Annotated in this window: 115 protein-coding genes (1 of these 115 running past the window's edge); 45 read left to right on the top strand and 70 right to left on the bottom strand. The window is 73.3% G+C overall.

Going from position 1 to position 110879, the window contains the following annotated elements; genetic code table 11:
* Positions 1-957 carry the 3' portion of a DUF4192 domain-containing protein gene (locus ACGFNF_RS26575; RefSeq protein ID WP_393171397.1) on the top strand. It extends 84 nt beyond the left edge of the window, so 957 of the gene's 1041 nt are visible here — the last part of the coding sequence; its start codon lies off the left edge, out of view; it ends in the stop codon at positions 955-957.
* Positions 958-963: 6 nt separating this feature from the next.
* Here the strand turns inward: ACGFNF_RS26575 and ACGFNF_RS26570 are convergent, their stop codons facing one another.
* The 5 genes from ACGFNF_RS26570 to ACGFNF_RS26550 form a co-directional block, all read right to left on the bottom strand.
* A complete protein-coding gene (locus ACGFNF_RS26570) occupies positions 964-2127 on the bottom strand; it encodes a serine hydrolase domain-containing protein (RefSeq protein WP_393171395.1) in 1164 nt (387 codons plus the stop codon).
* Positions 2128-2337: 210 nt separating this feature from the next.
* Positions 2338-2772: a hypothetical protein gene (locus tag ACGFNF_RS26565; protein ID WP_327030015.1), complete on the bottom strand. Its 435-nt coding sequence runs from the start codon at positions 2770-2772 to the stop codon at positions 2338-2340.
* Between the two features lie 15 nt (positions 2773-2787).
* Positions 2788-3240, bottom strand: coding sequence for a hypothetical protein (locus tag ACGFNF_RS26560; RefSeq protein ID WP_151454004.1), 453 nt, complete (start codon positions 3238-3240; stop codon positions 2788-2790).
* A gap of 71 nt (positions 3241-3311) precedes the next feature.
* Positions 3312-3692, bottom strand: a complete 381-nt coding sequence (locus ACGFNF_RS26555) for a hypothetical protein (RefSeq protein ID WP_393171393.1) — start codon at positions 3690-3692, stop codon at positions 3312-3314.
* Positions 3693-3814: 122 nt separating this feature from the next.
* Positions 3815-4579 carry a helix-turn-helix domain-containing protein gene (locus ACGFNF_RS26550; RefSeq protein ID WP_393171416.1) on the bottom strand — a complete coding sequence of 255 codons (765 nt, stop codon included), beginning with the start codon at positions 4577-4579 and terminating at the stop codon, positions 3815-3817.
* Between the two features lie 103 nt (positions 4580-4682).
* Here ACGFNF_RS26550 and ACGFNF_RS26545 point away from each other — a divergent pair, with 103 nt between their 5' ends.
* Positions 4683-5189: a VOC family protein gene (locus tag ACGFNF_RS26545; RefSeq protein ID WP_357577752.1), complete on the top strand. Its 507-nt coding sequence runs from the start codon at positions 4683-4685 to the stop codon at positions 5187-5189.
* A 69-nt stretch (positions 5190-5258) separates the two neighbouring features.
* On the opposite strand, the gene ACGFNF_RS26540 is transcribed toward ACGFNF_RS26545, so the two are convergent.
* Together ACGFNF_RS26540 and coaD are read right to left on the bottom strand one after the other, a co-directional pair.
* Positions 5259-6509: an MFS transporter gene (locus ACGFNF_RS26540; RefSeq protein ID WP_393171391.1), complete on the bottom strand. Its 1251-nt coding sequence runs from the start codon at positions 6507-6509 to the stop codon at positions 5259-5261.
* A 69-nt stretch (positions 6510-6578) separates the two neighbouring features.
* Positions 6579-7001 (bottom strand): pantetheine-phosphate adenylyltransferase, encoded by a 423-nt coding sequence (gene coaD / locus ACGFNF_RS26535; protein WP_393171390.1) that lies wholly within the window; start codon positions 6999-7001, stop codon positions 6579-6581.
* Between the two features lie 77 nt (positions 7002-7078).
* On the opposite strand from coaD, the gene ACGFNF_RS26530 reads away from it, so the two are divergent.
* On the top strand, positions 7079-7867 hold the full coding sequence (locus ACGFNF_RS26530; RefSeq protein WP_393171388.1) for a class I SAM-dependent methyltransferase: 789 nt from the start codon (positions 7079-7081) through the stop codon (positions 7865-7867).
* Between the two features lie 117 nt (positions 7868-7984).
* Here ACGFNF_RS26530 and ACGFNF_RS26525 read toward each other — a convergent pair whose 3' ends face one another.
* The 3 genes from ACGFNF_RS26525 to ACGFNF_RS26515 all read right to left on the bottom strand — a co-directional run bounded on the left by ACGFNF_RS26525 (position 7985) and on the right by ACGFNF_RS26515 (position 10041).
* Complete coding sequence (locus tag ACGFNF_RS26525; RefSeq protein ID WP_393171386.1) at positions 7985-8860, bottom strand: alpha/beta hydrolase family protein; 876 nt, start codon at positions 8858-8860, stop codon at positions 7985-7987.
* Between the two features lie 252 nt (positions 8861-9112).
* Entirely contained in the window at positions 9113-9307 is a 195-nt protein-coding gene (locus tag ACGFNF_RS26520; protein ID WP_357717620.1) for a DUF397 domain-containing protein, read from the bottom strand.
* The gene (locus ACGFNF_RS26515; protein ID WP_393171384.1) at positions 9295-10041 is read right to left on the bottom strand and encodes a Scr1 family TA system antitoxin-like transcriptional regulator; all 747 of its coding nucleotides are present in this window, start codon (positions 10039-10041) and stop codon (positions 9295-9297) included. The genes ACGFNF_RS26520 and ACGFNF_RS26515 overlap by 13 nt, the downstream gene beginning before the upstream one ends.
* 206 nt (positions 10042-10247) lie before the next feature.
* Between ACGFNF_RS26515 and ACGFNF_RS26510 the strand changes: the two genes are divergently transcribed.
* The 3 genes from ACGFNF_RS26510 to ACGFNF_RS26500 all read left to right on the top strand — a co-directional run bounded on the left by ACGFNF_RS26510 (position 10248) and on the right by ACGFNF_RS26500 (position 11699).
* On the top strand, positions 10248-10568 hold the full coding sequence (locus tag ACGFNF_RS26510) for a hypothetical protein (RefSeq protein ID WP_393171382.1): 321 nt from the start codon (positions 10248-10250) through the stop codon (positions 10566-10568).
* Positions 10565-10810 carry a flavin reductase gene (locus ACGFNF_RS26505; protein WP_393171380.1) on the top strand — a complete coding sequence of 82 codons (246 nt, stop codon included), beginning with the start codon at positions 10565-10567 and terminating at the stop codon, positions 10808-10810. The genes ACGFNF_RS26510 and ACGFNF_RS26505 overlap by 4 nt, the downstream gene beginning before the upstream one ends.
* A gap of 193 nt (positions 10811-11003) precedes the next feature.
* Positions 11004-11699 (top strand): GAP family protein, encoded by a 696-nt coding sequence (locus tag ACGFNF_RS26500; protein ID WP_357577760.1) that lies wholly within the window; start codon positions 11004-11006, stop codon positions 11697-11699.
* Positions 11700-11707: 8 nt separating this feature from the next.
* Here ACGFNF_RS26500 and fdhD read toward each other — a convergent pair whose 3' ends face one another.
* Complete coding sequence (gene fdhD, locus ACGFNF_RS26495; protein WP_393171378.1) at positions 11708-12562, bottom strand: formate dehydrogenase accessory sulfurtransferase FdhD; 855 nt, start codon at positions 12560-12562, stop codon at positions 11708-11710.
* Between the two features lie 50 nt (positions 12563-12612).
* Here fdhD and ACGFNF_RS26490 point away from each other — a divergent pair, with 50 nt between their 5' ends.
* The 3 genes from ACGFNF_RS26490 to ACGFNF_RS26480 all read left to right on the top strand — a co-directional run bounded on the left by ACGFNF_RS26490 (position 12613) and on the right by ACGFNF_RS26480 (position 14683).
* Positions 12613-13233 carry a molybdenum cofactor guanylyltransferase gene (locus tag ACGFNF_RS26490; protein ID WP_393171376.1) on the top strand — a complete coding sequence of 207 codons (621 nt, stop codon included), beginning with the start codon at positions 12613-12615 and terminating at the stop codon, positions 13231-13233.
* Positions 13230-13496: a DUF6457 domain-containing protein gene (locus ACGFNF_RS26485; protein WP_393171374.1), complete on the top strand. Its 267-nt coding sequence runs from the start codon at positions 13230-13232 to the stop codon at positions 13494-13496. The genes ACGFNF_RS26490 and ACGFNF_RS26485 overlap by 4 nt, the downstream gene beginning before the upstream one ends.
* 80 nt (positions 13497-13576) lie before the next feature.
* Positions 13577-14683, top strand: a complete 1107-nt coding sequence (locus ACGFNF_RS26480) for a hypothetical protein (protein WP_357577763.1) — start codon at positions 13577-13579, stop codon at positions 14681-14683.
* A gap of 106 nt (positions 14684-14789) precedes the next feature.
* Here ACGFNF_RS26480 and ACGFNF_RS26475 read toward each other — a convergent pair whose 3' ends face one another.
* A complete protein-coding gene (locus tag ACGFNF_RS26475) occupies positions 14790-16673 on the bottom strand; it encodes a beta-propeller domain-containing protein (protein ID WP_393171372.1) in 1884 nt (627 codons plus the stop codon).
* A gap of 76 nt (positions 16674-16749) precedes the next feature.
* Entirely contained in the window at positions 16750-17208 is a 459-nt protein-coding gene (locus tag ACGFNF_RS26470) for an Lrp/AsnC family transcriptional regulator (RefSeq protein ID WP_132240496.1), read from the bottom strand.
* Positions 17209-17267: 59 nt separating this feature from the next.
* Between ACGFNF_RS26470 and ddaH the strand changes: the two genes are divergently transcribed.
* Positions 17268-18101, top strand: coding sequence for a dimethylargininase (ddaH, locus tag ACGFNF_RS26465; protein ID WP_357577765.1), 834 nt, complete (start codon positions 17268-17270; stop codon positions 18099-18101).
* Positions 18102-18159: 58 nt separating this feature from the next.
* Here ddaH and ACGFNF_RS26460 read toward each other — a convergent pair whose 3' ends face one another.
* On the bottom strand, positions 18160-19353 hold the full coding sequence (locus ACGFNF_RS26460; protein ID WP_393171369.1) for an ABC transporter substrate-binding protein: 1194 nt from the start codon (positions 19351-19353) through the stop codon (positions 18160-18162).
* A 79-nt stretch (positions 19354-19432) separates the two neighbouring features.
* Positions 19433-20230, bottom strand: a complete 798-nt coding sequence (locus tag ACGFNF_RS26455) for an alpha/beta hydrolase family protein (RefSeq protein ID WP_393171367.1) — start codon at positions 20228-20230, stop codon at positions 19433-19435.
* 82 nt (positions 20231-20312) lie between these two features.
* Here ACGFNF_RS26455 and ACGFNF_RS26450 point away from each other — a divergent pair, with 82 nt between their 5' ends.
* Positions 20313-20921, top strand: coding sequence for a bacterial proteasome activator family protein (locus ACGFNF_RS26450; protein ID WP_357577768.1), 609 nt, complete (start codon positions 20313-20315; stop codon positions 20919-20921).
* Positions 20922-20954: 33 nt separating this feature from the next.
* Here ACGFNF_RS26450 and ACGFNF_RS26445 read toward each other — a convergent pair whose 3' ends face one another.
* Together ACGFNF_RS26445 and ACGFNF_RS26440 are read right to left on the bottom strand one after the other, a co-directional pair.
* Positions 20955-21767, bottom strand: a complete 813-nt coding sequence (locus ACGFNF_RS26445) for an HAD family hydrolase (RefSeq protein ID WP_357577769.1) — start codon at positions 21765-21767, stop codon at positions 20955-20957.
* Positions 21767-22588 (bottom strand): HAD family hydrolase, encoded by an 822-nt coding sequence (locus ACGFNF_RS26440; RefSeq protein ID WP_311409904.1) that lies wholly within the window; start codon positions 22586-22588, stop codon positions 21767-21769. Before ACGFNF_RS26440 ends, ACGFNF_RS26445 begins: the two co-directional genes overlap by 1 nt.
* Before the next feature lie 195 nt (positions 22589-22783).
* Between ACGFNF_RS26440 and ACGFNF_RS26435 the strand changes: the two genes are divergently transcribed.
* Positions 22784-23305 (top strand): GNAT family N-acetyltransferase, encoded by a 522-nt coding sequence (locus ACGFNF_RS26435; RefSeq protein WP_393171364.1) that lies wholly within the window; start codon positions 22784-22786, stop codon positions 23303-23305.
* A 96-nt stretch (positions 23306-23401) separates the two neighbouring features.
* Here the strand turns inward: ACGFNF_RS26435 and ACGFNF_RS26430 are convergent, their stop codons facing one another.
* The gene (locus tag ACGFNF_RS26430) at positions 23402-24199 is read right to left on the bottom strand and encodes a hypothetical protein (RefSeq protein ID WP_393171362.1); all 798 of its coding nucleotides are present in this window, start codon (positions 24197-24199) and stop codon (positions 23402-23404) included.
* 112 nt (positions 24200-24311) lie between these two features.
* Between ACGFNF_RS26430 and ACGFNF_RS26425 the strand changes: the two genes are divergently transcribed.
* The 3 genes from ACGFNF_RS26425 (at position 24312) to ACGFNF_RS26415 (ending at position 26077) form a co-directional block, all read left to right on the top strand.
* The gene (locus tag ACGFNF_RS26425; RefSeq protein WP_121397474.1) at positions 24312-24743 is read left to right on the top strand and encodes an OsmC family protein; all 432 of its coding nucleotides are present in this window, start codon (positions 24312-24314) and stop codon (positions 24741-24743) included.
* A 201-nt stretch (positions 24744-24944) separates the two neighbouring features.
* Positions 24945-25289 carry a metallopeptidase family protein gene (locus tag ACGFNF_RS26420; RefSeq protein ID WP_393171414.1) on the top strand — a complete coding sequence of 115 codons (345 nt, stop codon included), beginning with the start codon at positions 24945-24947 and terminating at the stop codon, positions 25287-25289.
* A gap of 65 nt (positions 25290-25354) precedes the next feature.
* Positions 25355-26077: an AIM24 family protein gene (locus ACGFNF_RS26415; protein WP_393171360.1), complete on the top strand. Its 723-nt coding sequence runs from the start codon at positions 25355-25357 to the stop codon at positions 26075-26077.
* A gap of 126 nt (positions 26078-26203) precedes the next feature.
* Here ACGFNF_RS26415 and pheA read toward each other — a convergent pair whose 3' ends face one another.
* From pheA to ACGFNF_RS26390, 5 genes are all read right to left on the bottom strand, one after another.
* The gene (pheA, locus tag ACGFNF_RS26410) at positions 26204-27157 is read right to left on the bottom strand and encodes a prephenate dehydratase (protein ID WP_327029996.1); all 954 of its coding nucleotides are present in this window, start codon (positions 27155-27157) and stop codon (positions 26204-26206) included.
* Between the two features lie 9 nt (positions 27158-27166).
* Positions 27167-27646: a hypothetical protein gene (locus tag ACGFNF_RS26405; RefSeq protein WP_393171358.1), complete on the bottom strand. Its 480-nt coding sequence runs from the start codon at positions 27644-27646 to the stop codon at positions 27167-27169.
* A 347-nt stretch (positions 27647-27993) separates the two neighbouring features.
* Entirely contained in the window at positions 27994-28383 is a 390-nt protein-coding gene (locus ACGFNF_RS26400) for an ACT domain-containing protein (protein WP_121397477.1), read from the bottom strand.
* A gap of 75 nt (positions 28384-28458) precedes the next feature.
* Entirely contained in the window at positions 28459-28917 is a 459-nt protein-coding gene (locus tag ACGFNF_RS26395) for a hypothetical protein (RefSeq protein ID WP_327029994.1), read from the bottom strand.
* Between the two features lie 176 nt (positions 28918-29093).
* Positions 29094-29834 carry a hypothetical protein gene (locus ACGFNF_RS26390; RefSeq protein WP_393171356.1) on the bottom strand — a complete coding sequence of 247 codons (741 nt, stop codon included), beginning with the start codon at positions 29832-29834 and terminating at the stop codon, positions 29094-29096.
* Positions 29835-29997: 163 nt separating this feature from the next.
* On the opposite strand from ACGFNF_RS26390, the gene ACGFNF_RS26385 reads away from it, so the two are divergent.
* Positions 29998-31215: an arginine deiminase gene (locus ACGFNF_RS26385; protein ID WP_393171354.1), complete on the top strand. Its 1218-nt coding sequence runs from the start codon at positions 29998-30000 to the stop codon at positions 31213-31215.
* 83 nt (positions 31216-31298) lie between these two features.
* Here the strand turns inward: ACGFNF_RS26385 and ACGFNF_RS26380 are convergent, their stop codons facing one another.
* The 18 genes from ACGFNF_RS26380 to ACGFNF_RS26295 all read right to left on the bottom strand — a co-directional run bounded on the left by ACGFNF_RS26380 (position 31299) and on the right by ACGFNF_RS26295 (position 48952).
* Positions 31299-32183, bottom strand: coding sequence for a DUF5926 family protein (locus tag ACGFNF_RS26380; protein ID WP_393171352.1), 885 nt, complete (start codon positions 32181-32183; stop codon positions 31299-31301).
* Positions 32184-32243: 60 nt separating this feature from the next.
* Positions 32244-32660, bottom strand: a complete 417-nt coding sequence (locus tag ACGFNF_RS26375) for an ATP-binding protein (protein WP_311409894.1) — start codon at positions 32658-32660, stop codon at positions 32244-32246.
* Between the two features lie 69 nt (positions 32661-32729).
* Positions 32730-34187, bottom strand: coding sequence for an ATP-binding protein (locus tag ACGFNF_RS26370; RefSeq protein WP_393171350.1), 1458 nt, complete (start codon positions 34185-34187; stop codon positions 32730-32732).
* A gap of 73 nt (positions 34188-34260) precedes the next feature.
* Positions 34261-35052 carry a glycerophosphodiester phosphodiesterase family protein gene (locus ACGFNF_RS26365; RefSeq protein WP_357577779.1) on the bottom strand — a complete coding sequence of 264 codons (792 nt, stop codon included), beginning with the start codon at positions 35050-35052 and terminating at the stop codon, positions 34261-34263.
* Positions 35053-35062: 10 nt separating this feature from the next.
* Entirely contained in the window at positions 35063-35398 is a 336-nt protein-coding gene (locus tag ACGFNF_RS26360) for a rhodanese-like domain-containing protein (RefSeq protein WP_132240515.1), read from the bottom strand.
* A gap of 53 nt (positions 35399-35451) precedes the next feature.
* On the bottom strand, positions 35452-36390 hold the full coding sequence (locus ACGFNF_RS26355; protein ID WP_357577781.1) for an LCP family protein: 939 nt from the start codon (positions 36388-36390) through the stop codon (positions 35452-35454).
* Between the two features lie 221 nt (positions 36391-36611).
* Positions 36612-37826: an LCP family protein gene (locus tag ACGFNF_RS26350; protein WP_357577782.1), complete on the bottom strand. Its 1215-nt coding sequence runs from the start codon at positions 37824-37826 to the stop codon at positions 36612-36614.
* Positions 37827-38058: 232 nt separating this feature from the next.
* On the bottom strand, positions 38059-39297 hold the full coding sequence (locus ACGFNF_RS26345) for an LCP family protein (protein ID WP_393171347.1): 1239 nt from the start codon (positions 39295-39297) through the stop codon (positions 38059-38061).
* Positions 39298-39372: 75 nt separating this feature from the next.
* Positions 39373-40350, bottom strand: coding sequence for a UDP-glucuronic acid decarboxylase family protein (locus ACGFNF_RS26340; protein WP_393171345.1), 978 nt, complete (start codon positions 40348-40350; stop codon positions 39373-39375).
* Positions 40351-40453: 103 nt separating this feature from the next.
* Positions 40454-42127: a cation acetate symporter gene (locus ACGFNF_RS26335; RefSeq protein WP_132240519.1), complete on the bottom strand. Its 1674-nt coding sequence runs from the start codon at positions 42125-42127 to the stop codon at positions 40454-40456.
* Positions 42105-42476: a DUF485 domain-containing protein gene (locus tag ACGFNF_RS26330; protein WP_357580133.1), complete on the bottom strand. Its 372-nt coding sequence runs from the start codon at positions 42474-42476 to the stop codon at positions 42105-42107. Before ACGFNF_RS26330 ends, ACGFNF_RS26335 begins: the two co-directional genes overlap by 23 nt.
* 209 nt (positions 42477-42685) lie before the next feature.
* Entirely contained in the window at positions 42686-43249 is a 564-nt protein-coding gene (locus tag ACGFNF_RS26325) for a flavin reductase family protein (RefSeq protein WP_393171412.1), read from the bottom strand.
* A 99-nt stretch (positions 43250-43348) separates the two neighbouring features.
* A complete protein-coding gene (locus tag ACGFNF_RS26320; RefSeq protein WP_393171343.1) occupies positions 43349-43756 on the bottom strand; it encodes a hypothetical protein in 408 nt (135 codons plus the stop codon).
* 119 nt (positions 43757-43875) lie between these two features.
* A complete protein-coding gene (locus ACGFNF_RS26315; protein ID WP_393171341.1) occupies positions 43876-44370 on the bottom strand; it encodes an SRPBCC family protein in 495 nt (164 codons plus the stop codon).
* Between the two features lie 23 nt (positions 44371-44393).
* Entirely contained in the window at positions 44394-46094 is a 1701-nt protein-coding gene (locus ACGFNF_RS26310) for an ABC transporter permease (RefSeq protein WP_393171339.1), read from the bottom strand.
* Positions 46079-46843 carry an ABC transporter ATP-binding protein gene (locus tag ACGFNF_RS26305; RefSeq protein WP_357580130.1) on the bottom strand — a complete coding sequence of 255 codons (765 nt, stop codon included), beginning with the start codon at positions 46841-46843 and terminating at the stop codon, positions 46079-46081. Before ACGFNF_RS26305 ends, ACGFNF_RS26310 begins: the two co-directional genes overlap by 16 nt.
* Before the next feature lie 77 nt (positions 46844-46920).
* Positions 46921-48561, bottom strand: coding sequence for a cation acetate symporter (locus ACGFNF_RS26300; RefSeq protein ID WP_357580129.1), 1641 nt, complete (start codon positions 48559-48561; stop codon positions 46921-46923).
* 1 nt (position 48562) lies between these two features.
* Positions 48563-48952 carry a hypothetical protein gene (locus ACGFNF_RS26295; RefSeq protein ID WP_393171410.1) on the bottom strand — a complete coding sequence of 130 codons (390 nt, stop codon included), beginning with the start codon at positions 48950-48952 and terminating at the stop codon, positions 48563-48565.
* A 274-nt stretch (positions 48953-49226) separates the two neighbouring features.
* Between ACGFNF_RS26295 and ACGFNF_RS26290 the strand changes: the two genes are divergently transcribed.
* Together ACGFNF_RS26290 and ACGFNF_RS26285 are read left to right on the top strand one after the other, a co-directional pair.
* A complete protein-coding gene (locus ACGFNF_RS26290; RefSeq protein ID WP_393171337.1) occupies positions 49227-49748 on the top strand; it encodes an RNA polymerase sigma factor in 522 nt (173 codons plus the stop codon).
* Positions 49735-50967, top strand: a complete 1233-nt coding sequence (locus tag ACGFNF_RS26285; RefSeq protein WP_393171335.1) for a hypothetical protein — start codon at positions 49735-49737, stop codon at positions 50965-50967. Before ACGFNF_RS26290 ends, ACGFNF_RS26285 begins: the two co-directional genes overlap by 14 nt.
* 55 nt (positions 50968-51022) lie before the next feature.
* Here the strand turns inward: ACGFNF_RS26285 and ACGFNF_RS26280 are convergent, their stop codons facing one another.
* From ACGFNF_RS26280 to ACGFNF_RS26260, 5 genes are all read right to left on the bottom strand, one after another.
* The gene (locus ACGFNF_RS26280; RefSeq protein WP_393171333.1) at positions 51023-51673 is read right to left on the bottom strand and encodes a DUF5701 family protein; all 651 of its coding nucleotides are present in this window, start codon (positions 51671-51673) and stop codon (positions 51023-51025) included.
* A 418-nt stretch (positions 51674-52091) separates the two neighbouring features.
* The gene (locus tag ACGFNF_RS26275; protein ID WP_357580137.1) at positions 52092-52853 is read right to left on the bottom strand and encodes a LytTR family DNA-binding domain-containing protein; all 762 of its coding nucleotides are present in this window, start codon (positions 52851-52853) and stop codon (positions 52092-52094) included.
* Between the two features lie 17 nt (positions 52854-52870).
* Complete coding sequence (locus ACGFNF_RS26270) at positions 52871-54121, bottom strand: sensor histidine kinase (protein WP_393171331.1); 1251 nt, start codon at positions 54119-54121, stop codon at positions 52871-52873.
* 39 nt (positions 54122-54160) lie between these two features.
* Entirely contained in the window at positions 54161-55732 is a 1572-nt protein-coding gene (locus tag ACGFNF_RS26265; protein WP_357580136.1) for a sugar transferase, read from the bottom strand.
* Positions 55733-55997: 265 nt separating this feature from the next.
* Positions 55998-56858, bottom strand: a complete 861-nt coding sequence (locus tag ACGFNF_RS26260; RefSeq protein WP_393171329.1) for an Fpg/Nei family DNA glycosylase — start codon at positions 56856-56858, stop codon at positions 55998-56000.
* Between the two features lie 136 nt (positions 56859-56994).
* Between ACGFNF_RS26260 and ACGFNF_RS26255 the strand changes: the two genes are divergently transcribed.
* A complete protein-coding gene (locus ACGFNF_RS26255) occupies positions 56995-58254 on the top strand; it encodes a glycosyltransferase (protein WP_393171327.1) in 1260 nt (419 codons plus the stop codon).
* 298 nt (positions 58255-58552) lie between these two features.
* Here the strand turns inward: ACGFNF_RS26255 and ACGFNF_RS26250 are convergent, their stop codons facing one another.
* The 5 genes from ACGFNF_RS26250 to ACGFNF_RS26230 form a co-directional block, all read right to left on the bottom strand.
* Positions 58553-59275, bottom strand: coding sequence for a CDP-alcohol phosphatidyltransferase family protein (locus ACGFNF_RS26250; RefSeq protein ID WP_357580124.1), 723 nt, complete (start codon positions 59273-59275; stop codon positions 58553-58555).
* A complete protein-coding gene (locus ACGFNF_RS26245) occupies positions 59250-60317 on the bottom strand; it encodes an iron-containing alcohol dehydrogenase family protein (protein WP_393171326.1) in 1068 nt (355 codons plus the stop codon). Before ACGFNF_RS26245 ends, ACGFNF_RS26250 begins: the two co-directional genes overlap by 26 nt.
* Positions 60305-61036: a sugar phosphate nucleotidyltransferase gene (locus tag ACGFNF_RS26240; RefSeq protein ID WP_393171324.1), complete on the bottom strand. Its 732-nt coding sequence runs from the start codon at positions 61034-61036 to the stop codon at positions 60305-60307. The genes ACGFNF_RS26245 and ACGFNF_RS26240 overlap by 13 nt, the downstream gene beginning before the upstream one ends.
* 79 nt (positions 61037-61115) lie before the next feature.
* A complete protein-coding gene (locus tag ACGFNF_RS26235; protein ID WP_357580122.1) occupies positions 61116-61886 on the bottom strand; it encodes a hypothetical protein in 771 nt (256 codons plus the stop codon).
* Complete coding sequence (locus tag ACGFNF_RS26230; RefSeq protein WP_132240535.1) at positions 61883-62332, bottom strand: NUDIX domain-containing protein; 450 nt, start codon at positions 62330-62332, stop codon at positions 61883-61885. The genes ACGFNF_RS26235 and ACGFNF_RS26230 overlap by 4 nt, the downstream gene beginning before the upstream one ends.
* Positions 62333-62512: 180 nt before the next feature.
* On the opposite strand from ACGFNF_RS26230, the gene ACGFNF_RS26225 reads away from it, so the two are divergent.
* The 3 genes from ACGFNF_RS26225 to corA all read left to right on the top strand — a co-directional run bounded on the left by ACGFNF_RS26225 (position 62513) and on the right by corA (position 65668).
* Entirely contained in the window at positions 62513-62971 is a 459-nt protein-coding gene (locus ACGFNF_RS26225) for an ester cyclase (protein ID WP_132240536.1), read from the top strand.
* Between the two features lie 106 nt (positions 62972-63077).
* Positions 63078-64172: a PLP-dependent aminotransferase family protein gene (locus ACGFNF_RS26220; RefSeq protein WP_121397512.1), complete on the top strand. Its 1095-nt coding sequence runs from the start codon at positions 63078-63080 to the stop codon at positions 64170-64172.
* 356 nt (positions 64173-64528) lie between these two features.
* Complete coding sequence (gene corA / locus ACGFNF_RS26215; protein ID WP_393171408.1) at positions 64529-65668, top strand: magnesium/cobalt transporter CorA; 1140 nt, start codon at positions 64529-64531, stop codon at positions 65666-65668.
* Positions 65669-65884: 216 nt separating this feature from the next.
* On the opposite strand, the gene ACGFNF_RS26210 is transcribed toward corA, so the two are convergent.
* The gene (locus ACGFNF_RS26210; RefSeq protein ID WP_311409875.1) at positions 65885-66697 is read right to left on the bottom strand and encodes a hypothetical protein; all 813 of its coding nucleotides are present in this window, start codon (positions 66695-66697) and stop codon (positions 65885-65887) included.
* Positions 66698-66781: 84 nt separating this feature from the next.
* On the opposite strand from ACGFNF_RS26210, the gene ACGFNF_RS26205 reads away from it, so the two are divergent.
* Positions 66782-67312 (top strand): peptidylprolyl isomerase, encoded by a 531-nt coding sequence (locus ACGFNF_RS26205; protein WP_132240538.1) that lies wholly within the window; start codon positions 66782-66784, stop codon positions 67310-67312.
* Positions 67313-67406: 94 nt separating this feature from the next.
* Positions 67407-68321 carry a rhomboid family intramembrane serine protease gene (locus ACGFNF_RS26200; RefSeq protein ID WP_393171320.1) on the top strand — a complete coding sequence of 305 codons (915 nt, stop codon included), beginning with the start codon at positions 67407-67409 and terminating at the stop codon, positions 68319-68321.
* Positions 68322-68347: 26 nt separating this feature from the next.
* Here the strand turns inward: ACGFNF_RS26200 and ACGFNF_RS26195 are convergent, their stop codons facing one another.
* A complete protein-coding gene (locus ACGFNF_RS26195) occupies positions 68348-68776 on the bottom strand; it encodes a PH domain-containing protein (RefSeq protein WP_393171318.1) in 429 nt (142 codons plus the stop codon).
* Positions 68777-68864: 88 nt separating this feature from the next.
* Here ACGFNF_RS26195 and ACGFNF_RS26190 point away from each other — a divergent pair, with 88 nt between their 5' ends.
* The 4 genes from ACGFNF_RS26190 (at position 68865) to ACGFNF_RS26175 (ending at position 73225) form a co-directional block, all read left to right on the top strand.
* Positions 68865-70037, top strand: coding sequence for an acetyl-CoA C-acyltransferase (locus ACGFNF_RS26190; RefSeq protein WP_311409871.1), 1173 nt, complete (start codon positions 68865-68867; stop codon positions 70035-70037).
* 77 nt (positions 70038-70114) lie between these two features.
* Positions 70115-71158 (top strand): phosphotransferase, encoded by a 1044-nt coding sequence (locus tag ACGFNF_RS26185; RefSeq protein WP_393171316.1) that lies wholly within the window; start codon positions 70115-70117, stop codon positions 71156-71158.
* Between the two features lie 1072 nt (positions 71159-72230).
* Positions 72231-72827: a hypothetical protein gene (locus ACGFNF_RS26180; protein ID WP_393171314.1), complete on the top strand. Its 597-nt coding sequence runs from the start codon at positions 72231-72233 to the stop codon at positions 72825-72827.
* 149 nt (positions 72828-72976) lie between these two features.
* Complete coding sequence (locus ACGFNF_RS26175; RefSeq protein ID WP_393171312.1) at positions 72977-73225, top strand: hypothetical protein; 249 nt, start codon at positions 72977-72979, stop codon at positions 73223-73225.
* A 116-nt stretch (positions 73226-73341) separates the two neighbouring features.
* Here the strand turns inward: ACGFNF_RS26175 and ACGFNF_RS26170 are convergent, their stop codons facing one another.
* Together ACGFNF_RS26170 and ACGFNF_RS26165 are read right to left on the bottom strand one after the other, a co-directional pair.
* Complete coding sequence (locus tag ACGFNF_RS26170; RefSeq protein ID WP_393171310.1) at positions 73342-74094, bottom strand: PP2C family protein-serine/threonine phosphatase; 753 nt, start codon at positions 74092-74094, stop codon at positions 73342-73344.
* Positions 74095-74203: 109 nt separating this feature from the next.
* Positions 74204-74638, bottom strand: a complete 435-nt coding sequence (locus ACGFNF_RS26165; protein WP_357577571.1) for a VOC family protein — start codon at positions 74636-74638, stop codon at positions 74204-74206.
* A 133-nt stretch (positions 74639-74771) separates the two neighbouring features.
* Here ACGFNF_RS26165 and ACGFNF_RS26160 point away from each other — a divergent pair, with 133 nt between their 5' ends.
* The 7 genes from ACGFNF_RS26160 (at position 74772) to ACGFNF_RS26130 (ending at position 81107) form a co-directional block, all read left to right on the top strand.
* Positions 74772-75008 (top strand): HTH domain-containing protein, encoded by a 237-nt coding sequence (locus tag ACGFNF_RS26160; RefSeq protein WP_089001290.1) that lies wholly within the window; start codon positions 74772-74774, stop codon positions 75006-75008.
* Positions 75008-75586 carry a Clp protease N-terminal domain-containing protein gene (locus tag ACGFNF_RS26155; protein ID WP_357577570.1) on the top strand — a complete coding sequence of 193 codons (579 nt, stop codon included), beginning with the start codon at positions 75008-75010 and terminating at the stop codon, positions 75584-75586. Before ACGFNF_RS26160 ends, ACGFNF_RS26155 begins: the two co-directional genes overlap by 1 nt.
* Positions 75587-75813: 227 nt before the next feature.
* Positions 75814-76821, top strand: a complete 1008-nt coding sequence (locus ACGFNF_RS26150) for a diacylglycerol kinase family protein (RefSeq protein ID WP_357577569.1) — start codon at positions 75814-75816, stop codon at positions 76819-76821.
* A complete protein-coding gene (locus ACGFNF_RS26145; protein WP_357577568.1) occupies positions 76814-77815 on the top strand; it encodes a YihY/virulence factor BrkB family protein in 1002 nt (333 codons plus the stop codon). The genes ACGFNF_RS26150 and ACGFNF_RS26145 overlap by 8 nt, the downstream gene beginning before the upstream one ends.
* A gap of 79 nt (positions 77816-77894) precedes the next feature.
* The gene (locus ACGFNF_RS26140; RefSeq protein WP_357577567.1) at positions 77895-79385 is read left to right on the top strand and encodes a phosphatase PAP2 family protein; all 1491 of its coding nucleotides are present in this window, start codon (positions 77895-77897) and stop codon (positions 79383-79385) included.
* Between the two features lie 8 nt (positions 79386-79393).
* Positions 79394-80197, top strand: a complete 804-nt coding sequence (locus ACGFNF_RS26135) for an endonuclease/exonuclease/phosphatase family protein (RefSeq protein ID WP_393171307.1) — start codon at positions 79394-79396, stop codon at positions 80195-80197.
* A 100-nt stretch (positions 80198-80297) separates the two neighbouring features.
* Positions 80298-81107 carry a hypothetical protein gene (locus ACGFNF_RS26130; protein WP_393171305.1) on the top strand — a complete coding sequence of 270 codons (810 nt, stop codon included), beginning with the start codon at positions 80298-80300 and terminating at the stop codon, positions 81105-81107.
* 404 nt (positions 81108-81511) lie between these two features.
* Here ACGFNF_RS26130 and ACGFNF_RS26125 read toward each other — a convergent pair whose 3' ends face one another.
* Both ACGFNF_RS26125 and ACGFNF_RS26120 read right to left on the bottom strand, forming a co-directional pair.
* On the bottom strand, positions 81512-82339 hold the full coding sequence (locus tag ACGFNF_RS26125; RefSeq protein WP_393171303.1) for an alpha/beta fold hydrolase: 828 nt from the start codon (positions 82337-82339) through the stop codon (positions 81512-81514).
* A 26-nt stretch (positions 82340-82365) separates the two neighbouring features.
* A complete protein-coding gene (locus ACGFNF_RS26120) occupies positions 82366-83328 on the bottom strand; it encodes a TIGR03557 family F420-dependent LLM class oxidoreductase (RefSeq protein ID WP_357577563.1) in 963 nt (320 codons plus the stop codon).
* Between the two features lie 239 nt (positions 83329-83567).
* Between ACGFNF_RS26120 and ACGFNF_RS26115 the strand changes: the two genes are divergently transcribed.
* Positions 83568-84956, top strand: coding sequence for a cellulase family glycosylhydrolase (locus ACGFNF_RS26115; RefSeq protein WP_357577562.1), 1389 nt, complete (start codon positions 83568-83570; stop codon positions 84954-84956).
* Positions 84957-85247: 291 nt separating this feature from the next.
* Here the strand turns inward: ACGFNF_RS26115 and ACGFNF_RS26110 are convergent, their stop codons facing one another.
* The 6 genes from ACGFNF_RS26110 to ACGFNF_RS26085 form a co-directional block, all read right to left on the bottom strand.
* On the bottom strand, positions 85248-86510 hold the full coding sequence (locus tag ACGFNF_RS26110; RefSeq protein ID WP_357577583.1) for a sigma-70 family RNA polymerase sigma factor: 1263 nt from the start codon (positions 86508-86510) through the stop codon (positions 85248-85250).
* Positions 86511-86513: 3 nt separating this feature from the next.
* The gene (locus tag ACGFNF_RS26105; protein ID WP_357577582.1) at positions 86514-86906 is read right to left on the bottom strand and encodes a YciI family protein; all 393 of its coding nucleotides are present in this window, start codon (positions 86904-86906) and stop codon (positions 86514-86516) included.
* A 108-nt stretch (positions 86907-87014) separates the two neighbouring features.
* Positions 87015-89153, bottom strand: coding sequence for an alpha-galactosidase (locus ACGFNF_RS26100; protein ID WP_357577561.1), 2139 nt, complete (start codon positions 89151-89153; stop codon positions 87015-87017).
* Positions 89150-90061, bottom strand: coding sequence for a carbohydrate ABC transporter permease (locus ACGFNF_RS26095; protein WP_151455867.1), 912 nt, complete (start codon positions 90059-90061; stop codon positions 89150-89152). Before ACGFNF_RS26095 ends, ACGFNF_RS26100 begins: the two co-directional genes overlap by 4 nt.
* Positions 90058-91014 (bottom strand): carbohydrate ABC transporter permease, encoded by a 957-nt coding sequence (locus ACGFNF_RS26090; RefSeq protein ID WP_393171300.1) that lies wholly within the window; start codon positions 91012-91014, stop codon positions 90058-90060. Before ACGFNF_RS26090 ends, ACGFNF_RS26095 begins: the two co-directional genes overlap by 4 nt.
* A gap of 21 nt (positions 91015-91035) precedes the next feature.
* A complete protein-coding gene (locus ACGFNF_RS26085) occupies positions 91036-92361 on the bottom strand; it encodes an ABC transporter substrate-binding protein (protein WP_357577558.1) in 1326 nt (441 codons plus the stop codon).
* Positions 92362-92632: 271 nt separating this feature from the next.
* Here ACGFNF_RS26085 and ACGFNF_RS26080 point away from each other — a divergent pair, with 271 nt between their 5' ends.
* Positions 92633-94639, top strand: a complete 2007-nt coding sequence (locus ACGFNF_RS26080) for a beta-galactosidase (protein WP_393171298.1) — start codon at positions 92633-92635, stop codon at positions 94637-94639.
* Between the two features lie 28 nt (positions 94640-94667).
* Positions 94668-95444, top strand: coding sequence for a DeoR/GlpR family DNA-binding transcription regulator (locus ACGFNF_RS26075; RefSeq protein ID WP_393171296.1), 777 nt, complete (start codon positions 94668-94670; stop codon positions 95442-95444).
* Positions 95445-95461: 17 nt separating this feature from the next.
* On the opposite strand, the gene ACGFNF_RS26070 is transcribed toward ACGFNF_RS26075, so the two are convergent.
* Positions 95462-96628 carry an FAD-dependent oxidoreductase gene (locus ACGFNF_RS26070; protein WP_393171294.1) on the bottom strand — a complete coding sequence of 389 codons (1167 nt, stop codon included), beginning with the start codon at positions 96626-96628 and terminating at the stop codon, positions 95462-95464.
* Between the two features lie 100 nt (positions 96629-96728).
* Here ACGFNF_RS26070 and ACGFNF_RS26065 point away from each other — a divergent pair, with 100 nt between their 5' ends.
* Positions 96729-97334, top strand: coding sequence for a TetR family transcriptional regulator (locus tag ACGFNF_RS26065; protein ID WP_393171292.1), 606 nt, complete (start codon positions 96729-96731; stop codon positions 97332-97334).
* 118 nt (positions 97335-97452) lie between these two features.
* Here the strand turns inward: ACGFNF_RS26065 and ACGFNF_RS26060 are convergent, their stop codons facing one another.
* A complete protein-coding gene (locus ACGFNF_RS26060) occupies positions 97453-97911 on the bottom strand; it encodes a pyridoxamine 5'-phosphate oxidase family protein (protein ID WP_393171290.1) in 459 nt (152 codons plus the stop codon).
* Between the two features lie 419 nt (positions 97912-98330).
* Between ACGFNF_RS26060 and ACGFNF_RS26055 the strand changes: the two genes are divergently transcribed.
* A complete protein-coding gene (locus tag ACGFNF_RS26055) occupies positions 98331-99290 on the top strand; it encodes a sporulation protein (protein ID WP_311411450.1) in 960 nt (319 codons plus the stop codon).
* A 69-nt stretch (positions 99291-99359) separates the two neighbouring features.
* Here the strand turns inward: ACGFNF_RS26055 and ACGFNF_RS26050 are convergent, their stop codons facing one another.
* Positions 99360-99764, bottom strand: a complete 405-nt coding sequence (locus tag ACGFNF_RS26050) for a hypothetical protein (protein WP_393171288.1) — start codon at positions 99762-99764, stop codon at positions 99360-99362.
* A gap of 677 nt (positions 99765-100441) precedes the next feature.
* Between ACGFNF_RS26050 and ACGFNF_RS26045 the strand changes: the two genes are divergently transcribed.
* Positions 100442-100849, top strand: a complete 408-nt coding sequence (locus ACGFNF_RS26045; RefSeq protein ID WP_311411449.1) for a hypothetical protein — start codon at positions 100442-100444, stop codon at positions 100847-100849.
* 49 nt (positions 100850-100898) lie between these two features.
* On the opposite strand, the gene ACGFNF_RS26040 is transcribed toward ACGFNF_RS26045, so the two are convergent.
* Both ACGFNF_RS26040 and ACGFNF_RS26035 read right to left on the bottom strand, forming a co-directional pair.
* Positions 100899-103205 carry a HelD family protein gene (locus ACGFNF_RS26040; protein ID WP_393171286.1) on the bottom strand — a complete coding sequence of 769 codons (2307 nt, stop codon included), beginning with the start codon at positions 103203-103205 and terminating at the stop codon, positions 100899-100901.
* 172 nt (positions 103206-103377) lie between these two features.
* Positions 103378-104487, bottom strand: coding sequence for an outer membrane lipoprotein carrier protein LolA (locus ACGFNF_RS26035; RefSeq protein WP_393171284.1), 1110 nt, complete (start codon positions 104485-104487; stop codon positions 103378-103380).
* A 94-nt stretch (positions 104488-104581) separates the two neighbouring features.
* On the opposite strand from ACGFNF_RS26035, the gene ACGFNF_RS26030 reads away from it, so the two are divergent.
* Positions 104582-105238 (top strand): response regulator transcription factor, encoded by a 657-nt coding sequence (locus ACGFNF_RS26030; protein ID WP_132240027.1) that lies wholly within the window; start codon positions 104582-104584, stop codon positions 105236-105238.
* Positions 105239-105333: 95 nt separating this feature from the next.
* Positions 105334-106926, top strand: a complete 1593-nt coding sequence (locus ACGFNF_RS26025; RefSeq protein WP_393171405.1) for a sensor histidine kinase — start codon at positions 105334-105336, stop codon at positions 106924-106926.
* Between the two features lie 134 nt (positions 106927-107060).
* Here the strand turns inward: ACGFNF_RS26025 and ACGFNF_RS26020 are convergent, their stop codons facing one another.
* Together ACGFNF_RS26020 and ACGFNF_RS26015 are read right to left on the bottom strand one after the other, a co-directional pair.
* On the bottom strand, positions 107061-108623 hold the full coding sequence (locus ACGFNF_RS26020) for a tetratricopeptide repeat protein (protein WP_393171282.1): 1563 nt from the start codon (positions 108621-108623) through the stop codon (positions 107061-107063).
* 57 nt (positions 108624-108680) lie between these two features.
* The gene (locus ACGFNF_RS26015) at positions 108681-109142 is read right to left on the bottom strand and encodes a MarR family winged helix-turn-helix transcriptional regulator (protein ID WP_393171403.1); all 462 of its coding nucleotides are present in this window, start codon (positions 109140-109142) and stop codon (positions 108681-108683) included.
* A 50-nt stretch (positions 109143-109192) separates the two neighbouring features.
* Here ACGFNF_RS26015 and ACGFNF_RS26010 point away from each other — a divergent pair, with 50 nt between their 5' ends.
* Positions 109193-109714 carry a VOC family protein gene (locus tag ACGFNF_RS26010; RefSeq protein WP_393171280.1) on the top strand — a complete coding sequence of 174 codons (522 nt, stop codon included), beginning with the start codon at positions 109193-109195 and terminating at the stop codon, positions 109712-109714.
* 132 nt (positions 109715-109846) lie between these two features.
* A complete protein-coding gene (locus tag ACGFNF_RS26005) occupies positions 109847-110737 on the top strand; it encodes a hypothetical protein (protein ID WP_357577548.1) in 891 nt (296 codons plus the stop codon).
* The last annotated feature ends 142 nt before the right edge of the window (positions 110738-110879 follow it).

Raw genomic sequence — 110879 nt, 5'->3', positions numbered from 1 at the left:
CCGACCGACAGCGTCGTCGTGGTGGCGATGCGGGACCGCCGGATCACCTTCGCCGCCCGCGCGGACCTGCCCGACCTCGCCGACCCGCGCGACCCCGCCGGGCACCTCGCCGGCGTCATCGCCCGGCAGCACGCCGAGACCGCCACGGTCCTCGGCTACGGCCCGGCGCCGCTGGTCACCCCGGCGGTCGACGCCGTGCGCGCCGCGCTCACCGCCGCCGGGCTCCCTGTGCTCGACGCCCTGCGCGTCACCGAGGGCCGCTACTGGTCGTACCTCTGCACCGAGCCGGCGTGCTGCCCGCCCGACGGCACCCCCTACGACGTCGGCGCCAGCGAGGTCAGCGCGGCAGCCGTCTTCGCCGGCCAGGTCGCCCTGCCCGACCGGGCCGCCCTGGTCGCGCAGGTCGCCCCGGTGACCGGTCAGGCCCGTTCGGCCGTACGCCGGGCCACCGCGCGCGCCGAGCGACGCCTCGCGGACCTGCTCGACCGGGCGCCCGCGACCGACCCGCGCGGCGAGCGGACGGTGCGGTCCGCGGGGGCGGCGGCGGTACGCACCACGCTGCGCCGGCACCGGCGGGGTCAGCGGCTCACCGACGACGAGGTCGCCTGGCTGAGCGTGCTGCTGACCCACGTGCCCGTCCGCGACCACGCCTGGGAGCGCACCGACGGGCGCGACGAGGACATCGCACTCTGGACCGACGTGCTGCGCCGGGCCGAGCCGGAACTGATCGCCGTGCCGGCCGCGCTGCTGGCGTTCGCCGCCTGGCGGGCGGGGCAGGGCGCGCTGGCGGCGGTGGCCCTGGAACGGGCCCTGGCCGAGCACCCCGGCCACTCGATGGCGCTGCTCCTCGACGACCTGCTGCGCCGGGGCGTGCCGCCGTCCGAGCTGGACGGCTGGCCGGCGGTGGGAAACCCCGGAGTGCTACGCCGCCGGCGCCGCCGACGCGGCCCCCGCTGACCCCCGTCAGAGCATCCCGAGCGCGGCGCCGATGACAGCCTGAGCGGTACGGCTGAGCTCCTCACCCTTGGCGTCGGTCCCGGTGATCGAGTACTGCGTCCGGAACCGGCCGTCGCGGGTGGCCGCCACGCCGGTCAGGTAGCCGAACCGGGAACCCGTCTTGATCCACAGGACTTCACCTCCGGGCAGCGGGAACGCGGTGAGCCCGGCGCTGTACCGGGCCGGACCACCGGCGACGTCGGGGACCGCGGGCAGGGTGAACATCTCGGCCAGCTGGGCCGGCGGCACGACCCGGCCGGCGAAGAGCGCGGCGACGAACGTGTCCAGGTCGGCGAGGCTGGAGATGACGTTGCCGGCGGCCGGGGTGAAGGTCTGGCTCCACGTCGTGGCGTCCACCAGTTCGGTGGCCCCGTCGCGCACGACGGCCTGGTATCCGTGTGCGTGCGGACCGAGGATGCGCGGGTCGTCGCCGGGGGCGTACGTGTCCCGCAGGTGGAGCGGGCGGGCGATCCGCCGGTCCAGTTCCCGCGCGTACGGGTGGCCGGTGACCTTCTCCACCAGCAGGCCGGCGACGATGTAGCCCATGTTGGTGTAGTGCTGCTTCGTCCCGGGCTCGAACTCGCGGGGGTTGCGCAGGCCGAGTCGCACGATCTGCTCCGGGGTCCACCTGTCGTACCGTTGGGCGAGCTGCCACTCGATGCCGTCCGGCATGGTCGGGCTGGGGATGCCGTTGGTGTGGTCGAGCAGCTGGCGGACGGTGACGGTCGGGTAGTCGGCGGGCAGCAGCCCGGGCAGGTGCCGCTGCACCGGGTCGGCCAGGTCGATGCGGCCCTCGGCGACCAGTTGCAGCACCAGGGCGGCGGTGAAGACCTTGGTGACGCTGCCGATCCGGAAGCGTGCGTGCCGCGGCACGGGGGCCTCACTGCGCAGGTCACGGACGCCGGTGGCACCGGTCCAGCAGCCGTCCGGGGTGGTGATCCGGACCTGGGCGCTTGTGGCGTCGGAGTTGGGTAATCCGGCGATCGCCTGCCGGAGTGGGCCGGGGTCGAGGGTGCCGGGGCGGCAGTCGGCGGCGGAGCGGGCCGCGGGTGCGGCGGTGACCGCGCCGGGGGCCACGACGGTCAACACGGTGGCGAGCGCCGTCGCCACGAGGGCGGTCCGGCTGTTCATGATTTTCATGACATCGAGCCTCGTCTCCCGGTGTCGGCCGGGGCATCGGGGAGATTCCCCTGGCGCACCCGGACCGGAAGACCGGGGAGAACCCCGCCAGGAAGGGGGCCGGTCGGCCCCCTTCCCCACCTCCACACGCGTCGGCGCAACGTGGCTGGCCGGGCGAGCCTGCGGCAGGTCAGGCCCGGCGACGTCCTGTTGCGACCCGGCTCAGCCCGCGTAGATCGTGGTCCACCCGGTGGCCCAGGCGAAGCAGGAACCGTTCTTGCCCAGGCCCTCGCGGGCGCGGATCTTGGTCACGTTGATGGCGAAACTGTAGTGGCCCGCACCGATCGGAGCGCTCTTGCCGCTTCCTTTGCTCATGTAGTCGATCTCGGTGCGGCCCGGATTCGAGGAGTAGCTGTAGTAGGCCTCGGTCTGCAGGCAGGCCGAGTAGCCGTCGGCGGCGGTGTCCTCCAGCGTGCCGCGCAGAATGACGCGTCCGTCCTCGACGCCGACAGACCCCGCCGCGTGCGCCCCCGCCACATCTCCGTTGGTGTGGTAGAGCGACCAGTTGGCGACGGCCAACGCCGGCGATGCCGTGAAAGCGAGGACGGCTGCGGTCGTCGCCGCACAGATGGTGAACCTACGGCCCGTGATGCGCATTGATCGCCTTTCCGGCTAGAAGGCCAGTGACTTGTAGCCGGACGCATAGACGCACGTCCCGCTGCTGTTCGTGATGCCCTCGCGGGCCTTGATCGTGCTTACGTTGCTGGCAAAGCTGTAATATCCGGCGCTGCCCAGGCTCTTGCTGTTGCCGTAGCCGCCCACCCGGTCGTACTCCCTGCGGGTGCCGCCGTCCGAGTAGGTCGCGAAGAACTCCAGGCAGGCGGACTTCCCATCGCTCTTGGTGTCCTCCAAGGTGCCGAACACGCACACCCGACCAAGGCCGTCGCACTGAGTGGTGGTGTATCCGTCGGCGTGCGCACCGACGACATCCCCGTCGCTGTGGTACAGCGTCCAGCACTTGCCGAACAGGATGTCGCAGTCGGCTGCGGCAGCCGGGCTGGCGACGACCGCCGTCGACACGGCCAGCCCCACGGCAACTGCCAGCAGTAGTCGTACTGGTTTCATTAGGGCTCCCTTTCCATGGGAATCGAGCGATCTCCCTTGGGCGACCGCAGAGTGCTCTCGTGCGGATCAGGTCAGCATTGGTGGGAAGCGGGCGGGTGCGGCAGGATCCAACCGTTGCTACGCAGGAAGGATTCGGAGATGTAGCCCTGCTGCTGGGTGCCGGCCTTACGTACGTGCCACCAGAGCGGGCTCGTGACTCCGTGGGCGGTGATCTTCTCACCGACTCGGTAACAGTGCAGATAGACGTCAGATCCGCTGTTCCAGGTGCCGTTCGAACTGCAACTACGCCACGGGCCGCTGCGATAGTTGACGTCGTCGCCGACGGTTACGGCTGTCCAATTGCTCGGATTGGACCACGGATAACTGCAGGCGGCGGAAGCCGTGGGCGCCCCGGCGACAACGCCAGCGGCACCCGAAACGAGGACGAAGATCGAAGCCAACAATCTGCGCATGGCGCGTAGTGGACCATGGCCTTCGATCGTCCAAAAAGCACAGTTGGCAGAAATACCGCGAAGGTCCACGGACGTGTACCGCGGAAGTTCAGGGGCGAATACCGCGAGAGTTTACGGCGAACCTACGACCCGTCCTCCTCGCCCGTGACCCGCTGCCGGTAACTGCTCAGGGAGAGGCCGAGGACCGACCGGAACTCGTTGGCGAGGTGGGCGTGGTCGCTGTAGCCGAGGTCGGCGGCGACAGCGGCCAGGGTCGTGTCCGGGTCGGTACGCAGGCGCTCGGCCGCCTCCTGTAGCCGACGCCTGCGGATCATCGTCGACGGCGGCAGCCCGACGTACCGTCCCGCGAGCCGCTGCAACGAGCGGGTGGACAGGCGCACGCGTACGGCGGCATCCTCGACCGTCCGGATCGCCGGATCCGTGTCGATGGCCTCGGCCATCGCGTTGGCCAGCAGCGCCTCGTCGTTCGGCGGTGGGATCGCCTCGCTGAGCCACCCCGCGAAGGCGTCGACGGCCCGGCGGTGCCGGCTCTGCCGGTCGCCCGGCCCGGTCATCTCGCGGTGCACCCGCTCGCGCAGGTCGGGCAGGTCCACGGCCTCGTAGCGGTCCCGCAGGGCCGCCGGATCCGCGACGAGATGGGGCACGGCCGCCGGCCGCAGCAGGGCGCCGATGGCCCAGCCCGTTCCGGTGAGGTCACGGTGTGAACTGCCGGTCGTCGGCCCGGAGATGCCGACCGCGTCCGGTTCGACGACGAGGTTGCAGGCGGGGAAGGCGATCAGGTGCTGCCGGGAGGACCGCCCCGGCTGGATCTGCCACTCCGGGATCCAGAACCACCGCACCAGCTGCCGCACCGCGTCCGGCGGCGGGAGCCGGTCGAACGTGGGCAGCCGCGCCGGATAGAGGACACCCCGTGGGCTCGCCGCATCCGGGGCGGGCACCTGGCGCGAATCTTCAAGCCGGCCCACGCCCGCCGTTCCTACGATCGGTCACATGACTGCAACGACCCGAGCCGCCGACGGTGCGCACACCACGAACGGTACGCCGCACGGCGCCACCAGCCTGACCCCCTTCCTGGCGATCCCCGACGCGCGCGGCGCCATCGACTTCTACCGGGACATCTTCGGTGCCCGCGTGGTCGACGTGACCGAGATGGGCGGAGTCGTGGCCCACGCCGTCCTCGACTTCGGCCACGGGCTGCTGCAACTCGGCGAGCCGATGCCCGACTACGGCCTCGTCGCGGCCCCCGAAGGGGACCAGGACTGCTACTCGATGGGCCTCTACTGCCCCGACGTGGACGCCGTCGTCGCCCGGGCCGAGGCGGCCGGCGCCGTCGTCCGTGAGGCGCCGTCCACGTTCGTGTCCGGCGACCGGTTCGCCAGCATCAGGGACCCCTTCGGCGTACGGTGGTCGGTCATGACCCGGGTGGAGGATCTCTCCGAGGAGGAGAGCGCGCGACGGGTCGCCGAATGGGCCGAGCAGCAGAACCAGGCGAGCTGACACGGGGCACGGCATTCAGGCTGCGGCGGCAGAACCGGTGCTGTGCGTGGCGGCTCGGCCACCACGAAGTCAGTCTGCCATCACCGGTTCCGCTGCCTCCGGCTCCGCCGTCGGCGTGGGCCGAGTGGGTAGCAGCACGGCGGCGAGCACCGCGCTGGCTGCCAACACGCCGATCACGAGCCAGACCGTGGTGGTGAGGGGCAGGTGTTGTCCGGCGACACTGCCCGCCGACGCGCCGACGACGGTTGCGGCCATCTCGGCAGCCGTGAAAGCGGATCCGACCCGACCGAGCTGGCGGTCCGGGGTCTGACGTTGAACCTGGACCTGGACCAGCATCAGCAGCGCTCCACCGGGCAGACCGGCCAGGGCGATGAAGACCAATGCGGCGACGAAGTGGTGGATGAGGAAGAGCCCGGCGAAGCAGAGGGTGATCACCGCCAGGCAACCGGTGAACGACAGCCGGAGAAGCCCGCTGCGGGACAGCACGTTGCCGACGTATGCGCTGGCCAGGAAGCCGACGCCAAGTGCCGCCATCAGGATGCCCACGTCGCTGGCGTCGCCGCCGAGGACATCGATGACATACGGCACCAGAAGTACGTTCAGAGCGGCGTTGGCCAACAGGAAGAGGCTGGAGACGAGGAGCGTCGCGCGGAGGACGGAGTGCCTGAGCAGGAAGGCCAGGCCCTCCTGGACCTGCCCCCAGAAGGCGGCCAGCCAGGAGGACTTTTCCGGCTGGCGCCCATTGTCGGCCACCCGCAGTGGGCCCATTCCGAAGATCAGCACGGCGGAGAGCAGATACGTCGCGGAGTCGATCAGCACCAGACCGTCGAAACCCACGAGGGCGTAGAGCGCGCCGCCCAGGGGTGCGCCGGCGAGGCGGACGATGCCGCTCGCAACCGTGTTCCAGGCGTTCGCCGCGTCCAGGTCACCGCCCCGACCGACGACTGCGGGCACCGCCGCCCGGGCCGCCGGCTGGAAGAAGTGCCCGATCGCGCTCTCGAAGAACATCGCCGTGTAGAGCAGCCACAGCATGCCCGGATCGTCGACCACGAGCAGTGCCAGCACGATGACCATGCGCAGCAAATCCGCTCCGACCATGACCGCTCGCCGGTCCCAGCGGTCGACCAGCACCCCGGCCAGGGGCGCGAAGGCGATCGCGGGCAGGGTCTGCGCGACGAAGGCGAGACCACTGCTGAACGTCGACCCGGTCATCGTGTAGACGTAGACCGGCACCGCGACGATCATCAGCCAGTTGCCCAAGTTGGACAGTAGCGTGCTGCTCCAGAGCAGGCCGAAACGCCGGTTCCTGATGAAGATCACCGCTCTCCTTCCTCCTCGGTGGGAACCGCTCGCGTGACACCCGGCCGTCCGTGGCTGCATGGACGAAGGTCACTTCCCTAGCGTGCGTACCGCGGTCGAGGACACCGCGGTCAGTTCGGGCTGCGCAGGCAGGAACACCGTGGGGACACCGAGCGACTCGTTCATCGCGGCGAGCCGGTACTCGCTCTGCATGTCGGTGGTGTTCCGCAAGCCGCGGACGATCACTCCTACCTCATGGCGACGGCAGTAGGCGGAGGTCAACCCGCTCCAGGCCGCAACGCTCACGGAGGTCCACCCGACCGGCAGAACGGCCCGGACAGCGGCCGCTCGCGCCTCTTCGTCGGTGCCCGGATTCTTGAGGCTGTTGACGGCGACGAGCACGACCACTTCGTCGAAGAGGCGGCGTGCCCGGTCCACCACGTTCAGATGCCCGGGAGTGAAGGGATCGAAGCTGCCGGGGTAGACCGCCCGCACGCCTCTGCCGGTGCTCATGGCCCGACTGTAGGCGCCGGCCATGCCCTGAGCAGAATCGCTCGCTTTCCGAGCTGCGCCGCGGGCAGGCTGTCGAGATGAGAGCGAGCTTCAGCGGTGAGGTGGCGACGTACTACGCGAGGCACCGGCGTGGTTACCCGCCCGAGGCGCTCGACGCCCTCATCGGAGCGTTCGGCCTCAGCGCCGAGGACACGGTGGTCGACCTCGGCTGCGGCACCGCCCAGTTGAGCCTCCCGCTCGCCGCCCGGGTCGGGACCGTCATCGGCGTGGACCCGGAGCCGGACATGCTGGTTCTGGCCCGCCAGGCCGCCCTCGACGCCGCGACGGTCAACACCGTGTGGATGCTCGGCACCGACAACGACCTGCCCGCGCTGGGTCGGCTACTCGGCGGACGGACGATCAGCGCGCTGACCGCCGCCGTCGCCATCCACTTCATGGACCGCGACGCGCTGTTCAGGGCCGCCCGGCCGCTGTTGCGTCCCGGCGGTGGCGTCGCCGTCGTCACCAACGGAGCGCCGCTGTGGCTCCAGGACGCCGACTGGTCCAGGGCACTGCGCGATTGCCTGGAACGGCTGCTCGGGCACCCCGTCACAGCTGCCTGCCAAACCGACGACGCCGGCCGCCTACGCAACCGGGACGCCCTCGTTCGCGCCGGCTACCGGTACGCGGAGTCGTCGGTGCAGTACGACGCACCGCTCACCGTCGATGACATGGTGGGCGGAGTCTTCTCCGCTCTGTCGACCGACCGGCTGCCGTCCACGCAGGGACGAGCCACGTTTGCCGCAGAGGTGCGCGACGCCCTCGGCGGACGCGACGAGGTCACCGAGCGGGTCCGCGTCTGGCTCCAGTTCGGTACGCCCGACTGAAGCCACACGTCGCCCAGCCAAGCCTTCCATCTCCACGGCCGCCGGGCATCGGAGCGCGCCCCGGATGGTCAGGCCCGCTCGGCCAACTCGGCGACGAACGCGTGCCAGGCCGCCACGTCATCGAACTGTGGGGAGCCGCCGGTCCAGCCAGGAGAGCAGGATCTGTGCGTACTGCGGGCTGATGCCGGTCAGGTTTTCGGCCTCGTGCAGGGTGGGCGCGTGGTCGCAGCCGGCCAGCCGGGCGATGGTCAGGTCTGCCGCAACGGCCGCCCGGCGCCACACCGTCAGGCTCTCCTCGATCGGGATCCAGGCGTCGGTGTCGCCGTAGCAGAGCAACACCGGGCAGGTCAGCGCCGCGAATACCGGCTCCGGATCGAAGTCCATGTCGGCCCAGGCGCCGGGCTCCGGCACCTCGCGCGGCAGGAACGCCAGCGGGAACCACGGCCGCTCGACGGCGGCGTCCAGCTCCGCCTGGGCGACCGTCCGGGACAGCCCGCCGCGAAGGTACGCCTCTGCGACCCCACGCAGCCGGTCCAGCTCGGCGAGGTCGGCGTCGCCGTACCCGTGGCGGCGCAGTTGCTCGGCGGTGCCGTACCGCATCTGCCGGGCGGGGCTGACCCCGCTGCACCCGACGAGCACGAGCAGGTCGACCGGGTGGCGGCTGGCGGTCAGCGCCGCCGCCCAGGCCCCCTGGCTGAACCCCCACAGTCCGACCGGGACGTCACCGACCTGCCGGCGCAGCACGTCCAGGGCCGCCGCCGCATCGTCGGCCTGGGCGTTCATCGGCACGTCGCGTCCGTCGATCCGGGGGCGCCGGTCGTAGCGCAGCACCGCGATGCCGGCAGGCGGCAGCAGCCGGGCCAGGTGCTCATAGAGGAAGTACGACCGGTTGTCGGCGTGGGAGCCGTGCAGTACGGCGAGGGCGCCCCGGGCCGGCCCGGCCGGCAGGGTCAGGGTGGCGGGGAGTTGCTGCTCGCCGACGCTCAGCTCCATGCCGGGCAGTCAAGCACCGACCGGGCGTCTCCGTCTCGCCCGGTGGAGGAGCTGGCGGCGCGCCGATGCGGTCCACCGCCGGGATCGGGCGGCCCTTGCGGCTCGCGTGGGACTGTCGAGCTGATGTCGCAGACGATTCACCGCCATCCGGTGTCGCAGCGAACCATGCATCGCCTGATGTCACAGACGACTCAGCTCGACAGCGTCGCGCGACCTGCTCGCCCGCGCCGGGCCCGACGTGCGCTTCGGACGTCAGGCCCGCTCGGCCAGTTCGGCGACGAACGCGCGCCACGCCGCCGGTGCGAAGGTGAGTGCCGGGCCGGCCGGGTCCTTCGAGTCACGGACGCCGACGACGCCGGGAAGATTGTCGGCGACCTCGACGCAGTTGCCGCCGTTCGAGCTGCTGCGGGTGCTCTTGCGCCACTGCGCGCCGGTCAGGTCAGCCATGATCTTGCCTCAAGGAAGTCGATGGATTGGTCTCGCGGAAGCGCGAGCGATCTCACGGTATCCCACACGGCCCAGAGCGGAGCAACGTCATTTGTGATGCGGCCGGCGGCCTGATCGTCGAGGTAGCCGACGTCCTCCCCATCGCTCGTCGTGGCGATGACGAACGGTCCGGCCTGCCCCGGGTGGAACCCCGCGTTCAGCGGCAGGACATGCACCATGACGTTTGGTCGCGCGGCCATCTCAGCCAGGTGGTCGAGCTGGGGCACCATGACTGCCGGCGTGCCTCGCCGCAACGCCCCCTCATCGATCACGAAGACTGAGAGGGGTGGGCGGGGCCGCTCGAATACCGCAGCCTGCCGTCGCAGTCGCGTTTCGACGTAGCCGGCTGCGTCGGCTACGAGAGGGCCGCTAGCGAGTACCGCGCGGGCGTACTCCTCGGTCTGAAGAAGCCCGGGAATGACAGTGGATTCGTAGCAGCGCAGGCCGGCTGCCTCGCGCTCGATGTCCGTCCATGGCTGAAACCACGCTGGCTCTCTTCGCTTCAGTGCGTCCGGCCAGAGCTCTTCTATGTCCTTGTTCAGGATCTCGGCGACCCGGGCACGGTGTCTGGTCTGCGGGATTCGTCCCTGGCTCACCCAGCGTGCCGCCGTCTTCGGGTCGACACCGATCTGAGCTGCGAGGCTCTCCGCAGTCTCGCCGGCCTTCGCCATCGCTACCTGAACCGCCCGGTTCATCCCCGCTCCTCGCCTGAACGTCCTGAATATCCCCGGTACAGACTGCTACGCGGTGTGATCGGATGGCAACCCTCGGCAGGGTGCTTTGTAGACGGCGCGAGCCGGTGGAGGCATCCCGAGGCCCGCCGGTCGTGCCGCGAGGGGGTCGCCGCCGGGCGAGCGTCCGTGGCGGCCCCCTCCTCCACCGATGGACGAGGGGAAAGACCTTGCCGGAGCGCCAGCCGCCGCCAAAGCCGGACCCGAAGCCGGACCCGAAGCCCGTGCTGCGGCAGATCAGGTCGGGTGACGTCCTGCACCTGACCCGGTCCGCGAGCCCGCAGTTCGTCCGCCCGATCGTGGTGCGCGTGATCCGCGTCCTGACCGACTGGCACACGTACCACGGTTGGTGCTGGATCGACGTCTACCAGCTGGACGCGCGCGGCGACGCCGTGGACCGGCGCTCGCTCTACGTGTGGTGCGAGGGGGTCCGCTGGCGTACCGCAGCTTCGGCCTCGCTGGCGACGGCCCGCCGGCGGGTCCCGGCATGAACCGGCGCCGCGCCCATCTGCCCACCCGGCCTACCTGGCGCTGTGCGGCCTGCGGGATCGCCTGGCCGTGCTCGGCGGCGAAGCTGCGGCTGCTCGCCGAGTACCGGACGGACCGACCGGCCCTGCTGATGCACCTGGCGACCCTCCAGGCCGAGGCGGGCGAGGAACTGGCCGCGCTGGACCACGCCACGACGCCAGCCGACCTGACCGCCCGCTTCACCGCCTGGGCCCGCCCGCGCTGACCGCCGCCGAAAGGCACCATCCCCCGAAACCACCGCGACGGGGAGCGCCGCCAGCGGGGAGCGCCGCCACGGCGGGCCCTGGCACGCTGGTCTCCGTCGAAAGATGTAGTGGACGTTCGTTCCGTAGGGCGAGTCGACAGGACCGACGCCGGCACAGAATGGGTTCCGTGCACACCTCCATCGCTGGCCCCGCATGAGCGTCGGACTGCTGCTGTCGCTCGCCGGCCTGGCCCTGGTCGACAGCACGAGCATCGGCACGCTCTTCATCCCCGTCTGGCTGCTGCTCGCACCCGGGCAGGTCAACGCCCGCCGGATCCTCGTCTACCTCGGCACGATCGTCGTCTTCTACTTCGGCGTCGGGCTGCTGCTCGCCCTCGGCGGCAGCCGGCTGGCCGACGTCCTCGGCGGGGCGATGGACAACCGGCCGGTGCTCTGGGCGCAGCTCGTCCTCGGGGTCGGGCTGTTCCTGCTCAGCTTCCGCTACGACAGCAAGCGGCGTCCGCGCAGCGGCGGGGTGCTGCGCTGGCGGGACCGGGCCACCGCCGGCGACTCCTCCGCGCGGTGGCTGGTGGGGCTGGCGCTGCTCGCCGCGCTCGCGGAGGTGGCGACGATGCTGCCGTACCTCGGCGCGGTCGGCCTGCTGACCACCTCGGGGCTCGGCGCGGCCGAGATGGTGGGGCTGCTCGCCGGCTACTGCCTGGTCATGGTCCTGCCGGCGGTGCTGCTGCTGGCGGCCCGGATGGCGCTGCCGAGGCTGATCGAGCCGGTGCTGGCCCGGCTCAACGCCTGGATCATGCGAACCTCGGGCAGCATGCTCGGCTGGATCCTCGGCATCGCCGGCTTCCTGGTGGCCCGCGACGCCGCGTTCCGGCTGGGGCTCTTCGGCTAGCGGGCGGATCAGGTGGTGATCCGGTCGGGGCGGGCGTAGACGTTCATCGCCTCGCCGCGCAGGAAGCCGACCAGCGTCAGCCCGGCCTCCTCGGCCAGTTCCACCGCCAGGGTGCTCGGCGCGGAGACCGCCGCGAGCAGTGGCACCCCCGCCATCCACGCCTTCTGGGTCAGCTCGAAGCTCGCCCGCCCGGAGACCAGCAGGACGTGCCCGGCCAGCGGCAGCCGCCGCTCGCGGACCGCCCAGCCGACCACCTTGTCGACGGCGTTGTGCCGGCCCACGTCCTCGCGCAGCACCACCAGGTCGCCGTCGGCGGTGAACAGGCCCGCCGCGTGCAGGCCGCCCGTGCGGTCGAAGCCGCGCTGCGCCGCGCGCAGCCGGTCCGGCAGCGCGGTCAGGACCGCCGCCGGCACGGTCAGCGGGTCGTCGCCCACCGCGAAGACCGATCGGGTACGCACGGCGTCGATGCTCGCCTTGCCGCACACCCCGCAGGAGCTGGTGGTGTAGAAGTTCCGGGCCGGATCGACGGCGGGTTCGGGCACGCCGGGCGCCAGCACCACGTCCACCACGTTGTACGTGTTGGGCGTCTCCGTGCCGGCGCAGAGCTGCGCGGTGCGCACGTCGTCGGCGGAGCGGATCAGCCCCTCGGTCAGCAGGAAGCCGATCGCCAGGTCGAGGTCGTCGCCCGGCGTACGCATGGTCACCGCGAGCGGCCGTCGCCGGCCTGGACCGGCCGCACCGACCCGGATCTCCAGCGGCTCCTCCACGGCGAGGCTGTCCTGCCGGCGTACCGAGGCGCGGCCCGTCGCCGCCGCGTCGAGGTCGATGCGGAGCACGCCGCGCCGGTCAGTCGCCCGTCCCATCCCGCCATCCTGCACCCCCGCCCGATCCGTCGCGCGGCTACCGTGACCGGATGGACGCGTACGCGGCGGTGGTGCTGGCGGGCGGGGCCGCGCGCCGGATGGGGGGCGTCGACAAGCCCGCCCGGACGGTCGGCGGCCGGCCCATGCGGGACCGGGTGCTCGCCGCGGTCACCGATGCCGCGCCGCGCATCCTGGTCGGGCCGGCCGGACCGGTGCCCGCCGGGGTGCGGGTGACCCGGGAGGAGCCGCCGGGCGGCGGCCCCGTCGCCGCCGCCGCGGCCGGGCTGGCCCTGCTCGACCCCGGTACGCCGGTGGTCGCCCTGCTCGCCGCCGACCTGCCCCTGCTCACCCGCGCGGCGGTCGGGGAGTTGCTCGGCCACCTCGACGCCGGTCACGACGGCGTCTGCCACGTCGACGGCGACGGGCGGCGGCAGACCCTCTGCGGCGTGTGGCGGGTGGCCCCGCTGCGCGCCGCCCTGGACCGCCTCGCCGCCGAGCGCGCCAGCGGGCAGCCCGACGGGTCCGCCGCGCCGCTCGCGGGGGCACCGATCAGGGCGCTGCTCGCCGGGCTGCGGGTGCGCGAGGTGCCGTGGGCCGGTGCCGGCCCGCCGCCCTGGTTCGACTGCGACACTGACGAGGACGTACGCCGGGCGGAGGAGTGGGCGCGATGACGGTCATGGACGACTGGGTGACGGCGGCCTGTGCCGAGCTGGACCTGGATCCCGCCCAGGTGCCGGTGCCGGCCGTGCTCGACCTGGCCAAGGACGTGGCGCACCAGGTGCTGCGGCCGGGCGCGCCCGTCACCGCGTACCTGCTGGGGCTGGCGGTCGGGCGGGGCGCGGACCCGGCCGGCGCGGCGGCCCGGCTCAGCGCGCTGGCCGCCGCCTGGCCGGTCGGTCTCGGCGCCGAACGCCCGGGCGGGACGGCCGCCTGACCTCCGTTGTCCGATCACGGTCGGGCTGATTCGTCTCCCCCGTTCCGTGGGTAGGGTGACCGTGACGGACGGAGGCGATCATGACGGCAGACCACCCCTCGGCGCCGGGCGGCGACTCGCCCGGCACCCTGCCGGCGCACCACGAGCCGATCCTGCTCGACGAGCCCAGCACGGCCGACCTGCGGGCCAAGGTCACCCAGGCCTGGCACGAGTTCGCCCGGGCACTCGCCGAGCGGTTGGCGGCGCTGCCCACTGGCACGCACGTGGAGCTGACGCTCGACCCGACCGCCTCCGGCACCGGCGACGCGGTCTACTCGGTCAGCATCGACGTCGGCGAGGAGGGCCGACTGGCCGCCCGCGCGGTCGGCAACGCCACCCTGCCGGACGGCTACCGGCTGGACCGGGCCGCCGTGGCGGACATGATCGCGCTCGGCTGGTCGCCGCCCGGCGTGGTGCCGGGCTCCGGCGAGCACTTCGGGCTGGACAGCGGCACCGCCGAGGCCACCCGGCTGGCCGCCCTGCTCACCCGGACGCTGCGCGACGTCTACGGCGCCCCGCACCCCGCCTTCCTCGTCTACCTCATCCACGACGCCGAGGGCGAAGCGCTACCGGTGGAGCCGCTGGGCACCGCGCGCAGCGAGTTCGGCCCCGACCGCAACGTGGAGGCCGACCTGGACGAGGCGCTCGCGGCGGCCGCCGCGACCCAGGCGCCCGAGCACGACGCGGCCGCGCTCGCCGAGCAGGTCCGCACCGTCGTCTCGACCATGCTCAAGTCGGAGCCGGACCGGTTGCAGGTCGACTCCGACGGCGACATCAACATCCGCGCCGGTTCGGCGATGGTCTTCGTCCGGGTCCGCGACAACCCGCCGCTGGTGGACGTCTTCTCCCCGGTGCTGACCGAGGTCGAGCCGACCGAGCGGCTCTACGTGAAGCTCTCCGAGCTGACCAACCGGATGCCCATCGGCCGGCTCTACTGCGCCGACGACACCGTGTGGGCGTCCATCCCCGTCTTCGGCCGCAACTTCCAGGCCACCCACCTCATGCTCGCGGTCCAGGTGATGACCGGTCTCGCGGACGAGCTGGACGACCGCCTGCACGGCGAGTTCGGCGGGAAGCGGTTCTTCGGCGAGGGCGACAAGCCGGTCAAGCTTGATCAGGAGGAACACCGCACCGGCATGTACCTCTGATCCACGCCCCGCCACCGGTGGGCGACGGGGTGCAGCCCGGAGCGGTGGTGACGGGTGGAGCCCGGAAACCCCGAGAAACCGGGCCCCACCCGCCGGGGAGGGAGGATCAGGTCACGGGGAGCCAGTCGAGGCTCCGGGCGGTGGTCGGATCGGTGGCCCGCAGGCCGGCGGCGGAGACGGTCCAGAGCACGTCCCCGACCAGCAGCGACCGCAGGACCGGGCCCGCCGGGCCGGTGTGGGAGACCGTGCCGACCTCGTCGATGTCGGTCCCGGACACCCGCAGCAGGCGTACGTCGTCGCCGACCGGCAGCGCGACCAGGCCCGTCTCCGGGTGGTGCAGGAAGGCGTGCGTGTCGTGTTCCAGCGCGGAGTACGCCTTCGGCACGTGCCACTGGTCGAGCCGGCTCGGCCGGGCCGGGTCGCGTACGTCGAACAGCGAGACCTGGAGCCCCTGCGCCCGTCCCCGCCGGTCGGCCTCCTGGCCCACCCCGAGCAGCCGGCCCTCCGGCAGCGGGTGCAGGTACGCCGAGTAGCCGGTGATCTTCAGCTCCCCGGTGACCCGGGGCGCGGTCGGGTCGGTCAGGTCGACCGCGTAGAGCGGATCGGTGAGCCGGAACGTGACCACGTACGCGGAGCCGCCGAGGAAGCGCACAGAATAGATCCGCTCGCCGGGGCCGAGGCCGGTGACCGCGCCCGTCCGGACCAGCGTGTGCCCGTCGGGACGCAGCACGTGGACGGCGGACTCCGAGTCCGGCCGGGTGCCCCAGGCGTCGCCCGTGGTGGTGGCCACCCGCAGGTGCCCCTGCCACTCCGAGAGGGCGTACTGGTTGATGAGCGACCCGGGCACCGAACCGGAGGCCACGTAGCGGGGACGACCGGGCGCGCCGGTGTCGAACCGGTGGATCTCGGTGACCTGCGGGTCCGGCCGCCGGACGTCCCCCCGGAACGCGCCGGGCCGGGGCGGCACCGGCCGTTCCCCGGCGAGGTAGAGGCTGCTCCCGGTGCCGTAGACGGTGGTGGCGTCAGCGGCGACGCTGACCGGGTCGCCGTCGCCGAGGCGGTCGCCGGCGAGGTCGAAGCTGAGCACGGTCAGCATCGACGTGCCGGACCAGGCGGGCGGCCGGCTCAACCGGTCGCAGCCGACGCGGCCGGTGTGCCGTTCCGTTCCGGCCGTCCACTCGTACGCCGGCAGCCACGCCTCCACGCCGGCGGCGGTGATGACCGCGCGGTTGGCGGCGGTCCGCGTCGCGTCGGTGCCCCGTTCGGCGTACGGGAAGACCAGTTGGGGGCGGCTGCGGACCACGACCCGCGCGGTGGTCCCCGTCTGCCGGGCGTCGACGAGGCTGCCGTCCATCCGGTAGGTGCCGAGCACCCGCGGCGTGCCCGCGAGGTCGACCAGGATCAGGCGCGGCGCGGTGCGGGCCCGCGCGGCGCGGGTCGTCGACTGGAGTTCCGCGCCGATCTGGGTCAGCACCAGCGCCCGGTCGCCGTGCAACAGCAGGGTCGCCTGCTCACCCCACGCCAGCTCCGGCAGCGTCCGCGTGAGGTCGAGGCTGCCGGTCTCCCGGCGGGCGGCCGGGTCCACCACCCGCAGCACGCCCCGGGTGACGGTCACGATCCGCCGCCCGTCGGTCTTGACCAGGTCGGGTTCGTCCGCGCCGGCCTCGTGCACGTTGGTCGTGGAGTGCTCCTGGGCGGGCTGGGCGGACTGGGCTGACGCCCGGGACCCGGACGCGTCCTTGGCCACGTCGCCGAAGGCGGCCCCGGTGCGCCAGCCGTTGCCGAAGCCCCACGGGCCGACGGAAGCGTCGGCGGCGGCGCGGAGCCCGCCCAGCGCCTGGGCGCAGGAGTCGTAGGAGACCAGCACGGGCGCGGCCGTCGGCTGCCTCGGGCGCGGTGGGTCGGGCGGCGCCGCCGGGATCGCGCTGCCGCCGAGCAGGGTGAGCGCGGCCAGCGTGCCGACCGCGAAGATGTGGGCTCCCCGTGTCATGGCCGGTTCGACGCGCCCGGCCGGCGGGTGGTTCCGGCCCTCCGCCGACCTTCCGCGCCGCGTTCCGCCGCTCCGGTCAGCGGGGCGAGGGGCCGACGCCGGGGGAGTCCACGAGCCGGGAGAGCACGATGGTGCTCCGGGTCGAGGTCACGAAGGACTCGGCCCGCAGCCGTTCCAGCGCCGCCTCCAGGTGCCCGATGTCGGCGGCCCGCAGGTGTACGAGGGCGTCGGCCTCGCCCGAGACGGTGTACGCGCCGACCACCTCCGGGTGCCGGCGGGTGGCGACCCCGATCTGGGCCGGGGTGGTCCGACCGGCGCAGAACAGCTCGACGAACGCCTCGGTGGTCCAGCCGACGGCGGCGGGGTCGACGACGGCGGTGAAGCCCCGGATCACGCCGGCCGCCCGCAGCCGGTCGACCCGTCTCTTGACCGCCGGAGCGGAGAGCGACACCCGCTGACCGATGTCGGCGTACGAGGCGCGGGCGTCCGCGACGAGCAACGCAATGATCCGCTGGTCCACGTCATCTATCTGCAACGTTCCGCCTCTGGGAAGCAACGGTTGTGGCTGTTACCAAAGTTCGAGGGTACCTACCCTTGGTCATCGTGAACCAGCAGCGAGTCGCGCGAAAGCGGACATATCTCATGTGCTCGCCCGAGCACTTCGCGGTCGAGTACGCGATCAATCCGTGGATGGACGTGACCACCCCGGTCGACTCGCAGCTTGCGGTCAAGCAGTGGGACCGGCTGCGGGAGACCCTGGTCGGTCTCGGCCACGAGGTGCACCTGCTGACCCCCGAGCAGGGCCTGCCCGACATGGTCTACGCGGCCAACGGGGCGTTCGTGGTCGACGGCACGGTCTACGGCGCGCAGTTCAAGCACGAGCAGCGGGCCGCCGAGGCCGCCGCGCACCGGGCGTTCTACGAGGCGCAGGGCTGGCGGTTCATCGCGCCGATCGAGACCAACGAGGGCGAGGGCGACTTCGCGTACCTGCCGGAGGCGCACGGCGGGCTGATCCTCGCCGGGCACGGCTTCCGCACCGAGCTGCCGGCGCACGCCGAGGCGCAGGAGGCGCTCGGTCGGCCCGTGGTGTCGCTGCGCCTGGTCGACCCGCGCTTCTACCACCTGGACGTCGCGCTCGCCTCGATCGACGACGAGAACGTCGTCTACTACCCGGGCGCCTTCTCGGCCGCCAGCCAGCGGGTGCTCACGCAGCTCTTCCCCGACGCGGTGGTCGCCGACGCCGAGGACGCCCTGGCCTTCGGCCTCAACCTGGTCAGCGACGGGCTCAACGTCGTGCTGAACAGCGAGGCGACCCGCCTGGCCGGGAAGCTGAAGGCGGCCGGCTACCACCCGGTCCCGGTCGAGCTGGCCGAGCTGAAGAAGGGCGGCGGCAGCGTGAAGTGCTGCATCGCCGAACTCCGCCACTGACCCGCCGCTCCGCCGCCCCACCGCCACCGGACGCGTGGGGGTGGGGCGGGGTGGTGGTTCAGCCGAGCGTGGCCAGCTCGGTCACCAGGACGTTGGAGAGCACCTGGCCGTCGAGCTGGACCTCGCGCAGGTACCACCTCTGCTGCGGCGTACGGGGCTGGTTGAACTGCCACACCCCGCGCGGGCTGTCGATCTGGCCGATCTTGCCGAGGGCCAGGTTGACCTGCTGCGGGGTGGGCGACCCGCCGGCGATCCGGATCGCCTGGTCGAGCACCTGCGCGGCGTCGTACGAGGCCATCGCGTAGGTGGTCGGCGAGGTGCCGTGCTTCTTGCGGTACGCCGAGGCGAACCGGCGGTTGGCCGTGTTGTTCAGGTCGGACGAGTAGTTGAGCGCCGTCTGGATGCCCAGGGCGTCCTCGGCCTTGACGCTGCTCAGCACGGTGCCCTCGGTGAGGAAGCCGGGGGCGTAGACCTTGCCGGTGAACCCCTCGATGCGCAGCTGCTTGATGAACTCGACGGCGGCCGGCCCGGCGAAGAAGCAGAACACCGCCGTCGGGTTCCGGCCCAGCGCCTTGCGGATGTCGGCCCGGTACGCGGACTTCGACGGGTTGGTGAAGACCTCCGTCGAGACCACCGCGTCCTTGATCCGGGGGTCGGACTCGCCGAACTCCTGCCGGAAGCCCCGCACCACGTCCTGGCTGCCGACGCTGTCCGGCGCGATGATCGCCAGCCGCGCCGACGACTCCAGCTGTTCGCGCAGGTAGCGGCCCAGCGCCCGGCCGGCCTCGTCGAGCACGTACGACGTCCGCCAGATGTAGACGACGCTCTGGAGGCTGGACGGCGAGGCGTTGGAACCGATCAGGGGCACCCGGGCCTGTTCGACGGTGTCCCGGATGCCGGACATGACGTTCGCGTCGACCACGCCGGTGAGGGCGAGCACGCCCTGCTTCAGCAGCCCCTCGACGGCGGCCTTGCCGGTCTTGACGCTCTCGCCCTCGTCGGCGGTGAGCAGGGTGGTGGGGTGCCCGCCCAGCAGCTTGTCGTTGAGCTCGAGGAAGAGCTGGAAGCCGTTGGTGATCTCGTCGCCGATCGCCTTGAGGCCGCCGCTGGTCGGCGCCACGAGGCCGATCTTGATCGGGCTTCCCGTGCCCGCCTCGCCGTCGGCGTCGTCGGTGCCGCACCCGGCGACCAGTCCGGCCGTACCGAGAGCGGCCAGCAGTTGGAGGGCCCGCCTGCGGTTCATCTGCGACACCGAGTTCCTTCCGGGGAGCGTTGCAGGGCGGATCACGCCCCCTCGGCGTTCTACCCGGTCAGCGACGCTGCGTCAATGCTTAGCGATCTTTCCGCAGCGATCGGAAAGCAGCCGTGATCTGTGTCCACGCGGCGGACTCCGGATCGATGAGCCCGAAATGCTCGCATTCCGGCAGCTCAACGAGGTGAACGTCGCCGCCCGCCGCCCGGCCGGCGGCGACGAACTCCCGACTCATCCCGACCGGAACCTGCTCATCGAGTGAGCCGTGCGCGACTACTGTGCGTGTCGGAATGGGCACCAATGAACGTGGATCCGCCGCGGCGTACCGCTCGGGGTGGTCCGCCGGGCCGCCGCCCAGCAGCGCGGCCACCGCACCCTCGTCCAGATCCAGCCGGTACGCCTCCGCGAGGTTCGACACCGGGGCCAGCGCCAGCACGCCGCCGACGACGTCCGGGGCGGTCGCCGCCACGTACAGCGCCAGGTGTCCCCCCGCCGAGTGGCCCACCAGCAGCGGCGGCCCGGCGGCGACCCGGCCGGGCAGCGCCTCGGCCGCGAGCCGGGGCAGCTCCGTCACGCCGGTCAGCACGTCGGTCAGCGTCGCGGGCCAGCCGCCACCCGGCTGCCCCGTCCGGCGGTACTCCACCTGCGCCACCGGGTGGCCCAGCCCGGCCAGCGCGGCGGCCAGCGGGTCGGTGTGCCGCCGGTCGTACTCGGCCCGCCAGAAGCCGCCGTGCACCACCACGACCAGCGGCCGGGCCGGGCCCGACCCGGCGGGGACACGCAGGTCGGCGAGCTGGTCCGGGTGGTCGCCGTAGGAGACGGTGACGTCCGGGGCCGGAGCGGGGCGGCTGAGCACGTCGCGGGGGTCGGCGGGCATGGCGCGACCGTAGCGCGGATCACGCGCGGATCCGCCGTCGGGATCGGTCCCCGGGCGCATGGGCGCTCGCGGCTGGGTAAAGATGGGTCCCATGACCGAAGCGCACTCCGCTGGACAGAACGACGAGCCGGGCCAGGATGGCACCGGTCACTCCGGAACGGTGGTGGTGGTCGGCCCGGACGGGCGGCCCGTCGGCACCGTGCAGACCGACGAGGCACACGGCGAGGACCCGACCCGACTGGTCGAGCAGCCGGCCAAGGTGATGCGGATCGGCAGCATGATCAAGCAGCTGCTCGAGGAGGTCAAGGCCGCCCCGCTCGACGACGCCAGCCGGCACCGGATGCGGGAGATCCACCAGCGGTCGATCGTCGAGCTGAAGGAGGGGCTCGCCCCCGAGCTGCGCGAGGAGCTGGAACGCATCTCGCTGCCCTTCACCGAGGAGAAGGCGCCCAGCGAGGGCGAGCTGCGCATCGCGCACGCCCAGCTCGTCGGCTGGCTGGAGGGCCTGTTCCACGGCATCCAGGCGGCCCTGGTCGCCCAGCAGATGGCCGCCCGGGTGCAGCTGGAGCAGATGCGTTCCGGCCGGCAGGCGCTGCCCAGCGGCCCCGGCGTCGGCATGCTGCCGGGCATGCCGGGGATGGGCCAGCCGCCGCAGGGCGGCGAGGGGCACAGCACCGGCCAGTACCTCTGACCGCGCGGCCGGCCGGGGACGCCGGCCGGCCGCTCACCCCACCCCGAAGACCTTCTCCAGGTACGCCGCCACGCCGTCCGCCGAGTTCGCCGCCGTGACCTCGTCGGCGATCTCCAGGACGGCGCGGTGCGCGTTCGCCACCGCCACTCCCCGCCCGGCCCAGGTCAGCATCGGCACGTCGTTCGGCATGTCGCCGAAGGCGAGCACGTCCCGGGCGTCGATGCCGAGCCGCGCGCAGTACCACGCCAGCCCGGCCGCCTTGGTCACGCCGGCGGCGGAGATCTCCACCAGCCCCGAGTACGACGAGTGGGTCGCCTCGGCCAGCCCTTCGAGGGCCGCGGCCACCAGCGCGACGAACGCGTCCGGATCCTGCTCGGCGGACCGGGCCAACAGCTTCACCGCCGGTGCCGCCAGCAGCTCCTCGGGGGTCTCGACCGCCCGGATCGCGTCGTGGTCGGCGTCCCAGCGCAGCGGGTAGTGCGCCTCGTGCCGCATCTGCCGGCTGTCGACGATCTCCACCGCGAAGCTGATCTCCGGCACCTCGGCGCGCAGCCGCCGGGCCACCTCGGCGAGCAGCTCCGGGGCGAGCGGGTCGGCCCGTACCACCTCGTCCGCGACCGGGTCGTAGACCACCGCGCCGTTGGCGCAGATCGCCGGCAGCGGCTCGGCGAGCTGCTCGTACACCATCTTCAGCCACCGGATGGGACGGCCGGTGACCAGCACGACCGGCGTGCCCCGCGCGGACAGCCGGGCCAGCACGTCGGCGGTGTGCGGGCTGAGCGTGCGGTCGTCCCGGAGCAGGGTGCCGTCGATGTCGGTGGCGATCAGCCGTGGTGCCTCTCCCATCAGCGGGACAGTAGCCGATCGAGGTACACCGCCACCCCGTCGTCGTCGTTGCGCAGGGTCACCTCGTCCGCGGCGGCGCGGACCATCGGGTGGGCGTTGGAGACCGCGACCCGGGCCCAGCCGGCCCACTCGAACATCGGCAGGTCGTTGGGCATGTCGCCGAAGACCAGGACCTCGGCCGGGTCGACGCCGAGGCGCTGCGCCACCACGGTCAGCCCGGTGGACTTGTCGACCCCCGGCGGGCAGATCTCGACGAAGCCCAGCCCCGCCTGGGTGAGCGTGGCGACCTCCGGCGCGACGATCCGCCGGGCGACCGCGAGCAGTTCGTCGACGTGGTGGTCGGCGGTCCGGACGAACGCCTTGATCACGTCGCACGAGAGGCACTCGGCGCGGCTGCGCGCCTCGAACTCGTGCTGGTAGGGCCAGCTCGGGTGGTAGTCGCCCCAGAGCGGGGCACCGTGCTCGTCCGACGCCTCGACCATCACGGTCAGCGGCCCGACGGCCGCCTCCAGGTCGGCCAGCAGCGCGGTCAGCACCTCGGCGGAGAGGCGCTCGTCGCGCAGCACCACCGGCCCGGCCGGGTCGCTCTGGTCGACGACCCGGCCGCCGCCGGCCATCACCAGGAAGTCCGCGGCCCGGATGTCGTTGCGGGTCATTCCGGCCAGCCGGGGCCCGCGACCGGTAGCGCCGACCACCGGGATACCGGCGGCCCGCACCCGGTCGAGCACCGCGTGGGTGTACGCCGAGACGGTGTCGTCGCTGCGGACGAGCGTCCCGTCGAGATCCGTGGCGATCAGCTTGGGCAGGCCCGGGCGGGTCATCGTTCCTCCTTCGCCCGCCGCCGTCGCAGCCAGCCGTCTCGGTCCTCGGTGCCTCGACCCTGAGTGACGGCGGGCAGCAAACGTACCTCGCGGAACGGGCCCCCACCATGGCGTTGCGGCGAATGCCGTGCCAACGGTCGACGGCCCGCCGGTGTCCCCGTCCGGGGCCCTGCCGCGGGCCGTAGGGTGGGACGGATGGGAGAGCGGGACTGGCCGGTGGCGGAGGCCGTCGACACCGAGCGGCTGCTGCTGGAGCCGCTCCGCGTCGACCACGCCGAGGAACTCGCCCCCCTCCTGGACGACCCTGCCCTGCACGAGTACATCGGGGGCGGCCCGGCCACCTTGGAGCAGCTCCGGGAGCGGTACCGCCGGCAGACGGTCGGGCGGTCGCCGGACGGCCGGGAGGGCTGGCTCAACTGGGTCGTCCGGCACCGGGACAGCGGCGACGCGGTCGGCACCGTGCAGGCCACCGTGCGGCTCGACGGTGACCGGCCGGTCGCCGAGCTGGCCTGGGTCGTCCTGACGCCGCACCAGGGCCGCGGCTACGCCGGCGAGGCCGCCGCCGGCCTGGTCGGCTGGCTGGCGGAGCGCGACATCCGGGCGCTGGTCGCGCACGTGCACCCCGACCACCGGGCCTCCGCACGGGTGGCCGAGCGGCTCGGCCTGCGGGCCACCGACGAGCGAGCGGACGGCGAGGTCCGCTGGGTGGCCCCCTGAGGGACGCCGCCCCGGCGAGCGGGTACGGGCGAGGTCGTCCTCGTCGAGCGGCCGGGCTGACGTTCGTCACCCTGGTCGTGGCGAACCGGCCCCCGGTCAGTCCGGGAGTTCGGGACGGGCGAAGGGGGCGGCTGGCCCGACGGTGAGGTCGGCCGGCGCGGGCGGCAGCCCGTCGTCCGCCAGGTCCCGCGACCTGCGGCGGCGCCAGCCCACCGGCTCCGCCTCCGCTCCGCCGTCCGCCTCGCTGCCGGCGCCCGCCTCGGCCCTGCCGTCCCCCTCGGCCCCCGCCTCGGTCCCGCCGCCGGACTTCCCGGCGATCCGGGCCGTGCCGGCCGGGGCCAGCTTCAGCGCCGCCGCGAAGAGCGCACAGGCCAGGAACGCCGTCACCAGGCCCCGGCCGTACTCGACCTGGAACCCGTCGTCCGTGGAGTAGAAGAAGACGCGTTGGGCGGCCTCGTCGAGCGAGGCCGTGGCCGCGACCAGCAGCCCCAGCAGCGCCCCGGCCACGGCCAGCCCGGCGAGCCGGGCGTTCGGACGCACCGCGGGAGTGCCACGCAGCGCGAGCACCACCGCGCAGACCAGGGCGAACAGCCCGACCAGGTAGCCCACCCCGAACCCGCCGACGTCGGACACCCCGCCCGGCACCCGCAGCGGGGTGTTGCCCTGCGGGCCGCCGTTGGGGATGGTCATCACCTGCCACTCGCCGAGCATCGAGGCGAGGGCGGCCACCGCGCCGAGCGCCGCGAGCAGCACGGGGAGCCGGGGGTCCCGGCCCAGGCCGGAGAACGTACGCCCGAACCGCCCCGGCCTGTCCGGCTGGGCGGTGCCCCACTCCAGGACGGCGGCACCGTCGGACCGGTGTTCCTGCCGGGGAATGGGGGAACTCTGGGACATCGGCCACCCTTCCGCGTTCGCGGGCCTGCCCCGAATCATGACACAGTACGCACCCGGTGACGCGGAGCGTGAACGGTCGCCGGAGGGTGCCCGTTGGGCTAGCGTCGGGTGCATGCCTATCCGTACCGCTTCCGCACAATGGCAGGGCAACCTCACCGAGGGGTCCGGCACGATCCGCACCGGCAAGGGCGGGCTGGAGGGGAACTACTCCTTCAAGTCCCGTTTCGAGGAGGGTGAGGGCACCAACCCCGAGGAGCTGATCGGCGCGGCCCACGCCGGCTGCTTCTCGATGGCCTTTTCCAAGGCGCTCGCCGAGGCCGGCTCGCCGCCCACCTCCGTGGAGACCACCGCCAAGGTCCACCTCGACAAGACCGACGCCGGGATGACGGTGACCCGGATCGAGCTGGACACCGTCGGCCAGGTACCGGGCATCGACGAGGCGCAGTTCACCAAGCTCGCGGAGACCGCCAAGGAGAACTGCCCGATCTCCCGCCTGCTCGCCCCGGGCGCCCAGATCAGTCTGACCGCCCGCCTCGCCTCCTGACCGTCCCCGTCGTCGGCGTCGACCGCCACGGGGACCACGCTCCCCGTGGCGGCCCGCCGAGCCGGACCGGCGCGCCCGACCGGCCGCAGGCTTCGACCGACCCCGGCGGTCGAGCCGGACCGAGGCGGCCCCGGCGCTCGGACCGGCGGGTCTGACCGGCGCGGGCGGGCCGTGTCGTCGGGCAGAATGGGCGGGGTGCCGGTGGAGATGAGTCGCGAGCGCTTCGAGGAGCTGGTCGGCGACGCGCTCGACGAGGTGCCCGAGGAACTCCTCGCCCTGATGAGCAACGTCGTGATCCTCGTGGAGGACGATCCGCCCCCCGGCGAGGACCTGCTCGGCCTCTACGAGGGGCACGCCCTCACCGAACGCGGCTGGGACTACGCCGGCGTGCTGCCGGACCGCATCCTCATCTACCGCAACCCCATCCTGTGCATCTGCGACGACGACGAGGACGTCGTCGACGAGGTCGCGGTGACGGTGGTGCACGAGATCGCCCACCACTTCGGCATCGACGACGCCCGCCTGCACGAGCTGGGCTGGGGCTGACGGGCGGCGGTTGCCACCGTCGCCTACCGTCGGTCCAGGTACCGCGAACTCAGGAGGCACTTCCAATGCGCAGCGAGCTGTTCTCGGCGGAGAACCTTGAGAAGGAGTCCGCGCAGCCCGGCATGCGGCTGCAGAACTCCAAGATGTTGAAGGTCGAACTCAACGGTGAGGTGATGGCCCGGGTCGGGTCGATGGTCGCCTACCAGGGGCAGGTGCAGTTCCAGGCGCTCGGCTCCGGCGGGCTCGGCAAGTTCCTCAAGCAGAAGCTGACCGGCGAGGGCGTCCCGCTGATGAAGGTCTCGGGCCGGGGTGACGTCTTCCTCGCCGACTTCGCCAAGGACGTGCACGTCATCGACCTGGAGCCCGGCGACGCGCTCTCCATCAACGGCTCCAGCGTGCTGGCCTTCGACTCCACCCTCCAGTACGACATCCGGATGGTCGGCGGGGCCGGCATGGCGTCCTCGTCGGGGCTGTTCAACTGCGTCTTCAGCGGTTACGGCCGGATCGCCATCACCACCAAGGGCACTCCGGTGGTGCTCAGCGTCGACGCCCCCACCTACGTCGACCCGCAGGCGGCGGTCTGCTGGTCGGCCAACCTCCAGACCGGCTACCACCGCGCCGAGCAGCTCAGCCTCGGCACGCTGCTCGGCCGGAGCACCGGCGAGGCGTTCACGATGAGCTTCGCCGGCCAGGGCTTCGTCGTCGTCCAGCCCTCCGAGGAGCCGCCCGTCATGGGCAGCGGCTCCCAGGAGCAGCAGGGCGGGCTCCTCGGCGGCCTGCTCAGCTGAGGCACGCCCCGCACCACCCCGCACCGCCCCCACCCGCGTCGACCGGCCCCGCCGGATCCGACGCCGGTCGGGGGCGGTGCCGTTGCGGGGCCCGCGGTCGGCTCCGGGGCGGTCCCGGGCCTGCCGTCAGCCGAGGTCGCCGGCGCGCAGGCGGGCCAGCCAGGCGGCGGCGTCGGCGTAGTCGGCGTCCGAGAGGCCGGCGGGGGCCGGGATCGGGCGGTCGCCCGTCCCGGGGAACCGGTGCCGGGGGTACGAGCCCAGGAAGCGCACGTCGGCGCAGACCCGGCGCAGCCCCTGCAACGCCTCGCCCAGGCGTACGTCCGCCACGTGCCCGGCGCAGTCGAGGAAGAAGACGTAGCGGCCGAGCGCCTCACCCGTCGGGCGGGACTCGATCCGGCTCATGTTGACCCCGCGGACGGCCAGCTCCATCAGCACCGACAGCAGCGCGCCCACCCGGTCGTGCGCGATGTAGACCGCCAGGGACGTCACGTCGTCGCCCGTCGGCGGCGGGGGCGGCCCGGGGCGGGACACCAGCGCGAAGCGGGTCACCGCGTCCGGGTGGTCGGCGATCTTGTCGGCGAGCACGTCGAGCCGGTGCCGCCCGGCCCCGATCGGGGCGCAGATCGCCGCGTCGTACTCGCCGGTGGCTGCTCCGGCGGCGGCGGCGCCGTTGGAGAGCACGTCGACGACGACGGCGTCGGGCAGGTGCGCGCGCAGCCAGCCCCGGCACTGGGTGGACGCCTGCGGGTGGGCGGCGACGCTGCGCACGTGCGGGAGCGTCGTGCCGGGCCGCGCGGCGAGCACGAACTCGACCGGCAGGACCACCTCGCGGGTGATCACCAGGGGCTCGCCCTCGGCGAGTTCGTCCAGGGTCACCCCGACGGCGCCGCCGATCGAGTTCTCCAGCGGCACCAGAGCCGCGTCGGCCTCCCCGGTCCGTACGCCCTCCAGCGCCTCGGGGACGCTGCGGGCCGGCGTGCGGCTGCCCCGCTCGGCGGCGGGGATGCTCTTCAACGCCTGCTCGGCGAAGGTGCCCTCCGGCCCGAGATAGACGAAGCGCGTCGGCGGTGTTCCCGGCATGGCGACAGCCTACGCACCCGGTACGCCGAGCGACCCGCCCTCGCAGACGCGCGTCCGGATGCCGGGCGGCCCGGCGGCGCGGACCTCGGCGGTGCAGACGTCGGTGCCGGCGGTGACCAGTCGCGGGGCGCCCGGCCGACCCTGGGTGATCACCTGGAGCGTCTCGTGCCCGGTGACGTCGAGCACCGTGTAGTGCCACTCGCCGGCGCAGAGCGGCCCGGTCCGCACCCGGACCCGCACGCCGTTCGGCAGCACGCCACCCCGGCCCCGCACCAGGTCGACGATCCGCGCTCCCGAGGGGCCGTCCGGGCACGGGACCGCGACCAGACCGGGATCGACCGTGGGGGTGGGCAGGCCGGTGGCGGGCGGCAGGCTCGGCGCGGTGCTGGGAATGCCGGTCGGTGCGGTGCTGGCGGTGCGGGTCGGCGCGGTGGTCGGGGCGGGCTTCCGAAGCTCGGGCGGCGTGCCGCAGGCGGCCAGGGAGAGCACGGCCAGCAGCGCGGCTGCCGCTGCCGGTGCCGCCCTCAGCCCCGTGGCTGGCTGGACCGGCCGGTGCCGGCGCGGGTGGCGGTGATCGGTGGCGCGGGTAAGAGCGGGTCGCCGGGCAGCAGACGGGCGTGCCGTACCGGCGGGTGGCCGGGGCGTCACCGATGGTTGGTCCGCGTGGGCGTGCGGCCGGCCCGCTCCGGGGTGCCCGGCGTCGACGCGGGGCGGGCGGGCGGGTGTGGCGGGGCGCGAGGGGGTGGGCGGCACGGCCGATCCTCGGGACATCGGGGAGCGTCACTGCGGCCGGGAGGCCGAGCCCATCCTAGGAGGAACCGGCGGGCGGGTGAAGATCAGCCGAGGACGCGATGGCCGGCACGTTCCAGCGCGGCGGTCGCCTCGCGGAGCCGCACGGCGGGAACCAGCAGGTAGTCGGTGTCGTAAGTGGAGAAGGCGACCACGCTGACCCGGGCTGCGGCGAGGGGGTCCACAAGCGCGGCGAGGGTGCCGCTGACCGCCAGGTCGAGCGGTTCGGCGACCCGCAGGCAGCGCCAGGCGGTCTCGCCGACGGCCTGCTCGGGCGCCCGGTCGGCGGGGCAGATCAGCGAGATCCCGTCGGCCGTCCAGCTCACCGTGACGACGTCGCCGTTGCTCAGCCCGCCCGACAACTCGGGCGGCAGGGCGGAGCCGGCGGCCAGGCGGCACACGGCGTACTTCCCCGGCAGCAGAGCGATATCGAGCATGAGGGCACCTTACGGCCTCGGTACGGGCCCGCCCCAGATTCGCCGCGTGCGGCGAACGCCACATCCCGCCGCTGGTCAGACCGGGGAGAAGAACGTGAGTGAACCGGCGACCGTACCGCTGGTGAACACCGGGGTGGAGATCGCGTCGACGGTCGAGTCCGGCGCGTCGGTCGACGCGGCCTGGACCCGGAGCAGCCCTCGGGCCAGGCGTCCGGAGGAGAGCGCCAGCAGCGGCGGGATCTTGTCGATCTCGGGCTCGGTCAGCTCGCAGCGGTTCGCGGTGAAGTCGAGCAGCCGTAGCCCGCCGTCGAGCAGCGGCAGCCCGGTCACGTCCTCCGGGTCGCCCAGGAAGAGCAGCTCGCAACCGGCGACGGAGACGGCGACGACCCTCGTCCCGGCGTCGATCAGCAGGCACGGCTCGTCGGCGTGGGAGACCGTGGACGACCACCGACCGAGGTTGTCGAACTCCTGGCCTGTCGGTGTTCCCGCCGCCGGCACGAACACGTCAGAGAGCGAGAGTTCGACGTGGGCCACCGCGCCTCCTATGTACACCGACGGTCCGTCCACGCTAGCCGGTCGTCGCGGGTGACGCCGACCGCGCGTGGTCACCGGGCCGCCGGTGGGTGAGGGAGTGCCCTGACCAGGCGGCCGGCGACGGCGCGACCGACGGGTGCCGACCGGCACCCGGGTGCGTGGCGTCGCCGGTGACGTTACCGTCGGTTGGCCGGCTTGTCAGCGGCCGTTCGGCCGCCCTCGTACCACCGGTAGTCCGCGGCCGGCCGGTACGCGCCGTTCACCCAGGTCTCCGGGTGCTGTGCGACCCGCGAGAGCTTCTCGGCCGTGGCCGGACTGATCCGGCTGCCCCCGGCGACGAGCAGGCGGTCCAGCTCGCGGTGGGTGGCCATGAGGCAGTCCTTCGGCAGGCCGTAGACGCTGATGACGCCGGAGCCGACGAAGGTCAGCACCGGCGTCACCGGGATCGGCAGCCCCACGGCGTCGGAGAGGGCCTTGCTGGCCCGCTTGGCGTCGCGGCGGGCCTCGGCCACGTAGGGCGGGCGCTTGCCGTTGATCTGGACCACGTCGCCGGCCACCAGCACCCGGGCCCGGCCGTGGTCGGCGATGGTGACCGCGAAGAGCCCGCTCGGCCCGATGGCGAGGAAGCCGGCGCGTTCGTCGCGCTCGTGATCGAGCAGGAGATCGGTGGCGTCCGTGCGGGGCCACTCGATGACGTGCCACGCGGGCCCGAGATGGTCGAGCCGGCCGAGCGCCCGTGCCCCGGCCGCCTCCAGCCGCCGGGCGCCCCGCTCCGCCCTGCGGCGGCGGGCCCACTCCAACGGGGACGGACGGACGGGTGCGAGCACCCCCGGCGACTCCACGCGGGGGTGTGGCACCGCCGCAGGCGGCAGTGCCCGGGCGGACGGTACGGCTTGACGAGCGGGAAAGACAGTCATCGCGACCTCCGGCAAAAGGTCCCTCGAAGTTATGTCCTCACTACCCTACGTTGCCAGTCCCCTGTGTCGGCAAGTTGGAACGCCGGAGTGAGTGTGGATGAATGCCATATTCATCCACCCCTGTTTTATCGGATGCCGCCAAACCCTGCCCTACGCTGCGAGGGTGACCCACTACGTGGACAGCGAAGTCGGTCGGCTCGGGACGGTGCTGCTGCACCGCCCCGGTCCTGAGTTGGCCCGGCTCACCCCCCGGAACAACGACTCGCTCCTCTTCGACGCCATCCCATGGGTCGGACGGGCCCAGGAGGAGCACGACGCCTTCGCCGCCGCCCTGCGCGAGCGCGGCGTCGAGGTGCTCTACCTTGCCACCCTCCTCGCCGAGACGCTCGCCGTGGCCGACGCGCGTGCCGAGCTCACCGGGGAGGTGCTCCGCTCGCCCAGGCTCGGCGACTCGCTGCGCGCCCGGGTCGCCGACCACCTCGCGTACCTCGATCCCGTCGCGCTCGCCGACGTGCTCATCGCCGGGCTGGCCCACGAGGAGCTCCGGGTCAGCCGGGAGCGGCCGGGCGGCCTCGTCTACACCCTGATGGACCGGCACGACTTCGTCATCGACCCGCTGCCGAACCTGCTGTTCACCCGGGACTCCTCGTTCTGGGTCGGCGACCGGGTCGGGGTGACCAGCCTGGCGATGCCGGCGCGGCGACGGGAGACCACGCTGACCGACGCCATCTACCGGCACCATCCGCGTTTCGCCGGCACCGAGCTCGTCTACCAGCCCGGCCTGGAGCACCTGGAGGGCGGCGACGTGCTGCTGCTCGCGCCGGGGGTGCTGGCCGTCGGGGTGGGCGAGCGGACCACGCCCGCCGGCGCGGAACGCCTCGCCCGGCAGGTCTTCGCCGCCGGGCTCGCGCACACCATCCTCGTCGTCCCGATCGCCCAGGAACGGGCGACCATGCACCTCGACACCGTCTGCACGATGGTGGACGTCGACGCCGTGCTGATGTACCCGAACATCGCCCACACGCTGTCGGCGTACACGGTGATCGCCGGGGCGGACGGTGAGGACCCGCGGGTGGACGGCCCGGCGCCGTTCCTGCGGGCCGCCGCGGACGCGATGGACCTGCCCCAGCTCCGGGTCATCGACACCGGCCTGGACCCGGTGACCGCCGAACGCGAGCAGTGGGACGACGGCAACAACACCCTGGCCATCGCGCCCCGGCTCTGCGTGGGTTACGAGCGCAACACGGAGACCAACGCGCAGCTGGAGCGGGCCGGCATCGAGGTGATCCCGATCGCCGGCTCGGAGCTGGGCTCGGGCCGGGGCGGACCACGCTGCATGTCCTGCCCGCTGGTCCGCGAGCCGCTCGGCGCACCGGGGTGAGGAAGGGCCCCTTCCTCACACCGCAGCCGCCGCGCGAGGCGGGCGCGGCGGCTGCGGGGCGGAGGGTGGGCCGGGTGTCCGGATCAGCGCAGGGTGAGTTGGCGGCCGAGCAGGCCGTGGCGGGCCCGCCGGCCGGCGGCGTCCAGCGGGGTGGGCTCGGCGAGCGCCTCCGCGTACCGCTTGGCGAAGTCGGCGACCGGCTGCTCCCAGTCGGCGGCCGGGACGTCCTCCGGCAGGTCCCAGACGGGTACCAGCCGGCCGTGGGCCCGGAACATGCCCGCGAAGCGGGTGTTCTCGCCGAGCACCAGCGTGCCGGCGACGCTCAGCCGGGACAGCGCGTCCAGCGCGGCGTCCTCGTCGTCGGGCAGCACCCAGCGCACGTGTGCCTTCTCCGGCACCTGGCACCAGTACGCGGCCCGGGCGGCGGCGAGCCGTACGGTGGGGTAGATCGCGGCGTTCGCCCGCTCCAGGGACGCCTGCACGTTCGGGTCGTCGCCGGCCCCCGGGTCGAGCCAGAACTCGAACCCGTCGTGCATGCTGACCTCCAGCGGGCCGTCGGCGAGGACGTCCTGCAACCGGGGGCCGGGGCCGGGCAGCGGCGGCACGGGCACCGGGCGGCCCGGCTCGGCCCGCAGCGCGCAGAGCAGTGCCTCGGCCAGGTCCCGGGAGACGTCGCCCGACTGGAGGTGACGCTGGAGCCCGATGAGGACCCGCCCGTCCGGCTTGGTCATGGCCGGGGTGGCCATCGGCAGCACGGTGGCCAGGGTGACCTCCCGGTCGCCGAACTCCTCGACCAGGGCGGGGGCCAGCCGCAGCGGCGCGGAGGCGGCCGGCACCAGTTCCCGCAGGGCGATCCACTCCGGCTCGTCGGTCAGCCCCTCGAACGGTCGGGGCACGAAGACGTCCCGTACCTTCTCCCGCTTGGGGGTGGCTTCGGCGGCCCGCTGGCTCTTTCGACGCTTGCTCACGGCGACACAGCCTAGAGGCCCCGGCGGCCCGGCGGGGGCGGGACCCGCCCTCGCGGTCGGTCAGCCGGCCACGGCGAGGTCCGACCGGGTGACGTCGGCGGGGTCGAACTCGGCCCACACGCTCTGGCCCAGGCCGTCGCGCTCGACGCCCCAGCGGTCGGCCAGCCCCGAGATGATGTGCAGCCCCCGGCCGTCGACGGCGTCGATGTCGGCGATCCGCATCGTGGGGCCCGCGGCGGCGCCGCCGTCGGTCACCCGGAGCTGCACCTGCTGGCCGCCGGACGAGTCGCGCAGCCGCCAGGCCACCCGGACCACTCCGCCGGGCAGCGGGTCGGCGTGCCGGACCGCGTTGCCGACCAGCTCGGCGAGGACCGCGACGAGGTCGGCCAGGAGCGGCGGGGGTACGACGTCGGCCAGTTCCTCGGCGAGGCGTCGCCGCGCCACCCGCGCCCCCGCGGCGTGGTGGGGGACCACCACGCACCATGCCCGATCGGCAGCTCCCGTCGACACCTTCGTCCCTTTCCCGCCCCCGTTGCCCGTCGCCGGTCACCCGCGGGGCAGCCGCACCTCTGCGACCGTACCGCCACCGGCCCTCGGTCGTAGGGATACCCATCCATTCTGCTGTTCAACGATCCGACGGACGAGATAGAGGCCGAGTCCGGCCCCGGCGTAGCGGCGGCGGTCGCCCGACTCGCCCTGCCAGAACCGGTCGAAGGCCCGCTCCACGTGCTCCGGCCGGATGCCGATGCCCCGGTCGCGTACCTGGAAGGAGACCGTCGACCCGTCCGCGTCGGCGGTGATCTCGATGAGCGAGCCGGCCTCGGAGTACTTGCCGGCGTTCGTGCACAGCTCCGTGAGCACGGTGGCGAGGCTCAGCCGGTGGCCGAGCGCCTTGGGCAGGTCCGCGGGGAGGCGGAGGACGAGCCGCTGCCGCAGCTCCGCCGGGAGGTCGACCGCCGCCGCGCGCAGCGCGTCACCGAGGTCGTACGGGGCGGGAGGCTGGTCGCCCGGCCCCGCCTCGGCGGCGGAGGAGAGCAGCCGGTCCACCAGCCGGGCCAGCTCGTTGGCGCGTTGCCCGATCACGCGGGCGGCCTGCCGCCGGTCGGCCTCGGTCAGCGACTCCCAGTGGTCGGTCAGCGTGTCCGCGTAGCCCTTGATCACGGTCACCGGCGTACGCAGCTCGTGGCTGGTCACCGCCACGAAGAGGTCCCGGTCGTGGTCGCGGCGCTGCTGGTCGGTGATGTCGCGGAAGGTGACCACCCGCAGGGCGCCGGGGCCGGGCAGCTCGCCGGAGGTGATCGTGAGCCAGCGGCCGTCCGGCATCCGGTGGTCGCGCACCTGCCCGGACGGGGGCAGCGGGAAGGGCAACGGCCGGTTGAGCGCCTGGGCCACGGAACGGCCGGTGACCCGGGCGGCGGCCGGGTTCCAGAGCCGGACGTGGTTGTCCCGGTCGACCACGGCCAGGCCGTCCGCCAGCGCCGCCACCACCGGCCCGTCGCCGTGCACGGGCAGCCCGGTCTGGTCGCCGTACATGTGGGCGATGCAGGAGGCCAGGTAGCCCGCGACGGCGTGCTGCTCGGCGTCGGGCGGGTCGTCGCCGTCGGGGTAGAGCACGTGCAGGCTGCCGACCGTCAGCCCGCCGATCTCCGCGCGGGAGACCACCATCCGGAGCAGGCCCCGTTCGGCGAGCTCGGCGGAGAGCCTGCCGGTCAGCTCGTCCGTGCGGACCTGGCGCACCCGCGCGCCGGAGAGCAGGCAGACGGTGGCGGGGTCGTCGGCCGGCACGGGGTGGCCGACGGCCCACTCGGCGGCGCCGGTGGCGGCGATCACCCGGCCGCCGGTCGGCGCGAACTCGACGAACGCCGTGCCCGCCGCGCCGAGCGCCGACCGGGCCACGCGGAGCAGGTGGGTGAGCACCGGAAGGCCGGTGCCGCCCGAGTTGATCATTTCGATCACCGTGGTGTGGCCGGCGATGAGAGCGGAGAGGTCGGTGCGCTCCGGCATCCTCCGAGTGTGCCCCGCCGGCCGGTCCGGGGACACCCCTGCCCGACCGGGCCTCCACGCGCTGCCACCCCGGTCAGCGGCCCAGGCTGGCCAGCGTGTGCGCCGGCCGGTCGGTGATGATGCCGTCCACCCCGGCGGCCAGGACGAGGTCCAGGTCCGCCGGCTCGTTCACGGTCCACACGAAGACCTGGTTGCCCGCCGCCCGCAGGGCGGGCACCAGCTGCGGGCGGGCGCGCACCAGGGCGACGCCGGGGCCGGCGATCCGGGTGCCGAACGGCAGCCGCCCCGGCCGCACCCAGCGCGGCAGCACATCCAGCAGCAGCACCGTGGGCAGCGCGGGGGCCAACCCCCGGACCCGGCGTACGGCCAGCGGCGAGAACGACATGACGGTGACCCGTACCGGATCGTCCGGTTTCGGCTCGGTCAGGCCGTACCGGCGCAGCATCGCGACGAGCCGGCGCTCGACGTTGCCGCCGTGGCGGGAGGGGTGCTTGGTCTCCACCAGCAGCCGCACCGGCCTGCCCGCGGCCAGCACCGCGTCCAGCAGCCGCTCCAGGGTCAGCAGGCGCGTGTGCGACTCGTCCAGCACCTCGTCGCCGTCGGCGGGCGCGCAGCCGGGGTGCCAGGAGCCGAAGTCCAGCGCCTCCAGCTCCGCGAGGGTACGGGCGCTGACCAGTCCCTGGCCGTTGCTGGTGCGGTCGAGCCGGCGGTCGTGCACGCACACCAGGTGGCCGTCCCGGGTCAGCCGGACGTCGCACTCCAGCCCGTCCGCGCCCTCGTCGAGGGCCCGCAGGTAGGCCGCGAGGGTGTGCTCGGGCAGGTCGTGGGAGGAACCGCGGTGCGCGAAGACGAGAGGGGCGTCCATCCCGACCGTCCTAGAGGACCCGGCCCGGCTGCCCGTCCTCGCGGACCACTCCTCGCCCGGCGGCGGCCCACTCGCCCATCCCGCCCTCGACGTTGCGCACCTGGTCCCAGCCGTTGCGCATCAGGTAGGCGACGACCTGTGCGGAGCGCCCGCCGGAGCGGCAGATGACGGCGACGTCGCGGTCGGTCGGCACCTCGGCGATCCGGGCCGGCAGCTCCATCATCGGCAGGTGGTGCGCGCCGGGGGCGTGGCCGGCGTTCCACTCGTCGTCCTCCCGGACGTCGAGCAGGTACGCGTCGTCGGCGATCTCGGTCACGGTCACGGTGGGAACCTGGGATCCGAACACGGGCCAAGCCTAGATCCTCGCCCGGGCGGCCGGTGGCGGGCCGCCCCCGGGCGTCACAGCCGGGTGACCCACCGCGGGTTGGCGCGCGCCCAGTCCGGCACGCGGGTGCCGCGTACCGCCTCGAAGAGGCCGTTCCCGCCGTTGTCGAGCACCACGTACGACACCTGGTCGATGGTCTGGGGGTGGGAGGGGACCTGCACGCCACGCAGCGCGTCCGCCGGCAGGTCGCGCAGCGCGAGGACCAGGTCCTCCAGCCGTACGCCGTTGGTGTCCACGGTCAGCGAGCCGCCCACGGCGCGGATCACCTGGTCCAGCTTGACCGGGTTGGTCCGCAGCGACGTCTCGCTCGTGCGCTCCAGCACCGCCCGGAGCAGTTGCTGCTGGTGGGTCTGCCTGTCGTAGTCGCCGCCCGGCAGGTCGTAGCGCTGGCGGACGTAGTCCAGCGCCTCACCGCCGTCCATCTGCTGGCAGCCGGGCGCGAAGACGCGGTCGGTGTGGATCGAGCGGACCTCGGTGTCCACGCACATGCGTACGCCGCCGAGCAGGTCGATGACCTTGCGGAAGCCGGAGAAGTCGATCAGGGCCGCGCCGTCGAAGCGGATGCCGGTCAACCGGGACAGGGTGGCCGAGAGCAGGCGGGTGCCCGGCTGGCCGCCGCCGCCGTGCTCGTACGCCGCATTGATCTTGTCCTGGCCGCCGCCGTAGCCGTTGCCGGCGGGGATGGCCACGAGCAGGTCCCGGGGGACGGAGACCAGGTACGCCTCGCGCCCGCCGGCGGGGACGTGCACGATGAGGATGGTGTCCGAGCGTCGGTCCGCCGCGCTGCCGCTCTGCCAGCGGTCGGTCCCCACCAGCAGGTAGTTCAGCGGCCCGTCGGGGTCGGTGCGCTTCTGGCGGGCGGTGGGGTCGAGCAGTTGCTCCCGGACGACGCTGCGGTCGTACCGGTCGCTCAGCACCTCCAGGCCCGCCACGGCGAGCCCGGCCAGCAGCACCAGGGCCAGGCCCAGGCCGAGCAGCAGCCGGGGCCAGCGGACGCGGGGCGGCCGGGCGGGCCGGGTGTCGGTCCCGGACCGGCCCCGACCGTCGCCCGTCGATCTGGACGTGACGCCTCCCCGCGACCCGTACGTGAATCCCTCTCACGTCAGGCTACGAGCCGACCACGTCGGACCGGGCCGCTTCGCCGACATCGCCCGGCGGGCCGCCTCAGCCGGCGTCACTCGCGGCTGGAGACCACCTCGGGGTTGGCGAAGACGAATTCGGCCAGCTTGTCCTGTTTCACCGCGCGGAACATGTCCATCGTCTGGGCGCTGAGCGTCTCGCGGCTGCCGTCGCTGTGGAAGGTGCCGCCGTTCGTCTTCAGCATCACGAGGTCGTTGCCGGTCACCCCGCGCATGGTGAAGACGAAGTCGGGAACCGGCACGCCGGCGGTGTCGAGGATGAATGCCTTGCCGGCCGCGTCGATCAGCTTGTTCAGCTTGATCGGGTTGGTCAGCGTCCCGTCCTGGGTGGCCTTCTTCGCCATCGCCTTGATCAGCTGCTGCTGGTTCTGCTGCCGGTCGTAGTCGCCGTTCTTGAGGCTCTTGCGCTGCCGGGAGTAGTCCAGCGCCGCCCAGCCCTCCATTTCGCGGCAGCCCTTCTTGTGCACCACGGGCGTCCGCTGCTTGCCGGTCTTCTTCGCGTCCGCGTTCCACATCGGCTTGCCGTCCACGTACGACATGTGGATCGACTCGACCTCCTGCTTGACGCAGATGCGCACGGTGCCGAGGGCTTCGATGACGTTCTTGAATCCGCCGAAGTTGATGATGGCCGCGCCGTCGAAGCTGATCCCGGTCATCTTCTTGATCGTCTGCGCCATCAGCTGGGCGCCGCCCTCCCAGCCGCCGCCGTTGCGGGCGCCGGCCTGGAACGCCGCGTTGATCTTGTCGGTGCCGCCCTTGTAGCCGCTCGGCTTGAAGGCCGGGATCTGGGCCTCGGTGTCCCGGGGGATCGAGATCAGGTACGCCTGGTCGTGCGTCGCCGGGATGTGCAGCACGATGATGCTGTCCGCCCGCACGTCGTCGGCGGCCCACCGCTCCCGGGCGTCCACACCGAGCAGCAGCATGTCGATCGGGCCGTCCAGGCTGGCGCCACCCTCGGCGTCGGTCTTGCCGGCGTCACCGAGGAGGTTGCGCTGGGCGATGTTGCCGGTGGCGCTGCTGATCAGCGCCTTGCTGCCGACGATGGCCGCACCGCTGGCGACCATCAGCACGGCGCCGAAGATCAGGGTGAGTCGGGCCCAGAGCGGGTCCTTGCGGCGCGACCGCTTCTTCGCGGACCCGCCACCGGGCTTGCCGCCCTTGACGGGCTGCTTCGGGATGCTCGTGGAGGCCCGGACCGGGCCACGGGGGGACTCCAGCGCCGGAGGGCGACGGCTGGTCTGAACCGGCATGCGTGCTCCAGCTCGCGTTTGTCAGGGGGCGGGATCACTTTACGGACGCTTTCCCGTCCTGGCGAGGTCGTCCGACCGTCAAATGCCGTTCGTACGGCCGTCATCCAGGAGAACTGACCGAACGGACAGATCGATACGGCTGGTCGGCGGTTGGCTCACAGGAAGCGCTCGACCGGCCCTCCGAATCGTGATGACGGTCGTCGATCACGGGAGGGCCGGCCGGCGGAGCTGGTCAGTTTCCGGTGCCGTCCTTCTTCTTCTGGTTGGCCTCGACCCAGGCCGTCATGGTGTCGGCCGACATCGCCTTGTACATGGTCAGCGCCTTCTCCTTGTCCGACACCACCACCGACTCACCGTCGATGGTCTGGCTGCCGACGTGCGGGCTGGTCACGAAGGTGAGGTTCTCGCCGCGCAGGTTGCGGAACTGGACCCCCATGTCGACAAGCGAGAAACTCTGGTCGACGGTGACCGCGGCGGTGACCGACTTGAGGAAGTCGTTCAGCTTCTTCGGATTGGTCAGCGTGCCCGTGCTCGCCGCCTTGTCCATCAGGGCGCGGAGGAACTCCTGCTGGTGCCGCATCCGGGCGAAGTCGCCGTCCGGGAACTGCTTGCGCTGCCGGATCCAGTCCAGCGCCTCGGCGCCGTCCATGTGGTTGGTGCCCTTGGTGAACGTCCGGTACGGCTTGTGGATCGAGGTGACGGTCCGCTCGACCTTCAGGTCGACGCCGCCGAGGGCGTCGGTGACCTGCTTGAAGCCGGCGAAGTCGATCGCCATCACGTGGTCGAGCCGCACGTCGGTGAAGCACTCCACCGTCCGCACGGCCAGCGGCAGCCCGCCGAAGGCGAAGGCGGCGTTGATCTTCCCCCGCTGCCCGCTGCCGCAGTCGGCGTTGGCGCCCTCCGGGATCGGCACGTAGAGGTCACGGGGGATGGAGACCAGGTAGGCCTTCTGGTGGTCCGACGGGATGTGCATCACGATGATCGTGTCGGCCCGCCACTTGCTGGACTTGTCCACCGGGGCGTCCGGGTCCCGGGAGTCGCTGCCCACCAGCAGGATGTTCAGGGCGCCGTCGACCGCCTTGGCCGGGCGGCCCCCCGTGATCTCCGAGAACGGGTCGGTGCGGGCCAGGTCGTCGTCGAGGCCGCGGGCGTAGAACCAGGCGCCCACGCCGCCGAGCAGCGCGAGCACCAGCACTGCCACGCCGGCCACCAGGGCGATCCGGCCCCAGCGGGGGCGGACGCCGCCCCGGCCCGGCCGGTCCGGTCCGGTCGGTCCGCCTGGCCCGGCCGGTCCGCCCGGCCCTGCGGGGCCGCCCGGGCCGCCGGCCCGTGGCTCGTCCGCTGCCGGGGACCAGCGGGCCTCGGCCGGCCGGGCGCGTCCGGCGTCCCGGCCGGGGCCGGGCACCGAGGCGCGCCCGGCGCTGCGGTACAGGTGCGGGAGTGGAACTCCGGCGGGCATGGTCGCTGACATGTAACTCAGGGTACGTACGCGTAGCCACTGTCGCCCTGTGGCGCCGCCGACGTGTGCGCCGGCGGCGGGCGTTCGCTAGACCATCCGCTCGCGGAAGTACTCGATCGTGCGGCGGAGGCCGTCCTCGGGCGTCACGGTCGGCTCGTATCCGAGCAGCTCGCGGGCGAGGGTCAGGTCCGGGCGGCGCATCTCCGGGTCGTCGGCGCTGCGGGTGATGTAGGTCACCTCGGAGCTGCTCCCGGTGAGCGACACGATGGTCTCGGCCAGCTGCCGCATGCTCATCTCGTGCTCGGTGCCGCAGTTGATCGGCCCCGTCTCGCGGGAGTCGAGGAGCAGCAGGATGCCGTGCACCAGGTCGGACACGTAGCAGATTGAACGGGTCTGGTTGCCGGTGCCGTGCACGGTGATCGGCTCGCCGCGCAGCGCCTGCGAGATGAAGGTCGGGATGGCCCGGCCGTCGTCCGGGCGCATCCGCGGGCCGTACGTGTTGAAGATCCGGACGATGGCCGTGTCGAGCCCCCGGCTCCGGTGGTAGGCCATGGTGGCCGCCTCGGAGAAGCGCTTCGCCTCGTCGTAGACGGCGCGGATGCCGATCGGGTTGACGTTGCCCCAGTACGACTCAGGCTGCGGGTGCTCCTTCGGGTCCCCGTACGCCTCGGAGGTGGAGGCCATCAGGAAGCGGGCGCCGTCGGCGACCGCGCGCTCCAGCAGGTGCAGGGTGGCCACCGAGCCGACGCGGAGGATCTCCACCGGCAGCTTCTCGAAGTCGGTCGGGCTCGCCGGCGAGGCCATGTGCAGGATGGCGTCGAACCGCTCGGCCATCGCCGGGTGGTGGGTCGGCAGGCCGTCGGAGATGTCGGCCTCGACCAGGGTGAAGTTCGGCTCGTCCAGCAGGTGGGCGACGTTCTCCTTCGACCCGGTGATGAAGTTGTCGAGCGCGACCACGGTGCAGCCGCGAGCGATCAGGGAGTCCACCAGGTGCGACGGTACGAAGCCGGCGCCGCCCGTGACGAGGATGCGGTGACCGGGTCCGAAGCGGGCAACAGCGTTCATGCCGGTCAGCCTACCCACTGCCCCGAGCCGCCCTGACGCAAGGAAGGGCCCCTTGTCATCGCCAGGCGACAACGAGGGGCCCTTCCTTGCATCTGCCGGGTCGTCAGTGGGCGCCGGCGCCGGTGACGGAACGCACCTCCAGCTCCGCGTACTTCTCCTCGTCGTGCTCCTTGGAGATCACGGTGCCGATCCACCCGCACAGGAAACCGAACGGGATGGACAGGATGCCGGGGTTGGACAGCGGGAACCACTGCCAGTCGTGCTCGGGGAACATCGAGGTGGCCGCGCCGGAGACCACCGGCGAGAAGAACACCAGCAGGACGGCGGAGAGCAGGCCGCCGTAGATGGCCCACACCGCGCCCGAGGTGTTGAACCGCCGCCAGAACAGGCTGTAGAGGATCGCCGGCAGGTTGCCGGAGGCGGCCACCGCGAACGCCAACGCCACCAGGAAGGCCACGTTGAGGTTCTGCGCGTAGATCGACAGCACGATCGAGATCGCGCCGATCACCAGGGCGGAGACCCGGGCGACCCTGACCTCCTGCCGCTCGGACGCCTTACCGTCCTTGATCACGTTGGCGTAGAAGTCGTGCGCCAGGCTGGACGAGGAGGCCAGGGTCAGGCCGGCCACCACGGCCAGGATCGTGGCGAAGGCGACCGCCGCGATGACCGCGAGCAGGGTCGCCCCACCGAGATCGCCGCCGAGGAATTCGATGCCGAGCGCCTCGGCGAGCTGCGGCGCGGCCGTGTTGCCGGCCTTGTCCTGCGCGGTGATCGCCTCGCTGCCGACCAGCGCCGCCGCGCCGAAGCCGAGGGCCAGGGTGAGCAGGTAGAAGGTGCCGATGATGCCGATCGCCCAGAGCACGCTCTTGCGGGCCGTCTTCGCCGTCGGCACGGTGTAGAAGCGGATCAGGATGTGCGGCAGGCCGGCGGTGCCGAGCACCAGCGCGATGCCGAGCGACAGCAGGTCCATCTTGTTGTAGAAGGTCTGCGTCGCGTCGCCGGCCACCTCGACCCCGTAGCGCAACCCCGGTCCGAGGAGCGCGTCGCCCTTGCCGGAGGAGGCCGCGGCGGCGCCGAGCAGCTCCGACAGGTTGAAGTTGTACTTCGCCAGCACCAGCACCGTCATGATCGTCGCGCCGCCCATCAGCAGGAACGCCTTGACGATCTGCACGTAGGTGGTGCCCTTCATGCCGCCCACCGTGACGTAGACGATCATGAGCGCGCCGACCATGATGATGGTGGCGACCTTGGCGGTGTCGGCGTCCATGCCGAGGAACGTCGTACCCGGCTTGATGCCGAGCAGCAGGGCGACCAGCGCGCCCGCGCCGACCATCTGCGCCAGCAGGTAGAAGATCGACACCGTGATGGTGGAGACGGCGGCGGCGGTCCGCACCGGGCGCTGGCGCATCCGGAACGCCAGCACGTCGGCCATCGTGTACCGCCCGGAGTTGCGCAGCAGCTCCGCGACCAGCAGCAGCGCCACCAGCCAGGCGACCAGGAAGCCGATGGAATAGAGGAAGCCGTCGTAGCCGTAGAGGGCGATCATGCCGGCGATGCCGAGGAACGAGGCGGCCGACATGTAGTCGCCGCCGATGGCCATGCCGTTCTGGAAGCCGGAGAAGGACCGGCCACCGGCGTAGAAGTCGGTGGCGGTCTTGGTCTGCCGGCTGGCCCAGATGGTGATGGCCAGGGTCACCGCCACGAAGACCAGGAAGAGCGTGATGGTGAGGTTGCGGGCGGTGGTGCTGCCCGCCTCAGCCGCGAGGACCGTGTTCATTGCTCACCTCCCCCATCTCGGCCCGGATCCGGTCGGCGACCGGGTCGATCTTCCGGTCGGCGAACCGCGAGTAGAGCCAGGCGATGAGGAAGGTCGAGACGAACTGGAGCAGGCCGAAGACGAGGGCGATGTTGATGTTGCTGCCGAAGAGCTTCGTGCCCATGAAGTCCCGCGCGTACGCGGACAGGATGACGTAGAGCGCATACCACAGGAAGAACGCGACGGTCATCGGGAAGATGAAGCCGCGCAGCGTGCGCCGCAACCCGGCGAACTCGTCCGACCGCTGCACGGCCAGGTACCGGTCCGCCGCCGAGGTCGACGGCGTGGACGCGGGTGTGTCCGTGGACATTCGTGGATCACCACCTTCACAGGCGTGGGGAGTTTCGCGCACGGTAGAAAGCGCGCTCCCCGCCACGGAAGGGCGAGATCGACGCCGGTCGGCGGCTGCGCCGAACGGCACGGTGGCTGCGCCGAGTGACGCAGCTCACTCCGTTCACCGGTAGCTGGTGTGGCCCGGGTGGGCCGGACGGTCGCCGTCGACGCCGCCGGTGACGGTCGTCAGGTCAGCTCGCGGTAGCGGCCCCGGTAGTGCAGTAGCGGGTCCGTCTCCCCGGTCAGCTCGACGGCCTCGATGGTGGCCTCCACCAGCAGGCCCCAGCCGTACTCGCGGGCGGAGTCGAGCCGGCACCCCGCCCAGCCGCCGGCGTCGGCCGGCACCGGGCCGTAGGGGGTGTCGGTCCAGGCCCCGGTGGCGAACAGGCCGCCGGGGGACGGGAAGAGGCCCGCGAACCGGTCGGCGAGCTGCCGGTGCGCGGGGCCGAGCGGGGCCACCGCGAAGCGGCCGGCGGACTCGACCGCCGCCCACAGGTCGGACTCCGGGTCGACCAGGCCGAGCAGCCGGTCCGGCTCGCCCTCCGCGACCAGCGTCGAGGAGACCGTCAGGCCCGCCGGCTCGGGCGCCGTCCAGAGCGTCACCGGCGACGCCAGCCGACCCCGCAACCGGCGTACGGGCGAGCGTTGGTCGGCGGGCACGGCGAACGGGTCGATGTGGTGGATCTCGGCGCCCGGCTCATGATTCACGTGAAACATTGTGCGGCCTGCCCCGCCCCGACGGGCCCGGATGTGGCCCCTGGCGTCGACAGTCGGCGCGCCGCCGCTGTTGCCGGCGCGTCGGTGACGCGGTGCGGTGAATGCCCGCCCGCGCGGCCCCACGTCACCAGATCACAAGATCTCAGCGGGCTTGATGTGCAGGTTCAGCAGCATGTCCTCGAAGGCCTCGGGGCCGAATCGCGCCGCCACTATGTGCACCGGTGAGCAGACCATGTCCAGTGTCACGCCGCCCACAGGGCGACTCTCGACGCCGGTCACCACCAGGGTCGTCTCCCGCACGGTCACGTCCTCGATCGTGACGTCGTAGCCCAGCACGGGGCGGGTCCCCACCGAGAGCATGATGACCGTCTCACGCGCGAGGTCCACCAGCGGCGGTGGCGGGACAGGCTGCACTCCCCGATTGACCGATGCCCAGTGCTGCGCCCACGACCCTGATCGGCGGATCAGGAACAGGCCGTAACTCGAGCCGGCACCGGATGCCTGCCCGTGGTACAGGGTGCGGAAGTTCGCGCGGCTCACCCGCTGACCCTACCGGCACCGACCCTCGGCGCAGCTGGTCGAGATCTTGGACGTTCTGCGCCCTTCCAGGGGCCGTTCCCTGCCAAGAACTCGACGAGGTGCGCGTACCGCTGGAGGGGTCAGTCGTCGGCGGTGAGTGACCGGCGGGCGGCGGCCAGCACCTCCGGGTCCGTGCAGCCGGCGGCGTACCCGGCGATCCGGCGGCGGATGTCGCGGCCGAGCAGCCAGGAGCCGATCCGGTCCGCGACCGGGCGCAGGAACGCGGGCCGGCAGCGGAAGCTGTACCGCCAGGTGGCGACGGCGTGGCCGGGCTCCGGGGCGGGCGCGAACCGCCACCCTCCGGCGAACATCTCGAAGAACCACGGCCCGCGGATCATCTTCATCCCGACGTGGCTGGGCGGGGCCCAGGAGACGTACTCGCTGACCATCACCAGGCCGTGCCGGGACCGGGTGAAGGTCCGCACCCCCTTGCCGGGCCGGGTCGCCCCGTCGGTGAAGTGCTGCTCGCGTACGAACGGGTCCCACCGGTAGCGCACCGGCGCCGTGGTCTGGGAGACCGCGAAGGCCACCTCGGGTGGGACCGGCACGGTGATCACCGCTTCGACTACGGGCATCAGGTCATTGTCCTGTTCGATCGTCAGCGGCGCGGGGTCACCGTGGCGAGCAGCTCCGGCATCCGGCGGTCCAGCACGTCGCCGGCCAGGTACGCGCCGAGCAGCGCCGCCCCCAGGCCGTACGCGGCCCCGAGCGGCAGGGCCAGCCAGAGCCACACGTCGCCGAGCAGCCCGGCGGCCACCACCATCGGCACCGCCGCCACCGCGGTGGCGAGCATCGCCAGCAGGGTGAGGAAGCTCTTCGCGATCCCGGCACCGGTGTTCAACGCGAACGGGTTGCTCGTCTCCGGCAGCGAGTACGCCCCGAGCACCGAGACGAAGCAGTTCACCGCCAGCCCCGCGCCGTACGTGCCGAACAGCGTGCCCGCCATCAGCCCGATCCAGCCGGGCTCGCCGATGACCACCGCGACGACCACGGAGATCACCGCCAGCATCGGCAGGACGTAGAGCGAGAACGCGGCCATCCGGGCGCGCAGCTCCTGCTGGCCGGAGACGCCCGCGACCACGTTCGTTGCGTACGCGCTGCCGTCGAAGCCGAACTGGTTGGCCAGGGTGACGGCGGCGAGCAGCCCGACGAAGAGCATCGACAGGCTGGACAGCACCGGGGACGGGTCGGAGCTGGCCGTGAACCCCTCCGCGCCGTCGATCGTGAAGCCCGAGCCGCCCAGGTTGACCATGACCGGCACGAAGAGACCGACGACCGCGACGGTGATCAGGTTGGCCCGGCGTCGGGCGTCCCGCCACCAGTAGCGGGCCTCCCGGGCGACGAGGGCGCCGAACCGGTCCCGCCGGGCCCAGCCGAGGGCCCTCGGGAAGAGCTGGGCGACCGCCCCGCCGGTCGTACCACGCTGGGCGCGGGCCGGCCCGGCACTGGCCGCGCCCACCATCGCGGACTCGAGCGAGCGGGACCACCAGGCCAGCAGCGCGACGATCGTCACCGCCGTGATCAGCAGCTTCACCGGTGCGGCCCAGACGCGGCCCTCGGCCACGTCGATGCCGGCCGTCCAGGGAGCGCCGAACGGGGTCCAGGCGACCACCTCGGCCACCCCCTGGAGGCGGTCCCAGTCGGCGTCGGAGAGGGCGGCGATGCCCAGGAGCTGCAACGGCCCGAGCAGCGCGGCGAGTACGGCGAGCAGCACGGCGGCCAGGTCGCGGACCCGGCGGGAGCGCAGCGCGGTGGCGAAGGCGCTGGTCACCGCGCGGGCCGCGGCGACGCAGAGCAGCAGCCCGCCGACCACCCCGACGAAGGCGACCGCGGCGGCCGACCAGCCGCCCAGCGCCCCGGCGGTGACCACCAGCCCGCACAGGGCGAGCAGCACCGAGATCGTGGGGACGCTGACGAAGGCGGCGGCGAAGAGCCCGGTGACGAGCGTGCGGCGGGGCAGCGGCAGCAGCGCGAACCTCGCCGGGTCCAGCGTCTCGTCCACCCCGAAGAAGACCAGCGGCAGCAGCAGCCAGCCGAGCACCGTCAGGCCACCGCCGAAGGCGGCCACCATCAGCGCGTAGCGGCTCGAGTCGGCCAGGCCGGGCGCGGCGAAGAGGAAGAAGCCGGTGCCGGCGAACCAGAGCCCGAGCACCGCGCCGCCCACGAAGAGGGCGACCCGCCAGCCCTGACCCCGGAAGTTGTTGCCCATCACCCGCAGCTTGAGCCGGACGAAGTGCCGGGCGGAGACCCGCCGGGCGGGCTGGGCGGAGACGGTCGGTCCGGTCACTGCGACAGCCACGCCAACTCCTCGCCGGTCGCCGTACGGCCGCCGACCACCTCGACGAAGACCTGCTCCAGCGAGCGGCCGCCGCGCACCTCGTCGATGGGACCGACGCGCTTGATGGTGCCGGCCGCCAGGATCGCCACGTGCGAGCAGAGCCGCTCGACGACCTCCATCACGTGGCTGGAGAAGACGACGGTGCCGCCCCCGGTCACGTACCGGTGCAGGATGTCCCGGATCAGCGCGGCCGAGACCGGGTCGACCGCCTCGAACGGTTCGTCCAGCACCAGCAGCCGGGGCCCGTGCAGCAGCGCGCAGGCCAGGCCGATCTTCTTCTTCATGCCCGCCGAGTAGTCGACCACCAGCGTCCGGCCGGCGTCGCCGAGCGCGAGCACGTCCAGCAGCTCCGCCGCCCGCTGGTCGACCACCGCCGGGTCCATGCCCCGCAGCAGACCGTGGTACGCGAGCAGCTCCGCGCCGCTGAGCCGGTCGAAGAGCCGTACGCCGTCGGGCATCACGCCGAGCAGCTGCTTCGCCCGTACCGGGTCGGCCCAGACGTCGTGACCGAGCACCCGGGCGCCGCCGGCGTCCGGCCGGAGCAGCCCGACCGCCATCGACAGGGTGGTGGTCTTCCCCGCGCCGTTCGGGCCGAGCAGGCCGTAGAAGGACCCGGCCGGCACGTCGAGGTCGACACCGGCGACGGCGACCTTGCCGTCGAAGTGTTTTGCCAGGCCACGCAGGGCGAGCGCCGGGTGCTCAGCAGTCATGCGTCGACCGTATCCGGCCCGGACCAGCGGCTGCTCCGGCCGCAGGATGATCCCCGGTCATCCCCGAGTCGTACCTGTCAGAGGCGGAGGGCCTCCGGGGCGTGCAGGCGGAGCATGGTGGCGCCGATGTCGGCCGGCGCCCGGCGGCGGGTCGCCATCGAGACCGCCACCATCACGGTGAAGGCGAGCGGCACCGTCCAGGCGGCCGGCTGCGCGGTGAGCGTCGCCGGCCAGCCGGACAGCGGCGGGCCGAGCACCGTGACCAGCACCGCCCCGACCGCCGCACCGCCGCCGACCAGGATCCCGGCGGCGGCGCCGAGGTCGGTCAGCCCGCGCCACCAGATGCCGAGCACCAGCAACGGGCAGAAGCTGGATGCGGCGACCGCGAAGGCCAGCCCGACGACCTGCGACACGTCCAGCCCGGCGAGGTTGAGCGCGAGGACCGTCGGCACGGCCCCGGCGATCACCGTGGCGAGGCGGAAGCCGCGTACCGAGCCGCGCCCCAGCACGTCCGTGGAGATCACCCCGGCGACGCTTGTGAGCAGCCCCGACGAGGTGGAGAGGAAGGCCGCGAACGCGCCGGCCGCGACCAGCGCGGCGAGCAGCCGGCCGGCGGTGCCGTCGCCGAGCGCCGCGCCGGGCAGGAGCACCACCACCGCGTCGGTCTGCCCGCTGAGCAGCAGTTGCGGGGTGTAGATCCGGCCGAGCACCCCGTAGATGGTGGGCAGCAGGTAGAACGCCCCGACCAGGGCGAGCACCACCAGCGTCGTGCGGCGGGCGGCGGCGCCGTCGGGGTTGGTGTAGAAGCGGACCAGCACGTGCGGCAACCCCATGGTGCCGAGGAACGTGGCCAGGATCAGCGAGTACGTGGCGAACAGCCCCCGGTCGTCGTCCCCGGCGGCGCTGGGCAGCAGCCAGTCGGCGGCGTCGGTGGCGACCCCGGACACCTCCGGCACCGGGTCGCCGGCGGCGAAGGAGAGCTCGTCGCCGGGGCGTACCTCCTGGATCCGGCCGTCGGGGTGGGTGAGGGTCGCGCGGTGCTCGACCACGACGGTGGTCGCGGTCCGGAACGCCGGTCCGTCGGGCGGGGTCACCGCCGGGCGGGCGTCGGCCTGCCACTGCAACGCCAGGAAGATCGCCGGTACGGCCAGCGCGGTCAGCTTCAGCCAGTACTGGAAGGCCTGCACGAAGGTGATCGCGCGCATGCCGCCGAGCGCGACGTTCGCGGTGACCACCACGGCCACCAGCAGGGCCCCCAACGGGTACGGCGAGCCGGTCACCGTGGCCAGCGTCAGCCCCGCCCCCTGGAGCTGCGGCACGAGGTAGAGCCAGCCGATGAAGATCACGAAGGCGGTGGCGAGGGTACGCAGCCGACGCGACCCGAGCCGCAGCTCGCAGAAGTCCGGCAGGGTGAACGCGCCGGAGCGGCGCAGCGGCGCGGCCACGAAGAGCAGCAGGGCGAGGTAGCCGGCGGCGAAGCCGACGGGATACCAGAGCACGTCGACGCCGTACTTGAGGATCAGCCCGGCGACCCCGAGGAAGCTCGCCGCCGACAGGTACTCCCCGCCGATCGCGGCGGCGTTCCAGGTGGGGCTGATCGCCCGCGAGGCGACCAGGAAGTCGGAGGTGGTCCGCGCCAGCCGCAGCCCGTAGAAGCCGATGCCGACGGTGACCAGGGTGACCGCCACGATCGCCGGTACGACGAAGCCGTTGCCCACCTCAGCGCTCCGGCCGCTGGACCAGGTCGGTGAAGTCCTGCTCGTTGCGTTCGGCCAGCCGCACGTACGCCCAGCCAACCGCGATCAGGAACGGGAACGACGCCACCCCGAGCAGCAGCCAGGGCAGGTTGACGCCGAGCACGGTGACCCGGCCGACGGCGGGCGCGACGGCGAAGAGCCACGGCAGCCCGCCGAGCCCGATGGCCACCACCAGGGAGAGCCGCAGGGCCAGCGCGAACTGGGCCCGGACCAGCCCCCGTACGAGCGCGTCGCCGACCCGGGTCTGCTGGGCCAGCTCGGCGCGGGTGCGTTCCGCCCGGTCCTCGCGGCGGGACACCTCGGCCAGCACGATCCGCGCCCGGGGCTGGGCGACCGGGGCCCCCTGCGGCACCCCGGGCCGGCCCGCGTGCTCGGGCGACCCGGACCCGCCCTGCCGGGGCGCGGGGACGGCATCGTCGGCAGCGGCCACCCCGGCAGTCTCGCCCGATCGCCGCGAATGTCAAGGGCCCGCTGGCGTCGTGCCCAGCGCGGACCGAGCCGTCCACACCGGGCTGTGGACAACCTGTGGAGAACGGGTCACCCCTGTGGATAACTCTGTGGGAACCGCCGTCGCCGGAACCTTCTTCGCCGCCGGGGAGTGGGAGAGGTGGAGAAGGGAGGTGACGGTGTCCGACGGTGATCCGATCTCGGAGGTGTACGCCGGTTGTTTCCGCCGGCTCGTGGTCCAGCTCTACGCGGTGACCGGCGACCTCAACGAGGCGCAGGAGGCGGTCCAGGAGGCATTCACCAGGGCGCTGGCCGCACCCCGGCGCTTCGCCGGCCTGGAGAACCCGGAGGCGTGGCTGCGGCGGGTGGCGGTCAACGTGGCCCGCAGCCGGTACCGGCGACGCCGGGTGCTCGATGGGCTGCTGCGCCGGATCGGCCCGCCACCGGTAGTCGCCGACACCGCGCCGGAGCATGTGGCCCTGCTCACGGCCCTCCGGGAGTTGCCCGCCGGGCAGCGGCACGCGCTCGCCCTGCACTACCTGGTCGACCTGCCGGTGGACGAGGTGGCGGCGACGCTCGGCGTCTCCGCCGGCACCGTCAAGTCTCGCCTGTCGCGGGGCCGGCAGGCGCTGGCGGCGCTGCTCACCGACTCCGACGCCACCGACAGCACGCAGACCGGGAGGATCGATGTCCGATCGTGAGTTCACCGGGTTCGTCGTCGAGACCGTCGCCGACGCCGTCCGCCAGCCCCCGCTCGGCGACCTGCGGCGGGCGGCCCGGGGCCGGCGGCGCCGACGGGCGACCGGGGTGGGGCTGGCCGTGGTGGTTGCCCTCGCCGGGGCGGCCCTCGTCCCGGCCGCCGGCGGTCCGGGCGGCGGGAACTGGGCCGCCCCGGACCCGTCCGACCAGCCGATCGAGCGGGTTGTCAGCGAGTTGTTCCTGCTCACCGACCGGGTCGCCGTCGGCGTCGAGGTACGAGATCCCTGCCGGATCAGCTTCACGGCCACCGAGGACGCCGGCCGGACCTGGTCGCAGTGGCGGACGGCCGCGTACGACGGCGCCTGCGTCACCACCCCCGACGCGGAGGGGTTCGGAGTGTCCGACGTCCGGTACAGCGTGCTGGACCAGCGGACCTACCTGGTCAGCGTCGACGGCCAGGCGATCCTCTCGACGGACGGCGGCCGGAACTGGGAGGACGCCGAGTCCGCCGTGATCGACGTGCCAGCGTTCCCGGCGAGGGCGCGGCCGGTGACCTGTCAGAACGGCTGCGGGGCGATGAAGCGACCGCTCGCGGTCGAGCCCGACACTGGCAGGGTCTACCGGCTCGCGGACCTGCCTGCGACCCACGCGCGGGTCAGCATGGACCGGAGCGGCGACGGGGCGCTCTGGTTCGTGCAGTCGTCCCCCGAGTTCGGGGGCGCCGCCCATGTCGCGCGCAGCGTCGACCGGGGTGCCACCTGGATCTCGTCGCAGGTGCCGGAGGGCGTGACGGCCGTGGCGCTCGCGGCGGTCAGCGGCCGGGAGGCGTACCTGCTGACCGAGCCCTTGCCGGCGGGCGGGAACGGCCCAGCGACCGGCTCGTCCCGGTTGCTGCACACGACGGACGCCGGCCTGTCCTGGGTCGACGTCGGCACCGACCTGCCCGCCAACCGCACCCTGAGGCCGTTCACGATCGGCCGGGACGGGATCCTCCTCGTCGGTGAGCCGTTCGCGGGCGGCGCCACCGCGTACGTCTGGGTCAGCCGGGACGGCGGGCGGCACTTCACCCGGAGCGAGCGGACCGGCACCGAGGGGACCGTCGGGGTGGCACCGGGCCTGGTCTGGCTCGGCGGCCGTGACGTGCTGAACCTGCCAGCGACCGCTCATGTCCAGGTGAGCGCCGACGGGGAGACGTGGAGCCGGCTGCCGCTGCCTCGGTGACCGACGCACGGCGGCACGTCGGTGCGGCCGGCGTGTCCCGGCCGCACCGACATCCTCAGCCCAGGCCGACGCGCTCCGGGCGGGCGGAGGCGGAGCCGAGCCAGGTGTGCGGGTTGCCGTACCAGCACCAGCCGAGCTTCGGCGCGTTCTGGCTGATCCAGAGCGCGGGCACCCGCTTGTCGCCGCAGCGGGAGCCGACCAGCGAGAAGCACTTGTTCTTCGCCAGCGCCTCCGGGTACAGGGTGACGAAGGCGAGCCCCTCGTCGATGGTGAGCGGCAGCCGGTCCTGGCCGGTGATCACCTCCATGGCGGCGGCGGGCGCGAGGTTCAGCGTCTCCTCGCCCCGGTCGACGTCGAAGAGCAGGTACGCCGGCCCGGCCGGCACCTCCAGCTCCTTGATCGGGTCGAACTTCGGCAGGTCACCCTCGGCGTAGTGCCGGTCGACGATCCCCGGCTTCCGCTTGCCGGCGAGGGTGGTCAGCGCGACGCGCTCCGCCACCGGCACCAGGTCACGGGTGACCACCAGAAGGAAGGGCACCCGCCCCTCGGTCGGGGCGGGCAGGTCGGCCGCCCCCGCGACGGCCGCCGCGCGCAGCGGCGCGACCAGGTCACGGAAGGCGTCCTCGGTCAGCTCGGCGAGGGCCGGATAGCCCAGCTCCACCAGCCGGTCGAGCTGGCGGTCGAATTCGGTCGCGGCGTCGAACAAGGCGGCCTCCAATTGTCGTACGGGGTACCGTACAGCGTACGACAATGCTTGGGTATTCCCGACCCTGAGGAAAATCTGAGGGCGACGACCTGCCGAGATGCTGATCGTCAGGGATGCTCGCGTCACCGCCGCGGCAGTGAGGGCTCGGTGGGCCGCGTGGCCCCAAGTCGACAAGGTCCCCGCGCGACCCCAAGCTGAGGCGCTGTCGAGCTGCCCCGTCCATGGGACCGGAAGCGTCCGCGCCCTTTGGTCTTACAGATGGGGCAGCTCGACAGGGTGCCAGGCGGGGTAATGCCTCGCCCGGAGTCGGCCGCGTCCGGGCCGCCGCAGAGGGCGAGGGCGAAGAGGGGGCACGGGCGGGAGGGGGCCAAGGCGGGAGAGGGCCAGGACAGTACGTGCCGAGGGAGTGCAGACCGGGTCAGCGGCTCCAGTCCTGCTTCGCCGCGCGGACCAGCTTGTCCTTCAGCTCGCGGGTGTGCCGGCGGCTGACCGGCAGTTCCGCCGAGTCGATCACCACGACGTAGCCGGAGTTGACCAGCCGTAGCTCCGCGATCAGCTTGAGCTGCACCAGGTAGGACCGGTGGATGCGGACGAATCCGGCGTCCGCCCAGCGCTCCGCGAGGGTCGCCAGCGACACCCGGACCAGGTGCGAGCCGTCGGCCGTGTGCAGGCGGGCGTAGTCGCCCTGCGCCTCCACCCAACGCACCGCCGAGCGGGGCAACATCCGCGTCGTGCCGGCCAGCTCGATGGGGATGGTCGGATCCTCCTCCGCGCGGGCCAGCGCCGCCGGGTGCGACGGCACCACCCGCGCGCCGATCACCCGGCGCAACGACTCGGCGAGCCGCTCGGCGCGTACCGGCTTGCGGACGTAGTCGGTGGCGCCCAGGTCGAACGCGTCCACCGCCCCGTCGTCGTACGCGGTGACGAAGACGATCGCCGGCGGCCGGGCGAAGCGGCGCAGCACCCGGGCCAGCTCCATGCCGTCCAGCCCGGGCATCCGGATGTCGAGGAAGACCACGTCCACGTCGCCGTCGCGGAGCACCCGCAGCGCCTCCGTCGCGTCCCCCGCCGTGTGCAGCCGGGCCACCCGGGGGTCGGCCCGCAGGTGGTACGCCAACTCGTCCAGCGCCGGCGGCTCGTCGTCGACCGCCAGCACCCGCAGGAACCCGGCCGCCCCCACCTCCACGGCCCGCTCGATCACGAGCCGGCCCGTACGCCGGGATGGAACTTCGGCACCCGCATGCTCACCTTCGTACCCGAGCCGAGGCCCGTCTCGACGACCAGGCCGAAGCCGTCCCCGAAGACCGACCGGAGCCGCTCGTCGACGTTGGAGAGCCCGACGTGCTGGCCCGGGTCGTCCCCCACGCCGGCCAGCGCGGCGTCGCCCGGGTCCCCGGCGGCGCCGGCCAGCTCGGCGATGCCGGCGGTCAGCGTGCTCGGATCCATCCCCACTCCGTCGTCCTCCACGGTGATGTGGCACTCGGTGCCCGCGTCCCGGGCCTCGATGCTCACCATGCCCGTGCCCGGCTTGCGGGACAACCCGTGCCGGACGGCGTTCTCCACAAGCGGTTGCAGGCAGAGGAACGGCAGCGTCACGGGCAGCACCTCCGGGGCGATCTGGAGGCGCACCTGGAGCCGGTCGCCGAACCGGGCCCGCTCGATGGTCAGGTAGCGGTCGATCGAGCGCAGCTCCTCGGCCAGCGTGGTGAACTCGCCGTGCGCCCGGAACGAGTACCGCGTGAACTCGGCGAACTCCAGGATCAGCTCCCGGGCCCGGTCCGGGTCGGTGCGGACGAACGAGCCGATCGCGGTCAGCGCGTTGTAGATGAAGTGCGGGCTGATCTGCGCGCGCAGGGCGCGTACCTCGGCGCGGGCCAGCCGCTCCCGCGAGGAGTCCAGCTCGGCCAGGGCGAGCTGGTTGCCGGCCCAGTGCGCCGTCTCCAGGGTGGCCTGCACCAGGCCCGGCTCCGGCTGGCCGTCGGCGACCGCGACAAGCACCCCGACCCTGCGCCCGTCCGCACCGGTCAGCGGAGCGACCACCGCGCCGCGTACCGGGCAGTCGACCCGGTCGCAGTGCAGCTCCGGCTCGCCGAGGACGGTCGAGCGGCCCGTCGTCACCGCCCGCCGGGCCGCCGCGACCAGTTGCGCGTGGTGGTGCCCGCCCCGCCCGTCGAGGGCGAGCAGGCTCTCCCGGTCCGTCAGCGCCAGCCCGGCCGCACCCACCAGCGCCCGCAGATGACGTACGGCCTTCGCCGCGTTCGCGGTGCTCAGGCCCGCGCGCAGCGGCTCGGCGGCCAGCCCGGCGGTGTGCAGCACCTCGTACGTGGCCCGCTGGGTGGCCGTGGCGATGCCCCGACGCGCACGCAGCCGGACCACCGCGAACAGGGCCGCACCCAGCGCGGCGAGCAGCGAGACGACGCCGAAGACGCCCGAGAGGTTGCCACCCACGCAGCGATCCTGGCCCCTGCCGGCCCGCACGCCAAGGGGTCAGTACGCGCCCTTGCGGGCGAGCACCACCCCGACGGTGCGCCACAGGATGCTCAGGTCGTACGCCAGCGACCAGTTGTCGACGTAGTAGAGGTCGAGCCGGACCGCCTCGTCCCAGGACAGGTCGGAGCGGCCGGAGACCTGCCACAGCCCCGTCATGCCCGGCCGGACCAGCAGGCGGCGGCGCACGTCGCCGAGGAAGTCGCCGTCGTCGGCGGGCAGCGGGCGCGGCCCGACCAGCGACATCTCGCCCTTCAACACGTTGATCAACTGCGGCAGCTCGTCCAGCGAGGAGGCGCGCAGGAAGCGGCCCACCGGGAAGACCCGGGGATCCTCCTTCATCTTGAACAGCATGCCGTCGGTCTCGTTCCGGTCGACCAGGCTGGCCAGCCGGTCCTCCGCGTTCACGTACATGGTGCGGAACTTCCAGACCCGGAACGTGCGGCCCTCGTGGCCAACCCGGGGCTGGCGGAAGAAGACCGGGCCCGGGTCGGAGATCCGGATCCCGATCGCGATGAACAGGAAGACCGGGGCCAGCAGCAGCAGGCCGAACCCGGCGGCCACCCGGTCCATCAGGTTCTTGGCGAGCAGCGCCGGCCCGGAGAGGGTCGGCTCCTCGACGTGCAGCAGCGGCAGGCCCTCGATCGGCCGGATGTGCACCCGGGGGCCGGCGATGTCGGTCAGCTGCGGGGCGACGACCAGGTCGACGCCCGAGCCCTCCAGCTGCCAGGCCAGCCGGCGCAGCTCGCCCGGCTCGGAACTCGCCGAGCCGCAGACCGCGATCGTGTCGCCGCCGACCTCCCGGACGAGGGCGAGGACGTCGCGGCCCGCGTACACGGGGACCGGGGTCTCGATGCCCTTGGCCGCCGCGTAGCCGTCGGTGATGTGGATGGCGACCGGCATCAGCCCGGCGGCCGGGTTGCGGGTGACGGCCGTGTAGACCTCAAGGCACTCCGGCAGGGTGCCGATCAGCACCATCCGGTGACCCGCCTGGCTGATGTTGCGCCGGACCACGTGCAGCACGAAGCGGCAGAGCATCCGGTTCAGCAGGATCAGCAGCAGCGCCGCCAGCAGGGCGGTGCCGACCGTGTAGCGGGACAGGTCGGTCTTGGTGGCGAAGGCGAGGAAGGACACCGTCGCGGCGACGGCGACGCCGGCCCGGATCACCCGCTTGTACTCGTCGGGGCCCAGGCCGAGGTAGCGCCGGTCGTAGGCCCGGTTGGCCCAGAGGCTGACGAGCCAGCCGAGCGGCAGGAGCCCGAACGCCACCGTGTGGAACCACGTCGGGTCCTGCTCGGCGTTGTAGAAGCCCGCCCGCGACTGGTCGAACGTCTCGATGGCGATCAGGCTGGCGACCGCGGCGGCTGCGAAGTCGAGCAGCAGCAGGAGTGTGATGTAGGGGCGGTGCCAGCGGGACACGCGACGGCGGGCCCGAGCCCACGCGGACCGGGGTACGCCGTTGTGGGACGGCGGTGCCGGCGGCTGGATCTCGAAGCTGTCGACGTGCCGCACGAGTTTGCTCCGGCCTGTGTTGGTTACCGGGCGCTGGAGGCTTGTCGTCACCTCACCCATGTCCTCCCGCATGACACGAGCCGCTCACTCACCGTGAGGGCCCGGTCGCCCACCGTCCCAGTCTCCCACGCGGGCGCCGACCCGTGCGCTGACCCGGGGGACAACGCGGCGGGTGTGGTGCCGCTGGGCGTCTGGCCGGCTCCGCGCCATTTCAGAAGCCGGGGACCGAGCCACTATACCGATGGATGACGGGCCCGGTAGAGCCGCAACTCAGACCTTCGGCACGGGATGGCCGATTCCGTTCCGTAGTCGGCAGTGTCGTCACTCACCGTACGAGCCGCGACAACCTTCGGTCAGCGAGCGGCTTTCCGCCGGTCTGGCAGGTCGCGCAGTACTGGAGGCTGGAGTCGGCGAACGAGACCTCGCGGACGGTGCCCCCGCAGACCGGGCAGGGCTGCCCCGTCCGGGCGTGCACCTTCAGCCCCGAGCGCTTCTCGCCCTTCAGCTCGGCCGCCTTCTGCCCGACCGAGCGGCGCACCGCGTCACCGAGCACCTCCCGCGTCGCCGCGTGCAGGGTCGCCAACTGCTCGTCGGTCAGCCGGTTGGTGATCGCGAACGGGGACAGCTTCGCCGCGTGCAGGATCTCGTCGGAGTACGCGTTGCCGACGCCGGCCAGCACCGTCTGGTCGGTGAGCACTCCCTTGACCTGGCCCTTGCGGCTGCGCATCCGCTCCGTGAAGGTGGCCAGGTCGGCGGCGAGCGCGTCGGGGCCGAGGCGGGCCACCCCGGGCACCGCCTGCGGCTCGGTGACCAGGTAGACGGCGAGGCTCTTCTGGGTGCCGGCCTCGGTCAGGTCGAAGCCGGAACCGTCGTCGAGGCGTACCCGCAGCGCGATCGGGCCCTTGCCGGGGCGCAGCGGGGCGGCGGACGGAAACGCCTCCCGGTAGTGCAGCCAGCCCGCCCGGGCCAGGTGGACCACCAGGTGCAGGTCGCCGTCGAGCACCACGTCGAGGAACTTGCCGTGCCGGCGGGCGTCCGTCACGGTCCGCCCGGCGGCGGCGGTCGGCGCCGGGTCGTACGTCTTCAGGGCGCTGATCGCGGCGACCTCCAACCGGTCGACCCGCCGCCCCACCGCCCGCTCACGCAGGTAGTCCGTGAGCGCCTCAACCTCCGGTAGTTCGGGCACCAGCCAACGGTAGCCTTCTTTCCCGTGAGCGTGAGGAATGAGCTTGCGAGTCCCCGCCGCGAGCGCGAGGAGTGAGCTTGCGAGCCCCGCAGTCGCGAGCAGAGACCGGCACAGCCGCGAACGAAAGGCAAGCTCAGTGAGAATCGTGGTGGCGCACAACCGGTACCGGGAGGCTCAGCCCTCCGGTGAGAACACGATCGTCGACGCGGAGATCGCCCAGCTCACCGCAGCCGGGGTGGAGGTGCTGCCGTTCATCCGCAGCTCGGACGAGATCCCGACGATGTCGAAGTCGGCCAAGGCGCTGCTGCCGATCTCGCCGATCTGGGCACCCCGCGCGCAGGAGGACCTGAGCCGGCTCATCACGGAGCACCGGCCGGACGTGCTGCACCTGCACAACCCGTACCCCCTGATCTCGCCCTGGATCGTGCGGACCGCGCACCGGCACGGCGTGCCGGTGGTGCAGACGGTGCACAACTACCGCCAGGTCTGCTCCTCGGGGCTCTACTTCCGCGACGGGATGATCTGCCAGGACTGCCGGGGCCGGGCCCTGGGCGTGCCGGCGATCGTGCACCGCTGCTACCGGGGCTCGCGGGCGCAGAGCGCCCTGATGGCGACCACGCTGGCCGTGCACCGGGGCACGTGGCGCTCGGTGGACCGTTTCGTCGCGCTCACCTCGGCGGTCGCCGACCACCTGCGCGACTATGGCATCCCGGCAGAGCGGATCGTGGTGAAGCCGAACGGCATCCCCGACCCGGGAACGCCCGCGCCGCTCGGCGACGGCTTCCTCTACATGGCCCGGCTCTCCCCGGAGAAGGGGCTGGGCCTGCTGCTGGACGCCTGGCGGCGGCACCCGGACGGGGCGCTCGGCCCGCTGCGCATCGCGGGCGACGGCGAGCTGCGCCCGCTGGCCGAGGCCGCCGCCGCCGAGCGCGCCGACGTGACCTACCTCGGGCCGCTGGACCGTGCCGGGGTGCGCGCCGCGGTCGAGGCCAGCGCGGTGATCATCGCGGCCTCCACCTGGCACGACGTGCTGCCCACCGTGATCATCGAGGCGTTCGCCGCCGGCCGCCCGGTGCTCGGCACCGCGCTCGGCGGCATCCCGTACCTCGTCGGCGCCGACGCGCCCCGGGAGCCGGCCGGCACCGGCCCGGCCGCCGTCGCCACGGCCGCCCCGGGGGAGGGCCGCGTCGCGCTGCCCGCCGGCGTACAGGCGGGCGAGGCGGGCTGGGTGGTGCCCCCGGAGCCGGCCGCCATGGCCGCCGCCCTGCCGGTGGCCCGGGCCGGGGCCGCGACGTTGGCCCCTGCGGCACGCGCCCGCTACGAGCGCACGTTCCACCCCGACGTGGTCACCAAGCGCCTCCTCGACGTGTACGCGGGCGTCGCCCGCCGCCACTGACCGACCCGCCGCGAGGACTGCTCGGGACGCTTGAGACATCCGGGCAGCCCTGCCCGGAATCCTGCCCACTTTCCGGGAATCTCGTTCTGCTATTTGGAATAGGCGGAGATCTTGGTAGGAAAGTGCCCCTCCAGGGGCGCTTCCGTACCAAGATCTCAGCCGCCACGGTCATGGCCGCGGCGCATCACGGGCGGTCAGTCGTGGTTCCGGCGTGGGCCGGACATGTTGCCCGAGCGGTAGCACAGGCGGGGCAGCTCGACAGGGGCCGAAGAAGGGTGGGCCGGCCCGGCGTCACACCTCAGCGGAGGGAGGCGCGGGCGGAGAAGGCGATGCTGGCGAGCAGGAAGCCGCCGTTGACGATCGTGAACGCGACAATCACCCAGAGGACGAGGGCCGGGGCGAAGGCCAGCACCAGGCCGGCGGCGAAGATGACCGCGCCGTAGTCGCGGACCAGCTTCACCAGGCGTACGGGCAGCGAGGTCGAGGTGACCATGCTGGCGGCGTTCGGGCCGGCCTGCATCACGGAGGTCACCAGGTTGACCATCCAGGTGCCGGCGAAGATGGCGACCAGCCAGCTCGGCGTCGACGGCTCCTGCGCCACGGCCGTCGCCGACAGGGCGGCGACCAGGGCGATCTGGGCGGCCACGTCGCAGAGGATGTCGACGCGGGCGCCGGCGGCGCTGCCCTGCCCGGTGACCCGGGCCAGCTGACCGTCGGCGCAGTCCAGGCAGTACGCCACCTGCCAGCCGACCAGCGCGAGCAGCCCGACCGCCCAGGCCGGCACGTCACCGGCGGCGACCCGACCGGCGAGCGCGACCACGGTGACCGAGGTGGCCAGGCCGAGCACCAGGTTGGCGATGGTCAGCGCGGTCGGGCGCAGCCCGAGGCGCTGGGCGACGAGCGCGAAGACCGCGCCCAGCCACTGGCTGATCGATTCGCTGAACAGGCCGCCGCCCCGGTTGACCCGGTGGAAGTCGGCGACGGTGGGACGGGGCTCAGCCAAGGTGGTCGCGGATTGCACCGGCGTAGTCTGCCAGCCGTTCCCGCGTCTCGGTAGGCGACATCGCCAGGTGTTCGAGGATCGTGTAGCGGTCCGGCCGCGTCTGGGGCGCGAACTGCACGGCATCGACGAACTGCTCGTCGGTCAGGTCCAGGTCGCCCGGCGTGGTGGCGAGGCCGTGCCGGTGCAGGCAGTGGGCGAGCCGACCGAACCGGTCGGTGTCCCCGCGCAGGAAGGTGCAGAAGAGGGCGCCGAGCCCCACCTGCTCGCCGTGGGCGGCGGTGCCGGGGTGCAGCCGGTCGATCGCGTGGGAGATCTCGTGGTCGCCGCCGCTGGCGGGGCGCGTCGACCCGCACACCGAGCTGGCGATGCCGCCCATGATCAGCGCCTCGGCCAGCGTGGTGAGGAAGCTGTCGTCGGTGATCTTGCCGGGGTGGTTGAGCAGCGCCTCGGCGCCCGTCCGGGCCAGCGTCACCGCGAGCCCGTCGATGGGCTCGCCGCGTACCTCGTGGGCCAGCTCCCAGTCGGCGCAGGCGTTCAGGTTGCTCACCGCGTCGCCGATGCCGGCCTGGGTCTGCCGGTCCGGGCCGTTCTCCACGAAGTCGAGGTCGACGATGACCGCGATCGGGATGTGCACCCCGTAGGAGCCCTTGCCGCCCTCGTGGTCGAGCGAGGCGGTGGGGGAGGCGATGCCGTCGTTCGCCAGGCTCGTCGCCACCGTCACCATCGGGATCCCGTAGCGGGTGGCCGCGTACTTGGCGGTGTCGATGGTCTTGCCACCGCCGATGCCCACCACGGCGTCGTAGTGGCGGCGGCGTAGTCGGTCACCGAGGTCGTTTGCCGCGTCGATGGTGCCGCCGGCGACCGTGAAGACGTCGGCCGCGCCGAGCGACGGCCGGCACAGCTCGACGATCCGTTCACCCTGCCCGGGGCCGACCACCACGGCCACGTCCCCACCGGCCGAGATCCGCCGGTCGGCCAGCAGCGGCCCGAGGTCGGCCACCGCACCCCGCCGGACCTCGATCACCAGCGGGGTGTTGACCGTACGGGCTAGTAGTGGCACGCGATCTCCCGCGCCCGGGCCAGGTCGGCGTGGTTGTCGACCTCGACCCAGGAGACGTCACCGATCGGCGCTGCCCGCACCTCGCCGCCACGGTCGGCGAACTCCTGGTAGCCGTCCTCGTAGTAGAGGTTCGGGTCGCGCCGCCACGTCGCCTCCAGCGCGTCGGCGAGGGCGTCGGCCACCTGCGGCTCGATGAGCGTCGCGCCGATGTACTCCCCGTACGCCTCGCCCGGGTCCATGATCTTGGTGATCCGGGTGAGCTGGCCGGCGGCGTCGAAGGTGGTCTTCATCTCCTCCTCGGCCAGCGGCTTGATGGTGTCGACGGCGAGCAGGATGCCCGGGCCGCGCTCGGCCAGCAGGGTCTTCTCCACGCTCACCGGGTGCACGGTGTCGCCGTTGACCAGCAGCACGCCCCGGGCGAAGTGCTCCCGAGCCAGCCAGAGGGAGTACGCGTTGTTCCACTCCTCGGCCTTGTCGTTGTGCACGAGGGTGAGCGTGACGCCGTACCGCTTCTCCAGGTCGGTCTGGCGGGAGACGACCGCGTCGGCGGCGTAGCCGACCACGATCACGATGTCGGTGAGCCCCACCTCGGCCAGGTTGCGCAGCGCGATGTCCAGGATGGTGGTGTCGCCGTCCACCGGCACCAACGCCTTGGGCAGGGTGTCGGTGTACGGGCGCAGCCGGCGCCCCGCCCCGGCTGCGAGCACCATCCCGATCATTGAGGCGTCCTCCCTCGTACGACTCCCGGTCACCGCTGGAGGATAGCCCCGCGCGGCGGCACCCCTGCGGCCAACCGGGTCAGCCGGGCAGCGCCGCCAGGTCCGCCAGCACCGCCAGCCGCTCCTCGGCGGTCAGCACGGCGTACGGGGCGGCGGCCCGCCGGTCGGTCTCCAGCTCGATGGCGAGCTGCTCGGGGCCGGGCGGCAGGGCGGCGGCGCTCGCCGCGCTGTGCCCGGCGGCGGTCCACGCGGCGGCGTGCGCGTCGGCCCGGTGGTAGCGCATCGTGCCGAGCCGGTTCAGCAGCAGCACGCCGGTCGTGGTGCCGTCCGGCTCGTAGGGCGGCGCCGTCGCGGCGAACGCGGCACCCTCCTCGGCGCCCTCCTCGTCGGCCAGCACCAGCGCGCACGTGAGTACCCGGCCGAACGCCTCGACCAGCCGCAGCACCCGGTCCTCGTGCCCCGCCCAGAGCTCCTCGGTGACCTCCGCGTGCACCTGCCAGATCTCGGCGAGAAAGGCCAGCCCGCGCTCGGTGGCGGACAGTCCGCCCTCGGGGCTGCGGTGGATCATCCCGTACGCGACCTGCTTGTCCAGGGCCCGCCGGCACTCGACCGGGTCCCGGTAGCGGGTGACCGCGGCGAAGCCCGCCTCGTCGACCGTCCCGCCCGGCGCCGCGAGGCGGGTGCGGAACTCCAGCAGGAAGCCGGTGGCCGCCGGCCCGCCGTACCGCTGGCTCAGCTCGGCGCCGCCGCCGTCGCGGCCGGCGAGGATGCCGGCGACGAACGCACGGTCCACCGCCGGGGCGACCAGGCCGGCGAACCGGTGCGGCGCCAGCTCGACGGTGTCGTTCACAGACCGATCGAACGCAGGGCGGCGAAGCCTTCGGCCGCGATCCGGCGGATGAGGCCGTCGTTGACGTCGCGGTGCTCGTCGAGCAGGTCCAGCTCGTCGGCGGCGAGCCACCGGAACTCGGTGTGCCTGCCCGCCTCCAGCGTCGGCCGGGCCAGGTCGCCGTCGACCCGGACCAGCCAGTCGCGTTCGACGCGGGCCAGGCCGTCGTCGGCGACGTAGCGGTACTCCCCGACGTGGCCGAGCACGTGCGACACCGTCCAGCCGGTCTCCTCGGTGACCTCCCGGCGCAGCGCGTCCATCCAGTCCTCGCCCGGTTCCAGATGGCCGCCGACGATGTCCCAGCAGTTGGGAAAGATGCGCCGGTGGGGAGACCGTCGCTGGACGAAGAGTCGACCGTCGTCGTCGACGATCAGCGCGCCGGCGCAGCGTAGAGGCTCGGTGGACACGCCACGACAGTAGCGAGCGGTGGCGCCCTCCGGCGACGCCCGGCCTCGTCGCCGGTCCGGGGCGGCCTCGTGGGCCGGGCCGGCCGGAACGCCGGCACGCGCGATGGTGTGGCGGGACGATCGACGGGTAAGGATTCCCGTGCGGGCACGGACGGGCCGTGACCCGCGACGGAGGTCCTCATGCGTGGCGCGGATCGGCTGGTCGAGCAGCAGTACGCGATGCTTCTGCGGCGGGACGTGGCCCGGCTGCCGGACCTCTACGCGGCCGACGCCTTCTACTCGATGCCCGGCGTCACGGTGCGCCCGATCGAGTTGCCCGCCCTGCTGCGCACCTGGACCGGGGCGTTCCCGGACCTGTCCGTCGACCCGCTCGGGTCGGTGCAGACGGCCGGCGGCGCGGCCGTCGAGCAGCGGCTGACCGGCACCCACACGGGGGTGCTGCACACCCCGTTCGGCACCGTCGCGCCGACCGGCCGGCTGGTCAGCTGGGACGTGGTGGACGTCGTCCGGGTCCGGCGCGGACGGATCGCGGCCTGGCGGTCCTACTTCGACTGGGGGCAGCTCATCGCGGCGCTCGGCCTGCACGTGGACGGGCTCTCCCGGGAAGCGCAGCACGACCCGCTCGGCCTTCCGGTCTGACCTGTCGCCGACCGGTCGACGCCGGTCACCCGTCCCGGTGGCTCAGGATGCGGACATCGCCGTGCCTTCCGCGCGCACCCCGTCGCCTTCCGTACGCTGAACAGCCATGACCGCCGAGCAGCTGATCTCCTTCGCCCGTGGCGCTCCCTCCCTGGACATCGTCGATGTCGAGGGGCTCAAGGCCGCCGCCGTCCGCGCGTTCGACGCCGACCCCGCCGGGGTGACCGCCTACGGCACCTCCGTCGGCTACCTCCCGCTGCGGAAGTGGATCGCCGAGAAGCACGGGGTCTCCGCCGACCAGGTGTTGATCACCAACGGGTCGTTGCAGGCGGACGCGTTCCTCTTCGACCACCTGGTCCGCCCCGGTGACGCGGTGGTGGTGGAGCGTCCGACGTACGACCGGACGCTGCTCAACCTCCAGCGGATGGGCAGCGAGCTGCACGGCGTCTCCATCCAGCCGGACGGGCTCGACACCGCCGAGCTGCGCAAGCTGCTGGAGTCCGGGGTGCGGCCCCGGCTGGCGCACGTCATCCCGAACTACCAGAACCCGGCCGGCGTGACGCTGAGCCTGGAGAAGCGCCGGGAGCTGCTCGACCTCGCCGCCGAGTACGAGTTCACGATCTTCGAGGACGACCCGTACGCCGACATCCGGTTCCGGGGCGAGGCGCTGCCCTCGATGCTCTCGCTGGACACCCGCAACGTGGTGGTGCACGCCTCCAGCTTCACCAAGACGGTCTGCCCGGGCGTACGGGTCGGCTACCTGGTGGGTCCGGCGGACCTGATCGGCGACATCGCGAAGAAGGCGACCAGCCTCTACATCTCGCCGGGCATGGTCTCCGAGGCGATCGTGCACCAGTTCTGCGTCTCCGGCGACATCGAGCGCTCCATCGAGACCGTGCGCGCCGCGCTCGGCGAGCGGGCCCGGGTGCTGGCCGAGTCGCTGCGCCGGCACATCCCGGAGGCCCGGTTCGTGGAGCCGGACGGCGGCTACTTCCTCTGGGTCGAGCTGCCCGAGGACGTCGAGGTCGACAGGCTCGCGCCGGCCGCCGCCGAGCGCGGGGTCGCCGTGGTCAAGGGCAGCGACTTCGTCGTCGACGGCGGGCGGCACGCCCTGCGGCTGGCGTACTCGGCGGTGACCGCCGACCGCATCGACGAGGGCGTGCGGCGCCTGGCGGAGGCCATGGCGGCCGTACGGAGCTGAATTTCTGTCAGATTTCTGACAGTTGGACGATCGTGGCCGCCCCGGGTCTCCCGCCGGGGCGGCCGACGGCCCACAATGCTGCGAGCGTCACTCACCACGTGTAGCGGAACTCACCGCCCGGTGCCGGCCCCCGCCGCGCCCGGCGACGGGACCGGGCCAGCCCGGCCGGCGGCACGTGGGGCGGCGCGACCAGCACAACCCCCGCCCCCAAAGGGCGCCGGGTGGGCCGTGTCGTCCCCTCACCCCCCTGAAGCGACCCGGCCCACCCGGCGCCACCCTCCCGCCGATCGTCACCGGCGGTGATCATCGACGGCGGCGTACTGTTCACCGGCGGCAGCGCGTGGGGAGGGGGCGTGATGACGGACCGGGAACGGACGACCGCGTCGAACGGCGGACGGGTGCTCAGGCCCCGGGACTGGGTGGCGCCGGTGCGGGCGATGACCCGCCGGCTCAACTCCGACACCCCCCAGCAGGCGTCCCCGCCGGCCGGCCCGCAGCGCAGCGCGGTGGTCGACTGCGCCCTCTACGTGGACGGCCGCCGGCAGCCCGGCGACTGGCGGTACGCCGAGGCGCTCGCCGCGGCCCGCCGCGAGGAGCACGGCTTCGTCTGGCTGGGCCTGCACGAGCCGGAGCTGGCCGAGATGACCGCCATCGCCGCCACGTACGGGCTGCACGAACTGGCCGTCGAGGACGCGGTGAAGGCGCAGCAGCGCCCCAAGCTGGAGCAGTTCGGCGAGGTCAGCTTCCTGGTGCTGCGGACCGCCCGGTACTGCGAGCACGCCGAGCTGACCGAGCACTCCGAGGTCGTCGAGACCGGCCAGGTGATGCTATTCATCGGCCCGAACTTCCTGATCAGCGTGCGGCACGGGGACGCCTGCCGGCTGGCCCCCGTCCGCGCCGACCTGGAGACGAAGCAGGACCTGCTGCTCCAGGGGCCCTGGGCGGTGGCGTACGCGGTCACCGACCGGGTGGTGGACATCTACCTGGAGGTCGCCGACCGGCTGGAGGACGACCTCGACACGCTGGAGGCCGACGTGTTCGACCGCCAGTCCACCGGCCGGATCCAGCGGATCTACCAGATGAAGCGGGAACTGGTGGAGTTCAAGCGGGCGGTCATGCCGTTGCAGCGCCCGCTGATGACGCTCACCGCCCAGATGAACCGCGACGTGCCGAAGGAGATCCGCCGCTACTTCCGCGACGTGCAGGACCACCTGAGCCGCACCGTCGAGCAGGTCAACTCCTACGACGACCTGCTCAACTCCATCCTCCAGGCGCGGCTGGCCCAGGTCACGGTCGACCAGAACAACGACATGCGCAAGATCGCGGCGTGGGCCGCCATCGCCGCCGTGTGGACCGCCATCGCCGGCATCTACGGGATGAACTTCGAGGTCATGCCCGAGCTGCGGATGACGTACGGTTATCCGGTCGTGCTCGCCCTGATGCTCGCGATCTCGCTGGCCCTCTACCGCTGGTTCCGCCGCAACGGCTGGCTCTGACGGCCCGGGCCTGACGCGCAGCCGCCCCCGGGCGCGGACCCGGCGCCGTGACCCCGTCGAACGCCGTGGCCCCGTCGAACGCCGTGGCCCCGTCGAACGCCGTGGCCCCGTCGAACGCCGTGGCCCCGTCGAACGCCGTGGCCCCGTCGGGCGCGGAAGCGCCGGCGGTGCGGCGGGGAGCCGCTTCGCCGGCGCTTTCCGGGACCGACGGGGGTGTCAGCGGCGGCCGTTCTTGGCGCCGCCCTTGCCGAGCGCCTCGGTCAGGTCGTCCGCCGGACGGCCCGTGGTGTCCTTGGCGCCCTCGGCCACCGACGGGACCTTGTCCGTCGCGTGGACCGTCGGCTGCTTGCCGGGGGTGGTGGTGGAGGCGCTGTCGCCGCCGGCCACCGCCGAGCTGCCGGCGCCGGTCGGGCCGCCGGCCACGCCCGAACCGCTCGACACCGTCGAGGCGTCGGTCACCGGGGTGCGGATCTCCATGGTCTCCACCTCGTCGCGCATCGGCTCCAGGGTGCGGGTCGGGTCGTACTCGGCCCACTCCTGCTGCTCCCGGCGCCGCCGCATCGCCACCGCGGCGACCCCGGCCACCGCGCCGGCCGCGAGCAGACCGGTCATCATGGACCCGCCCCGCCGGGAGTTCTTCTTCCGGGAAGCCTTCATGTTCTTCGCCTTGACCTTCCTGCCGGCCGCGACCTGCTTGGCTGCCAGGGCCTTCCTGCCGGTGACCGCCTTGCCCGCCGCCTCGGCCTGCGCCTTGCGGACGGCCAGGGCCAGCGGCGCGAGCGCGGCGACCGTGGACGCGAGGCCGCTCGACGCGCGGTCGCGCACGATGACGGCCGTCGGCGCGACGGCGCCCCGGGCCGCCTGGACCCGCGGGGCGACAGTGGCGCCGGCACCCTTCGCGGCGTACGTCGCGGCCTGCCTCAGGTGACCGAGTCCCTGGTTCAGCTCCACCTTGGCCAGCTGCCCCTGGGTCTTACGCCGCCCGATTCCAAACACGGTCCCACCTCCTGGGAGTTGTTCCTTCGTCATCCTCCACCTTCGGATGCCTCCGCACTGCCAGATCGGGCACATGGGAGGATCCGCATGGAACTGACCAACGAGTGAGGAGTACCCGTGGCCGAGGCTGTCTACGCCACCTTGCACACCAACGCTGGCCCGATCCGGCTGGAGCTCTTCCAGAACCACGCCCCGAAGACCGTGAAGAACTTCGTCGAGCTGGCGGAGGGCAACCGCGAATACATCGACCCGCGTACGGGTCAGCCGGGCAGCGGGCCGTACTACGACGGCACGATCTCGCACCGGGTGATCAGCGGCTTCATGATCCAGATGGGCGACCCGACCGGCACCGGGCGCGGTGGCCCGGGCTACAAGTTCGGTGACGAGTTTCACCCGGAGCTGCGCTTCGACCAGCCGTACCTGCTGGCGATGGCGAACGCCGGGCCGGGCACCAACGGCTCGCAGTTCTTCATCACCGTGTCGCCGACGCCGCACCTGAACAACCGGCACACCATCTTCGGGAAGGTGGCCGACGAGCAGTCCGTGAAGGTCGTCGACGCGATCGCCAACACCCCGACCGGTCCGAACGACCGGCCGCTGCAGGACGTCGTCATCGAGCGGGTCGAGATCGAGCGGACCGCTGCCTGAGCGGTCCGCGAGGTACCTTTGCCGACATGACTGAGCGCTCCGAGGGCCGGAACCGGTTGGTGGTCCGCGCGATCCGCGACGGCGGGCTGGCGTGGTGAGCGAGTCACCACCCACCACCCCGGTCTGCTACCGGCACCCCGACCGGGAGACGTACGTCCGTTGCACCCGCTGCGACCGGCCGATCTGCCCGGACTGCATGCGGGAGGCGTCGGTCGGGTTCCAGTGCCCGGAGTGCGTGACGGAGGGACGTCGTAGCGTGCGGCCGGCGCGTACCGCCTTCGGTGGCGGTGCCGCCGGCCGCCACGGCTACGTCACCAAGGCGCTGATCGCGCTCAACGTGCTGATGATGCTGCTCTCCATCGCCTCCGACCGGGGCGGGGACGCGCTGGTCGGCGGCTCCGGCTTCGGCGGTCTGATGGGCGGCAGCACGCCGCTGACCGACTGGGGCTCGGTGCTCGGCGGCGCGATCTTCCCGGACGGCACGGTCGGCGGCATCGCCGAGGGCGAGTGGTACCGCCTGGTCACCGCGATGTTCCTGCACTACGGCGTGGTCCACCTGCTGCTGAACATGTGGGCGCTGTGGGTGCTCGGCCGGTCGCTGGAGGCCAGCCTCGGGCCGCTGCGGTTCCTGATGCTCTACCTGGTCGCCGGGCTGGGCGGGAACGTCGCCGCCTACCTGTTCAGCGCCGAGAACCAACTCACCGCCGGCGCCTCCACGTCGATCTTCGGCCTGTTCGCCGCGCTGGTGGTCATCGAACGGAAGATGGGGCGGGACATCTCCCAGGTGCTCCCCGTCCTGGTGATCAACCTGGTCTTCACGTTCACCGTGCCGGGCATCTCGATCCCCGGGCACCTGGGCGGCCTGGTGATCGGCGCGCTGCTGGCGCTCGTGTTCGCGTACGCCCCGCGGTCGCGCCGGACGCTTGTGCAGTTCGCGGGCGGCGCGTTGATCGTGGTGGCGTTGGTCGGCCTGGCCATGGTCCGTACCGCGGCAATCGTCGGCGGCTGACCCCTCAGCCGGATGCGCGGGCCCGCTCAGTGCGGGCGGGCCTCGCGCAGGGCCTCGGCCACCTCGGCGGGGTCCGCGCCGAGGTCGTGGCGGCCGAAGAGGTGCAGCGACTCCCCCGCGTCGATCTCCAGCAGCTCGCTGGTCAGGCCCCGCCGTGCGCGACGGTCCACGGTCACCTTCTCGACGGCCGACCAGGGCAGCCGCCGGTGCCCCGCGAAGCCCTGGACGACCGTGATCCCGTCCGGGTCGACCGCGAGCCGGACGGGCGCGACCAGGTCGCGCGCGGCCCAGCCGGCGAGCGCAGCGGCCGTGAGCACGGCCAGCGCCAGCCGGATCGGGTCGCTCCCGTCGAGGAGCAGGGACAGCGCGAGCAGTGCGACCGCGCCGGTCAGCTTGAGCGCCGGCAGGGTGGGCGGCACCCGCCACTGCCGGGTCGGGGCCGGGTGTGTAGCCATCCGTTCAGCATGCCAGGGCACCGGGGGAGGACGCCCGGCCCGCCGAGGACGTAGGATCGGGGCCGGCCCAAGTTACCGGGGAGTAGTCATGAGTGACGCAGTCATCGTCGGCGCGGTACGCACCCCGGTGGGGCGGCGCAAGGGCAGCCTGGCCGCCGTGCACCCGGTCGACCTCTCGGCGCACGTGCTGCGTGCCCTCGCCGAGCGCACCGGCATCGATCCGGCGCAGGTCGACGACGTGGTCTGGGGCTGCGTCTCCCAGGTCGGCGACCAGTCGTGGAACGTCGCCCGCAACGGCGTGCTCGCCGCCGGCTGGCCCGAGTCGGTGCCCGGCACCACGCTCGACCGGCAGTGCGGCTCCAGCCAGCAGGCCCTGCACTTCGCCGCCGCCACCGTCCTCTCCGGCCAGGCCGACCTGGTCGTCGCCGGTGGCGTCGAGTCGATGACCCGGGTCGCGATGGGCTCCAGCGTGGCCGGCGGGTCGCCCTTCAGCGACCAGCTGCGCGACCGCTACCGCGGCGTCGAGGGCTTCGCCGACGACGCGCCGCTGCCGTTCAACCAGGGCGTCGGGGCGGAGCTGATCGCCGAGCGCTGGCGCTTCTCCCGCGCGCAGCTCGACGAGTTCGCCCTCGCCAGCCACGAGAAGGCCGCCGCCGCGCAGGACGCCGGCGCCTTCGACGCCGAGATCGCCCCGGTCGCCCTGGCCGACGGCGGCAAGTTCGCCGCCGACGAGGGCATCCGGCGGGACACCTCGCTGGAGAAGCTCGGCGAGCTGGCCACCCCGTTCCGCCCGGACGGCGTCGTCACCGCCGGCTCCGCGTCGCAGATCTCCGACGGCGCGGCGGCGCTCGCCGTCACCACGAGCGAGTGGGCCAGCCGGCACGGCCTGCGCCCGCTGGCCCGCGTGCACACCGCCGTCGTCGCCGCCGACGACCCCGTCACCATGCTCACCGCGCCCATCCCGGCCACCGCGAAGGCGCTGCGCCGCGCCGGGCTGGGCATCGAGGAGATCGGGGTGTACGAGGTGAACGAGGCGTTCGCGCCGGTGCCGCTGGCCTGGCTGGCGGAGACCGAGGCGGACCCGGAGCGGCTCAACCCGCGCGGCGGCGCGATCGCCCTCGGCCACCCGCTCGGCGGATCCGGCGCCCGGATCATGACCACCATGCTCGCCCACATGCGGGACAACGACATCCGCTACGGCCTCCAGACGATGTGCGAGGGCGGCGGCATGGCCAACGCGACAATCGTCGAGCTGCTGTAGGACGCACCGTCGAGCGGCCGTGGGGCAACGGGAAAACCCGTGGTCCCGCGGCACGGGCGGCGGCTAGGTTGCCCGGCGTGACTGAGTTGCCCGGCGTGACTGACGCCACCACGCCGCCCGCCGACCGGGCGACCACACCACCTGTCGACTGGGCGGACCCGCACTGGCGGGATGCCGCGCTCGGCTGGGTCGGCGACCAGCTCGGCCGGCTCGGGCGGCGGATCGTCGGGCCGGTCGAGCCGCGGGTCCGACCCTGGTCGCTGGTCTGGCGGATGCCCACCGACGCCGGGGACTTCTGGTTCAAGGCGAACAACCCCGGCACCCGGTACGAGGCGGCGCTGCTGGCCGCGTTGGCCCGGCTCGCCCCCGGCCGGGTGCTCGACCCGGTCGCCGTGGACGCCGAGCGCGGCTGGTCCCTGCTGCCCGACGGCGGCCGGACGTTGCGCGACGCGCTGGGTGGCGACCGGAGCCTGCTGAGCCGCTGGGAACGGGTCCTGCCCGAGTACGCCGACCTGCAGCGCGTGGTCGCGCCCCGGGCCGGCGAACTGCTCGCGCTCGGGGTGCCCGACCACCGGCCGGAGGTGCTGCCGGAGCTGTTCGAGGCGTTGCTGGACGACGAGGAGTCGCTGCTGCTCGGGGCGGCGGACGGGCTCACCGCCGAGGCGTACGGGCGGCTGCTCGCCCACCGGTCCGCCTTCGCCGAGGACTGCCGGCGGCTGGCCGCGTCGGGCCTCACGCCGACCGTCCAGCACGACGACCTGCACGACGGCAACGTGTTCGTGGCCGGCGACGGGCACCGCTTCTTCGACTGGGGCGACGCCTCCGTGGCCCACCCGTTCGGCACCCTGCTGGTGACGCTCAACTCGGTCGCGGACGCGTTCGGTCTGCCCGAGGGCGACCTGGCGCTGGCGCGGCTGCGCGACGCCTACCTGGAGCCATGGTCGGACGGGCACGACCGGGCGACACTGCGCGAGGTGGCCCGCCTGGCCGTCCGCGTCACCCGGGTCAGCCGGGCGCTCTCCTGGCGCCGCGCCCTGCGCAGCGCCGACCCGACCCGCGCGGAGTACGCGGCCGCGGTGCCCGGCTGGTTGCAGGAGCTGTTCGCGCCGGATCCGGTCTGAGCCGACGCGGACGTCGGCGACGCGGACGTCAGCGGCGCGGGTGTCGGCGTGACGCCGGCCGACCGGTTCTCCGGCGGCCGGCGCCCAGGCCCGCACGGGCGGTGCGTCGGGTGGCTGTGGTGCGTTGGGGTTGGTCCTGGTGCGTTGCGTGCGTCGGGTGGTTGTGGTGCGTCGTGGTGGGGGTGTGGCCCACCGTGCCCGGCTCCGGGCGGTCAGGCTTGATCCCTGCGCCGGGCACGGCGGGCCACACCCCGTCGGTGTCTACTCTCGCGTCCGTTCGTCGGGCTCCTGCCGGAGATCTTGGCGAGAAAGCGCCCCTCCAGGGGCACTCTCGTACCAAGATCTCCACCGGTGCTTCGGTGACCCGGTGTCCGGGGCGACGCCGGTGACCCCCAGTGACCGAAGTGACTCCAGTGGCCCGAGGACCCGGCTCACCCGACTCACCCGCGTTCACTCGGATGAGCCAGATGAGCCAGATGAGCCAGATGAGCCGATTGCGGCGGGTGCGCCCTTGGTGAGCCGGGTGAGCCAGAAGTTGATGACCCTTGGGCCCGGGTGTGATCGGGTGTCCGGTCATGTGGTGGCTGTCTGGGGCGGCTTGAGCCGGTGAGTCGTCGGTGGTTAGCGTGTCGGTGCTGGGTGTGCGGTTTGTGGGTGTGACCGGGGGCATCGTGGGGGCGGAATCGTGGCGGGGGCGGGGTCGTTACACCCTGCGTACGACCGAGCAAGACCACCCCCGCCGAGGTCACGCCGCCCCGACAGATGGCGGGCCCGGGGCCCCGGAATGATGGCGGGCCGGCGGTGGTTACACATGGTCCGGCCGGCGTGAGGGCGTCCCCCGCCCCGCGCGACAGCCCGACCCTCCTTTCGACCCACGGGGTCGGACATCCGGCCGGCACGGCCGAGCTGATCTACCCTCTGATCTTTCCTCCGGCTGATTCGTCGGAGATTCCCTCCAGGTTTCGCTGGAGATTTCCCGTGAGTTCGTATGAGCGCCGGACGGTGCTTGCACCCGCGTGAAGCCGATCCCCCTTCGGTGTGCGGGTGCCAACCCCCGAATGGAGCGTTTCTGATGAACACGATCATCCGTAAGAGCGTTCTTGGTATCGCTGGTCTCGCGTTCGCCGGTGGCGTGTTCGCCGGTCCGATGACCGACACCGCCCACACCAGTGCCCCGCCCGTGGACGCCACGGCGGTCGCGGTGGCCGTGCAGGCCGACAAGCCCGACACGGGCAAGCTGATTCCGCACGGCGTGCAGGGCGCCCAGTCGCACGTCGACCTGTCGGATGAGCAGATCACCAACGTCAAGGCCATCATCGCGGCGACGAAGAAGGCCGGGATGGACGAGCGTGCCGCCGTCGTGTCGATCGCGACCGCGTTGCAGGAGTCGAAGCTGGAGAACCTGGGTCACCTCGGTGACCGCAACGACCACGACTCGCAGGGCCTGTTCCAGCAGCGCCCCTCCAGCGGGTGGGGCACGGTCGAGCAGATCACCGACCCCGAGTACTCGACGATGGCGTTCCTGAAGGGTCTCAAGCAGGTCGACGGGTGGCAGGGCATGCCGCTGACGAAGGCCGCGCAGACGGTGCAGGTGTCGGCGTACCCCGACCACTACGCCCAGTGGGAGCAGCAGGCCGCTGACCTGGTCGCCGAGCACTGGAACAGCTGACCCGTACCCCGTGGTGAGAACCAACGCCCGACTGGCCGGACCCCGCACCCCGGGGCCCGGCCAGTTCGGCGTCTGACGGCCTCTGCGTGCCGTGCAGGCCCGGTGTGGTCCGCCGCGCCCCGGTTGCGGGTCTCGGCGAGGATGGGGCCATGTCTGCGTGGGACAAGTGGCGGAGCTGCCTGGGCGCGGTCCTCGGTACGGTCGGGCTCTCGGTGTTCATGCCGGTCGCGGCCTGGGCATCGTCGGACAGCGGCGAGATCGTGGTGCGGGCGGGACAGAACGCACGCCCCGCCAACCCCGGGTTCGGTGGCTTCGACTGCTGCCTGATGGTGGTCTTCGGCATCGGTCTGCTGGTGGTGCTGCTCATCAAGCTCGCCCGCAACCGCCCTCCAGACTGACACCGCCACCGTCCAGGTTCTGACCACGCTCGGCGTCCGATTTCTCGAATTGCCGCTGGCCGGCCCCCCCACCCGGGTGCCGGCCAGCGGCGTCTGCGGCGGGCGGGTGGGCCCCCTCAGCGGGGAGTCGTGGCGTGGACCCGGACGATCACGACGGTGGCGTTGTCGTCGCCGCCGGCGTCCAGGGTGCCGTGGAGCAGGTCCCGCACCGCCTCCTCCGGTCGCGGTGCCGCGAGGAGTTCCCGCATCAGGTGATAGTCGACCTGGTCGCTGACGCCGTCGGTGCAGAGCAGCCAGACGTCGCCGGGGCGCAGCGACACCGCGAGCAGGTCCGCCTCCGGCTCGTCCGGATGGCCGGCGTAGCGGGTGAGCTGGTAGCGGGCGCGATCGGCGGCGGGGGAGCCGACCGGGTACCAACCGTGCAGTACGCCCAGCCAGGCCGCAGTGTGGTCGACGGTGAGGAGTTCCAGCAGCCCGTCGCGCAGGCGGTAGGCGCGGGAGTCGCCGAGCTGGACGAGCCAGCCCTGTCCGCCGTCGGGCTCCACGAGCAGGGCGGTCAGGGTGCAGCCGGTCAGCTCCGCCAACTGCGCGCCGGCGGCGCGTACGGCTGACTGGACGTGGGCCACGGCGGTGCGCAACTGGCGCGCGTCGACCGCGGGCCAGGCGGCCCGGACCTGCGCGACGAGGGTGCCCATGGCCGTCGCGCCGGCCCGGCGGCTGCCCTCGCCGGCGCCCATGCCGTCGACGACGGCGGCGAAGGGCAGGGCGGGGTCGACGTGCAGCACGTCGAAGTTGGCCGGGTAGCGGTTGCCGACCACGCTGCCGCCGGCGAACTCCAGCGTGATCTTGCCGAGCGGGAGACGGTGCACGTCACCGGGCACGGTGACCTCGGCGCGGCGGCCGGCGGAGGAGGGGCATCGGCGGATCGTACTGTGGGTTCCCGGCGCACGTGGTCCTGGTTGCCGCGTTCGCGGCCACTCAGTCGAGGCAGAACTCGTTGCCCTCGACGTCCTGCATCACGAGGCACGACTCGTCGTAGCCGTCGGCAGTCAGCAGTCGCACGCGCACCGCGCCGAGCGCGACCAGTCGTGCGCATTCGGCCTCAAGCGCGGCCACGCGCTCCTCACCCACGAGCCCGGTGCCGACCCGCACGTCGAGATGCAGCCGATTCTTGACGACCTTGCCTTCGGGAACGCGCTGGAAGAACAGTCGCGGGCCCACGCCTGTGGGATCGCCGCATGCGAACGCGGAGCCCCGCCGCTCAGGCGGCAGCGCGCGATCGAAGTCGTCCCAGGTGGCAAACCCCTCCGGTGGCGGCGGTACGACGTATCCCAACGCCTCGCACCAGAAACGAGCGACGCGCTCAGGTTCTGCGCAGTCGAAGGTGACCTGGACCTGCTTGACCGACGCCATCGAACCACCATAGAGGCGGGATCCTCCGTCGTCTCCCCGGTTTCGCTGCCAACCCACGCCTGGCACCCGGTGACCCGGACGAGTTTTGTCAACATGGGTTGACGCGGCGGCGATGTCAACGTAAGTTGACGACATGAGTCAGGCAACGGAACTCGCGGCGGCAGCCGGCAGCACCGACCCCCGGGTCGGGCTGCGCGCCGTCCGCGCGCTGCGCCGGTTGCTCGAACGGCTCGAGGTGGTCCAGGTGGACAACGCCCGTCGACAGGGCTGGTCCTGGCAGGAGATCGCCGACGAGCTCGAGGTCAGCCGGCAGGCGGTCCACAAGAAGCACGCCGGTCGTCCGGCGGTCGGATCTTCCTGGGAGGCGTGATGTTCGAACGGTTCACCGACCGGGCCCGCACGGTCGTGCGGGACGCCCGGGACGAGGCCCGGACCGAGGGCGAGCGGCCCGTCGGGACCGAGCACCTGCTGCTCGCCCTGCTCTCCGACGGCGACAACCTCGCCGCCCGGGTGCTCGCCGAGGCCGGCCTCCGCGCCGACGACCTGCGGTCCCGCGTCCGCCGGCACACCGTGCGGGGAGCCACCGGCCTCGCCGACGCCGACGCCGCGGCCCTGCACGAGATCGGCATCGACCTGGCCGCCATCGTGGCCCGGATCGAGGAGTCCTTCGGCCCGGATGCGCTGCGCGAGGCCGCGCCGGCGCCGCGCCGCCGCTGGGGTCGCCGGCGGTACGCGGGCGGCCCCTTCTCCCCGCGCGCCAAGAAGGTGCTGGAGCTGGCGCTGCGGGAGGCGTTGCGACTGCGTCACCGCCACATCGGCACGGAGCACATCCTGCTCGGCGTTCTCCGCGAGGGCCATGGGCTGGGCGCACGGGTGCTCACCGAGGCCGGCGCCGACCTCGACGACCTGCGCCGCCGCGTGGAGACCGCCCTCCGCACCCCCGCCTGACCCACCCCACCCCACCCACGGCACGGCTTGCCCCGGCCCGGCGATCATGAGGTTGGCGGGGACGTCGATCTCAAGGACCGCCGTCGACCTCATGATCGGCGGGCCGACGGCGGTGTGGGGTGGGAGGTGGGGGACGGTCCCGGGCGGGGGCAAACGTGTTTGCGCTGCGCGTAACATCACCGCGCCGCCGGGTCGCTGCCGTGCCGGATCTGCTGCACACTGGCGCCGTGGACCCTCGACAGGACAAGCGACGCGCGGCACCCGACGGCGGTGGCCTGCGCTCCGCCGTGGTGGTCAACCCGGTGAAGGTGGCCGACCTCGACGAACTGCGTCAGACGGTCCACGACGCCCTCGCCGCGGCCGGCTGGCCCGAGCCGCTGTGGTTCGAGACCACGGTCGAGGACCCGGGCCGCGGCCAGACGCAGGAGGCGGTCGAGGCCGGCGTGGACGTCGTCTTCGCCTGCGGCGGCGACGGCACCGTGATGGCCTGCGTCAGCGGCCTGGTCGGCACCGAGGTGGCGCTCGCCGTGCTGCCCCAGGGCACCGGCAACCTGCTCGCGGCCAACCTGGGTCTCTCGGGTGACCTGGCCGCCGGGCTGGAGGTCGCCGTCGAGCGTGGCCGCCGGCTGCTCGACGTCGGCGCGGTCGAGGACCACTACTTCACGGTGATGGCCGGCATGGGCTTCGACGCCCAGATGCTCGCCGACACCTCGGAGACCACCAAGAAGCGGATCGGCTGGCCGGCGTACGTCGTGGGAGCCGCCCGGCACCTGCGCGACCGGCCGATGCGGGTCTCCATCCGCATCGACGACCAGCAGCCCATCCGCCGCCGGGCCCGCTCCGTCCTCGTCGCCAACGTCGGGCGCCTTCAGGGCGGGGTGCGGCTGCTCACCGACGCCGAACCGGACGACGGCTACCTCGACGTCGCGGTGCTCACCCCGCGTACGCTGCGGCAATGGCTGGCGCTCGGCTGGGCGGTCGTACGCCGGCAGGACCGCGTCCCCCGGATGGAGGTCTTCAAGGCCAGGCGGGTGGAGATCACCAGCAACCGGGCCCAGCCCCGGGAGCTCGACGGCGATCTCATCGAGCCGGGTCGCACCCTGAAGGCCGAGATCCGGCGGCGGGCGTTGTGGCTCTGCGTGCCGCAGCCGGAGCAGGATCCCGACCTGGCCGAGGACGCGAAGGCGGCCGCCGAGCGTGGTGAGCAGCTGATCGAGGAAGCCCGCCGTGAGTAGCACCCGCATCGTGCCGGAGACCCGGCTGATGTCCGACGAGGAACTCAACGCCGACGACGCCTGGCACACACTGCGCCGGCAGGGCGGCTGGCACCTGCTGCGCGACGCGTTCATCCGGTTCCGCTACGGCGACGGGTTCAGCCACTCGCGCGCCTTCGCGCTGCAACTCTGCCTCGCCGTGGTGCCGTTCCTGATCGCGCTGACCGGCCTGATCAGCGAACTCGGCGTGGAGGAGGGCGGCCGGGTGGTCGCCGACACGGTCCTGGCCCTCACCCCCGGGGCGAGCGAACCGATGGTGGCCGAGCTGCTCGGCGAGGGGGACCGCACCGAACGCGCCGGGGAGCTGGCGCTCGGCCTCGGCATGCTCACCGGCCTGGTCGCGCTGACCACCACCATGGCCCAGATCGAGCGCGGCGCCAACCGGATCTACGGCGTGGAGCGGGACCGGCCCGCGCTGTGGAAGTACGTCCGCGCCAGCGTCCTCGCCCTCACCGCCGGCGTGCCGGCGCTCACCGGGTTCCTGATCCTCGTCGGCGGCGGCCCGATGGGCGACTCGGTGCAGCGACACTACGCCTGGGGCGAGTTCGCCAACGGCCTCTGGAACGTGGTGCGCTGGCCGCTCAGCCTGGGCCTGACCGTTCTCGCCGTCGCGGTGATCTTCCGGCACGCACCCCGCCGCAAGCAGCCCGGCCTGTCCTGGCTCTTCTTCGGCGCCGGCATCGCCACCGCGCTGTGGTGGCTGGCCAGCCTGCTGCTCGCCGCGTACGTGCGGTTCAGCGGCGGGTTCGGCCAGACGTACGGGGCGCTGACCGGGATGATGGCGTTGCTGCTCTGGGCCAACCTGACCGGCATGGCGCTCTTCGGTGGACTCTCCTTCGCCGCCCAGTTGGAGGCGCTGCGCATCGGGGTGCGCGAGCCCGCCCAGCCCGACCTCTGGGAGCCCGAGGCCGAGCGCCAGGAGATCCACGACACCGGCGAGATGAGTTCCCTCTAGCTCCGCATCGGACATCCCCCGGTGTACGCGGAGCGCCGATCGGGTAATGCGGCACGCCAGAAGCGAGAGGGAGGCTGCCGTGGGCGCGGTCAAAGAGGCGTTGCGACGACCCTTGGGTCACTTCACCGAGCGTACGCTCGCCGGCCTGGCGATCGTGCTCGGTGCCGGGGTCGGGTTCGGGATTCTCCTCGTGCTGGTCCGGACCCGGTGGTCCCCGCTCTACGACGTCGACCACGGCGTGGCCGCCTGGCTCAACGACCTGGTCGCCCCGCACGGGCCGCTGGTGACCGTGCTCAACGCGCTCACCGACCTCGGCGGGCGGGCCGTCATCATCTGGCTGGTGTCGGTGGCCGTGGTCGGACTGCTGATCCGCAAGCAGGGTCGACTCGCGGTGTTCCTGATCGTCACCGGCGTCGGCGCGCTCGTCCTCGACCCGGCGCTCAAGACGCTTGTCGACCGGCTGCGCCCCGAGGTGGACGTGCCCATCGGTACGTACGCCGGGGACAGTTTCCCCAGCGGTCACGCGCTCGGCTCGATGGTCGCGTACGGGGCGCTGCTGCTGGTCTTCCTGCCGGCCATGTCGCGCCGCTGGCGTAAGCCCGCGATCGCCCTGGTCGCCCTCGTCGTCTTCCTCATCGGACTGACCCGGATCGCGCTGGGCGTGCACTTCGTCTCGGACGTGCTGGGGGCCTGGCTGCTCGGCGCCGCCTGGCTCGGCGTCACCGCGTACGCCTTCCGGCTCTGGCGGTTGGAGCGCGGCCGGCCGGTCCCGGCGTTGACCGACGGGCTGGAGCCGGAGGCCGCGCACGACGTGGCGCCCGCCCCCGACGAGGCGCACCTGCTGCCGCACCCCCGGGCCGCCGTGTTCGAGCTGATCGTCGGCTGGGTGCTGATCCTCGGCGCGCTCTACGGCTTCGGCATGTTCGTCAGCTACCACGCCGGCGGCACCTTCTTCGCCACCCTGGACACGGACGTGCCGAGGTGGTTCGCCGAGCACCGCACCCCCGGCCGGGACGACTTCAGCTACTGGTGGAGCAAGGTCGGCGACACCCACGCCATCCTGCTCATCTCGCTGGTCTTCTGCCCGATCGTGCTGGCCGTCTGGCGGCGTTGGCGGCCGTTGCTCTTCGTGGCGCTGACCATGTTCGGCGAGCTGAGCCTCTTCCTCGCCTCCGCCGCCGCGGTCGACCGGCCGCGCCCGCCCGTCGGCAACCTCGACGGGCCGATGCCGACCTCCTCCTTCCCGTCCGGCCACATCGCCGCCACGCTCTGCGTCTGGGTGGCGATCGCGGTGATCGTCTTCCCGCGTACCGACCGCTGGTGGCGGTGGGTCTTCGTGGCGCTGGCGGTGGTGATGCCGACCGGCGTGGCGATCAGCCGGATGTACCGGGGGATGCACCACCCCACCGACTTCATGGGCGCGATCATCCTCACCACTCTCTGGATCGGGCTGCTCTACTGGGTCGTCCGCCCCAACGAGGACGTCCACGAGGGCAACCAGCCGAGCATCGAGTCCGAGGACGTGGACACCCTCGACGACGAGCTGGCCAAGGCCGGCCGGGCGGACTGACGCGGCCGATGCTGCGGGCGATGACCTGGAACATCCGCACCGGCGGACGGGACTCCGGCGGCACCGACCGCCGGGACCTGCTGGTCCGGGTCGTCGCCGACCAGCGGCCGGACGTGCTGGCGTTGCAGGAACTGCGGCACTTCGACTCCGGCGACGTGCTCGCCGACTTTGCGGGCCGGGTGGGGATGCGACCCCACCTGGCCCGTTCCTGCTTCGGCCAGCCGGTGGCGGTGCTGCTGCGCCCGCCGCTGCGCGCCCTCGCCGCGACCCGGGTACGCCGGCCGTTCCACCATGCCGCGCAGCGGGTCACCGTGGCGACCACCGCCGGCCCGCTGACGGTGCTGAGCGTCCACCTCGACCCGTACTGGGGGCTGCGGCGGCGCGTCGAGGCGGGCTGGGCCGCCGCCGCGCTGCGCCGCGCGCCGGGGGAGCTGGCGCTGCTGGCCGGCGACCTGAACACCCTCGACCCGGTCGCCGACCACACCGACCGCATCGCCCGGCTTCCGGCCGCGTACCGCCGCCGTCACCTGCGCCGGGACGGGCGGACGGTGGAGACCCGGGCGGTGGCCCGGCTGCTCGCCGCCGGCCTGGTCGACCTGTACGCGACGGCGGGGGCGCCCGACGGCGGGCTGACCGCGCCCACCCGGCACGGCGGCGGGGCGGAGTTCTCCGGCATGCGGCTGGACTACCTGCTCGGCACGGCGGCGCTCGCCGGCCGGGTGCGCGACTGCCGGGTGCTGCGGGGCGGCGAGACCGAGTACGCCTCCGACCACTATCCGGTCGTGGCGGACCTGGACCTCGACCCCGCCTGACCGCCCTGCCCCCGCTTACGCCCGGCCTGGCCGGGCGACCCCGGTCCGTCCCCGAGGGCCGGGCGGGCGGCGCGTTGCCGGTGCTGACTACCGTGAGCCGGTGATCGACTCGCCGAGCGCGGATCCGGGGAACGCCGGGTCCCCACCCACCCCGCTGCTGGTCGCCGTCGTCCGGGGAATCGCGCTGGTCGTGGTGCTGCCCTTCCGGCTGGCCTGGGAGTTGGTCGCCGCCGTCGGCCGGTGGCTGCACCGCTGGCTGCTCGCGCCGCTCGGCCGGTTCCTGGACCGCTCGCTGCTCGCGCCGCTCGGCCGGTTCCTGGACCGCTGGCTGCTGCGCCCGCTGGGCTGGCTGCTGCGGATCCTGGTGTGGGTGCCGCTGAGCTGGCTCGGCCACGGGCTGGCCTGGCTGCTGCGCTGGCTCGGCCTTGGCCTGTCCTGGCTGCTGCGCACGCTGGTCTGGATGCCGTTGGTCTGGCTCGCCCGGGGCTTGGCCTGGCTGGCCCGGACGGTGGTGTGGATACCGCTGGCCTGGCTGGCGTACCACCTGATCTGGGCGCCACTGCGCTGGCTGGCCCGGCTCCTCGCGCCGCTCGGACGCCTGCTGGTGGCGGGGCTCGTGGCGGTCGGGCGGTGGCTGGCGGCGGTGGGGCGGGTGCTGCTCGGCGCGCTCGGCTGGGCGTGGTGGGCAGCCGGCCGGCTGCTCTGGTGGTGCTACGCGCTCACGCTGCGGCCCTTCGTGCTCGGGGCGCGCTGGCTGTGGCGCCACGCCGTCCGCCCGGTGGGCCGGGCGGTGGCCGCCGGGTGGCGGGCGATCGTCTCGCCGGCCGCCCGCTGGGTGCGCCGCGTCGTCGTGGAACCGGTTCGCCAGGCGACCCGTGAGGCGCTGACCGCCCTCGGCCTGCGCGGCTGACCCGCGAACGCCGCGACGACGGCGCTGCCCCGACGCGCGGTGCCCGACGAGCGCTGCTCGACGAGCGGTGCCCGACGCGCGGTGCCCGACGAGCGCTGCTCGACGAGCGCTGCTCGACGAGCGGTGCCCGACGAGCGGTGCCCGAGCAAGATCTTGGCAAGAAACGGCCCCTCCAGGGGCACTCCCGTACCAAGATCTCGGAGCCGGAGCCGGAGCCGGAGCCGGAGCCGGGGCCGGAGCCGGAGCCGGGGCCGGGGCCGGGGCCGGAGCCCGAGCAGGGTTACAGGAGCAGGTTTAGCACCACGGTCAGGACGACCGAGGCGACGATCGAGAAGAGGATCATCAGCAGGCAGCCCAGGCCGCCGCCGGCCGGACGGATCTCCGTGTTGCCGATACGCATGTCGTCACCTGTTCGTGAGTGTGGGGGACAGCAGGGCGCGGACCGCGTCGGCGACCTGCGCCGGCGCGGTGGTCACGACGTTGTGCGCGGCGCCCGGCACGGTGACCGTACGGGCGTGCGGCACCAGCCGGCCCACCTGCGCGCGCCAGGACGGCGGCACGACCGGGTCCCGGGAGCCGGCCACGACCAGGGTGGGCGCGGCGATGCGGACCAGGTCCGCCTCGATGCCGTTGCGCACCGAGTGCGACAGCGTCGCGTGGACCCGCCAGGGGCGGGCGTCGAGGACGTCCCGGAGCAGGATCGGCGCCTGCAACGGCGCCTCCCGCAGGGTGTCCACCAGCCAGCGCCCGAACTGTCCCCGCCGGGACCGGGCGGCCGGGTCGCTGGTCGGGCCGGCGAGCACCACGGCCGCGACCGCGTCGGGGTGCCGGGCGGCGAGCGCCGCGACGACCTCCGCGCCGAACGAGTGCCCGAGCAGACAGACGGGCGGCATCCGGTACGCGGCCAGCCAGGCGGCCAGGTGCGCGGCGTGCTCGACCACGTCGTACGCGCGGCCGGGGCGCTCGGTCAGCCCGAAGCCGGGCAGGTCGGGCGCGTACACCGGGTGGGTGTCGGCCAGCGCGAGGGCGAGCGGGGTCAGGTAGCGGTGGGACACCGCCAGCCCGTGCACCAGCACGACCGGGGTGGCGGCGGTGCCGGGGTCGCCGGCGCGGCGGGTGTGCGTACGGAGGCCGTCGACCAGCCGCCACTCGCTGGTCAGCCCGGCGGCCGGCTTCGGGGCGGCCAGCGCGAGGCGCAGCTCCGCCGGACCGAAGCGGCCCGGTGGGGTCACCCGGGGACGCCGGACGGGTGCCTCCCTCACAGCTCGCGCAGCCTCGGCAGGAGCTGCTCCTGCGCCCAGTCCAGGAACATCGGCTGCGTCCCGCCGCCCACCTGCACGATCGCCACGTGGGTGAAGCCGGCGTCGACGAACCTGCGGAACGCCTCGACGTGCCGGTCCACGTCGGGCCCGCAGGAGATCCCCTCGGCCACGTCCTCCTCGCGGACGAACTGGGTGGCGGCGGCGAACGACTCCGGCCCGGGCAGGTCGGCGTTGACCTTCCAGCCCATCCCGAACCAGCGGAACTGGTCGTGCACGATCTTGCGGCACTCCGCCTCGTCCGGGCCGTAGCAGATGGCCACCTGCCCGTAGCGGGGCTGCCCGGCGCCGCCGGCCTCGTCGTACATCTCGATGATGTGCGGGTCCGGCTCGGTCGCGACGAGGCCGTTGCCGTACTCGGCGGCGAGGGTGACCGACTGGCGGCCGGAGGCGGCGACGGCCATCGGCACCGGGCGGGCCGGCCGGTCCCACACGTAGGCGTCGGGCACGTCGTAGTGGTTGCCGGAGAAGGTCAGCGTCTCCCCGTTGAGCAGGGGCCGGATGATCTGGAGGGCCTCCTCGAACATCTCGTGCCGCTGCTGCACGTGCGGCCAGCCGCCGACCACGTGCTCGTTGAGGTTCTCGCCCGCGCCCAGGCCGAGGGTGAACCGGCCGTCCGAGAGGACCCCGACCGTGCTGGCCTTCTGCGCCACGACCGCCGGATGGTAGCGGCGGATCGGGCAGGTGACGAAGGACATCAGCTCCGCCCGGTTGGTGGCGTGCGCGACCGCGCCGAGCACGGACCAGGCGTACGGGGAGTGGCCCTGGGAGTCCAGCCAGGGGTAGTAGTGGTCGGAGATGACGAGCTGGTCGAAGCCGGCCGCCTCCGCCCGCACCGCGCAGTCGACCAGTTGCTTCGGACCGGCCTGCTCGCACATCAGGGTGTAGCCGACCTTGACCATGGGTGTCTCCTTCCGACCCGGGCGGATCATCCCCGGATACCCCTGCCAGGTCGGGTCAACCCTCGCGTCCGGTGTCGGCGGTCCGCTGCTTAACCGGTTCATTGCGTGACCGGCCCGACCGGCCTACGCTGATCCCTGCGCCGCCGGGAGCCGGGCGGCGGCTGTCGGGCTGCAGCCGCCATCCCCTGTGACGTCCCACCCCCACCTGGGCAGCGGGGGTCCTCCCTTTGAGGAAGGCCATGAAGAAGAGACTCTCCGCCGCCGGTGCGGCCCTGCTCGCGTTGCTGGTCGCCGTGTTGGCGTTCGGGCAGCCCGCGCGGGCCGCGACCGGCTTCTCCGTCGCCGACGGCAAGCTCTACGACGCCAACGGCAGCGAGTTCGTCATGCGTGGCGTGAACCACGCGCACACCTGGTACCAGCAGCAGACCAGCTCCTTTGCCAACATCAAGGCGCTCGGCGCGAACACGGTGCGGGTGGTGCTGGCCAGTGGCCAGCGGTGGGCGAAGAACGACACCGCCGACGTCGCCAACGTCATCTCGCTGTGCAAGGCCAACCGGCTGATCTGCGTGCTGGAGGTGCACGACACCACCGGCTACGGCGAGCAGAGCGGGGCGGCCACCCTGGACCAGGCGGTCGACTACTGGCTCAGCGTCTCCAGCGCCCTCGCCGGCCAGGAGAAGTACGTCATCGTCAACATCGGCAACGAGCCGTACGGCAACCAGGGCTACGGCACCTGGGCCACCGACACCGCCAACGCCATCAAGCGGCTGCGTACGGGCGGCCTGACGCACACCATCATGGTCGACGCCCCCAACTGGGGTCAGGACTGGTCGTTCACCATGCGCGACAACGCCGCGTCGGTGTTCGCCGCCGACCCGCAGAAGAACACGGTCTTCTCCATCCACATGTACGGCGTCTTCGACACCGCCGCCGAGATCAGCGACTACCTCGGCCGGTTCCGCGCCGCGAAGCTGCCGATCGTGGTCGGCGAGTTCGGCTTCGACCACTCCGACGGCAACCCCGACGAGGACACCATCCTCTCCTACAGCCAGGCCAACGGGATCGGTTACCTGGGCTGGTCGTGGAGCGGCAACGGCGGTGGCGTCGAGTACCTCGACATGGTCACCAACTTCAACCCCGCCGCGCTGAGCACCTGGGGCCAGCGCATCTTCAACGGGGCGAACGGGATCAAGGCCACCGCGAAGGAGGCGACGGTCTTCGGCAGCACGCCGCCGCCGACCACCCCGCCGCCGACGACGCCCCCGCCCACCACCCCGCCGCCCACCACGCCCCCGCCCACGACCCCGCCGCCGAGCACCCCGCCGCCGGGCGGCTGCACGGCGACGTACACGGTGACCAACCAGTGGCAGGGTGGCTTCCAGGGTGAGGTGAAGGTGACCGCCGGATCGGCGGCGATCACCGGCTGGACGACGAAGTGGACGTTCGCCAACGGCCAGAGCGTCAGCCAGTCCTGGAACACCGCCCTCAGCAGCAGCGGGTCGGCCGTCACCGCCCGCAACGTCGACTACAACGGCCGGCTGGGCGCCGGCGCCAGCACCAGCTTCGGCTTCATCGCCAGCTGGAACGGCACCAACGCCACGCCCGCGGTGACCTGCACCGCGAGCTGAGGACTCCCCGTACCACCGGTGGCCGGGCCCCGCGCGGGCCCGGCCACCGCTCGTGTCACCCGTCGAAACGTCGCAACTCCGCCGCGCCCCCGCACTCGCCCTCGCCCTCGATCGCTGGGCGGGACAAGGGCTGGGCGGGGTGGGAGGCACGGCGGGGTATGCCCACGGGGTGCTGTCGAGCTGCCCCGTCCGTGGGACCGCCAGCCGCCACGGACCCGGAACTCGCTGCCCCATCTGCGCGGGCAGCTCGACAGCGTCCGCGCGAGCATGCCCACGTCGCGTCGGGGCCCGTCAGGCCCCGTTCGGTTCGGAGGCCAACCGGGCGGCGCGCATCGTCAGGTATCGCTGCTCGGGCACGCTCGTGGTCAGGTCGGCGGCGATCCGGTACGCGGCCACCGCCCGTTCCCGGTCGCCGGCCATCTCGTGCAGGTGCGCGCGGGCGGCGGGCAGCCGGTGGTGCCCGGCGATCCGGGGGTCGGCGTCCAGCACCGCCAACGCGGCCAGGCCGGCGGCCGGGCCGTGCACCATGGCGGTCGCCACCGCGCGGTTGAGCGAGACGACGGGACTGCCGGAGGCGCGTTCCAGCACCTCGTACAGGGCGAGGATCTGCGGCCAGTCGGTCTCGGCGGTGCTGGGCGCCTCGTCGTGCAGCGCGGCGATGGCCGCCTGGAGCTGGTACGGCCCGACCGGCCCGCGGGGCAGCGCCCAGGTGACCAGTGCCACCCCCTCGTCGATGGCCGCGGCGTCCCACCGGCTGCGGTCCTGGTCGGCCAGGGAGATCAGCTCACCCGAGGGCCCGGTGCGCGCGGCGGCGCGGGCGTCGGTGAGCAGCATCAACGCGAGCAGCCCGGCGACCTCGGTGTCGTCGGGCAGGAGCGCACGCAGGGCCCGGGTCAGCCGGATCGCCTCCTCCGACAGGTCCACCCGGCGCAGGTCGTCGCCGAGGCTGGCGGTGTGTCCCTCGGTGAAGATCAGGTAGAGCACGTGTCGCACGGCGGCCAGCCGGGCCTCCCGGTCGGCGGGCTCGGGCATCCGGAACGGGACGCCCGAGGCGCGGATGCGCTGCTTGGCGCGGCTGATCCGCTGGGCCATGGTGGCCTCGGGCACGAGGAAGGCGCGGCCGATCTCGGCCGTGGTCAGGCCGCCGACGGCGCGCAGGGTCAGCGCGATCGCCGACGCCGGCGTGAGCGTCGGGTGGCAGCAGAGGAAGAGCAGCGTCAGGGTGTCGTCCCGGCCGGCGGTCAGCTCCTCGTCCGGCGGCGGCGCGGCGCGCCGGTCGTCCGGCTCGCGGCGGGCGACGAGGTCCTCACGCCGCCGCCGGGCCGTCTCGCCACGGACCAGTTCGATCATCCGCCGGTACGCGACCTGGATCAGCCAGCCGCGCGGGTTGCCGGGCGTCCCCTCGACCGGCCACTGGGTGGCCGCCGCCAGCAGCGCCTCCTGCACGGCGTCCTCGGCGGTGGCGAAGTCGCCGAAGCGGCGGGTGAGCACGCCGAGGACCTGCGGCGCCAGCTCGCGCAGCAGGTCCTCGACGGGTGGGTCGGCGGCGGCCAGTCGTCACATCTCCTGCGGCGGCGCCGACATCACGGGGCGCACCTCGATCGGCATGTTCAGCGGCCGACCGCCGGGGCCGGGCGCGGTGGAGATGTGCGCGGCGAGCGCGACGGCCCGCTCGGGGCTGTCGCAGTCGACGATCCAGAAGCCAGCGAGGAACTCCTTGGTCTCGGCGAACGGCCCCTCGGTGACCACGGGGGTCCCACCAGCGCCCGCTTGGACGATCTTCGCCTGGGCCGGAGCGGCGAGCCCCTCACCGCCGACCAGTTCGCCGTCGGCGATCAGCTTCCCGTTCACCTCGCCCATGAACGCCACGTGCGCCCGGATCTCCTCGGGCGTCCACGTCTCGATCGGGGGGAAGTCCGTGCCGGCGGCGCTGAACTGCATGAGCAACATGTACTTCACGTCTGGCTCCTCACGACTGCGCACCATCATCGGTGCTCTCACCCGTCGGTAGAAGCCGGCACCCCGGTTCTCGACACCCGCGCCGAAAAACTATCCCGGTCAGTCGGCGGCGGTGACCTCCAGCAGCAGGGTCTGCTCGGGATGCAGCGCGGGCATCTGGAGCCCGACGGTCGCCAGCACCGTGCCGCTGAGGGTCACGCCGCCGTCGGCCAGCCAACCCGGGGCGGCCCGCTGGAGGGTGGCGGGCTCCGGCACTCCGGCGGCGGGCCGCACCGCGTACCGGCGGCGGTGGTCGAGGCCGGGGAGCCGGACCGGCCCGGGCACCTGGGCCACCGAGGTGGCCAGCTGGGCCACGGCGTACACCGCGTGGGAGCCGTCGTGGGCGATGACGCCGTGCGCCCAGACGGCCGGGTCCGGGTGGTCGACCCGGACCACCCGGCCGGCGTGCAGCAGCGGGCGGAGCCGCTTGTGCAACGCGACCCAGGCGGCCAGTTCGCCGCGCTGCGCCGCGTCGATCGCGCCGATGTCCCACTCGATGCCGTGGTGGCCGAAGAGCGCGGTCGCCGCCCGGAAACCGAGGTCGTGCACGCGGTGGGTGGTGTGCGAGCGCTCCGGCCCGATGTGGCCGCCGACCAGCTCGGGCGGGAGCAGCAGCCCCGTCCAGCGCTGGATGGCCAGCCGCTCCAGGGCGTCGTTGCAGTCGCTGGCCCACACCCGGTCGGTGCGCCGCAGGATCTCCAGGTCCACCCGGGCGCCGCCGGACGCGCAGCTCTCGATCTCCACGCCCGGGTGGCGGCGGCGCAGCTCGTCGAGGAGCCGGTAGACCGCCAGGGTCTGCCCGTGCACGCCGGGGCGGCCCTGGTGCCCAGCCTCGGTCAGGTCCCGGTTGTGGTCCCACTTGAGGTAGCCGATGCCGGGGTGCGCGGTGAGCAGCGCGTCCAACCGCTCCAGCAGGTAGTCGTGCACGGGTGGGTGGGCCAGGTCGAGCACCTGCTGGTGCCGCCACGACGGAGGCAGCCGGCCCGGCGCCGACAGCACCCACTCCGGGTGGGCCCGGAACACCTCGGAGTCGGGGTTGACCATCTCCGGTTCCACCCAGAGCCCGAACTGCATCCCGCGCCCGCGTACGTGGTCGACGAGCGGGTGCAGGCCGTCCGGCCAGACGGTGTCGTCGACGTACCAGTCGCCGAGGCCGGCGCGGTCGTGGCGGCGGCCCCGGAACCAGCCGTCGTCGAGCACGAAGCGTTCCACCCCGACCTCGGCCGCCTGGTCGGCAAGCGTGCGGAGCCGGTCCAGGTCGTGGTCGAAGTAGACGGCCTCCCAGACGTTGAGGGTGACCGGGCGGGGCGTGGCCGGGTGCTGCGGGCGGGCGCGCAGGTGGGTGTGCAGGACGTCGCTGAGCCCGTCCAGCCCGTCGGCGGAGAAGACCGCGTACAGCAGCGGGGTGGCGTACTCCCCGCCGGGATCGAGCACCACCTCGCCGGGGGTGAGCAGCTCGCCGCCGCCGAGGGTGGACCCGCCCGTCGGCCGCCGCTCGGCGACGGTCACGTGGTCGCCGCTCCAGGCCGTGTGCACCGCCCACACCTCGCCGTGGCCGAAGCCGAAGCCGACCGTGCCGGCGACCAGCAGCAGGGTCGCGTCGTGCCCGGTGCGGCCGTGCCGGCCCTCGCGTACCCAGGCGCCCATCGGCCACGGGTGCCGCTGCGGGGACCGCTCCCGGCACCACCGGCCGGTCAGGTCGAGCAGCTCGGTGGCGACCGCCGGCACCGGCAGGACCGGCGTCAGCTCCCGCAGCTCGTACGCCGTGTCGCCGTCGTTGCGCAGCCGGTGCCGCAGCAGCACCAGGCCGGTCGGGTCGAGCTCCATCTCGACGGTCAGCGACAGCCCGGCCCCGCCGTCGGACGCCCGGACGGTGACCCGGGCCGAGCCGGTGCCGTCGTCGGCGACGTCGAGTCCGGTCAGCCGGAAGGCGGTGGACCAGCCGGTGCGGTCGCGGTGCCCGGCGAGCGCGGGCCGGCCGCCCCAGCCGGCGGACGCCTCGGGCAGCAGGGACAGCACGGTCGGCGCGTCGAAGCTGCTGGGTACGACCGGCGCGACGGTGGCGTCGACCAGGGCGGGCAGGTCGCCGTCGGGGACGGAACCGAGGTCGGCCCCCCAGTGCGCGACCCGGGGCAGCCCCGGGTCCCGCGCGTCGAGCACCAGACTGGTCTTGGCGCGGCGCAGGTGGACGATGGTCATCCCTTTGAAGCCCCCAGGGTCAGGCCCCGGACGAACTGCCTCTGCAACAGGAAGAAGATCACCAGGGTCGGGATCGCGACCAGCACCGAGCCGGCCGAGACCAGGTTGTTGTCGGTGAAGAACTCACCGCGCAGGTTGTTGAGCGAACTCGTCACCGGGAACTTGTCCCCCGTGCGCATCAGCACGGTGGCCCAGAAGAACTCGTTGTAGATCCAGGTCACCTCCAGGGTGGCCAGCGCGGCCAGGGCTGGCCGGCACAGCGGCATGGTCACCTGCCAGTACTGCCGCCAGACGCTCGCCCCGTCGACCATCGCCGCCTCGTAGAGGTCGCGCGGCAGCGCCTTCATGTAGTTGCTGAGCACGAAGACGCAGAAGCCGCACTGGAAGGCGACGTTGACCAGGATCAGCCCCCAGTAGCTGTCGTAGAGCAGCTCCGAGTCGCTCATGAACGCCGGCAGCGGCACCTGCGTGAAGAGCCGGAACAGCGGGATGAGCAGGGCCTGCTGGGGCAGCAGGTTCGCCGCGGTGAACAGGCCGAGCAGGACGATGTTGGTCTTCCAGCTGAACCGGGCGATGACGAACGCCACGCACGAGGCGAGGAAGAGGGTCAGCAGCACCGCCGGCACGGTGATGTAGACGGAGTTGAGGAAGTGCTTGCCGAACTCGGCGGTCCGCCAGGCGGTGACGTAGTTGTCGAGGGTCCACCCGCCGAGCGAGACGTAGCCGTTGGTGGCCGTGTACTCGTAGGAGCGCAGCGAGGTCAGCACGGCCCAGAGGATCGGGAAGAGCCAACCGATCGCCACCGCCGCGAGGAACACGTGCAGCACCACCCGGGCCGGGCGCGGCGGCGGGCGGCGTTCGGTCGCGGGGGCGGTCCGGTCCTCCCGGGGCACGGTCGCGGTGCTCATCGGCGTCCCTCCCGCAGCACGGTCGCCAGGTAGACGGTGATGAAGACCAGCGAGACGACGAGCATGATGGTGGCCAGCGCCGAGCCGAAGCCGATCCGGCTCGCCTCGCCGACCACGTTTTGCGTGACCAGCGCCGAGATCAGTTCCAGGCCGTTGCGGCCCTTGTTGATGACCCAGACCAGGTCGAACGCGCGCAGCGACTCGATCACCGTCACCACCAGCACGATGATGTTGATGGGCCGCAGGACCGGGAAGATCACCTTGAAGAACGTCCGGCCCTCCGACGCGCCGTCCACGGCGGCGGCCTCCCGCAGCGAGGGGTCGACGCCCTTCAGCCCGGCCAGGTAGAGCAGCATGATGTAGCCGACGTGCCGCCAGCCGGCCGCCACCAGCACGGCCCAGATGTTGACGTCCGGGTCGCCGTACCAGTCGACGCCGGTGCCGAGGACGGCGTTGACCAGGCCCTGGTCGCGGGAGTAGAGCAGCTGCCAGACGAAGCCGATCAGCGCCAGGGAGAGCACCACCGGCAGGTAGAGCGCGGTCTGGTAGAACCGGGTGCCGCGCAGTTCCTTGTCGAGCAGGACGGCCAGGAACATGCCGAACGGGGTGGCCACCACGAACAGCGCCGCCAGCCAGAGCAGGTTGTTCTGCACGGCCGGCACGAACGGCGGGTAGTTCTGGACCACGTCGGCATAGTTGCGGCCGCCGACCCACTCGATCTCGGAGACCGGGCCGATGCCGTCCCAGTCGGTGCCGGAGAGCAGCACGGTGGCGCCCGCCGGCAGCCAGACCAGGCCGACGACGAGCAGCAGCGGTACGGCCACCATGAGCGCGACGACCACGCGGTCGGTGCGGGACAGCAGCCGTACGCGCCGGCGGCGACCACCCGTGGAGGTGGTCGCGGCCGGCGGCGGCGCGGCGCGATCCGCTTGGATCAGGGGCAGGTCGGACACGGTGCCCTCACCCTCTCGCCGTCAGTCGGTGAAGATCGACTTCTTCTGGTTCTCGATGCTCGACGTCAGCCCGTCGATGTCCTTCGGGTCCTTGATGAACTGCTGGAGCGCCGGGATGATCACCGTGGAGGCGAAGTCCGGGCGGGTGTCGCGGTCCAGGAACTGGGCGATCTCGGTGGCCGAGCCGACCAGCTCGGCGGCCTTCTTCTGCAGGGCGCTGTAGCCGCTGGTGTCGGCCTCGCTGTTGGCGACCAGCGTGCTCGGGTCGCTCTTGACGGTGATGTCCGCGGCCGCCTTCGAGCCGACGTATTCCAGCAGCTTCCTGGCGTTGGCTTCCTGCTTCGGCTTGCGGGCCATCATGTAGCCGTCGATGGGCGCGTCCAGGGCCTTGGCGCCGATCGCCGGGTCGATCTCGGGGAAGGTGAAGAAGTCGAGGTCGGCCAGGTCGGCGCCGTCGAACTGCTGGCCGACGAAGAGGCCGAGCAGGTACATGCCGCTCTTCTTCTGCTGCAACGACTGGGCGGCCTCCTGCCAGGTCCGGCCGAGGCTGTCGGGCTGGTGCAGGGGCAGCAGGCCGCGCCAGGTGTCGAAGACCTTCTTCACCTTGTCGGAGGTCCAGGACTCCTTGCCGGCCATCAGGTCGATGTGGAACTGGTAGCCGTTGATCCGCAGGTTGAGGATGTCGAAGGTGCCCATCGCCGGCCAGCCGTCCTTGTCGGCGAAGGCGATCGGGGTGAGCCCGTCCTTCTTCATCTGACCGGCGAGCGCGGTCAGGTCGTCGAGGGTCTTCGGCACCTGGTAGCCGTTCTGCTGCCAGACGGACCTGCGGTAGAAGACGGCCCACGGGTAGTACGACGACGGCACGAAGTACTGCTTGCCGTCGTCGCCGGTCGACGCCTTGCGGAACGCGTCGGACATCCCGGAGAGCCTGCCCCAGACGTCGCTGAGGTCGCCGGCGAGGCCCCGGGCGGCGAAGAAGCGCATCCGGTAGCCGGCGAACCACATGAACACGTCGTCCGGCTTGCCCTGGAGATAGTTGTTGATGTTCTCCTGGAACGTGTTGTGGTCGACCGTGTTGACGGCGACCTCGAGGCCGGACGAGGTCCGGAAGCCGTCCATGACCTTCGCGATGACCTCCTTGGGCTTCGGGTCGGACTGGTTGGAGCCCAGCGACACCGTCTTGGCGCCGGAGCCGCCGGAGTCGGAACCGCAGCCGGTGAGCAGGCCCGTGCCGAGCAGCGCGGTGGTGCCGGCCGCGCCGGCGAGCAGCGAACGACGGTCGAGGCCGGCCACTGAGGGGGGTACGAGCCGGGCGAGGTACTCGGCTCGGGTGCGGGGACGGGACATGGTGCCTCCTGCGGATGAAGAGGTGCCCGAGGGCCGTCGGTGGCGGTGTCCCGGCAACCGTGAACACACACCCGGATCCATCGCGAATCCACATTGGTGAACACGAATTGCCAGTGGCGCCTCAAGCTACTCGTCCTCCGGGCGGTGTCAAGGGGGCGGCAATCTCCCGACAACCCGGTCGCAACAAGGCCGTTGAGAGGTAAACGTTGTAAAGATGATCGATGTTGGAACGTGTTGACTTGGCCGCCTCGGCCGGGCACGCTCTGCATCCATGCGGCGATGGCAGGGTGACGACATCTGGTTCGGTGCCGACTACAACCCCGAGCAGTGGCCCGAGTCCACCTGGGCCGAGGACGTCGCGCTGATGCGCCGCGCCGGGGTCAACCTGGTGTCGGTGGGGATCTTCTCCTGGGCGCTGCTGGAGCCCGCCCCCGGCGCGTACGAGTTCGGCTGGCTGGACCGGGCGATCGACGTGCTGCACGGCGGCGGGATCTCGGTCGACCTGGCCACCGCCACCGCCAGCCCGCCCCCGTGGCTGGCCCACCGGCACCCGGAGACGCTGCCCCGGCGCGCCGACGGCGCGATCCTCTGGCCAGGCGGCCGGCAGGCGTACTGCCCCAGCTCGCCCGTGTTCCGGGAGCGGTCGCTGGCCCTGGTCGAGGCCCTCGCCACCCGCTATGCCCACCATCCCGCCGTGGTCATGTGGCACGTCTCCAACGAGCTGGGCTGCCACAACGTGCACTGCTACTGCGAGGTCAGCGCCGAGGCGTTCCGCCGCTGGCTGCGCGAGCGCTACGGCGACCTGGACGGGCTCAACGAGGCCTGGGGCACCGCCTTCTGGAGTCAGCGCTACGGCGACTGGGCCGAGATCAACCCGCCGCGCACGGCACCGACCTTCGCCAATCCCACCCAGCAACTGGACTTCCTGCGCTTCTCCTCCGACGAGCAGCGCGCCCAACTGCGCGCCGAGCGCGAGGTGCTCACGCGCCTGGTCCGCCAGCCGGTCACCACGAACTTCATGATCGGCACCGGCATCAAGTACCTCGACTACCACTCCTGGGCGTCCGACGTGGACGTCGTCGCCAACGACCACTACCTCACCGCCGCCGACCCGCGCGCCCACGTCGGGCTCGCCCTCGCGGCCGACCACACCCGGGGCGTCGCCGGCGGCGACCCGTGGCTGCTGATGGAGCACTCCACCAGCGCCGTCAACTGGCAGCCGCGCAACGTGGCCAAGGCCCCCGGCCAGTTGCGCCGCAACAGCCTGGCGCACGTGGCGCGCGGCGCGGACGGGGTGCTCTTCTTCCAGTGGCGGGCCTCCCGCGCCGGAGCGGAGAAGTTCCACTCCGCGCTGCTGCCGCACGCCGGCCCGGAGACCAAGGTGTTCCGCGAGGTGTGCCGGCTCGGCGCGGACCTGCGGGCCCTGGCCGAGGTGCGCGGCAGCCGGGTCGACGCCGAGGTGGCGATCCTGTTCGACTACGAGGCGTGGTGGGGCGCCGAGCTCGACTCGCACCCGACCGTCGACGTCACGTACGCCGACCGCCTCGGCGCGCTGCACGACGCGCTGTGGCGGGCCGGGATCACCGCCGACGTCGTGCACCCCTCCGCCGAGCTGTCCCGCTACCGGCTGGTGCTGGCGCCCACCCTCTACCTGGTGCGCGACGCGCACGCCGCGGCGCTGCGCGCGTACGTCGAGGCCGGCGGGACCGCCCTGGTCACGTACTTCAGCGGCATCGTCGACGAGCACGACCACATCCGCCTCGGCGGCTACCCGGGGGCGTTCCGCGAACTGCTGGGCGTCCGCGTCGAGGAGTTCTTCCCGCTGCGGGCGGGGGAGCGGGTGACCCTGGACGACGGCTCGGTCGCCGACGTGTGGACGGAGTGGCTGCACCCCGCGGGCGCGCAGGTGCTCGCCGCGTACGCCGACGGGCCCCTGCCGGGCGTGCCGGCGCTGACCCGGCACCCGGTCGGCGCGGGCGTGGCCTGGTACGTCGGCACCCGGCTGGACCCGGCGGCGACGGACCGGCTGGTGGCCCGGCTGGTGGCCGAGTCGGGGGTACGCCCGGCGGCGCGGGTCCCCGCCGAGGTGGAGGTGGTCCGGCGCCGCGCCGGCGACCGCACCTGGCTCTTCGTCATCAACCACACCGACGCCGACGCCCGGCTCGACGCCACCGGCGTGGAACTGCTGACCGGCGCACGCTGCTCCGGCGACCTGGTCGTGCCGGCCGGCGAGGTGGCCGTCATCCGCGAGACGCCGGCCACCGCTGCGGCCCGCTGACGGTGACGGCCCGAGGGAGGACATCCGGATGCTGGCCCGACAGCGACAGGCCGCGATCCTCGAGATGATCCGGCAGCGCGGCGGCGTGCGGGTCAGCCAGCTGGTGAGCCGGTTCGGCGTCTCGGACATGACGATCCGGCGCGACCTGGAGGTGCTGGCCGAGCGGGGGCTGGTCGACAAGGTCCACGGTGGCGCGACCCTGGTCGGCCCCGGACCTGGCGACGAGCCCGGCTTCGCCGCGAAGTCGCTGCGGCAGCGGGCCGAGAAGCGGGCCATCGCCGAACGGGCCGCCGCCCTGGTCGAGCCCGGCATGGCCGTCGCGCTCTCCGCCGGCACCACGACCGCCGCGCTGGCCAGCCTGCTGGCCGACGTACGCGGCCTGACCGTGGTGACCAACTCCATCCCCGTCTCCGAGGCCCTGCACCAGCACCCGGGCGCCGACCAGACGGTCGTGCTGACCGGCGGGATCCGTACCCCGTCGGACGCCCTGACCGGGCCGGTGGCCGAGGCGGCGATCAGCGCCCTCAACGTCGACGTGCTCTTCCTCGGCGTACACGGGATGAGCCCGCGCACCGGATTCACCACGCCGAACCTGCTGGAGGCGGGCACCGACCGGTGCCTGGTCGGCGCGGCCCGGCGCCTGGTGGTGCTGGCCGACCACACCAAGTGGGAGACGATCGGAATGGCCACCATCGCCCCGCTCTCCGAGGCCGACGTGCTCGTCACCGACGCCGGGCTGCCCGAGGATGCGCGCGACCAGCTAGCCGGCCAGGTGGGCGAGCTGATCGTCGTCGGAGTCGACTGACCGGCCCGAGCGCGTGGTCACGGCACGGCCTTGCGGTTCGCGCGCTCGGTGCCGCGCCGGACGAGACCGCGCACACCCGGGAGGGTCATCGTCCGGATGGTCACGTCGCCCATCCACACGTGGAACCGGCTCGGCGGCGCGTACTGGAGCATCCCGCGACGGGCGAGCGCCTGCCGTTTCGTGGCTTCCGGGCGCAGTCCCGCCTCCCACTCGGTCAGTGCCGCCGGCACGTCGTCGTGCCGTTGCAGGGCGGCGCCGAGCTGGTCCGCGCCGGCGAGCGCGAGGGTGGCCCCGTGCCCGGCGAAGAGCGTGACGCACCACGCCGCGTCTCCGAGCAGCACGATCCGGCCGGTGCTCCAGCGTGGCATCACCACCTGGCTGATCGCGTCGAAGTAGGCGCCGGCCGGGTCCTTCCCGAGGTGGCGGATCGCATCGGGGACGCCCCCGCCGAGATCCCCGAACGCCGCGTCGAGCGCCTCCACCGCTCCGCGCCGCAGGTCGGCAGCCGGGTCCGCGCTGCGGTACGTGAAGAACGCCGAAGACCGCCGAGGGCCCAGGTTGACGATCGCCGCCGTGCGTCCCGGGCCGATGAACGTGGTGGCTGAGGAGTCCGGCACGCCCGCCACCGGGTGGGCCAGGGGAAAGGCGCCCACGACGTACGGCAGATCGACCTGGAAGCCGGAGCCGAACGCGGCCGTCCGCGTGGCGGAGTGCACCCCGTCGGCGCCGATGAGCAGGTCGGCGTGTTCCGTGGTGCCGTCGCTCAGCACCACCCGTACCCGTTCGGTGTCCTGCTCCAGGGACGTGACGGTGGTGCCGAAGCGGATGTCGGCGCGGTCGCGCACCGCCTCGTACAGCGTCGACTCCAGGTCGCCGCGGAACACCGACACGGCCCGGTCGCCGAGGGCGGCCTCGGCGAGGCTGGACGGCACCGTGAACTTGGGCCGTCCGTCGGCGCGGACGAGCACGGTGGTGAACAGACCCAGGTCGTACGCGGACAGCGCGGTGAGCAGGCCGAGGCGCTCGGCGGCGTCGTAGCCCGGGCCGATCAGGTTGACCATGTAGCCGCTGCTGCGTCGGGCGGGAGCGCGTTCCACCACGACCGTGTGCCACCCGTCCCGCCCGAGTCGCAGCGCGGTGGCCAGCCCGGCTATGCCCGCTCCCACGATCACTGCACGTTTCATCCAGCACTCCCGAGTAAGAATGAGCGTTCGCTCAAACTAGTATGAGCGACTGTTCATACCGGGCGCAACGAGGGGCAGCGGCACCGCCTAGACTTCAGGCATGCCGCGCGGAGTAGCCATCCCGGAGATTCGGCAGCAGCTCTTCGCCGCCGTCGAGCGGCTGATCGTGCGAGACGGACCGAGCCGGCTCACGGGCAGGGCCGTGACGCGCGAGGCCGGCGTCGCCACCGGGCTGCTCTACGCGCACTTCGCGAACTTCGACGACTTCCTGGCCGGGTACTGGATCGACCGGTCCTTCGTGGTCTCCGGCGAGGTGGCCGGCCTCCCGGAGCGCGCCGGGTCCGGCACGGTCGCCGGCAACCTCAACCAGGCCATCCTGGCTACGCCGATGGAGACGCTGCTGGCACTGGCCCGGCTGATGGCCTTCCGGCCCGACCTGGTGACACAGGTCGAGACGGTGTTGGGCGGTGGGACCGCCTGCCTGCAGGCGGTCGAGCACGCCGTCGCCGGCTACCTGGCCGCCGAGCGGCGACTCGGACGGGTGGCCGGCGGCGCCGACGTGGCGGCGCTGGCCCTGGCGGTGGTCGGCGTGCTGCACCACGTCGCCCTCACGGGCGGCACCGATCCGGCAGCCCACCTTCGCATCCAGCGGGCGGTGGCCGCGCTCACCGGAGACTCTGCCGCCATCGCCGCCCCGAAGGCCTGATCCGCACCCTGACCGTCCCGCCGCTGCCGATGCGCGGGCTACGAGGCGGCCCCGGCGCTGTCGAGCTGAGCCGTCCACGACATCAGCGCAACGCGCTCCGCTGCTCGGGGAGCCGAAATCAACGGGCCACGCCCGCGAGCAACCAGCGCCGTACGGGGATCTCCAGCAACACCCGGAAGCTCTCCGGGGCGACCGGCTCGCGGATGTCCCACCCTCCGTACTTTGTCGCGAAAGCCTTGACGATCGGGTCCGGGAAGTCGGTCCGGCGCACCCGGGCGAGACCCTCGGCCACGACGGGCGCCTCTCCGCCCTCGAGGGCCAGCGACACCCGTGGATCGGCCGCCACGTTGCGGGCCTTGACGCTCTCGCCACCGCAACCGATCCACCACGTGTCATCGACGTAGACGAACCAGACCGGCGTCACGTGCGGCGAGCCGTCGCGGCGCAGGGTGCACAGCCAGACTCTCAACTCCCGGACCAGGCGAGCCGCGACCTCCGGCGGAACCGCTGCCTGCGGCTCCGGCAGGACCGCTGTCGGCGGATCAGGCAGTCGCGTACGCCCGATGCTTGCCCCCACACCCGAGACCTCCACGCCCGACTCCCTGCCAGATCCACCGCATGCCCGAAACGTGCCCTGGCCCCGACGGCGTCTCATGGCGCGGCTGTGGTGCCGCACCGCCGCCCCCGGGTCTACGACGTACTGCTCGAACTGTCATGCTGAAGCGGGGTTGAGGTCAAGCTGCCCCCAGCATGCCGTCCCCGGCTCGTTGTCCCAGGCAGCAGTCCCGGCCGGGCCGGCGGCGGCCGACGACCCGGCCGTCCGGCGGGACGCTGGTCCACCAACGACCCGGTCGTCCGAGGGGATGCCGGCCCAGCTGCGGCGTTCCGCCGTCGTGGTGCACTCTCACAGGCACTTCACAGCGCCTCCGCGTAGTGTCCCGACCAGTCAGCGACCGGCTCCAGGGTGGAGTGCGGTGTCTTTGCACGGGAGTTCCGATGGTCTTCAAGAAGATGTTGAGCGCGTTCGGAGTGGGCGGGCCGAGCGTCGACACCGTCCTGACCAACCCGAACACCCGCCCCGGCCTGACCCTCGAGGGGCAGGTCAACCTGCAGGGCGGGGACGCTCCGGCCAACGTCGAGCAGGTCGTCGTCAGCCTGGTCACCCGGGTCGAGATCGAGGGCGGTGACACCGAGTACGCCGGCGTGATGGAGTTCCACCGGCTGCCGGTCAGCGGCGCGTTCCAGCTCGCCCCGAAGCAGCAGCTCTCCCTGCCGTTCCAGCTTCCGGTCCCGTGGGAGACGCCGATCACCGACGTCTACGGCCAGCGACTGCGCGGCATGACGATGGGGCTGCGCACCGAGCTGGCGATCGCCCGGGCGGTCGACAAGGGCGACCTGGACCAGGTCAACGTGCACCCGCTGCCGGTGCACGAGCGGATCCTGGAGGCGTTCCAGCGGCTCGGCTTCCGGTTCAAGCACGCCGACCTGGAGCGCGGTCACATCCGTGGCACGCAGCAGACGCTGCCGTTCTACCAGGAGATCGAGTTCTTCGCCTCGCCCCAGTACGCGAGCACCATCAACGAGGTCGAGCTGACCTTCGTGACCAGCCCGCACGGCGTCGAGGTCATCCTGGAGTGCGACAAGCGCGGCGGGTTCCTGACCCCCGGGCACGACGCCTTCGGCCACTACCGGCTCTCGCACGCCGACGCCGACAAGACGGACTGGGTCCAGGTCGTCGACGGCTGGCTGCGGGAGACGACGTCCCGCTACGGCAGCCTGCGCGGCGCCCACGGCTTCGGCGGTCACGGTCACGGGCACGGTCACGGCCGTGGCGTCGGCATGGGCGGCGTCGTCGCCGGTGCCGCGATGGGAGCCGTCGGAGGCATGATCGTCGGCGACATGATCGGCGACGCCTTCGAGGGTGACGGCGAGGACTTCGGCGGCTTCGAGGAGTAGGACCACTCACGACGGTGGCCCCCGGGACCGTAGTCCCGGGGGCCACCGTTGCCGTGGTGCGTCGCCCGGTCAGTGCCGGGCCTTGCGCTCCTCACCACTGCGCCAGTTGCTGCCGGCCTTGGCCAGACCACGGCTACCCAGGTACCCGATGGTCAGCAGCGTGATCATGAACCAGGCGTTGTCGGCCCGGAAGATGTCCACACCGGCCGAGTTCCGGCCGACCAGCTGCGAGGCGGCCAGCACGCCGATCACGGCCGCGATGTAGACCCAGAACTCGGTCGTACGCAGCGACGGCTTGGTCTCCGTGCCGGGTGCATGCATGGCCTCCCGGTGCCCGTCGTGCATCATCGGCATCGGGCGGGTGGGCGTCTCCTGCATCGCCCGGTCCTGCATGGCCCGGTCCTGCATCGCCCGGTTGGGCGCGTCCTGCGTCGGCCGGTTCATCGGCCTGGTGGAAGCAGCCTGCGTGCTCATCTTGTCCTCCTCAGGATGCGATGAGTCGTACCTGCGTTCCCTCGCCCCGCTACCGCGTGTCGGCCACGGCACGGTTCGCGTGCATGGCGGGGGCACCCGCCGTCTACCCGACCCGCCGGGGGCAGTAACACCCCCGGCACCCCGGATACCTGCCCCGCTCCCTGCACCCCACCTGGCCCCCACCAGACCCCGTCCTCGTTCCGAAAGCTCGGCGCCTCAGCCCCGAACGCCTGGCGCCGCCCGTGCGGGGCGAAAGCCCGGCCTCGCCGCGAAAGCCCCGTCCTACGCCGCGAAGCCCCGCCTCGCCGCGAAAACCCGGAAGCCCCGCCCTGGGCTGCGAAGCCCGCCCTGGGCTGCGAAAGCCTGGAAGCCCCGTCCTGCGCCGCGAAAGCCCCGCCTCGCCGCGAAAGCCCGGCCCGCGGCCCGAAGCCCGGCGTCGATCATGCAGTTGTGCTGGCGTGCAAAATGCCTGAATCGGTATCCCACGGGCACCACGACTGCATGATCGACGCGGCCGCCAGGGGCGGGGCCGGGGTCGCGGCGGTGCGGGCCTTCCGCTGATCGACGCCGGGTGTGGGCGGGGCACGGCGAGGCGGCGGGGCGACAGGCGGGGCGGGTTTGTTGGTGGGGGTGGCGGGCACGCAGGTCGGACCGACCACTCCTGTGAGGTGATGGACATGCGTGAGGACGACGTGCGACAGGACGCCGCCCGGCAGGCCGAGGAGCGGATCGCCGGTGGCGTGTACGGCGAGGGTGTTCTCGACGAGGTGACCGTGCCCCCTACCGACGTGCAGCGGGTCATCCAGGACGAGGACCCGGACGACCCGGCGCACGTTCCGGTCGACCCGGAGGTGCTGCGCGACGGCGGACCGACCCGGGGGCAGGGCGCCGTCACCACGACCGGCGGCACCGCCGGCCCGGCCAGCGTGCGCCGGGTGGCACGCCAGCCGGAGCGGCACCCCGGCAAGGTGGCACCGACCACCACGGGCGACGCCACCACCGGCGGCCTGAGCACCCCGGCGGGCGGCTCGACCAGCGACCAGTCCGGCACCGCCAGCCAGGTCGGCGACTTCACCCCGGAGTGACCCGCCGACCAGGTCGCAGGGGGCCGGCGGGCGCAACGGGGCCGGCGGGTCAGGTGGGGCGGAGGATGCCCAGGCGTTGGGTGGCGCGGGTGAGGGCGACGTAGAGGTCGCTGCGGCCCCGGGGCGACTCCGCCACGATGCGGTCGGGGTCGACCAGGACGACCGAGTCGAATTCGAGGCCCTTGGCCTGGCCGACGGTGAGCACCACCACGCGGCTCTCCAGCTCCGGGTCCTCGCCGATGGCCGCCTCGGGCAGGGCGGCGGTGAGCGCGGCGCCCAGCTCGTCGACCCGACCGGTCGGCACGATCACGCCGAGCCGGCCGTCGTCCAGGCCGGCGGCCTCCCGGGTGGTGGCGGCGACCAGCTCCGCCGCCAGGCGCTCGGGTGCCACCGCGTGGTCCCACGGCGGGACACCGCTGGAGCGTACGGAGCGGGGTGGGCGCAGCGCCGGGTCGATCTCGGTGAGCACCTCGGCGGCGACCGCCATGATCTCGGCCGGGGTGCGGTAGCTGACGGTCAGCTCCTCCAGCCGCCAGCGCTGCGCCACGTACGGCTCCAGCGCGTCGGCCCAGGACGGGGTGCCGGACAGCGCGCCGGTCTGCGCCACGTCGCCGACGATGGTCATCGAGCGGCTCGGGCAGCGGCGCATCAGCAGCCGCCAGGCCATCGGCGAGAGCTCCTGTGCCTCGTCGACGATGACGTGCCCGAACGCCCAGCCCCGGTCGGCCGCGGCCCGCTGGGCGGTGGTGAGCCGGTCCGCCTCCTCCTGCCGCTCCAGCAGCCGGTCGGCGTCGATCAGGTCGGTGACGCCGAGGATCTCACCGCCGTCGGCCTCGTCCTCCACGTCGATGGAGCGGGAGCCCCGGGCGATCTCCAGCACGCCCTCGGCGTACTCCCGTTGCAGGGCCCGGATCCGCTCCCGGCGGGCGGCGGCGGCGCGCTCGTCCTCGCCGAGCAGCTCGGCCGCCTCGTCGAGCAGCGGGACGTCGGCGGGCGTCCAGCCGCCCGGCTCGCGGTGCAGCATGGCCCGCTCGGCCTCGGTGAGCATGGGCGCGGCGACGGCGATCCGGTCGGTGGAGGCGTACAGGTCGGCGAGCAGGCGCTGCGGGGTGAGCACCGGCCAGAGCTGGTCCAGCGCGGCCCGCACCTCGGGCTCCTCGCGCAGCTCGCGGCGGATCTCCGCCACGTCGGCCTCGTCGAGCAGGTTCTCCCCGCCCAGCGGGTCCGCGCCGATCCGCTCGGCGACCTGGGCCGCGAGTGCGTGGACGATCTCGACGTCGAAGAGCGCCCGGGCCAGGTTGTGCGGCCGCTCGGAGCGGCGGGCCCGCTCCCGGGCGGCGCGGACGGTCTCCGGGTCGAGCAGCAGCACCTCCTGCTGCGGCAGCGCGATCTCCAGCGGCTCGTCGGGCACCCACTGCCGGTCCCGTACGGCGGCGGCCAGCACCTCGACCAGCACCGCGCGGCCCTTGAGCGCGGCGGTCTCGGCGGGCTCGGCGCGGCGGGCGCTGACCCCCGGGAAGAGGTCGCCCTGCGTCCGCAGGAGCACGCCCGTCTCGGCCAGCGCCGGGAGCACCTGGGAGATGTAGCGCAGGAACGTGGCGTTCGGGCCGACCATGAGCACGCCCCGGGTGGAGAGCTGCTCGCGGTGGGTGTAGAGCAGGTACGCCGCACGGTGCAGCGCGACGGCGGTCTTGCCGGTGCCGGGGCCACCCTGCACGACCAGTACGCCCGGCAGGTCGGCGCGGATGATCCGGTCCTGCTCGGCCTGGATGGTCTCGACGATGTCGCGCATCCGGCCGGTGCGCCCGGCGTTGAGCGCGGCGAGCAGCGACGCCTCGCCGGTCAGCTCCTCGTGGGCGGTGGGGGAGGCGGTGTCCAGGTCCAGCACCTCGTCGTTGAGGGCGATCACCTTGCGTTCCCGGGTGCGCAGGTGCCGACGGCGGCGCACTCCCTGGGAGTTGGCCGCGGTGGCGAGGTAGAAGGCGCGGGCCGCCGGGGCACGCCAGTCCATCAGCAGCGGGTCGTAGTCGCCGCCGGTGTCGAAGATGCCGATCCGGCCGATGTAGTGCGGGCCGCCGTCGTCGGTGTCGAGCCGGCCGAAGCAGAGGCCGCTCTCGACGGCGGAGAGCTGCTCGACCTGGTCGGCGTACATCCGCACCGCGCTGTCGCGCTGGGAGCGGGCCTGGAGGGTGCCACCGGTCGCCCGCAGCTCCTCGGTCAACCGTTGGGACGCCTGCTCGCGCAGCTCGTCCAGCCGGCGGTAGAGCATCGAGACGTATTCCTGTTCGCGGCCGATTTCGTCATCGGACTGCAATTCGGCGGAATCGGCGGAATGCCTTGACAAGCCGTCTCCCATTTGGTTAGCATCTCTCTCGGAACGGCTTTCGACAGCCGTTCTTTTTTGTTGCCTGAACTGAGAAAGATACCGTGCGCCGGGCGTCGCGACCAAGCGCGCCGGGCCACGCCACAGGCCGCCCCGCACAGACAGCGGGGGCCCGCCGCGTGGCGGGCCCCCGGACTGCCGTTCCTCAGCCCCTGGCGACCTCGTAGAGCCGCTCCGGCGTCACCGCTCCGGCGATGAGCCGGCCGTCGTCGGTGAGCAGCGCGCTGAACAGCTTCCCGGTCAGCAGCCGGCCGCTGCCCCAGTCGCCGCTGACCTTCGGCAGCCTGCCGAGCAGCGCCGCCGGGTCGCCGGTCGACCCGTCCCCGGCGGGGGCGGTCCCGGCCCGGTCGGCGGGCGCGCCGGCACCGTCGAGCCGCGCGACCACCACCGTGGCCCAGCTCTCGCCGACGGTACGCACGTCCGGCCGCTCGCCGTGCGCCGGGCGCTTCCCGGGCGCGTCGGCGGGCTTATTCCCGGCGGTCTCCTCGGTCACCTTCACCCCGGGCGGCGGGTTGAAGGTGAACTGCTCGGCGTCCGGCCGGGCGTACGACACCTGGGTGAAGGCCATCTCGAAGGCCGGCTTGTCGCTGCCGTCGGCGAAGACCTCGAAGCGCAGCGGCACGTGCTGGCGCGCGTCGATGGCGATGCGCACCTGGTGCACCAGCGAGGCGGCGTCGCGCGGGGCGAGCACCAGCTCGTACGCGTCCCGGCCGGCGACCGTGGCGGACCGGCCGACGCTCACCTCGGTGCTCGGGCTGATCGCCGCCAGGGCCCGGTCGGCCGCCTCCCCGGGGGTGACCGGCAACTCCCGGCTCTCGGCCCCGGCGGCGCCCTCGGGCAGCGTGCGGTGGGTGGCGGTGTTGGAGCGGCTGTTCCAGGCCCACACGTCGCGGCCGTTGCGGATGACGTCCCGCTCGCCGAGCGTGTCCACGAGGGCGATGCGCTGCCGGTCGGGCCCGGAGTGCCAGACCCGCAGCGTGTGCGTGCCGGTCAGCAGGGCGGCCGGCCCGTCGCCGGCGACCAGGCCGGCCAGCGGCGGCAGGCCCAGGTCGGCGCGCTGCACGACCGTGCCGGAGAGCCCCTCCAGCCGGGAGGTCTGCAGGTCGACCAGGAGTTGGGCGGCGGTACGCGGCGGCAGGCTCGGCTCGGCCTGGGCGGCGAACGTGCCGAGCGCGGCGCCGCCGCCGATGACGGTCACGACGGCGGTCACCGGGACCAGCCAGCGTAGGACGGGACGGCTCTTCAGGACGGACATGTGACACCTCCTGCCGGACATCCTGCCTCCCCGACGCTGTGAGGGCGCTGAGGACGACCGTACGACCGCCCGCACGGGTGGCACCCTTGACCCCGTGCGGTTGCTGGTGGTGGAGGACGAGTCGCGGCTGGCGTCCGCCCTGCAACGGGGATTGCAGGCCGAGGGGTTCGCGGTGGACGTGGCGGCGACCGGCCCGGCGGGGCTCGACGCGGCCCGGCACGGCGGGTACGACGCGATGATCCTCGACGTGATGCTGCCCGGCCTCTCCGGCTACGAGCTGGTGCGCCGGCTGCGCGCCGAGGAGCACTGGCTCCCGGTGCTCATGCTCTCGGCGAAGGACGGCGAGTACGACCAGGCCGACGGGCTGGACTGCGGGGCCGACGACTACCTCACCAAGCCCTTCTCGTACGTCGTGCTGCTGGCCCGGCTGCGGGCCCTGTTGCGTCGCGGCGCCCCCGAACGCCCCACGGTCCTCGCGGTCGGCGATCTCCGGCTCGACCCGGCCCGGCGGCGGGTGACCCGGGCGGACGCCGAGGTCGCGCTGACCAGCCGCGAGTTCGCGCTCCTCGACTACCTGATGCGCCGCCCCGGCGAGGTGGTCTCCAAGACGGAGCTGCTCGACCACGTCTGGGACGCCAGCGTCGAGACGGCGCCCAACGCCGTCGAGGTCTACGTCGGGTACCTGCGGCGCAAGATCGGCCGGGAGCGTCTGGAGACGGTCCGGGGCGCCGGCTACCGGCTCGCCCCGTGAAGAGCGAAGGAAGGGCACCTTCCTATCGGGTACGCGACAGGAAGGTGCCCTTCCTTACCGGGGTGTGCGGCGCGCTCGGGCTGCGCGGGCGGCTCATGGCGGTCGGGGTGCTCGGGGTGTCCGGGGGACTGGCCGTCGGCGGGCTCGTGCTGCTCGCCGTGCTGGGCTGGGCCCTGCAACGCGCCGTGGACACCGAGGCGTTCCAGACCGCCGACGCGGTCGCGCTGCTCGCCGCCGAGGAGGTCCTGCCCGATCCGCTGCCGGTGGCCGGTGGACAGGTCCGGGTGCAGGTGATCGACTCCGAGGGCCGGGTGCGGGCCGCCTCGATCGACGCCGACCGGCTGGTGCCGATGGTGTCGCCGGAACGGATCGACATCGGCGCGCGGCAGCGGCTGACGGTGTCGGGGGAGCGGGTCGGCCTGGCCGGGCCGGTGCGGGTGGTGACCGTACCGGCGGGCACCGCCGCCGACCCGCGCACCGTCCTGGTGGCCCGGTCGCTGGCGGACGTACGGCACAGCGCGCACGTCGTACGGACCATCCTGCTGGTGAGCTTCCCACTGCTGGTGGCGGTGCTGGCCGCCGTGGCGTGGCGGGTGGTCGGCGCGACCCTGCGCCCGGTGGAGGCGCTGCGCCGGGGCGCCGAGGAGATCACCGGGCGGGACGGGGGCGGGCGGCTGCCCGTACCGGCGTCGCAGGACGAGATCCACCGGCTGGCGGTCACGCTCAACGGGATGCTGGGCCGGCTGGAGTCCGCCCGGGACCGGCAGCGGGCGTTCGTCGCCGACGCCGCCCACGAGCTGCGCAGCCCGCTGACGAACATCCGTACCGAGCTGGAGGTCGCCCGGCGGCTCGCCGACCGGACGGACTGGACGGCGGTGTCGGCGAACCTGCTCGCCGACACCGAGCGGCTCGGTCGGCTCGTCGACGACCTGCTGCTGCTGGCCCGGCTCGACGAGCGGCCGACGGCGCGGGCCACCGGGCCGGTCGAGTTGGGGGCCCTGTTGGCGGCGGTGGCCGCCCGGTACCCGTCGCCGCCGGTCCGCCTCGACGCGCCCGCGACGCCGCTGTGGACGGAGGGCGACCCCGACGAGCTGCGCCGGATCCTCACCAACCTGGTCGACAACGCGGTCCGGCACGCCCACGGCGAGGTGGTGCTGACCGCCGGCCCGGGCGCCGACGAGGCGGGCGGATCCGGCGGGACGGCCGGCCGGGGAGCGGTGGACGGCGGGCCGTCCCGCCGGGGAGCGGCGGACGGCTGGACGGCCGGCTCGGGAGCGGCGGATGGCGGGACGGCCGGCTCGGGAGCGGCGGATGGCGGGACGGCCAGCCGGGGAACGGTGGACGGCGGGACCCGCGGCGGGGGAGCGGTGGACGGCGGGACCGCCGGCCGGGGAGCGGGGGGCAGCGGCGCCGGCGACGGGGCGTACCACCTGGTGACGGTGACCGACGACGGGCCGGGGATCCCGGCCGCGGACCGGGAGCGGGTCTTCGGGCGGTTCACCCGGCTCGACGACGCCCGCGCCCGGGACGACGGCGGCGCGGGCCTCGGGCTGGCCATCGTGCGCGAGCTGGTCCGCCGGGCCGGCGGCGGCATCGTCCTGACCGACGCCCACCCTGGTCGGGACGACGGTCCGGGGCTGCGGGTACGGCTGCTGCTGCCGGCCCTGCCCGACCCGGAGCGGCCCTGACGGACCGGGCCAGGCCGGGCGGTGGCCCAGCCGGACCGCCCGGCGCACCCTCGGCGCCGCGCCACCCGGGACCCGCGACGGCCTGTCAGTCGCGGCGCCCGTCAGTCGCGACGGGCCGGCGGTTGCGACGGGCGTCAGCCGCGGCGGGTGCAGACCTGCTGCGCCCGGGCGATCGTGTCGGTCGACCACACGACGGCGACGGTGAAGCAGTAGTCGGTGCTGCGGTTCAGTCCGTAGACGACGAAGGCGGTGGTGCCGGCGGGCAGGTTGGCGAAGGCCGTCTGCGCCTGGCCGACCCGGCCGCCCGAGATGACCACCGGGCCCTCCCCGCCGGCCGGGTACGTCCAGCGCAGCGCCACGTTGTCGCGGTTGTCCCGCAGCGTCACCGAACCCGGCGGGCTGCCGGGGGAGGCCGCGGCCCCGGCCGTCGGGCCGGCGGCGGACGGGGCGCCCGTGCCGACCGGGTCCCCGGCCCGCGTGGAGGCCGGTGCGCCGGTGGCCGCCGGGGGCACCGGGTCGGGGGCACCGTCCATCCCGGCCACCCCGGTGATCACCGCGACCGTGCCCAGCAGCACCACCGCGACGCCACCGATGGCGAGCGGCAGCAGCCGGTTGGGGCGCCGGGCCGGCGCGCGGTGCACCGGCACCGGCAGCAGCCGCGACGGCTGGTAGGGCTCCTCGGGCGCGCCGGGCTGGCGGACCCGGTGCACCCCCTCGGCCTCCTCGGTGGCGCCGCCGGCCAGGGGGACGACCGCCGGCGGCACGGCGCTGTCGGCCGGCCCGTCCCCGGCGTCGGCCTCGGGGGGCCACCAGCCGGGCGGCGGGTCCTCCGTCGGCTGCCGGGGCGTCGGCACCACGTGCGGCGGCCCGGCGTACGGGTCCGGCTCCGCCGGGCGGTAGCCCGCCTGCGAGGGGTGCTGTGCCGTCGCCGGCCCGTCGCCCGGGGGCGGGGTGCGCGCGGACGGCACGATCGGACCGTCCCGCCCGACGGGCGCGGTGTCGGCGCAGACGTGGTCCGGGTTGGCCGCCGCCCTGGCCAGCCCCGCCACCTGCGTGGCCAGCGGGTCGTCCGCCGGCAGGTGCTGCCGGCACAGCTCCCGGGCCAGCGCCAGGTTGTCGTGCGCCTCGGCGAACTGCCCGCAGTCGCGCCGCATCGCCCCGAGCCGGGCCAGCATCTTGATGCCGCTGGGATGCCCGTCGCCGTAGACCTCGCGGTGCAGCTCCCAGGCGTCCAGCAGCCGGTCGCGGGCCACCTGGCACTGGCCGCGCGCGTACTCCACGGTGGCCAGGTCGGCGTGGGCGGCGAGCACCCGCAGCGACTCGGGACCGTCGAGCGCGGTCAGCTCGATGATCACTTCCTGGTAGAGCCGGGCGGCGCGGGACCAGCTGCCGACCCGGTGCAGCACCGCCGCGAGGGTGGCCGCGGCGGCCACCGTGCGCTGGTCGGAGCGCCCGTGCAGCCGGGTCGCGGCCGCGTACGCGAAGGCGGCCCAGCCCCGGGCCGAGTGCGGCTCGCCGAGGGCGACCAGCACGCGGGCCTGGAGGCTGGCCGCCTCGGCCAGCTCGGGTGTGGCGTTGGCCGGACGCGGGTCGGCGTCGGTCAGCGCGTCGGCGAGCAGCCGTTGGGCACCGGCGAGGTCGCCGGAGGACACCAGGTGGTGCGCCTGGTCAGTCAGTTCACCGAAGCCGGAAGGCACGCCCCATCGTGCTCATCCGACGACGGTAAGTACAAGACCCGAGCGGGAGTGTATTGGTCAAGAACTCGTCAGGTGTGCGGCGAGCGTCTCGCTGATCCGGCGCAACTGGTCCACCTGGGCCGGGCTCAACGCGTCGAAGAGGTGCCGGCGTACCCCCTCGACGTGGCCGGGCGCGGCAGCGGCGAGGGTGGCGAATCCCTCGTCGGTGAGGACGGCGATCTGCCCGCGCCGGTCGGTGGGGCACTCCTCGCGGCGGACCCAGCCGGCCGCCTCCAGCCGGGCCACGGCGTGCGAGAGCCGGCTGCGCGACGAGCCGCTGGCCTCGGCGAGGTCGCTCATCCGCAGCCGCCGCTGCGGCGCCTCGGAGAGCCGGACCAGGATCTCGTAGTAGGCGTGCGGCATCCCGGCGTCGCGTTGCAGCTCCCGGTCCAGCGCCTCCATCAGCGCCCGGGAGGCGGTCAGGTACGCGCGCCAGGTGCGCTGCTCGTCGGGGTTCAGCCAGCGGGTCATGACGCCCATCATACGCCAGATAGTTGAACGCTCAACAAAACCGCGCTAGCGTCGGTGGCATGGGAATCCACCGCCTCAACCACGCCGTGCTCTACGTCAGTGACCTCACCCGCAGCGTCGCCTTCTACCGCGACGTGCTGGGCTTCCGGCCGATCCCGATGACGCCGGACGGCTTCCGGGGCGCCGCCTTCCTCCAGGCGCCCGGCTCGACCAACGACCACGACCTCGGCCTGTTCGAGGTCGGCGCGGGCACCGGCCCCTCCACCGCCGGCCGCGGCACCGTCGGGCTCTACCACCTGGCCTGGGAGGTCGACACGCTCGACGAGCTGGAGGTGACCGCCCAGCGGCTCGCCGCCGCCGGCGCCCTGGGCGGCGCGTCCGACCACGGCACCACCAAGAGCCTCTACGGCCAGGACCCGGACGGGCTGGAGTTCGAGATCGTCTGGCTGGTGCCCGCCGACCGGCTCGACGACGCCGCCCTGGCCGCCCGCAAGCGGATCGGCCGGCTCGACCTGGACGCCGAGCGGCGGCGCTACGGCGGCCAGACCCGTGGCGGCGTGGGCGTCTCCGTCCCGGCCTGACCCCGACCGGTCCGACGGCGTCCCGTCCTGACCGGCCGGGGACGGGACGCCGCCCCGACCGCGCGACGCGCCGTCCGGCCCGGATGGGGGAGCTGTGCCCGGCCCGGGACGGGCGTGCGGTAGAACGGCAGCATGCCGACCGACGCCGTCCTGCGCGAGCTGCTCGTCCGACACCTGGAGACCTGGCTGCCGGGGGCGCTGCACCGCGCCCGGCGGGCCACCCTGGCCCTGGCGTACGCCGGCGGCGACGCCGGCTCCGCTGAGGCCGCGCTGCGGGTGGTCGCCCGGCACGCCGACCGGCTGCGGGGTCGCCAGCTCACCGTGCTGGTGCTCGCCGACGGCACCGAGGAACTGCCGGCCCGGCTCGGCGCCGTGGAGGCAGAGCTGCCGACGGGCGTCGCCGTGCACCTCGTGCCCGGCGGACCGGCCCGGCTGCCGGTGGCGGTCAAGGCGGCCGGCGCGGCCGGCGCGCCCCTGCTGTCCGTCGTGGACGACGCCGCCGCCGATCCCGCCGTGCTGACCGCCGCGGCGATCGGCAAGCCGGCCGACGTGCTGCTCGCCACCGCCGCCGGCACCCCCGCGCGCGCCGCCCTCGCCGACGCCGGGTTCCCGCTGACGACCGAGGTGGAGCTGGTGCCCGCCGACGGGGCCCCGGCGCGGCTGTTCGCCTTCGCGACGGGGTCGGACAAGAGCCTGGAGGCGTTCAAGGAGGCGCTCTGGGCGGTCGACGGTGCCGCCGGCGTGCGCTACCGCGACCCGGCGGGGCGGCTGCTCGACGTCGTCGCCGCCCCGGAGCCCGGCCCGCTGCGCCGCGAGCTGCTGGCGGAGCTGGCGCGCTCCGGCCCGCGTACGGTCACCGAACTGCGCCGGCACGCCCTCACGGCGACCGTCTACCGGTCGTCCGACGCCGTCCGGGCGCTGACCGGCCTGCTCGACGCGGGAGAGGCGACCCGCGACCCGGAGCACGGCCGGCTCGGCGGCGACGTGGTCGTCTCGGCGCGCGGGGGCGGGCCGGCGTCCTGACGCGAACGTCGAGCGGGGGGGCGGGGGGGCACCCCCCCCCCCCCCCCCCCCCGGGCCCCCCCCCCCCGGCTTGTGCGGCGTACCCGACCGCCGGCCCCGCCGGGGGCACCCGGGGGCCGTTGGCCCCGCGTTGCCCGTACAC

Origin of the sequence: Micromonospora sp. NPDC048868 (genome assembly GCF_043198195.1) — a bacterium.
Classification (GTDB): domain Bacteria; phylum Actinomycetota; class Actinomycetes; order Mycobacteriales; family Micromonosporaceae; genus Micromonospora; species Micromonospora reichwaldensis.
This window is presented reverse-complemented; position numbering and strand designations above follow the sequence as displayed.

Coding starts and splice junctions, on each gene's coding strand:
- ACGFNF_RS26570 (WP_393171395.1), bottom strand. CDS start 2,127: ATGAACAGCCGGACCGCCCTCGTGGCGACGGCGCTCGCCACCGTGTTG.
- ACGFNF_RS26565 (WP_327030015.1), bottom strand. CDS start 2,772: ATGCGCATCACGGGCCGTAGGTTCACCATCTGTGCGGCGACGACCGCA.
- ACGFNF_RS26560 (WP_151454004.1), bottom strand. CDS start 3,240: ATGAAACCAGTACGACTACTGCTGGCAGTTGCCGTGGGGCTGGCCGTG.
- ACGFNF_RS26555 (WP_393171393.1), bottom strand. CDS start 3,692: ATGCGCAGATTGTTGGCTTCGATCTTCGTCCTCGTTTCGGGTGCCGCT.
- ACGFNF_RS26545 (WP_357577752.1), top strand. CDS start 4,683: ATGACTGCAACGACCCGAGCCGCCGACGGTGCGCACACCACGAACGGT.
- coaD (WP_393171390.1), bottom strand. CDS start 7,001: ATGAGCACCGGCAGAGGCGTGCGGGCGGTCTACCCCGGCAGCTTCGAT.
- ACGFNF_RS26530 (WP_393171388.1), top strand. CDS start 7,079: ATGAGAGCGAGCTTCAGCGGTGAGGTGGCGACGTACTACGCGAGGCAC.
- ACGFNF_RS26525 (WP_393171386.1), bottom strand. CDS start 8,860: ATGGAGCTGAGCGTCGGCGAGCAGCAACTCCCCGCCACCCTGACCCTG.
- ACGFNF_RS26520 (WP_357717620.1), bottom strand. CDS start 9,307: ATGGCTGACCTGACCGGCGCGCAGTGGCGCAAGAGCACCCGCAGCAGC.
- ACGFNF_RS26515 (WP_393171384.1), bottom strand. CDS start 10,041: ATGAACCGGGCGGTTCAGGTAGCGATGGCGAAGGCCGGCGAGACTGCG.
- ACGFNF_RS26505 (WP_393171380.1), top strand. CDS start 10,565: ATGAACCGGCGCCGCGCCCATCTGCCCACCCGGCCTACCTGGCGCTGT.
- ACGFNF_RS26500 (WP_357577760.1), top strand. CDS start 11,004: ATGAGCGTCGGACTGCTGCTGTCGCTCGCCGGCCTGGCCCTGGTCGAC.
- fdhD (WP_393171378.1), bottom strand. CDS start 12,562: ATGGGACGGGCGACTGACCGGCGCGGCGTGCTCCGCATCGACCTCGAC.
- ACGFNF_RS26490 (WP_393171376.1), top strand. CDS start 12,613: ATGGACGCGTACGCGGCGGTGGTGCTGGCGGGCGGGGCCGCGCGCCGG.
- ACGFNF_RS26485 (WP_393171374.1), top strand. CDS start 13,230: ATGACGGTCATGGACGACTGGGTGACGGCGGCCTGTGCCGAGCTGGAC.
- ACGFNF_RS26480 (WP_357577763.1), top strand. CDS start 13,577: ATGACGGCAGACCACCCCTCGGCGCCGGGCGGCGACTCGCCCGGCACC.
- ACGFNF_RS26475 (WP_393171372.1), bottom strand. CDS start 16,673: ATGACACGGGGAGCCCACATCTTCGCGGTCGGCACGCTGGCCGCGCTC.
- ACGFNF_RS26455 (WP_393171367.1), bottom strand. CDS start 20,230: ATGCCCGCCGACCCCCGCGACGTGCTCAGCCGCCCCGCTCCGGCCCCG.
- ACGFNF_RS26450 (WP_357577768.1), top strand. CDS start 20,313: ATGGGTCCCATGACCGAAGCGCACTCCGCTGGACAGAACGACGAGCCG.
- ACGFNF_RS26445 (WP_357577769.1), bottom strand. CDS start 21,767: ATGGGAGAGGCACCACGGCTGATCGCCACCGACATCGACGGCACCCTG.
- ACGFNF_RS26440 (WP_311409904.1), bottom strand. CDS start 22,588: ATGACCCGCCCGGGCCTGCCCAAGCTGATCGCCACGGATCTCGACGGG.
- ACGFNF_RS26435 (WP_393171364.1), top strand. CDS start 22,784: ATGGGAGAGCGGGACTGGCCGGTGGCGGAGGCCGTCGACACCGAGCGG.
- ACGFNF_RS26430 (WP_393171362.1), bottom strand. CDS start 24,199: ATGTCCCAGAGTTCCCCCATTCCCCGGCAGGAACACCGGTCCGACGGT.
- ACGFNF_RS26425 (WP_121397474.1), top strand. CDS start 24,312: ATGCCTATCCGTACCGCTTCCGCACAATGGCAGGGCAACCTCACCGAG.
- ACGFNF_RS26415 (WP_393171360.1), top strand. CDS start 25,355: ATGCGCAGCGAGCTGTTCTCGGCGGAGAACCTTGAGAAGGAGTCCGCG.
- pheA (WP_327029996.1), bottom strand. CDS start 27,157: ATGCCGGGAACACCGCCGACGCGCTTCGTCTATCTCGGGCCGGAGGGC.
- ACGFNF_RS26400 (WP_121397477.1), bottom strand. CDS start 28,383: ATGCTCGATATCGCTCTGCTGCCGGGGAAGTACGCCGTGTGCCGCCTG.
- ACGFNF_RS26390 (WP_393171356.1), bottom strand. CDS start 29,834: ATGACTGTCTTTCCCGCTCGTCAAGCCGTACCGTCCGCCCGGGCACTG.
- ACGFNF_RS26370 (WP_393171350.1), bottom strand. CDS start 34,187: ATGCCGGAGCGCACCGACCTCTCCGCTCTCATCGCCGGCCACACCACG.
- ACGFNF_RS26365 (WP_357577779.1), bottom strand. CDS start 35,052: ATGGACGCCCCTCTCGTCTTCGCGCACCGCGGTTCCTCCCACGACCTG.
- ACGFNF_RS26350 (WP_357577782.1), bottom strand. CDS start 37,826: ATGCCGGTTCAGACCAGCCGTCGCCCTCCGGCGCTGGAGTCCCCCCGT.
- ACGFNF_RS26345 (WP_393171347.1), bottom strand. CDS start 39,297: ATGTCAGCGACCATGCCCGCCGGAGTTCCACTCCCGCACCTGTACCGC.
- ACGFNF_RS26340 (WP_393171345.1), bottom strand. CDS start 40,350: ATGAACGCTGTTGCCCGCTTCGGACCCGGTCACCGCATCCTCGTCACG.
- ACGFNF_RS26335 (WP_132240519.1), bottom strand. CDS start 42,127: ATGAACACGGTCCTCGCGGCTGAGGCGGGCAGCACCACCGCCCGCAAC.
- ACGFNF_RS26330 (WP_357580133.1), bottom strand. CDS start 42,476: ATGTCCACGGACACACCCGCGTCCACGCCGTCGACCTCGGCGGCGGAC.
- ACGFNF_RS26315 (WP_393171341.1), bottom strand. CDS start 44,370: ATGCCCGTAGTCGAAGCGGTGATCACCGTGCCGGTCCCACCCGAGGTG.
- ACGFNF_RS26305 (WP_357580130.1), bottom strand. CDS start 46,843: ATGACTGCTGAGCACCCGGCGCTCGCCCTGCGTGGCCTGGCAAAACAC.
- ACGFNF_RS26285 (WP_393171335.1), top strand. CDS start 49,735: ATGTCCGATCGTGAGTTCACCGGGTTCGTCGTCGAGACCGTCGCCGAC.
- ACGFNF_RS26265 (WP_357580136.1), bottom strand. CDS start 55,732: ATGGGTGAGGTGACGACAAGCCTCCAGCGCCCGGTAACCAACACAGGC.
- ACGFNF_RS26240 (WP_393171324.1), bottom strand. CDS start 61,036: ATGATCGGGATGGTGCTCGCAGCCGGGGCGGGGCGCCGGCTGCGCCCG.
- ACGFNF_RS26225 (WP_132240536.1), top strand. CDS start 62,513: ATGCGTGGCGCGGATCGGCTGGTCGAGCAGCAGTACGCGATGCTTCTG.
- ACGFNF_RS26220 (WP_121397512.1), top strand. CDS start 63,078: ATGACCGCCGAGCAGCTGATCTCCTTCGCCCGTGGCGCTCCCTCCCTG.
- corA (WP_393171408.1), top strand. CDS start 64,529: ATGACGGACCGGGAACGGACGACCGCGTCGAACGGCGGACGGGTGCTC.
- ACGFNF_RS26210 (WP_311409875.1), bottom strand. CDS start 66,697: ATGACGAAGGAACAACTCCCAGGAGGTGGGACCGTGTTTGGAATCGGG.
- ACGFNF_RS26195 (WP_393171318.1), bottom strand. CDS start 68,776: ATGGCTACACACCCGGCCCCGACCCGGCAGTGGCGGGTGCCGCCCACC.
- ACGFNF_RS26190 (WP_311409871.1), top strand. CDS start 68,865: ATGAGTGACGCAGTCATCGTCGGCGCGGTACGCACCCCGGTGGGGCGG.
- ACGFNF_RS26180 (WP_393171314.1), top strand. CDS start 72,231: ATGAACACGATCATCCGTAAGAGCGTTCTTGGTATCGCTGGTCTCGCG.
- ACGFNF_RS26175 (WP_393171312.1), top strand. CDS start 72,977: ATGTCTGCGTGGGACAAGTGGCGGAGCTGCCTGGGCGCGGTCCTCGGT.
- ACGFNF_RS26165 (WP_357577571.1), bottom strand. CDS start 74,638: ATGGCGTCGGTCAAGCAGGTCCAGGTCACCTTCGACTGCGCAGAACCT.
- ACGFNF_RS26160 (WP_089001290.1), top strand. CDS start 74,772: ATGAGTCAGGCAACGGAACTCGCGGCGGCAGCCGGCAGCACCGACCCC.
- ACGFNF_RS26155 (WP_357577570.1), top strand. CDS start 75,008: ATGTTCGAACGGTTCACCGACCGGGCCCGCACGGTCGTGCGGGACGCC.
- ACGFNF_RS26135 (WP_393171307.1), top strand. CDS start 79,394: ATGCTGCGGGCGATGACCTGGAACATCCGCACCGGCGGACGGGACTCC.
- ACGFNF_RS26120 (WP_357577563.1), bottom strand. CDS start 83,328: ATGGTCAAGGTCGGCTACACCCTGATGTGCGAGCAGGCCGGTCCGAAG.
- ACGFNF_RS26115 (WP_357577562.1), top strand. CDS start 83,568: ATGAAGAAGAGACTCTCCGCCGCCGGTGCGGCCCTGCTCGCGTTGCTG.
- ACGFNF_RS26105 (WP_357577582.1), bottom strand. CDS start 86,906: ATGTTGCTCATGCAGTTCAGCGCCGCCGGCACGGACTTCCCCCCGATC.
- ACGFNF_RS26100 (WP_357577561.1), bottom strand. CDS start 89,153: ATGACCATCGTCCACCTGCGCCGCGCCAAGACCAGTCTGGTGCTCGAC.
- ACGFNF_RS26095 (WP_151455867.1), bottom strand. CDS start 90,061: ATGAGCACCGCGACCGTGCCCCGGGAGGACCGGACCGCCCCCGCGACC.
- ACGFNF_RS26085 (WP_357577558.1), bottom strand. CDS start 92,361: ATGTCCCGTCCCCGCACCCGAGCCGAGTACCTCGCCCGGCTCGTACCC.
- ACGFNF_RS26080 (WP_393171298.1), top strand. CDS start 92,633: ATGCGGCGATGGCAGGGTGACGACATCTGGTTCGGTGCCGACTACAAC.
- ACGFNF_RS26075 (WP_393171296.1), top strand. CDS start 94,668: ATGCTGGCCCGACAGCGACAGGCCGCGATCCTCGAGATGATCCGGCAG.
- ACGFNF_RS26070 (WP_393171294.1), bottom strand. CDS start 96,628: ATGAAACGTGCAGTGATCGTGGGAGCGGGCATAGCCGGGCTGGCCACC.
- ACGFNF_RS26065 (WP_393171292.1), top strand. CDS start 96,729: ATGCCGCGCGGAGTAGCCATCCCGGAGATTCGGCAGCAGCTCTTCGCC.
- ACGFNF_RS26055 (WP_311411450.1), top strand. CDS start 98,331: ATGGTCTTCAAGAAGATGTTGAGCGCGTTCGGAGTGGGCGGGCCGAGC.
- ACGFNF_RS26050 (WP_393171288.1), bottom strand. CDS start 99,764: ATGAGCACGCAGGCTGCTTCCACCAGGCCGATGAACCGGCCGACGCAG.
- ACGFNF_RS26045 (WP_311411449.1), top strand. CDS start 100,442: ATGCGTGAGGACGACGTGCGACAGGACGCCGCCCGGCAGGCCGAGGAG.
- ACGFNF_RS26040 (WP_393171286.1), bottom strand. CDS start 103,205: ATGGGAGACGGCTTGTCAAGGCATTCCGCCGATTCCGCCGAATTGCAG.
- ACGFNF_RS26035 (WP_393171284.1), bottom strand. CDS start 104,487: ATGTCCGTCCTGAAGAGCCGTCCCGTCCTACGCTGGCTGGTCCCGGTG.
- ACGFNF_RS26025 (WP_393171405.1), top strand. CDS start 105,334: ATGGCGGTCGGGGTGCTCGGGGTGTCCGGGGGACTGGCCGTCGGCGGG.
- ACGFNF_RS26015 (WP_393171403.1), bottom strand. CDS start 109,142: ATGGGCGTCATGACCCGCTGGCTGAACCCCGACGAGCAGCGCACCTGG.
- ACGFNF_RS26010 (WP_393171280.1), top strand. CDS start 109,193: ATGGGAATCCACCGCCTCAACCACGCCGTGCTCTACGTCAGTGACCTC.
- ACGFNF_RS26005 (WP_357577548.1), top strand. CDS start 109,847: ATGCCGACCGACGCCGTCCTGCGCGAGCTGCTCGTCCGACACCTGGAG.